The organism is uncultured Brevundimonas sp. (genome assembly GCF_963975535.1).
Lineage (GTDB): Bacteria > Pseudomonadota > Alphaproteobacteria > Caulobacterales > Caulobacteraceae > Brevundimonas.
In genome coordinates this window covers 337105-448798 of the sequence record NZ_CAXBHE010000001.1, presented here as the reverse complement: position 1 = coordinate 448798, position 111694 = coordinate 337105, and the positions used below count along the sequence as shown (strand labels likewise).

Annotated in this window: 116 protein-coding genes and 1 tRNA gene (2 of these 117 running past the window's edge); 61 read left to right on the top strand and 56 right to left on the bottom strand. The window is 68.8% G+C overall.

Features of this window, described 5'->3' with window-relative positions:
• The 4 genes from AACZ75_RS02160 to AACZ75_RS02145 all read right to left on the bottom strand — a co-directional run.
• Positions 1-465 carry the 5' portion of a cobalamin biosynthesis protein CbiG gene (locus AACZ75_RS02160; RefSeq protein ID WP_339870948.1) on the bottom strand. It extends 441 nt beyond the left edge of the window, so 465 of the gene's 906 nt are visible here — the first part of the coding sequence; it begins with the start codon at positions 463-465; the stop codon falls past the left edge of the window.
• 83 nt (positions 466-548) lie between these two features.
• A complete protein-coding gene (locus AACZ75_RS02155; RefSeq protein WP_339870947.1) occupies positions 549-1064 on the bottom strand; it encodes a hypothetical protein in 516 nt (171 codons plus the stop codon).
• A 3-nt stretch (positions 1065-1067) separates the two neighbouring features.
• Positions 1068-1865, bottom strand: a complete 798-nt coding sequence (locus AACZ75_RS02150) for an exodeoxyribonuclease III (protein WP_339870945.1) — start codon at positions 1863-1865, stop codon at positions 1068-1070.
• Between the two features lie 75 nt (positions 1866-1940).
• Positions 1941-2927 (bottom strand): hypothetical protein, encoded by a 987-nt coding sequence (locus AACZ75_RS02145; protein WP_339870943.1) that lies wholly within the window; start codon positions 2925-2927, stop codon positions 1941-1943.
• A 234-nt stretch (positions 2928-3161) separates the two neighbouring features.
• Here AACZ75_RS02145 and AACZ75_RS02140 point away from each other — a divergent pair, with 234 nt between their 5' ends.
• The 6 genes from AACZ75_RS02140 to AACZ75_RS02115 are packed head-to-tail and all read left to right on the top strand — an operon-like array spanning position 3162 to position 8053.
• Positions 3162-4250, top strand: coding sequence for an MBL fold metallo-hydrolase (locus AACZ75_RS02140; protein ID WP_339870941.1), 1089 nt, complete (start codon positions 3162-3164; stop codon positions 4248-4250).
• A 1-nt stretch (position 4251) separates the two neighbouring features.
• Positions 4252-5025 carry an enoyl-CoA hydratase gene (locus AACZ75_RS02135; RefSeq protein WP_339870940.1) on the top strand — a complete coding sequence of 258 codons (774 nt, stop codon included), beginning with the start codon at positions 4252-4254 and terminating at the stop codon, positions 5023-5025.
• A 34-nt stretch (positions 5026-5059) separates the two neighbouring features.
• Positions 5060-5554: an N-acetyltransferase gene (locus AACZ75_RS02130; RefSeq protein WP_339870938.1), complete on the top strand. Its 495-nt coding sequence runs from the start codon at positions 5060-5062 to the stop codon at positions 5552-5554.
• Between the two features lie 41 nt (positions 5555-5595).
• Complete coding sequence (locus AACZ75_RS02125; protein ID WP_339870936.1) at positions 5596-6165, top strand: DUF1285 domain-containing protein; 570 nt, start codon at positions 5596-5598, stop codon at positions 6163-6165.
• Entirely contained in the window at positions 6162-6824 is a 663-nt protein-coding gene (locus AACZ75_RS02120) for a CoA pyrophosphatase (RefSeq protein ID WP_339870935.1), read from the top strand. The genes AACZ75_RS02125 and AACZ75_RS02120 overlap by 4 nt, the downstream gene beginning before the upstream one ends.
• Positions 6821-8053, top strand: a complete 1233-nt coding sequence (locus AACZ75_RS02115; RefSeq protein WP_339870934.1) for a CCA tRNA nucleotidyltransferase — start codon at positions 6821-6823, stop codon at positions 8051-8053. Before AACZ75_RS02120 ends, AACZ75_RS02115 begins: the two co-directional genes overlap by 4 nt.
• On the opposite strand, the gene AACZ75_RS02110 is transcribed toward AACZ75_RS02115, so the two are convergent.
• Positions 8034-9008, bottom strand: coding sequence for an endonuclease/exonuclease/phosphatase family protein (locus tag AACZ75_RS02110; RefSeq protein WP_339870933.1), 975 nt, complete (start codon positions 9006-9008; stop codon positions 8034-8036). The two genes, AACZ75_RS02115 and AACZ75_RS02110, sit on opposite strands and share 20 nt — an antisense overlap.
• A gap of 44 nt (positions 9009-9052) precedes the next feature.
• On the opposite strand from AACZ75_RS02110, the gene AACZ75_RS02105 reads away from it, so the two are divergent.
• From AACZ75_RS02105 to AACZ75_RS02055, 11 genes are all read left to right on the top strand, one after another.
• Entirely contained in the window at positions 9053-9514 is a 462-nt protein-coding gene (locus AACZ75_RS02105; protein WP_339870932.1) for a DUF4112 domain-containing protein, read from the top strand.
• Positions 9515-9582: 68 nt separating this feature from the next.
• Complete coding sequence (locus AACZ75_RS02100) at positions 9583-10140, top strand: sigma-70 family RNA polymerase sigma factor (protein ID WP_339870931.1); 558 nt, start codon at positions 9583-9585, stop codon at positions 10138-10140.
• On the top strand, positions 10137-10856 hold the full coding sequence (locus AACZ75_RS02095; RefSeq protein WP_339870930.1) for an anti-sigma factor: 720 nt from the start codon (positions 10137-10139) through the stop codon (positions 10854-10856). The genes AACZ75_RS02100 and AACZ75_RS02095 overlap by 4 nt, the downstream gene beginning before the upstream one ends.
• Positions 10857-11022: 166 nt before the next feature.
• Positions 11023-12504: a DUF2793 domain-containing protein gene (locus tag AACZ75_RS02090; RefSeq protein WP_339870928.1), complete on the top strand. Its 1482-nt coding sequence runs from the start codon at positions 11023-11025 to the stop codon at positions 12502-12504.
• A complete protein-coding gene (locus tag AACZ75_RS02085; protein ID WP_339870926.1) occupies positions 12501-12671 on the top strand; it encodes a hypothetical protein in 171 nt (56 codons plus the stop codon). The genes AACZ75_RS02090 and AACZ75_RS02085 overlap by 4 nt, the downstream gene beginning before the upstream one ends.
• The gene (locus AACZ75_RS02080; protein WP_339870924.1) at positions 12668-12940 is read left to right on the top strand and encodes a hypothetical protein; all 273 of its coding nucleotides are present in this window, start codon (positions 12668-12670) and stop codon (positions 12938-12940) included. Before AACZ75_RS02085 ends, AACZ75_RS02080 begins: the two co-directional genes overlap by 4 nt.
• A complete protein-coding gene (locus AACZ75_RS02075) occupies positions 12937-13320 on the top strand; it encodes a M15 family metallopeptidase (RefSeq protein WP_339870922.1) in 384 nt (127 codons plus the stop codon). The genes AACZ75_RS02080 and AACZ75_RS02075 overlap by 4 nt, the downstream gene beginning before the upstream one ends.
• Complete coding sequence (locus AACZ75_RS02070) at positions 13317-13781, top strand: hypothetical protein (RefSeq protein ID WP_339870920.1); 465 nt, start codon at positions 13317-13319, stop codon at positions 13779-13781. Before AACZ75_RS02075 ends, AACZ75_RS02070 begins: the two co-directional genes overlap by 4 nt.
• Positions 13782-14194: 413 nt before the next feature.
• Positions 14195-15025 (top strand): flagellin, encoded by an 831-nt coding sequence (locus AACZ75_RS02065; RefSeq protein ID WP_339870918.1) that lies wholly within the window; start codon positions 14195-14197, stop codon positions 15023-15025.
• Between the two features lie 103 nt (positions 15026-15128).
• A complete protein-coding gene (locus AACZ75_RS02060; protein WP_339870916.1) occupies positions 15129-15413 on the top strand; it encodes a hypothetical protein in 285 nt (94 codons plus the stop codon).
• Between the two features lie 131 nt (positions 15414-15544).
• Positions 15545-16375 carry a flagellin gene (locus AACZ75_RS02055; RefSeq protein ID WP_339870914.1) on the top strand — a complete coding sequence of 277 codons (831 nt, stop codon included), beginning with the start codon at positions 15545-15547 and terminating at the stop codon, positions 16373-16375.
• Here the strand turns inward: AACZ75_RS02055 and AACZ75_RS02050 are convergent, their stop codons facing one another.
• Positions 16376-16513, bottom strand: coding sequence for a hypothetical protein (locus AACZ75_RS02050; protein WP_339870913.1), 138 nt, complete (start codon positions 16511-16513; stop codon positions 16376-16378).
• 107 nt (positions 16514-16620) lie between these two features.
• Here AACZ75_RS02050 and AACZ75_RS02045 point away from each other — a divergent pair, with 107 nt between their 5' ends.
• The 5 genes from AACZ75_RS02045 (at position 16621) to AACZ75_RS02025 (ending at position 22106) form a co-directional block, all read left to right on the top strand.
• Positions 16621-19341, top strand: coding sequence for a transcriptional regulator (locus tag AACZ75_RS02045; RefSeq protein ID WP_339870912.1), 2721 nt, complete (start codon positions 16621-16623; stop codon positions 19339-19341).
• Between the two features lie 79 nt (positions 19342-19420).
• The gene (locus AACZ75_RS02040; RefSeq protein ID WP_339870911.1) at positions 19421-20095 is read left to right on the top strand and encodes a hypothetical protein; all 675 of its coding nucleotides are present in this window, start codon (positions 19421-19423) and stop codon (positions 20093-20095) included.
• Positions 20092-20529, top strand: a complete 438-nt coding sequence (locus tag AACZ75_RS02035) for a hypothetical protein (protein ID WP_339870910.1) — start codon at positions 20092-20094, stop codon at positions 20527-20529. The genes AACZ75_RS02040 and AACZ75_RS02035 overlap by 4 nt, the downstream gene beginning before the upstream one ends.
• Before the next feature lie 73 nt (positions 20530-20602).
• Positions 20603-21088, top strand: a complete 486-nt coding sequence (gene ssb, locus AACZ75_RS02030) for a single-stranded DNA-binding protein (protein ID WP_339870908.1) — start codon at positions 20603-20605, stop codon at positions 21086-21088.
• 112 nt (positions 21089-21200) lie between these two features.
• A complete protein-coding gene (locus tag AACZ75_RS02025; protein ID WP_339870907.1) occupies positions 21201-22106 on the top strand; it encodes a DMT family transporter in 906 nt (301 codons plus the stop codon).
• Here AACZ75_RS02025 and AACZ75_RS02020 read toward each other — a convergent pair.
• From AACZ75_RS02020 to AACZ75_RS02005, 4 genes are all read right to left on the bottom strand, one after another.
• Entirely contained in the window at positions 22103-22549 is a 447-nt protein-coding gene (locus AACZ75_RS02020) for a PaaI family thioesterase (RefSeq protein ID WP_339870906.1), read from the bottom strand. The genes AACZ75_RS02025 and AACZ75_RS02020 overlap by 4 nt on opposite strands.
• Before the next feature lie 73 nt (positions 22550-22622).
• Complete coding sequence (locus AACZ75_RS02015; protein ID WP_339870905.1) at positions 22623-23186, bottom strand: DUF3035 domain-containing protein; 564 nt, start codon at positions 23184-23186, stop codon at positions 22623-22625.
• A gap of 68 nt (positions 23187-23254) precedes the next feature.
• Positions 23255-23812: a signal peptidase II gene (gene lspA, locus AACZ75_RS02010; RefSeq protein ID WP_339870904.1), complete on the bottom strand. Its 558-nt coding sequence runs from the start codon at positions 23810-23812 to the stop codon at positions 23255-23257.
• Between the two features lie 110 nt (positions 23813-23922).
• Complete coding sequence (locus AACZ75_RS02005; RefSeq protein WP_339870903.1) at positions 23923-24486, bottom strand: superoxide dismutase family protein; 564 nt, start codon at positions 24484-24486, stop codon at positions 23923-23925.
• A gap of 124 nt (positions 24487-24610) precedes the next feature.
• Here AACZ75_RS02005 and gyrA point away from each other — a divergent pair, with 124 nt between their 5' ends.
• The 5 genes from gyrA to AACZ75_RS01980 are packed head-to-tail and all read left to right on the top strand — an operon-like array spanning position 24611 to position 30554.
• Complete coding sequence (gene gyrA, locus AACZ75_RS02000) at positions 24611-27409, top strand: DNA gyrase subunit A (protein WP_339870902.1); 2799 nt, start codon at positions 24611-24613, stop codon at positions 27407-27409.
• A gap of 3 nt (positions 27410-27412) precedes the next feature.
• On the top strand, positions 27413-28216 hold the full coding sequence (locus AACZ75_RS01995; RefSeq protein ID WP_339870901.1) for an aminotransferase class IV: 804 nt from the start codon (positions 27413-27415) through the stop codon (positions 28214-28216).
• 51 nt (positions 28217-28267) lie between these two features.
• Positions 28268-28756, top strand: coding sequence for a pantetheine-phosphate adenylyltransferase (gene coaD, locus AACZ75_RS01990; protein WP_339870900.1), 489 nt, complete (start codon positions 28268-28270; stop codon positions 28754-28756).
• Complete coding sequence (locus AACZ75_RS01985) at positions 28753-29619, top strand: peptidylprolyl isomerase (protein WP_339870898.1); 867 nt, start codon at positions 28753-28755, stop codon at positions 29617-29619. The genes coaD and AACZ75_RS01985 overlap by 4 nt, the downstream gene beginning before the upstream one ends.
• Before the next feature lie 23 nt (positions 29620-29642).
• Entirely contained in the window at positions 29643-30554 is a 912-nt protein-coding gene (locus AACZ75_RS01980) for a peptidylprolyl isomerase (RefSeq protein ID WP_339870897.1), read from the top strand.
• Here the strand turns inward: AACZ75_RS01980 and AACZ75_RS01975 are convergent.
• Positions 30533-31639 carry a Ppx/GppA phosphatase family protein gene (locus AACZ75_RS01975; RefSeq protein ID WP_339870896.1) on the bottom strand — a complete coding sequence of 369 codons (1107 nt, stop codon included), beginning with the start codon at positions 31637-31639 and terminating at the stop codon, positions 30533-30535. The two genes, AACZ75_RS01980 and AACZ75_RS01975, sit on opposite strands and share 22 nt — an antisense overlap.
• Before the next feature lie 145 nt (positions 31640-31784).
• Here AACZ75_RS01975 and hspQ point away from each other — a divergent pair, with 145 nt between their 5' ends.
• A complete protein-coding gene (gene hspQ / locus AACZ75_RS01970; protein ID WP_339870895.1) occupies positions 31785-32099 on the top strand; it encodes a heat shock protein HspQ in 315 nt (104 codons plus the stop codon).
• A gap of 83 nt (positions 32100-32182) precedes the next feature.
• Entirely contained in the window at positions 32183-33058 is an 876-nt protein-coding gene (gene phhA / locus AACZ75_RS01965) for a phenylalanine 4-monooxygenase (protein ID WP_339870893.1), read from the top strand.
• Here the strand turns inward: phhA and AACZ75_RS01960 are convergent.
• Positions 33025-34260 (bottom strand): acyltransferase family protein, encoded by a 1236-nt coding sequence (locus AACZ75_RS01960; protein ID WP_339870892.1) that lies wholly within the window; start codon positions 34258-34260, stop codon positions 33025-33027. The genes phhA and AACZ75_RS01960 overlap by 34 nt on opposite strands.
• Before the next feature lie 10 nt (positions 34261-34270).
• Between AACZ75_RS01960 and AACZ75_RS01955 the strand changes: the two genes are divergently transcribed.
• Entirely contained in the window at positions 34271-35239 is a 969-nt protein-coding gene (locus AACZ75_RS01955; RefSeq protein WP_339870890.1) for a LytTR family DNA-binding domain-containing protein, read from the top strand.
• On the opposite strand, the gene AACZ75_RS01950 is transcribed toward AACZ75_RS01955, so the two are convergent.
• The 8 genes from AACZ75_RS01950 to AACZ75_RS01915 are packed head-to-tail and all read right to left on the bottom strand — an operon-like array spanning position 35240 to position 43224.
• Entirely contained in the window at positions 35240-36517 is a 1278-nt protein-coding gene (locus tag AACZ75_RS01950) for an MFS transporter (protein WP_339870889.1), read from the bottom strand. It abuts the gene before it with no gap.
• An 8-nt stretch (positions 36518-36525) separates the two neighbouring features.
• On the bottom strand, positions 36526-36969 hold the full coding sequence (locus AACZ75_RS01945) for a hypothetical protein (RefSeq protein WP_339870888.1): 444 nt from the start codon (positions 36967-36969) through the stop codon (positions 36526-36528).
• Complete coding sequence (locus AACZ75_RS01940; protein ID WP_339870887.1) at positions 36966-37586, bottom strand: DUF998 domain-containing protein; 621 nt, start codon at positions 37584-37586, stop codon at positions 36966-36968. The genes AACZ75_RS01945 and AACZ75_RS01940 overlap by 4 nt, the downstream gene beginning before the upstream one ends.
• Positions 37587-37640: 54 nt before the next feature.
• Complete coding sequence (locus tag AACZ75_RS01935; protein WP_339870886.1) at positions 37641-38183, bottom strand: GNAT family N-acetyltransferase; 543 nt, start codon at positions 38181-38183, stop codon at positions 37641-37643.
• Between the two features lie 4 nt (positions 38184-38187).
• On the bottom strand, positions 38188-39522 hold the full coding sequence (gene astB / locus AACZ75_RS01930) for an N-succinylarginine dihydrolase (protein ID WP_339870885.1): 1335 nt from the start codon (positions 39520-39522) through the stop codon (positions 38188-38190).
• Positions 39519-40937 (bottom strand): succinylglutamate-semialdehyde dehydrogenase, encoded by a 1419-nt coding sequence (gene astD, locus AACZ75_RS01925; protein ID WP_339870884.1) that lies wholly within the window; start codon positions 40935-40937, stop codon positions 39519-39521. The genes astB and astD overlap by 4 nt, the downstream gene beginning before the upstream one ends.
• A gap of 24 nt (positions 40938-40961) precedes the next feature.
• Positions 40962-41969, bottom strand: a complete 1008-nt coding sequence (locus AACZ75_RS01920) for an arginine N-succinyltransferase (RefSeq protein WP_339870883.1) — start codon at positions 41967-41969, stop codon at positions 40962-40964.
• 4 nt (positions 41970-41973) lie between these two features.
• A complete protein-coding gene (locus AACZ75_RS01915) occupies positions 41974-43224 on the bottom strand; it encodes a hydrolase (protein ID WP_339870882.1) in 1251 nt (416 codons plus the stop codon).
• Positions 43225-43339: 115 nt separating this feature from the next.
• Here AACZ75_RS01915 and AACZ75_RS01910 point away from each other — a divergent pair, with 115 nt between their 5' ends.
• Positions 43340-43879 (top strand): hypothetical protein, encoded by a 540-nt coding sequence (locus tag AACZ75_RS01910; RefSeq protein WP_339870881.1) that lies wholly within the window; start codon positions 43340-43342, stop codon positions 43877-43879.
• 32 nt (positions 43880-43911) lie between these two features.
• Here AACZ75_RS01910 and AACZ75_RS01905 read toward each other — a convergent pair whose 3' ends face one another.
• From AACZ75_RS01905 to AACZ75_RS01895, 3 genes are all read right to left on the bottom strand, one after another.
• Entirely contained in the window at positions 43912-48156 is a 4245-nt protein-coding gene (locus tag AACZ75_RS01905) for a translocation/assembly module TamB domain-containing protein (protein ID WP_339870880.1), read from the bottom strand.
• Positions 48153-49898 (bottom strand): autotransporter assembly complex family protein, encoded by a 1746-nt coding sequence (locus AACZ75_RS01900; protein ID WP_339870879.1) that lies wholly within the window; start codon positions 49896-49898, stop codon positions 48153-48155. Before AACZ75_RS01900 ends, AACZ75_RS01905 begins: the two co-directional genes overlap by 4 nt.
• Positions 49899-50060: 162 nt before the next feature.
• On the bottom strand, positions 50061-50324 hold the full coding sequence (locus AACZ75_RS01895) for a hypothetical protein (RefSeq protein WP_339870878.1): 264 nt from the start codon (positions 50322-50324) through the stop codon (positions 50061-50063).
• Positions 50325-50463: 139 nt separating this feature from the next.
• On the opposite strand from AACZ75_RS01895, the gene AACZ75_RS01890 reads away from it, so the two are divergent.
• A complete protein-coding gene (locus AACZ75_RS01890; RefSeq protein WP_339870877.1) occupies positions 50464-52218 on the top strand; it encodes an ATP-binding protein in 1755 nt (584 codons plus the stop codon).
• Here AACZ75_RS01890 and AACZ75_RS01885 read toward each other — a convergent pair.
• On the bottom strand, positions 52215-53303 hold the full coding sequence (locus AACZ75_RS01885) for a CaiB/BaiF CoA-transferase family protein (protein WP_339870876.1): 1089 nt from the start codon (positions 53301-53303) through the stop codon (positions 52215-52217). The two genes, AACZ75_RS01890 and AACZ75_RS01885, sit on opposite strands and share 4 nt — an antisense overlap.
• 123 nt (positions 53304-53426) lie before the next feature.
• Between AACZ75_RS01885 and AACZ75_RS01880 the strand changes: the two genes are divergently transcribed.
• Positions 53427-53503 (top strand) — tRNA-Lys (locus tag AACZ75_RS01880).
• Positions 53504-53800: 297 nt separating this feature from the next.
• The gene (locus AACZ75_RS01875) at positions 53801-54358 is read left to right on the top strand and encodes a hypothetical protein (RefSeq protein WP_339870875.1); all 558 of its coding nucleotides are present in this window, start codon (positions 53801-53803) and stop codon (positions 54356-54358) included.
• On the opposite strand, the gene tgt is transcribed toward AACZ75_RS01875, so the two are convergent.
• Positions 54355-55470, bottom strand: coding sequence for a tRNA guanosine(34) transglycosylase Tgt (tgt, locus tag AACZ75_RS01870; RefSeq protein WP_339870991.1), 1116 nt, complete (start codon positions 55468-55470; stop codon positions 54355-54357). The genes AACZ75_RS01875 and tgt overlap by 4 nt on opposite strands.
• Before the next feature lie 151 nt (positions 55471-55621).
• A complete protein-coding gene (gene queA, locus AACZ75_RS01865) occupies positions 55622-56872 on the bottom strand; it encodes a tRNA preQ1(34) S-adenosylmethionine ribosyltransferase-isomerase QueA (protein WP_339870874.1) in 1251 nt (416 codons plus the stop codon).
• A gap of 118 nt (positions 56873-56990) precedes the next feature.
• Between queA and AACZ75_RS01860 the strand changes: the two genes are divergently transcribed.
• The 4 genes from AACZ75_RS01860 (at position 56991) to AACZ75_RS01845 (ending at position 61188) form a co-directional block, all read left to right on the top strand.
• Positions 56991-57383: a VOC family protein gene (locus tag AACZ75_RS01860; RefSeq protein ID WP_339870873.1), complete on the top strand. Its 393-nt coding sequence runs from the start codon at positions 56991-56993 to the stop codon at positions 57381-57383.
• Positions 57384-57443: 60 nt separating this feature from the next.
• Positions 57444-58880 (top strand): response regulator, encoded by a 1437-nt coding sequence (locus AACZ75_RS01855; RefSeq protein ID WP_339870872.1) that lies wholly within the window; start codon positions 57444-57446, stop codon positions 58878-58880.
• Positions 58881-58912: 32 nt separating this feature from the next.
• Positions 58913-60592, top strand: a complete 1680-nt coding sequence (locus AACZ75_RS01850; protein ID WP_339870990.1) for a lysine--tRNA ligase — start codon at positions 58913-58915, stop codon at positions 60590-60592.
• Positions 60593-60696: 104 nt separating this feature from the next.
• A complete protein-coding gene (locus AACZ75_RS01845) occupies positions 60697-61188 on the top strand; it encodes an SH3 domain-containing protein (protein WP_339870870.1) in 492 nt (163 codons plus the stop codon).
• 262 nt (positions 61189-61450) lie between these two features.
• Here AACZ75_RS01845 and AACZ75_RS01840 read toward each other — a convergent pair whose 3' ends face one another.
• From AACZ75_RS01840 to AACZ75_RS01810, 7 genes are all read right to left on the bottom strand, one after another.
• On the bottom strand, positions 61451-62086 hold the full coding sequence (locus tag AACZ75_RS01840) for a helix-turn-helix transcriptional regulator (RefSeq protein WP_339870869.1): 636 nt from the start codon (positions 62084-62086) through the stop codon (positions 61451-61453).
• Between the two features lie 69 nt (positions 62087-62155).
• The gene (locus AACZ75_RS01835; protein ID WP_339870867.1) at positions 62156-62584 is read right to left on the bottom strand and encodes a hypothetical protein; all 429 of its coding nucleotides are present in this window, start codon (positions 62582-62584) and stop codon (positions 62156-62158) included.
• Between the two features lie 89 nt (positions 62585-62673).
• A complete protein-coding gene (locus AACZ75_RS01830) occupies positions 62674-63021 on the bottom strand; it encodes a hypothetical protein (protein WP_339870866.1) in 348 nt (115 codons plus the stop codon).
• A gap of 39 nt (positions 63022-63060) precedes the next feature.
• On the bottom strand, positions 63061-63453 hold the full coding sequence (locus AACZ75_RS01825; RefSeq protein WP_339870865.1) for a hypothetical protein: 393 nt from the start codon (positions 63451-63453) through the stop codon (positions 63061-63063).
• 62 nt (positions 63454-63515) lie between these two features.
• Positions 63516-63917, bottom strand: a complete 402-nt coding sequence (locus AACZ75_RS01820; RefSeq protein WP_339870864.1) for a PaaI family thioesterase — start codon at positions 63915-63917, stop codon at positions 63516-63518.
• Positions 63914-64387 carry a PaaI family thioesterase gene (locus AACZ75_RS01815; RefSeq protein ID WP_339870863.1) on the bottom strand — a complete coding sequence of 158 codons (474 nt, stop codon included), beginning with the start codon at positions 64385-64387 and terminating at the stop codon, positions 63914-63916. The genes AACZ75_RS01820 and AACZ75_RS01815 overlap by 4 nt, the downstream gene beginning before the upstream one ends.
• A 103-nt stretch (positions 64388-64490) precedes the next feature.
• The gene (locus AACZ75_RS01810) at positions 64491-66113 is read right to left on the bottom strand and encodes a response regulator (protein WP_339870862.1); all 1623 of its coding nucleotides are present in this window, start codon (positions 66111-66113) and stop codon (positions 64491-64493) included.
• Positions 66114-66319: 206 nt separating this feature from the next.
• Between AACZ75_RS01810 and queC the strand changes: the two genes are divergently transcribed.
• Genes queC through AACZ75_RS01795 form a run of 3 tightly spaced genes read left to right on the top strand, consistent with a single transcriptional unit; the run spans position 66320 to position 68039 of the window.
• Positions 66320-67036, top strand: coding sequence for a 7-cyano-7-deazaguanine synthase QueC (queC, locus tag AACZ75_RS01805; protein WP_339870861.1), 717 nt, complete (start codon positions 66320-66322; stop codon positions 67034-67036).
• Positions 67033-67668: a 7-carboxy-7-deazaguanine synthase gene (queE, locus tag AACZ75_RS01800; RefSeq protein ID WP_339870989.1), complete on the top strand. Its 636-nt coding sequence runs from the start codon at positions 67033-67035 to the stop codon at positions 67666-67668. The genes queC and queE overlap by 4 nt, the downstream gene beginning before the upstream one ends.
• Before the next feature lie 2 nt (positions 67669-67670).
• Complete coding sequence (locus tag AACZ75_RS01795) at positions 67671-68039, top strand: 6-carboxytetrahydropterin synthase (protein ID WP_339870859.1); 369 nt, start codon at positions 67671-67673, stop codon at positions 68037-68039.
• Positions 68040-68043: 4 nt separating this feature from the next.
• Here the strand turns inward: AACZ75_RS01795 and AACZ75_RS01790 are convergent, their stop codons facing one another.
• From AACZ75_RS01790 to AACZ75_RS01775, 4 genes are all read right to left on the bottom strand, one after another.
• Entirely contained in the window at positions 68044-68316 is a 273-nt protein-coding gene (locus AACZ75_RS01790; protein ID WP_339870858.1) for a hypothetical protein, read from the bottom strand.
• 62 nt (positions 68317-68378) lie between these two features.
• Positions 68379-69074, bottom strand: a complete 696-nt coding sequence (locus AACZ75_RS01785; protein WP_339870857.1) for a pirin family protein — start codon at positions 69072-69074, stop codon at positions 68379-68381.
• Positions 69075-69161: 87 nt separating this feature from the next.
• Positions 69162-70247, bottom strand: coding sequence for a chorismate synthase (gene aroC, locus AACZ75_RS01780; protein WP_339870856.1), 1086 nt, complete (start codon positions 70245-70247; stop codon positions 69162-69164).
• A 12-nt stretch (positions 70248-70259) separates the two neighbouring features.
• On the bottom strand, positions 70260-70991 hold the full coding sequence (locus AACZ75_RS01775) for a DnaJ C-terminal domain-containing protein (RefSeq protein ID WP_339870855.1): 732 nt from the start codon (positions 70989-70991) through the stop codon (positions 70260-70262).
• A 98-nt stretch (positions 70992-71089) separates the two neighbouring features.
• Here AACZ75_RS01775 and pdxH point away from each other — a divergent pair, with 98 nt between their 5' ends.
• A complete protein-coding gene (gene pdxH, locus AACZ75_RS01770; protein WP_339870854.1) occupies positions 71090-71764 on the top strand; it encodes a pyridoxamine 5'-phosphate oxidase in 675 nt (224 codons plus the stop codon).
• Here pdxH and AACZ75_RS01765 read toward each other — a convergent pair.
• Both AACZ75_RS01765 and udk read right to left on the bottom strand, forming a co-directional pair.
• Positions 71711-72400, bottom strand: coding sequence for a TetR/AcrR family transcriptional regulator (locus tag AACZ75_RS01765; protein WP_339870853.1), 690 nt, complete (start codon positions 72398-72400; stop codon positions 71711-71713). The genes pdxH and AACZ75_RS01765 overlap by 54 nt on opposite strands.
• A gap of 79 nt (positions 72401-72479) precedes the next feature.
• Entirely contained in the window at positions 72480-73127 is a 648-nt protein-coding gene (gene udk, locus AACZ75_RS01760; protein WP_339870852.1) for a uridine kinase, read from the bottom strand.
• Positions 73128-73289: 162 nt separating this feature from the next.
• Here udk and AACZ75_RS01755 point away from each other — a divergent pair, with 162 nt between their 5' ends.
• Positions 73290-74921, top strand: coding sequence for a long-chain-fatty-acid--CoA ligase (locus AACZ75_RS01755; protein WP_339870850.1), 1632 nt, complete (start codon positions 73290-73292; stop codon positions 74919-74921).
• Positions 74922-74942: 21 nt separating this feature from the next.
• On the top strand, positions 74943-75644 hold the full coding sequence (locus AACZ75_RS01750; RefSeq protein WP_339870849.1) for a hypothetical protein: 702 nt from the start codon (positions 74943-74945) through the stop codon (positions 75642-75644).
• On the opposite strand, the gene AACZ75_RS01745 is transcribed toward AACZ75_RS01750, so the two are convergent.
• Positions 75629-76531 (bottom strand): MBL fold metallo-hydrolase, encoded by a 903-nt coding sequence (locus AACZ75_RS01745; protein WP_339870848.1) that lies wholly within the window; start codon positions 76529-76531, stop codon positions 75629-75631. The two genes, AACZ75_RS01750 and AACZ75_RS01745, sit on opposite strands and share 16 nt — an antisense overlap.
• Positions 76532-76606: 75 nt before the next feature.
• Between AACZ75_RS01745 and AACZ75_RS01740 the strand changes: the two genes are divergently transcribed.
• Positions 76607-76753, top strand: coding sequence for a hypothetical protein (locus AACZ75_RS01740; protein ID WP_339870847.1), 147 nt, complete (start codon positions 76607-76609; stop codon positions 76751-76753).
• A 34-nt stretch (positions 76754-76787) separates the two neighbouring features.
• On the opposite strand, the gene AACZ75_RS01735 is transcribed toward AACZ75_RS01740, so the two are convergent.
• Positions 76788-77345: a hypothetical protein gene (locus AACZ75_RS01735; RefSeq protein WP_339870846.1), complete on the bottom strand. Its 558-nt coding sequence runs from the start codon at positions 77343-77345 to the stop codon at positions 76788-76790.
• Between the two features lie 283 nt (positions 77346-77628).
• On the opposite strand from AACZ75_RS01735, the gene AACZ75_RS01730 reads away from it, so the two are divergent.
• Both AACZ75_RS01730 and AACZ75_RS01725 read left to right on the top strand, forming a co-directional pair.
• Complete coding sequence (locus AACZ75_RS01730; protein WP_339870845.1) at positions 77629-80613, top strand: TonB-dependent receptor; 2985 nt, start codon at positions 77629-77631, stop codon at positions 80611-80613.
• Positions 80614-80790: 177 nt separating this feature from the next.
• The gene (locus tag AACZ75_RS01725) at positions 80791-81324 is read left to right on the top strand and encodes a hypothetical protein (RefSeq protein WP_339870844.1); all 534 of its coding nucleotides are present in this window, start codon (positions 80791-80793) and stop codon (positions 81322-81324) included.
• A 79-nt stretch (positions 81325-81403) separates the two neighbouring features.
• Here AACZ75_RS01725 and metH read toward each other — a convergent pair whose 3' ends face one another.
• The 6 genes from metH to ettA form a co-directional block, all read right to left on the bottom strand.
• Positions 81404-84049 (bottom strand): methionine synthase, encoded by a 2646-nt coding sequence (gene metH / locus AACZ75_RS01720; RefSeq protein WP_339870843.1) that lies wholly within the window; start codon positions 84047-84049, stop codon positions 81404-81406.
• A gap of 151 nt (positions 84050-84200) precedes the next feature.
• The gene (locus tag AACZ75_RS01715; RefSeq protein ID WP_339870842.1) at positions 84201-85268 is read right to left on the bottom strand and encodes a homocysteine S-methyltransferase family protein; all 1068 of its coding nucleotides are present in this window, start codon (positions 85266-85268) and stop codon (positions 84201-84203) included.
• On the bottom strand, positions 85265-86311 hold the full coding sequence (gene metF, locus AACZ75_RS01710; RefSeq protein ID WP_339870841.1) for a methylenetetrahydrofolate reductase [NAD(P)H]: 1047 nt from the start codon (positions 86309-86311) through the stop codon (positions 85265-85267). Before metF ends, AACZ75_RS01715 begins: the two co-directional genes overlap by 4 nt.
• Positions 86311-87273, bottom strand: coding sequence for a metalloregulator ArsR/SmtB family transcription factor (locus AACZ75_RS01705; RefSeq protein WP_339870840.1), 963 nt, complete (start codon positions 87271-87273; stop codon positions 86311-86313). The genes metF and AACZ75_RS01705 overlap by 1 nt, the downstream gene beginning before the upstream one ends.
• Before the next feature lie 68 nt (positions 87274-87341).
• Positions 87342-88286, bottom strand: a complete 945-nt coding sequence (locus AACZ75_RS01700; protein ID WP_339870839.1) for a 2-hydroxyacid dehydrogenase — start codon at positions 88284-88286, stop codon at positions 87342-87344.
• Between the two features lie 112 nt (positions 88287-88398).
• The gene (ettA, locus tag AACZ75_RS01695; protein WP_339870838.1) at positions 88399-90066 is read right to left on the bottom strand and encodes an energy-dependent translational throttle protein EttA; all 1668 of its coding nucleotides are present in this window, start codon (positions 90064-90066) and stop codon (positions 88399-88401) included.
• 155 nt (positions 90067-90221) lie between these two features.
• Between ettA and AACZ75_RS01690 the strand changes: the two genes are divergently transcribed.
• Together AACZ75_RS01690 and AACZ75_RS01685 are read left to right on the top strand one after the other, a co-directional pair.
• Positions 90222-90452, top strand: a complete 231-nt coding sequence (locus tag AACZ75_RS01690) for a type II toxin-antitoxin system PrlF family antitoxin (RefSeq protein WP_339870837.1) — start codon at positions 90222-90224, stop codon at positions 90450-90452.
• Complete coding sequence (locus AACZ75_RS01685; protein WP_339870836.1) at positions 90439-90777, top strand: type II toxin-antitoxin system PemK/MazF family toxin; 339 nt, start codon at positions 90439-90441, stop codon at positions 90775-90777. Before AACZ75_RS01690 ends, AACZ75_RS01685 begins: the two co-directional genes overlap by 14 nt.
• A 6-nt stretch (positions 90778-90783) precedes the next feature.
• On the opposite strand, the gene AACZ75_RS01680 is transcribed toward AACZ75_RS01685, so the two are convergent.
• The 5 genes from AACZ75_RS01680 to AACZ75_RS01660 form a co-directional block, all read right to left on the bottom strand.
• Positions 90784-91395, bottom strand: coding sequence for a TIGR02466 family protein (locus tag AACZ75_RS01680; RefSeq protein ID WP_339870834.1), 612 nt, complete (start codon positions 91393-91395; stop codon positions 90784-90786).
• Positions 91396-91404: 9 nt separating this feature from the next.
• Complete coding sequence (locus AACZ75_RS01675) at positions 91405-91680, bottom strand: hypothetical protein (RefSeq protein WP_339870833.1); 276 nt, start codon at positions 91678-91680, stop codon at positions 91405-91407.
• Between the two features lie 618 nt (positions 91681-92298).
• Complete coding sequence (locus AACZ75_RS01670) at positions 92299-92532, bottom strand: hypothetical protein (RefSeq protein WP_339870832.1); 234 nt, start codon at positions 92530-92532, stop codon at positions 92299-92301.
• Positions 92533-92794: 262 nt separating this feature from the next.
• The gene (locus tag AACZ75_RS01665; protein ID WP_339870830.1) at positions 92795-94309 is read right to left on the bottom strand and encodes a serine hydrolase; all 1515 of its coding nucleotides are present in this window, start codon (positions 94307-94309) and stop codon (positions 92795-92797) included.
• A gap of 108 nt (positions 94310-94417) precedes the next feature.
• Complete coding sequence (locus tag AACZ75_RS01660) at positions 94418-95182, bottom strand: methyltransferase (RefSeq protein WP_339870828.1); 765 nt, start codon at positions 95180-95182, stop codon at positions 94418-94420.
• A 116-nt stretch (positions 95183-95298) separates the two neighbouring features.
• On the opposite strand from AACZ75_RS01660, the gene AACZ75_RS01655 reads away from it, so the two are divergent.
• Positions 95299-96315, top strand: coding sequence for a polyprenyl synthetase family protein (locus tag AACZ75_RS01655; protein ID WP_339870826.1), 1017 nt, complete (start codon positions 95299-95301; stop codon positions 96313-96315).
• Between the two features lie 144 nt (positions 96316-96459).
• Positions 96460-97371 carry a non-homologous end-joining DNA ligase gene (gene ligD, locus AACZ75_RS01650; RefSeq protein ID WP_339870824.1) on the top strand — a complete coding sequence of 304 codons (912 nt, stop codon included), beginning with the start codon at positions 96460-96462 and terminating at the stop codon, positions 97369-97371.
• A gap of 25 nt (positions 97372-97396) precedes the next feature.
• Here the strand turns inward: ligD and AACZ75_RS01645 are convergent, their stop codons facing one another.
• On the bottom strand, positions 97397-98602 hold the full coding sequence (locus AACZ75_RS01645; protein WP_339870823.1) for a pyridoxal phosphate-dependent aminotransferase: 1206 nt from the start codon (positions 98600-98602) through the stop codon (positions 97397-97399).
• Between the two features lie 92 nt (positions 98603-98694).
• A complete protein-coding gene (locus AACZ75_RS01640) occupies positions 98695-100119 on the bottom strand; it encodes a LytTR family DNA-binding domain-containing protein (RefSeq protein WP_339870821.1) in 1425 nt (474 codons plus the stop codon).
• Between the two features lie 112 nt (positions 100120-100231).
• On the opposite strand from AACZ75_RS01640, the gene AACZ75_RS01635 reads away from it, so the two are divergent.
• From AACZ75_RS01635 to AACZ75_RS01595, 9 genes are all read left to right on the top strand, one after another.
• Positions 100232-101665 (top strand): alpha/beta fold hydrolase, encoded by a 1434-nt coding sequence (locus AACZ75_RS01635; RefSeq protein WP_339870820.1) that lies wholly within the window; start codon positions 100232-100234, stop codon positions 101663-101665.
• 91 nt (positions 101666-101756) lie between these two features.
• On the top strand, positions 101757-102467 hold the full coding sequence (locus AACZ75_RS01630; protein ID WP_339870819.1) for a VTT domain-containing protein: 711 nt from the start codon (positions 101757-101759) through the stop codon (positions 102465-102467).
• Positions 102468-102540: 73 nt separating this feature from the next.
• Positions 102541-103158, top strand: a complete 618-nt coding sequence (locus AACZ75_RS01625; RefSeq protein ID WP_339870818.1) for a glutathione S-transferase C-terminal domain-containing protein — start codon at positions 102541-102543, stop codon at positions 103156-103158.
• Between the two features lie 215 nt (positions 103159-103373).
• Entirely contained in the window at positions 103374-104414 is a 1041-nt protein-coding gene (locus AACZ75_RS01620; protein ID WP_300447036.1) for a rod shape-determining protein, read from the top strand.
• 140 nt (positions 104415-104554) lie between these two features.
• A complete protein-coding gene (gene mreC / locus AACZ75_RS01615; protein ID WP_339870816.1) occupies positions 104555-105748 on the top strand; it encodes a rod shape-determining protein MreC in 1194 nt (397 codons plus the stop codon).
• Between the two features lie 8 nt (positions 105749-105756).
• Positions 105757-106263, top strand: coding sequence for a hypothetical protein (locus AACZ75_RS01610; RefSeq protein ID WP_339870815.1), 507 nt, complete (start codon positions 105757-105759; stop codon positions 106261-106263).
• Positions 106260-108347: a penicillin-binding protein 2 gene (gene mrdA / locus AACZ75_RS01605; protein WP_339870814.1), complete on the top strand. Its 2088-nt coding sequence runs from the start codon at positions 106260-106262 to the stop codon at positions 108345-108347. Before AACZ75_RS01610 ends, mrdA begins: the two co-directional genes overlap by 4 nt.
• Complete coding sequence (rodA, locus tag AACZ75_RS01600; protein ID WP_339870813.1) at positions 108344-109495, top strand: rod shape-determining protein RodA; 1152 nt, start codon at positions 108344-108346, stop codon at positions 109493-109495. Before mrdA ends, rodA begins: the two co-directional genes overlap by 4 nt.
• Before the next feature lie 44 nt (positions 109496-109539).
• Positions 109540-109980: a DUF6173 family protein gene (locus tag AACZ75_RS01595; protein WP_339870812.1), complete on the top strand. Its 441-nt coding sequence runs from the start codon at positions 109540-109542 to the stop codon at positions 109978-109980.
• Between the two features lie 9 nt (positions 109981-109989).
• Here the strand turns inward: AACZ75_RS01595 and pip are convergent, their stop codons facing one another.
• Together pip and AACZ75_RS01585 are read right to left on the bottom strand one after the other, a co-directional pair.
• On the bottom strand, positions 109990-110964 hold the full coding sequence (pip, locus tag AACZ75_RS01590; RefSeq protein ID WP_339870811.1) for a prolyl aminopeptidase: 975 nt from the start codon (positions 110962-110964) through the stop codon (positions 109990-109992).
• Between the two features lie 28 nt (positions 110965-110992).
• Entirely contained in the window at positions 110993-111364 is a 372-nt protein-coding gene (locus tag AACZ75_RS01585; protein ID WP_339870810.1) for a DUF423 domain-containing protein, read from the bottom strand.
• Between the two features lie 49 nt (positions 111365-111413).
• On the opposite strand from AACZ75_RS01585, the gene AACZ75_RS01580 reads away from it, so the two are divergent.
• Positions 111414-111694, top strand: the beginning of a protein-coding gene (locus tag AACZ75_RS01580) for an MFS transporter (RefSeq protein WP_339870809.1). The gene runs 931 nt beyond the window's last position; only the first 281 of its 1212 coding nucleotides appear in the window; it begins with the start codon at positions 111414-111416; its stop codon lies beyond the right edge, outside the window.

Below are 111694 nucleotides of genomic sequence, written 5' to 3'. Positions count from 1 at the left end.
TGAGCCCGCGGGCGGCTTGGTCGTGGTCAGCCAGCGCTGGGCCTGACTGGCGGGGGCACCCCACATGGGCCAGGCGTTGTCGGTCATCAGCCGGTTGATCTTGGCCGCGACCTGATAGCGGTTGTTGGTGTTGTCGGCCTTGTCGACGACGTTGGCGGCGAGGAATTTCCACATCGCCGCCCACGGTGTGCCGGTCAACTTCAGCCGTTCGGCGGTGCCGGTCGGGAAACCGAGATTGAAGTCGAAGCCGAGCAGGACCTTGTCACCGCGCTTGCGGTGCTCGGCCAGCAGCGAGGCGAGCAGCTTCTCGCCCTCGGCCCGGGTCGCGACATTATGGGTCTCGCTGTACAGGCGGAAACGCACGTCGCGCTTGGCCACGCCGATCCAGATCGACTGATCGCCCAGCTTCTTGCCCTCGGCGGCGGTCCAGTCAGCGATGATGTAGGCGTCGAAAAGGCGGGCCACGGCGGGCTCCTCAGGAACTCGGAACAAACGGGATGCGAGGTTCTAGCGCCCCGCTGACCGGACCGGAAGGGCCACGGATCCGATCACGCCTTCAGCAGGGCGTCGAGATGCGACAACCAGCGACGGCCCAGTCGCATGGCCTCGGCCGGCGAGCCGGTCTGAACGGCCAGGGTGGCGTTCCACAGCGACAGTTCAAACTCGGGATGGCGAGGGTCGGAAAACAGCAGGCGCAGCACCACCGTCTCGGCATCGGGGGCCATCACGTCGAGCGTCTTGCGCACCTCGCCGCGCCGGATACGGGCCACGACATGGCCGTCGACGATGACCTCGCCGCCCTCGATCTCCTCGAAGCCATAGACCAGGCCGTCGACGCCCCGGTTCCACAGCACGGCGATCTGGGCCCCGTCGAAATCCAGACCGGCGGCGCGGCCCTCGCCCGGTGACAGGGCCTCGGCCTCGGGCACGACGCCGAGCGACTTGAGCAGGGCCCGGCCGAGGCGGCGGCCCGGCTCCATCCACCAGGCCAGGGCCAGCACGCCGGTGGTCAGGGCCGCGGCGGCCAGGGCGAGCAGCAGGATGACCCGGAGCGCATCGGCCAAGCCTCAGTCCTCCAGTTCGACCACGACCGGGACGTGGTCGGAGGGTTTGTCCATGTCGCGCGCCGCGCGATGGGTCTCGATGCCGCGGAAGCGGTCGGCGGCCTGGGGCGACAGCAGGTGGAAATCGATGCGGATGCCGTGATCCCGCTGCCAGGCCCCGGCCTGGTAGTCCCAGAAGCTGTAGGTGCCGGCCGGCTCATTGCCGAGGTCATGGGCGTCGGACAGGCCGAGGAATTTCAGGGCACGCAGGGCGGCGCGGCTTTCGGGCTGGAACAGGGCGTCACCGGCCCAGGCGGCGGGGTCTTTCGCATCGTCCGGCGTGGGGATGACGTTGTAGTCCCCGCACAGGGTGAAGGCCTCTTCCAGCGCCAGCAGGTCGCGGGCGTGGGCGTTGAGCCGGTCGAACCAGGCCAGTTTGTAGTCGAATTTGGGGGTGCCGATCGGGTTGCCGTTGGGCAGGTAGAGACAACCGACGCGAACGGGGCGGGGGCATTCGACCACGGCCTCGATATAGCGGGCCTGTTCGAACTCGGCCTCGAAGCCCGAGGCGTCGGCACCGGGCAGGCCGCGGCGGATGTCGGTCAGGGGATATTTCGAGAGCAGGGCGACGCCGTTGTAGGACTTCTGCCCGTGGGTCTCGACGTTGTAGCCGAGGCTTTCAAAGGCCTCGCGCGGGAATTTCTCGTCGACGCATTTGATTTCCTGCAGGCAGGCGACATCGGGCGTCGCCGCCTCGAGCCAGTCGAGTACGGTGGGCAGGCGGGCGTTGACGGAATTGACGTTCCAGGTGGCGATGCGCATGGCCGGGACGCTAGGCGGAGCCGGCCGGTCCGGCAAGGCGCGCACGCCTGCCGGACCGGCCCTGGTCGCTCTTTATTACTGGCCGGGAGCCGGGGCGTCCTCGGTCGCCGCGACCGGAGCCGCGCCGATCTGGCAGCCGCCGCCGATGTTGACGGCCTCGGCACAGGTGTGAATGCGCTGGGCACGGCGATCCGCGCCCACACGGGCCAGGAAGCCGTCGCCGGACGCGCATTTGATCTCATAGATGCTCAGGTTGGCGGAATCCTTGCCCATCAGGCGGGTCTGCCGGACGTCGCAGGCAGCGGCGCTGGTGCCGGCCAGAACGTCCTTCCAGGCCCCGTAGGACTCGGCAACGGGGGTGAAGCGGCAGGTGGTGCGTCGGCCGATCAGTTCCCAGCAGGCGGTGGTGGCCCAGCCGGTGGCCGTCTTTTCGAGCCAGAAGCCATCCTTGTTCTGGCAGCCGACCTCATACATCAGGTTGCCGTCGTCGGTCTTGCCGATGGCCGAGGCCTCGTCGACGATGCAGTCGACGCCGGCTTCAGTGGCATAGGCCTGGAGGACGGCGACGACGTTCTGGTTGGCCGGCAGCGCGCACTGCTGGCCGACATCGGCTTCCGGATCGGCGGCGCGCGCGACATTGCCCTGACCGTTCAGCAGCACGCAATCGACGGCCTGGGGCGGTGTCGAGCCGATCAGGATATAGCCGGGGCCGGTGGCGCAGGCGGCTTCATAGGCGATTTCCTGGGCGACGGTCAGACCCAGTTCGGTGGCCTCGGTGACCTGGCAGGCTACGCCGGCCGAGGTGGCGATGACCTGGGCGCTGGCGACCAGTTCCTCGGCCGTCGGTGCGGCCGGGGCGGCCGGTGCGGCGTCGGGCCGCGGCGCGCGCGGGCGCTGGTGACGGCTGCGACGCTGGCGCGAATTGTCTTCCTGGGAGGTTTCCGGCTGGAAGGTGGGGTCGGTCGCCTGTTGACCGGCAACCTGGGCGGCTGCGGGCTGGAACGTCGCCAGAGACAGGGCGAATGCGCCCCCGATGACGGCGATGAAAGGGCTCTTGGGCACCGAAAACTCCTCGAAGAAACGTTTAGGCCCGCAGCCTTGGCGTCCGGGGGCGGCGCGGTCAAGGCAGGGAAATGACCAGTCTGTGGTCGTGCAATGAACGCAGGATGACTGGGTTGGCTCCGGCCTCGCCCGTCGGAGATGGCTCCGGTCCGTCGTGGCGGGGCGGGGGAGGACGCCTATGGACCCGGCCGGTCGGGCGAGGCATGGTAGCAAAGTTTTCAAAGGAGACTTTCATTGGCGGACGGCGTGGTCATCCCGGACGAACGACAGGCCCGGGGCGGCAACCGGGGTCTGACCTATCCGTTTCCCGCCGTGCCCGGAGCCGGCGAGGCCGTCACGGTGGCACCCGGCGTGCTGTGGCTGCGCCTGCCGCTGCCGATGGCGCTGGATCACATCAATGTCTATGCGCTGGAGGACGGCGACGGCTGGACCCTGGTGGATACCGGCCTGAACACCGCCGCCTCGATCGCCGCCTGGGAGGCGGCCCTGGCCGGACCGCTGGGCGGACGACCGGTCACACGGGTGATCTGCACCCATATGCATCCCGACCATATCGGCCTGGCGGGCTGGCTGTGTGAGCGGTTCGCGGCCCCGCTGCTGATGACGCGGCTGGAATATGTGACGGCACGGATGTTGATCGCCGACACCGGCCAGCCCGCCCCCGAGGACGGGGCGGTCTTCTATCGCGCCGCCGGCTGGAGCGAGGATCAGATCGCGGGTTACCGCAAGCATTTCGGTGGGTTCGGCAAGGCCGTCCGGCCGCTGCCGACGGCCCTTACCCGCATGGTCGAGGGCGAGGTTCTGACGATCGGCGACGATCGCTGGCGGGTGGTCATCGGCGAGGGCCACAGTCCTGAGCACGCCTGTCTGTGGCGTGAATCCGACGATGTGCTGCTGGGCGGTGACCAGATCCTGCCGCGCATCTCGTCGATCGTGGCCGTCTGGCCGACCGAGCCGGCCGCCGACCCGCTGGGGGACTGGCTGGTGTCGCTGAAGCGGATGAAGACGGTGTTTCCGGAAACCACCCTGGTCCTGCCGTCGCACGGCGAGCCGTTCACCGGGGTGCAGGCGCGGCTCGACGCCCTGATCCGCGGCCACGAGACCGGCCTGAAGCGCCTGGAGCGCACCCTGACCCGGCCCTGCCGCGCCGTGGACGTGTTCGGGGCCCTGTTCGCCCGCGCCATCGACGACGGGCTGCTGGGCATGGCGACCGGTGAAAGCCTGGCACATCTCAACTATCTGGCCCGCAACGGCCGGGCACAGGTTGCCCGCGACGCCGATGGCGTGGACTGGTGGACCCTGACCTCAAGCAGCGAGACCTGACGTGACTGATCATATCCTGACCACCCTCGACGGCGGCATTCTGACCGTGACCCTGGCGCGGCCCGAGAAGAAGAACGCCATCACCCAGGCGATGTACGCCGCGCTGGCCGAGGCGACCGAGCGGGCGCGCACGGACGATGCGGTGCGGGTGCTGCTGTTCCGGGGCGAGGGCGACAGTTTTTCGGCGGGCAATGACATCGCCGACTTCATCGCCCTGGGCTCGCAGGGCGCGGAGGCCGCCGACATGCCGGTGTTTCGCTTCCTGAAGTCGCTGGCGGACCTGGACAAGCCGGCGGTGGGGGCGGTGCAGGGGCGTGCGGTCGGTATCGGCCTGACGCTGCTGCTGCATTGCGACATGGTGGTGGTGGCCGAGGATGCCCTGCTGTCCGCCCCCTTCATCAACCTGGCCCTGGCCCCTGAGGCGGCGTCGTCGATGTTGCTGCCGGCGGCGATCGGTCATCATCGCGCCTTTGAGCTGTTCGCCCTCGGCGAGGCCATCGACGGACGCACGGCCCTGGCCTGGGGCCTGGCCAACCGGGCCGTGCCGTCGGATCAGGTCGACGCGGCGGCGCAGGCCCTGGCGGTCAAGCTGGCGGCGCGCGCACCCAATTCGATCCGCAAGACAAAGCAGCTGATGCGCGATGCCGCCCATCTGTGGACCCTGATGCAGCGCGAGGGCGAGGCCTTCGGCAGCCAGATGCGGAGCCCCGAGGCGATGGAGGCCTTCATGGCCTTCAGCCAGAAGCGGGCGCCGGATTTCTCCAAAGCCGGTTGATCTGGTCGGGCCGTGGCCCTATCAGCGCCCGCCCATGACCCATTCCGCCGCCCTTGACCCGATCGTGCGCATCGACGCCGAAACCGCCGCCGACGCCGCGGCGGTCGAGGCCGTGGTGCTGGCGGCCTTCGGGCCGGGCCGGTTCGCCAAGACGGCGGAGCGGTTGCGCGAAAAGACGGTGGCCGTGGCCGCATTCGTCGCCCGCGAGGACAACCGCGTGATCGGTTCGGTGCGGCTGTGGCCGATCCGGGTCGGGGACACCGACGCCCTGTTCCTGGGGCCGATCGCGGTCGAGGCGGGCAGCCGTCGGGCCGGTCTGGGGGCCGATCTGGTCGCCGCCTGTGTCGACCATGCCCGCGCGGAGAGCGCCGCCGGCGTGCTGCTGGTCGGGGACACGCCGTATTTCGCGCGCTTCGGCTTCGTGCCGTCGCCGGACGCCGAACTGCCGGGTCCGGTCGACCGGCGTCGACTGCTGTGGCTGCCGCTGGCGACCCCCTCGGTCAGCGGCCCGGTGCGACCGATCGGCTGAGACGCCTTTTCCGCGAGGCCGGGCGCGCCTAAGTCTGGGTCATGAGCGAACGCCCGAAGACAGAGACCGGAGGTCTGGCCGCCGTGGCCGGGGCCGCGAAACAGGCCCCGGGGCGCGGACTGCCGCCGGTGCATCTGTGGCATCCGGAGCATTGCGGCGACATCGACATCATCATCCGCGCCGACGGCGTGTGGATGCACGAGGGCTCGCCGATCGGCCGGGCCGAGCTGGTGCGGTTGTTCTCGACAGTGCTGCGCAAGGACCCGGACGGCTATCATCTGGTCACGCCGGTCGAGAAGCTGAAGATCACGGTCGAGGACCTGCCGTTCCGGGCGGTGACGCTGGAGCGGGACGGTGACCGGCTGCGGTTCACCACCGATGTCGGCGACACGGTCGAGGCCGGGGCGGAGCATCCGATCGTGGTCGAGACCGATCCGGTGACCGACGAGCCCGCGCCGCGCGTGCATGTGCGCGGCGATCTGTGGGCCCGGATCGTGCGCTCGCTGTTCTATGACCTGGTCGAGACGGCGTCGGTCGAGGGCGGGCGGCTGGTGGTCCGCAGCGGCGGCGAGACCTTTGCCCTGGGACCGGTGGGGGCGGGCGTGGAATGAGCCTGTCGTCGCTGAAGCAGCGTCTGACCGAACGGCTGGAGCCGGTCGCGGGCTGGTCGCCGGACCGGACGGCGGGACGATCGGACTTCGATCTGAATCCGGACGCGGACCGGCCGGAACGCACGTTGAAGCCGGCGGCCGTGCTGATCCCCGTAATCGCCCGCCCGGAGGGAGCCAGTGTCCTGCTGACGCGCCGTTCCGACCGTCTGGCCAGCCATCCGGGACAGATCGCCTTTCCCGGCGGCCGGCTGGACGCGGGTGAGACAGCCGCCGTGGCCGCCCTGCGCGAAGCCTGGGAGGAGGTCGCCCTGGCCCCGGACACGGTCGAGGTGCTGGGTCTGGGGGACGCCTATGAGACCGGCACGGGCTTTCTGGTGACGCCGGTGGTCGGCTGGCTGAAGACCCCGCCCGAGGTGACGCCCGCGCCGGACGAGGTGGCGGAACTGTTCGAGGTGCCGTGGGACTTTCTGATGAACCGGCTCAACCACCGACAGGATTCCTATGAGCGTGAGGGCGAGCCCCGCCGCTGGTACTGGGCCATGCCGTGGGAGGAGCGCTATATCTGGGGCGTGACGGCCGGGATTGTCCGGGCCTTGCGGGCCCGGCTGTACGGGGATGAGCCGGAGCCCGCTGTGGCGACGGCGGAGGATGCCGCATGACCACCCGCCTGCAGGACCAGCCCTGGCTGACCAGTGCGGCGACGCGGGCGGTGTTCGCGGCGCTGGAAGCGGCGGGCGGGCCTGACTGTGCCCGCTTCGTCGGGGGCAGTGTGCGCAATGCCCTGCTGGGTCAGGCCGTCGCCGATATCGATATCGCCACGACCCTGGAGCCGGAGGCGGCCTTTGCCGCGATCCGGGCGGCCGGCCTGAAGGCGGTGCCGACGGGGCTGGCCCATGGCACGGTGACGGCGGTGTCCGGGCACAAGCCCTATGAGATCACCACCCTGCGCCGCGACGTGACCACGGACGGACGCAATGCCACTGTCGCCTTCACCGACGACTGGAGCGAGGACGCGGCACGCCGCGATTTTCGGCTGAACGCGCTGTACGCCGACCTGAGCGGGCGGGTCTACGACCCCACGGGCGAGGGGGTCGCCGACGCCCTGGCCGGACGGGTCATCTTCGTCGGCGATCCGGTGACGCGCATTCGCGAGGACTATCTGCGGATCCTGCGCTTCTTCCGCTTCTACGCCTGGTATGGCCGGGACGTGCCGGATGCGGCAGCGATGGCCGCCTGCGCCGCCGAGGTCGACGGTCTGGCCCGCCTGTCGGTCGAGCGGGTGTCGGCCGAGCTGATGAAGCTGCTGGCGGCACCGGACCCGCGCCGCGCCGTCCAGGCCATGGTCGAGACGGGCGTGCTGGCGCAACTGCTGCCCGAGGCCGTGACGGGGCCCCTGTTCCGGCGCCTGTGCGACCTGACCCCCGACCCGGTCCTGCGGCTGGCGGGGCTGGTACCGGCCGATGCGGACGGCCTGCGGGCGCTCGCCGCGCGACTGCGGCTGTCGAACGCGGTGCGGGACCGGCTGGTGGCCGGGGCGCAAGCCGCGACGATGGTGCGGCCGGACATGGGCGATCAGGCGGCACGGGCAGCCGTGTACCGGCTCGGGGCCCGGGCGGTGCAGGACGCGCTGATGCGCCAGCGGGCCGCCGCGTCCGGCGATCCGGCCGATGACGAGAGACTGACGGCCCTGATTGCCGGGTGGACGCCGCCGACCCTGCCGGTCGGCGGTCGTGATCTGGCGCGGCTGGGCGTGGCCCCCGGGCCGGAGACGGGGCGGCTGCTGAAGGCGTTCGAGGCGGGGTGGATCGCCGACGACTTTCCCGCCGTCGGCCATGAGGCCCGGTTGCGGGCCCTGCTGGACCCGGCGCTCAGTCCGCCGCCAGGGTGAATTCGGTGATGACCGGCCGGTGGTCCGAGCCGGTCGGCCGGCCCAATCGACGGCTGACGAAGGCCAGCTCCGGCGAGCGATAGACCTGGTCGATGGTCAGACCCATGATCGAGGGGGCGGCGGCCGGCCAGGTGCCGGGCCAGCCCGGGGCCGGGCTCAGCCCGACCTCGGCCCGGAGCTGCCGTCCGATGCGACCGGTCGAGACGCTGTTGAAATCCCCCGCGACGATGACCGGACCGGTCAGGCCAGCGCGGACCGCGGCCAGGGCCTGGACCTGGCTGATCTGGCCCCACTGGTACTGGAACGGCCAGGGGCGGGTCAGGTGCACGCCGACCACATTCAGGGGACCGATCGGGGTCCGGGCCACGGCGGCGACGTCCTGCAGGCCGTCCGCGACATCGGCGATGGCGGTCAGCGGATAGCGCGAGGCGATCACCGACCGGGCGGCCCCGCCGGACCGGTCGACCCGTGGCGTGACGATCCGGTGCGGATAGCCGGCCAGAACCTGGCCGAGACGGGCCGCCGGCGCATCGCCCAGCTCGATCAGCAGGACGATGTCGGCGTCCGCATCGGCGATCGAGCGCGTGATGGCGTCGACGTCGGTGTTGCGGGCCCACAGATTGGCTGAATACAGGCGCACGACCGGGGCATCGGGGCGGGCGACGCCGCGGACCGGTCCCCATTGCGGCCACACGGCGATCATCAGCACCAGGACGGCGACACCATAGGCGACCGCGCCGTGAACCTGTCGCAGCAGCAGGGCCACGAGGGTGAGGACGACGGCCACGCCGAGGGCCGGGGCCACGAACTGGGCCAGGATATCCACCCAGCGATGGCCGATGCCGCTCATGGCCGCGGCGGCAACCAGCAACAAAATGCCCGCCGGCGCGCTGAGCATCAGCGGGACGAGGCGTTTCAGGTGCGGAGCCACGGACTTGCCAATCTCGGTGAACACTGATCGGGATGTCCTGTGACGGTCTCGAGTGGAAAGAGAGTTGAATGGCCAGACGTACCATCGGGGATATCGAAAAGATCTGGACCAATGTCGAGGGCGTGAAGAAGCTTTCTGACCGGGTCATCGGCATCGGCCCGTTCGGCCTGGGTCTGGACGCCCTGCTGACCTGGGTGCCGGTGGTCGGGACGGTCTATACGGTGGCGACAGGCGGCTGGCTGTTGTTGCAGGGTCTGCGGGTCGGGGCCACGCCGTCGACCCTGGCGCGGATGGCGGCCTATATGGCGGTGGACACGGCCGTCGGGACGGTGCCGGTCGCGGGCGATGTGGTCGACACCTTCTTCCCCGGCCAGCTGATGGCGGCCAATGCCCTGCAGAAACATATCGAGAGCACCCACTGGGTCGAGGCCAATGAGCGCGAGGCCCGTGCCTCCGGCGAGCATGAGCAGCATCTGGCGGCGATGGGCGCGAATGCCAAGGCGCGGCGCATCGTCTATCTGCACGATTGAGCGCGGCTGTGCTTGACGGGCCGGTCGCCGGTCCGCCTAGTTGAATCGCAATCGATTCCGGGGCCCTGATGACACCGATGCTGACCCGCGACCAACTGGCCGACGCCCTCGGGATGACCGGACAGGGCGACCGTGCGGCCTTCCGTCAGGTCTATCTGGCTACCTCGGCGAAACTGTTGGGCGTGTGCCTGCGTATCTTGGCTGACCGCCAAATCGCCGAGGATGTCTTGCAGGAAACCTATCTGACCGTGTGGAAAAAGGCCGGGACCTTCGACGCCTCGCGGGCGAGTCCGATCACCTGGCTGGTGACGATCGCGCGCAACCGCGCGATCGACCGGCTGCGCGCCAGTGCCAATTTCCGCAGATCCACGCCGGTCGATGACGCCAACGAGGTTGTCGACGGGGCCCTGCTGCCGTCCGAGACGGTCGAGCGGGACGACGACGCCCGCCGGCTGCATGGCTGTCTGGACCAGCTCGACGACAAGGTCGGCGGCGTGATCCGCACGGCCTTCATGGAGGGGGCGACCTATGACAGTCTGGCGACGCGCGAGAATGTGCCGCTGGGCACGATGAAGAGCTGGATACGACGGGGGCTTCTGCGACTGAGGGCCTGTCTCGAACAATGACCGAACCCACCGACATCAATGATAAGGACGCCCTGGCCGGGGAACTGGCCCTGCGCGTACTGTCGCCCGAGGCCGAGGCCGAGGCCCGCCGGCGTGAGGCCCGTGACCCGGCCTTTGCCGCAGAGGTCGAGGCCTGGAATGCCCATCTGGCCACCTTTGCCGGGGAGATCGCGCCGGTCGAACCGTCCACGGGCCTGTGGCCGCGCATCGCCGCCGGAATCGCGAGCCCGGCCAATGACAATGCGCGCCTGACCTTCTGGCGGCGCTGGGCGGTCGGATCGACCGGTCTGCTGGCGGCCAGTGTCGCCGCCATGGCGATCCTGCTGATGCAGCCGGCCCCGGCTCCGGTGGTGGTGAACGCCCCGGCCGAGGGCGGGGTGATGCGGGTCGCGACCCTGTCGCTGGACAACGGCATTTCGGCCATGACCATCGCCTATGACAGCGCCACCGGGGCCCTCTATCTGGCCCCGACCCATGAGATGGCCGGGGATACGCGGGTGCCGCACCTCTGGCTGGTCATGCCCGAGGGCGGCGTCCAGCTGGTCGGGGCGATCGACGGCACCGCCACCTCGCGGCACAATCTGACCGGGCCCCTGTCGGGCATGGCCGGACAGGCGATTTCCGTCGCCGTGTCGATGGAGACGCCGGGCCATACGCCGGGCGCGGCCAAGCCGGACGGCCCGGTCGTCGCCTCGGGCCAGATGCAGCAGCTCTGAGCCGCCAGGTCCACGCGATCCCTGCGAGGTTTTGCGCCTGAATCCGCGTTTTGCGGGCGTACAAACCCCTGTCCCGTCAAAGGCATAACCGACAGGTAGGGGTCGATTTCCCGCCCTGGTCCGAGGCTGCGCCAGACTGATCTCCGAACCCCATGCGGAGACCGTCATGAGCGACGACGCCAGCGCCCGGCTGGGCCTGCCCTATCTGGCGGCGGGCCAGATGCAGAAACACGTGACCCTGAACGAGGCCCTGACGCGGCTGGATTCCCTGGTCCAGCTGGCGGTGGTCAGCCGCAGCCGTACGGATCAGCCGGACACGCCGCCGGACGGGGCGTTGTATGTCCTGCCGCAGGGGGCGACCGGCAGCGCCTGGGCCCTTGCGGCCGCGGGCGATCTGATCCGGGCCGAAGCCGGCGGCTGGGCGGTGCTGCCGGTTCCTGACGGCGCGCTGGCCGTCGTTCGGGATGAGCCGGTGGTGCTGGTCCGGCTCGGCGGCGACTGGCTGCCGCTGGGGGTGCGGCTTGGGCAGATCCAGGAGCTGGAGCGGCTGGGAGTCAACGCCACCGCCGATGCCGACAATCCCTTTGTGGCCCGGCTCAACAAGGGGCTGTGGACGGCGCTGGAGGCCGGGCAGGGCGGTGACGGCGACCTGCGCCTGACCCTGAACAAGGAGAGTGCGGCCGATGTGCTGTCGCTGCTGTTCCAGAGCGGCTGGAGCGGCCGGGCCGAGCTGGGCCTGATCGGTGATGACGCCCTGCGGCTGAAGGTCAGTGCGGACGGCGGCACCTGGGTCGAGGCCCTTGTGGTGGATGCCGCCAGCGGGCGGGTGAATTTTTCCCGCGGGGCCGGACGGGCCGAGGTGACGGTGATGGCGGCTGCCGGCAGCTATGCGGTTCCCGTCTGGGCCCGGACCCTCCGGGTGATCGCTGTGGCGGGTGGCGGGGGCGGCGGCGCGGGGGCGGCGGGATCCGGCGGAACGGTGCGCTTCGGCGGTGGCGGCGGCGGCGCGGGCGGTACCCATGCGGCTGAATGGCCGGTCGCGGCACTGGGCGCGACCCTGGACATCGAGGTGGGCACCGGCGGGCCCGGCGGCGATGCGGCGGCGGGCGGCGACGGTGGCGTGAGCCGGGTGCTGGACGCCGGTCAGGTGCTGCTGACCACGACGCCGGGCGGCGGTGGCGCGCGGGGCGATGGCGTGTCGGGCCCGGGTGGATCGGGCGGTGCCGGACGGAGCGGCGGCAATTCCGGGGGCGGGTCGGCGGTATCCGCACCGGGCGAGGCCGGTCAGGCGGCGGCCGGTCCGGACGGTCCGGGCGGCGGTGGTGCCGGGGGCGGACTGGATGCCGCGAACACCGCGCGGGCCGGTGGCGCGGGCGGGACCGGAGCCTGGCTCGAGATCATGGCCAGCGGCGGGGTCGGCGGTTCGGGGGCCGCGGGCACGGCGGGTGCGGACCGGCCCCGGCCGGACCTGCACCGCGCCGGAGGCGGCGGCGCGGGCGGCGGGGCCTCGGCCGGAGGTGGCGGCTACTCCGGTGGCGCGGGCGGACTGTACGGTGCCGGCGGCGGCGGCGGCGGTGCCGGACTCACGACAGGCGGGACCGGCGGGGCCGGGGCTGCGGGCGTCGTCTGGCTGGTGGCGGTCGGATGAGCGCCCGCTCGCATGCGACCGCCGCTGCGCCGCGGGAGGTGGTCCTGCTCGATGAATCGACGTGGGACGCCCCGGACCGGCTGTCGCCGGAGGCGTGGCTGATCGAGGCCGGGCTGGACGGGCAGCGCACGGTCGCCGGCCGGGATGACCCGGAGGATGACCGATGACCGATCGGACGGACGGAACGCCCTCGCTCGCCGAGGGGCGCTGGCTGTGGCGTCGTCTGTATGTGTTCAGCGCCAGCGCCGCGATTTGGGGGCTGCTGGACCGCACGCTGGCGCGGGTTCCTGCAGCCAGCCTGCCGCGACTGGCGGACTCCCTGATGGCGCTGCTGGCCCTGACCCTGGTGCTCTATCTGGTGGCTCCGTCCGCGCAGCAGCTGGTGACCCTGCTGGCCAATCTGCGCCTGAGGCTCGGCCCGGGAGGGCGGTCATGAGCTTCCGCCTGTCGATGCGCTCGCGCGCCCGGCTGGTCGGGGTGCACCCGGCCCTGGTCGCGGTGGTCGAGGCGGCCATCGTCGTCAGTCCGGTCGACTTCATGATCACTGAAGGCCTGCGGTCCCGGGACCGGCAGGTCGCACTGGTCAGGGCCGGCGCAAGCCGGACACTGAGCTCGCGCCATCTGACCGGCCATGCGGTCGATGTGGCGGCTCTCGTCGATGGCCGGGTCCGCTGGGACTGGCCGCTGTACGGGCGGATCGCGTCGGCGTTCAAGGCGGTCGCCGTCCGGCTGGACACCCCGCTCGTCTGGGGCGGGGACTGGCCCAGGCTGCGCGACGGGCCGCATTTCGAACTGAGCCGGAAGGCCTTCCCGTGACCGGCCTGTCGGTATGGCGCGCCCTGACGATCACCGGCCGGATCGGGCTGGTGGCCGGGCTGTTTCTGGCCCTGGTCCTGGCCGGGCGCGGGTTGGGCCTGCGCTGGGATCCGCTGAACCTCGGCGCGCGGCGACTGGAGGCGGTCCGGACCCGGGCGGTCGCCGCCGAGGCTGACGCGGCCGCGCGCCGGCTCGAACGCGAGGGCGAGACCGGGCAGCGCGAGGCCCTGGACCGGATCCACCGCCAGACGGACGCCGTGACCCGGCTCACCGTCCCGGCCATTCTTGACGCGAGACTCGATGATGATGCCGACCTTCCCCTGGCGACCCGCCGTGCCCGCCGTCTGCGCGCTCATGACCGCGAGCTGTGCCGGCTTGCCCCCGCCGTCTGCACCGGTCCCGCCGCAGCTGACCCTGCCGGCGGCGGCGACGACGCCGTGTTCCCTGGCGCGTCTGGCTGAGGCCCCGACCCTGGCCGATCTGGAGATCGCCTACATGGCGCGGGGCGGCAACCTGGTCGCCTGCGACGCCGCCCGGCAGCTGGCCGTCGATACCTTGCTGGCGGAGCGCGCGCTGCAGGCGCGGTGGCGCAACAGGCGGACTGGTCGTCCCTGACGCCGGAGACGCGCCGGATTCCGTCCCCGAACCGGCAATATCTGCCCGGTGCCCGGCAGATATTGCCGGTTTGATCGCAGATGCGGCAAATCCTGCCGGGCGACGGGCGTGGTAAACCAGAAGTACCATTGCGAAAACAGCGTGTTGTGGGCTGGCCTGAAAAGCCGTCCGTGGCCCCGTCCTTGCGTCGAAGGGCCTGAGCAGAAAGCTCCCGGCAGCCAAAATGGCGTCGGACACCATGAAGAAGGAAGACCGTGTCATGGCTATGAACAGCGTGAACACCAACGTGGGCGCAATGATCGCCCTGCAGAACCTCCAGGTCACCAACAGTGAGCTGACCCAGGTTCAAAACCGCATCAATACCGGCAAGAAGGTTTCCTCCGCCAAGGACAACGGCGCCGTCTGGGCTATCGCCCAGGGGCAACGTGCCGAAATCGGTGCCCTGAATGCCGTCAAGGACAGCCTGCAGCGCGGCCAGTCGGCCGTGGATGTCAGCCTGGCCGCGGGTGAGTCCGTTTCCGATCTGCTGACCCAGCTGAAGGAAAAGGCGCTTTCGGCGACCGATACGTCGCTGACGAGCTCGGCCCGCAGCGCCCTGAACGAAGACTTCAAGTCGATCCGCGACCAGATCGCGACCGTCGTGAGCAACGCTGCGTTCAACGGCGTCAACCTGATCGACGGTTCGAGCACCGGCGGTTTCGCGGCCCTGGCCAACGTTTCCGGCTCGACCATCACGGTCGCCTCGGAAGACATGAGCCTGAGCGGCTCGGTCGTCACCCTGGGCGCATCGGCCGTGATCGATACGGCCAGTGCCGCCACGGCCTCCCTGGCCCTGGTCAGTGCCTCGATCGACAACGTCGGCGCCTCGCTGGCCAAGCTGGGCACCGGGTCCAACTCGCTCGGAACCCACCTGACCTTCGTCGGCAAACTCCAGGACACCCTGGAAGCCGGTGTCGGCAACCTGGTGGACGCCGACCTGGCCAAGGAAAGCGCCCGACTGCAAGCGCTGCAGACCAAGCAACAGCTCGGTGTGCAGGCCCTGTCGATCGCCAACTCGTCCACTTCTATCCTGCTCGGCCTGTTCCGCTAGGAACAATGAATGGAAGGGTGGGGCCGCGACACGCGGTCCCACCCGACCGTCCGCCGGGCTCTGACGACCGGAGGCCGCCAGTGAAACGCTGCCGGCAGAAGTCATGAACAACAATGCAAAGATAGGTCCCGTAACCCCCGTCGTCGTCGCCACAAGCGGTTCAACCGCCAGCGGTGACTTCAGCCAGAACAGGTCGCAACAGGACGCCGAACGCGCGTCCCGGTACCGGCTGGTCATCGAGGAAGGATCCCGCGAGGGGTCATTCATCTACAAGACCCTGGATCGCGTGACCGGCGAGGTCGTTCGCCAGTTGCCGCGAGAGCAGGTCGTCGAACTGACCAGCCAGGACGACTATGTGGCGGGGGCCGTGATCGACACGTCCGTCTGAAAGCGGAGACAATCCGGTCGGTTGCCACGCAGGAGCGATCCGCGTGGTTAAATGACGTGGTTATCACGCGTTAACCATACACACACGAATCGGGCTCTAGCCTGTCTCCAAATCCTGAGGGAACGAGACGGATGACGAATAGCGTCCATACCAATGTCGCCGCGGCGATTGCTCTGCAAAATCTGACTCATACCAATACGCGGTTGGGGGAGGTGCAGAACCGAATCAGCACGGGACTGAAGGTCCAGGGAGCCAAGGACAACGCCGCGATCTGGGCCATTGCCCAGGGTCAGCGGGCGGATGTCGGGGCCCTCGGGGCCGTCAAGCAGAGCCTGGACCGCGCCACGGCCATCGCCGACGTCGCCCTGTCCGCCGGGGAATCGATTTCCGACCTGCTGAACCAACTGAAGGAAAAGGTGGTCGCGGCCAAGGACACCTCGCTGGGGAGTCAGTCGCGCCAGTTGCTGGACTCCGACTTCAAGGCCCTGCTTCGCGCCATCTCGTCAGCCTACGAAAACGCGGAGTTCGACGGCGGCAATATCCTGAACGGCAGCCTGACCACCGGCATCCAGTTCCTGGCCAATGCCGACGCGACCTCCTTCGTTACCCTCGGGGCCAAGAATCTGACCCTGGGCGGGTCGATTATCGAGCTCTCGCTGACAGACAGTCTGCTGACCGCCAGCGGGGCGACCGCGGCCCTGACCAAGCTGGACAACTCGATCACCCAGCTGAACGCGTCCCTGGGTGAGCTCGGTTCCCAGGCCAAGCAGATCCAGGCGCACAAGACGTTCGTGTCCAAGCTGGTCGACACGCTGGAGGCCGGAATCGGCAATCTGGTGGATGCTGACCTCGCCAAGGAAAGCGCGCGTCTTCAAGCGCTCCAGGTGCAGCAGCAGCTGGGTGCGCAGTCCCTGTCCATCGCCAACCAGGCCCCGCAGATCATCCTGTCGCTGTTCCAGTAATCAGGAGCGGTTCAGGCCGCGCATCCGCCTGAGGTCCGGCCGGCCGATGCTGGTCGGTGGCGGACGCCGGTGGCGCGGGCTTACGGACAGCCCGTACAGGGCGAGAATCGACTGCAGGATGCTGCGCAGGTCAGGCATGGCACGACTCCGATCCTGACCCATAACGTGACGGCCGGGCCGCCGTTCCCGAACCCCGTTAAGGTGTTGTTGCGGGGATCGGCCCACACTGGGGACGGGAGTCTCTGGTGATCAACAACAGCTATCTTCTCGGCCTGTATGGCATGACGGACTGGGCCGGCTCGACGGGGGCGAGTTCCGGTGCGCTGACTTCTGTCCGCAAGGCCCAGCCGACCGCGCCCTGGAGCACGAAATACGACGTCCCCAAGCCCGACGAGCTGGTTCGCACCGCGATGGCGGGGCGTCGGATCGTGGACGAAAACGCCGCCCAGCTGGACGTCAAGGGCGCGTCGTCGGACTATCGCAAGCTCTTCGCCCTTTACCAGGGCCTGGAGACCCTCAACGCGCTGAACAACCGGGCCGCCGTCAAGGGGGTGGGGGCCACGGAGCTGGCCCTGCTGGGCAAACGCTTCAGCGCCGGCCTCGACGAGATCGGCACCTATGTCGGCACGACCGAGTTGAGCGCGGTCCGGCTGGTCCTGGGGTCCACCAGCTCCCTGAGCAAGTCGACCGGCGGGGTGCCGCGCGACAACGCCAATTCAATCACCGGCCCGATCCATGAGGGCTCGCCCGACAGCGTTGTGGCCGCCTTCTCCGGCGATGTGGCGTTCGACATCACCATCCGCCAACTGGGGGTGACGACCTCGGTGCCGATCGACCTGGCCGACATGGGGACCACGCCCCGGTCCCTGACCAATGTGCTGGAGCATATCAACGCCAAGCTGGAGGCCACCGGCTTCAACACCCGTATCGGCCGCGAACAGATCAAGGCCGAGCCGCGGACGATCAGCGCCAATGGCAAGACCGTGACCCTGCCGACCGGTCCGGATCGCTGGGCCCTGGCGGTGCGGGGCGACTCCACCGAGACGCTGGGCTTTACCGCCACCCAGACCTCGGACGCCGTCTATGTGGTGCAGGCGTCCGGCACGACGGGCGGCCACCAGCTGCTGAAATTCCAGTCCGACGGCGGCACGGCACCGCCGGTCACCGAACCGGGCATCGGCGATACCCACTGGGTCGAGGGGCGGTCGGTCCAGACCAGCCTGCCGCCGGGCATCGAGACCGTGCGCGCCAGTGCGACCGGGCCGGACGGCTCGCTGTGGATCGTCGCCGATGTCGAGGCGGGTCTGGGCAACCAGCCGATCAAGGGTGAGCGCGACGTCGCCCTGATGAAATATGATCCGGCCGGGCGACTCGTCTCCACCCGGGCCCTGGGGGCCGCGTCGACGGCCAGCGGCTATGCCATCGCCATTGACGCCGACGGTCGTGTCGCCGTGGCCGGATCGGTCACCGGGGCCCTGGAGTCCGGCAAGTCCGGTGACGTGGCCACCATAGCGGACAGTTTCGTCACCGTGTTCGACGCGACCGCTTCGGAGCTCTGGACCCAGCGCCGGGGGGCGCGGGCCGCCGACGAGGCGACCTCGGTCAGCTTCGGCCCCGGCGGGACCGTCTATGTCGCCGGCCGGGCCCAGTCGGCCATTCCGGGGGGGGCTGCCGTGGGCGGCTGGGACGGCTATGTCCAGGCCTTCAGCGAGAGCCAGGCCTATCCGTCGGCCCCGACGGTCGCCACCGCGGCCGGGACGGCCCAGTTCGGCACCACGGCCGATGACGGCGTCCAGGCGATCACGATCGACGGATCCAGCCTCTATTCGGCGGGCGTCGAGAATGGCCGGATGATCGTGCGCCAATTCACCCTTGGGGCCGGTGGCGCGCCGACCCTGGCGGCGACGCGGTACCTGGGGCTTGCCAGCGGCGAGATCGCGGGCATTTCCGTCTCGGGTGGCCGGGTCATCCTGACCGGCACGACCCGCAACCCGGCGCTGGACATCGGCACGGTGAACACGGCCCATTCCGGCGGGACGGACGCCTTTGTCGCCGTGATCGAGACCGATCTTGCGGCCGCGGCGTCCGACCGTCTGACCTATTACGGCACGGCGGGTGACGACACCGCCGCCGACGTGAAGGTCCAGGACGGCAAGGTCTGGGTGACCGGCGTCAGCAATCGCGCCGAGGGGGCCAAGGATACCGATCCCACCGAGGGCTATCTGACCCGGCTGGATCCGCTGACCGGGGCGGTGGAATGGACCCGAACCTGGGCCGGCGACAGCCAGCAGGCCGCGCCCATGACCCTGGCGGTCGCCTCGGGCGGGGCCAGTGTGCTGGACCGTCTGGGCCTGCCCAGTGGCGAAATTCAGCAGAGCGATTCCAAGAAATTGCTGGACGCGACCTCGCTCCGGTCCGGGGATCGCTTCTACGTATCGCCGGCGAACGGCGGGCGGGCGATGGCGGTGACCATCGAGGCGCGCGATACGCTCCAGTCCCTGGCGCGCAAGATCGAACAGGCCTCGCGCAACACGCTGAAGGTCACGGTCGCCTCTGAGGCCGCGCCGACCGGAACCGAGGGCGATCTGCAGACGGCGCTGCGCACCGGCGTCCAGCGGCTGTCGATCGTGGCCCGCGACGGCAAGGCGGGGGCCGTCCTGACGGCCGGGGAGCCCGGTCGTGACGCCCTGGCCGGTCTGGGGCTGTCGCAGGGGTTCGTCGGGATCAGCAGTGGCACCGGAACTGTCAGGACCTTCGGTCTCGACCTGCCCCGCACGCTGTCGCTCCAGCCGGATTCACTGACGGCCACCGGCGATCGCCTTCAGGCGGCGATGAAGGCCGTGCGCGACGCCTATCGTGCGCTTGCGCCGGCCTCGACCAAGCCAAAGGTCACCGGAACCGCCCCGGCCTATCTCACGGCCCAGCTGGCCAACTACCAGGCCGCCCTGTCGCGTCTCGGGGGATAGAGTCGATCCGGACGGCTTGCCGGTTGACGCCTTGGCCCCGGAAGGGGTTATTGGGCCCATCCATTCGCGTGAGCCCTGAATGCCCCTCAACAACCGCACCATCCTGGCGATCGGCGTCGGCGTCGCCGCCGTTCTGGCCATCGTCCTGGCCCTGGTCTTCAGCCGGGGCGCGGATCGCAAGGCGGTCATCCCGCCGGCCGAGCGGGGTGGCCTGACGGTCGATGTCGCCGATGCCCCCAGCCTGGAGCCGACCCGGGAGTTGCGCTGCTTTGTCGACGGACGGTTCATCGGCATGGCGACCCTGACCGACTGTGCCCGCCGCAACGGGCTGGCCACCGACGCCCTCGACGTCGGAATCGATGAGACGGGGGCCCTCGCCGCGGCCCCGACCGCCGCGTTCGCGCCGCCGCCGCGCCTGCCGCCGGTCGATTTCGCGGCGGTTGAGGTCGAGCCCCTGCCGACGCCCGTCACGCCCAGTCAGCCCGCTGCGGCTCCGGTGGCTGCGGGCAGTGCCTGCCTGCGGCACACCGGGTCGGACTGGCGGTCGCTGTCGCCGAACATGGGGCTGAACGCCTGCGTGATGGCACTGTATTCCGGCACCTGTGTCCGTCCGGGCGAGGCCCTGTACGGCCGCTGGGGCGACACGACCCTGCGGCTGGTGCCGCGTCGGGTCGAACAGTCCAGCGACAACAGCCGCTTCCGCACCCTGGCCGAGCAGGACCGCAACTGCCAGTTTCCGGCGTTGGGCCGATGAGAGTCCTGACCCTCGCCACCGTCACCGCCGCCGCCCTGGCCGTTGTCGCCTGCGACACCGCGCCCAAGGCCCCCTATACGCCGGGGGTCTGCTATGTCGTCATGCCCGCCGAGGACGGCAAGGGTCCCCCCGAACTGACCGTCGTGGCCAGCGACCAGCCGCAGATCGAATTCTGTGCGGCCCGGCTGGAAGAGATGCGGCTGCGCTTCCTGCGCATGGGCGGCACGCGACGCGAGATCACCGGGGCCTATCAGGGGCAGTACATTTTCATCGATCGGGTCGGGGTGTCCTTTTCCCGAACCCTCGACGGCAACCGCTTCATTGCCCTGGCCCGGACCGGTGACGGCCGACTGGCGATTCCTGCGGCCATCCAGCGCGAGATCGACGGGACGCCGATCGCGGTCGCGGCCCCGCCGCCGGAACCGGCAAACTAGACGAACAAAACTGGAACATCTGCGCGCAATCGACTAGGTTGCGCGCTTCAAACTCAAGCATGGGAGCTCGGCTATGGCGGGCAGCGTCAACAAGGTCATTCTGATCGGCAATCTGGGCAAGGACCCGGAAATCCGCTCGCTCACCTCGGGCGAGCGCGTCTGCAACCTGTCGCTGGCGACGTCGGAGCAGTGGCGCGACAAATCCTCGGGCGAGCGCAAGGAAAAGACCGAGTGGCACCGGGTGGTCATCTTCAATGACAACATCATCAAGGTGGCCGAGAACTATCTGAAGAAGGGCTCGACGGTTTACATCGAGGGCGCGATCCAGACCCGCAAATGGACCGACCAGTCGGGCGTCGAGAAATATTCGACCGAAATCGTGGTCGGCAAGTTCAAGGGCGAACTGACCATGCTGGGCGGCCGTAGCGATTCGGCCGGCGGCGGTGCCAGCCGGGGCGGGGGCGACGACGACTATTCCTCGGGCTTCTCGACCGGCGGGGCCAACAAGCCCAGCGGACCCAAGGAAAGCTACGACCTGAACGACGACATCCCGTTCTAGGGTCACGATGGCGCGGCCGGCGTCCTGCGGACCCGGCCGCCCGCACGCGCCCGTCACAGGTGTTCACCGGATGTGATGAGCCGGGTCCCGAGCGGTGTGCGATAGGCGGGGCGTGACCCCGTCCTCATCCCCGTCCCAAGCCCTGACGCTGCCGGAGATCCTGGCCATCATCGCCGTGGTGGTGATCTGGGGGTCCAATAACGCCGCGGCCAAGGTCGGGACCGAGGTGCTGCCGCCGCTGCTGATGGCGGCGATGCGTTTCGCCCTGGCGGCGGCCTGTCTGGTGCCGTTCGTGCGCCCGCCCTTTCCGAACTGGAAGAGCCTGCTGATCATCGCCTTCGTCGGCGGTCCACTGCATTATGGCCTGATCTTCCTGGCCTTTTCGCTGGCGCAGGACGTCAGCCCCGTCTCGGTGGCGGCGCAGTTGTGGATTCCGTTCACGGCCCTGCTCGCCTTTCTTCTGCTGCGGGAGCGGCTGTCGAAATACGCCCTGGCCGGGATGATCATCGCCTTCATCGGTGTCGCCTGGATGATGGGCGATCCGCATGTGCTGCAGGACTGGAAGGCCATCGCCGTCAGCATCGCGGCCGCCGGCTGCTGGGCCCTGACCACGGTGATCGCCCGCCGCACGACCTCGATCCCGCCGCTGAAGATGCAGGGGCTGCTGTCGCTGGCCGCCCTGCCGACCCTGGCCCTCGGGTCGGCGGTGTTCGAGCATGGCCAGCTGGAGGCGGTACGGGCGGCCACGCCGCTGATCTGGGCGTGTGTGCTGTGGGGCGGTCTGGTTTCGTCGGTCCTGGCCACGACCCTGTTGTTCTGGCTGGTGCAGCGGCGCGAGGCGGGGCGGGTGACGCCCTATCTGCTGGCCACCCCGGTGGTGTCGATCGCCATCGGCTGGCTGTTCGTCGGCGACGTGCTGACGGTGCAGATCCTGTTCGGGGCCGCCCTGACCATGGGCGGGGTCGCGGTCGTGGCCCTGGCCGAACGCGGTCTGCGCGCCGGCGCGGCGCGGGCCTAGATCGCCGGCATCACCAGGCAGGTGGAGGTGGCGGTGGCATAGAGGGTCCCGTCGAGACCGCGCAGGTCAGCCTCCGAAAAGGCCGCGCGGCCGCCGATCTGGACGACCCGCCCTTCGGCCCGCACGGGCACATCCGCGGTCAGCGCCCGGTGAAAGGCGGTCTTGAGTTCCAGGGTGGTATAGGCCTGGCCGGGGCGGAGTCGCGAATGGACCGCGCAGCCGCAGGCGGAATCCAGGATCGCCGCGATCCAGCCGCCATGCACACTGCCGATCGGATTGTAGACGTCCAGACCGGGGGTGCCGGCGAATACGACGCGGCCCGCTTCGAGTTCGGCCAGCTGGAAACCCAGCGTCAGCGCGATCGGCACCGGGGGAACGGCTCCGGACAGCAGCCGCTGCATCTGTTCGAGACCGGACAGGGCCGCGCGATCAGGGTCGGACATGCGGACGCTCCGGCGGGACAGTCCATTCACGCCAAGGGAAGGGCGGCGCGGGGACCGCGCCGGGGACGCGGGTCTACAGGCCGGGCAGCTTGAAGCCGGTGCGACGCGGGGCGATGACGATGCGGGCTTCGCTGCCGGTCAGGGCCCGGAGCCGTTCGGCCTCGGAGGCGGCGTCGATGGTCAGGGCACCGGCGGACGTCTGGCTGATGGTCGCGGCCTGGGTCGACGGGGCGTCACTACGCCAGAACAGCAGGCGATTGGCCCAGCTCTCTTCCTTGTGGGCCAGGTCGCCGAACTCGTCGTCAATCACATAGCGGGCCAGCGGGTCGGCCCGATCGGCACCGGCCTGGGCGACGAGCATCTGCTCACCGGCGGTGCGGGTCACGGCCTGGCGCTGACCCAGCAGGATCTGGCGGGCGGCGCTTTCGGGAGCCAGTTCCTGCGGACGCGGCTGGCCGGGTGCCGGCGGACGCAGGCCGTATTCCGGCGGTACGGTCAGCGGGGCGGTCGAGACGGTCAGGAAGGCGTCCGGCGTGATCTTGGCCAGGCCGATGCTCTGGCGCATGCCGGTGCAGGCCCCCAGGGACAGGGCCGAAACGGCGACGATGGAGATGACGGCGGCACTGCGGATTCGCATGATCAGGGGCTCGGCTCGTTGATCGCGCGTCAGGGACGCGGCTGTGGAACGGCTAGAAGGGCGGTTGATTACGACTTTTCAGCGGCTTCGCCAACTGCGGGCTGTCGCTCGGACAGCAGGCTGTCGATTATCAGGACCACGACGCCAATGGTGATGGCGCTGTCCGCGACGTTGAAAATCCACGGGAACACCCGGTGACTGCCGATCATCACGCCCGAGAAGTCGATGAAATCGACGACACCGCCGAAACGGATGCGGTCGATCACATTGCCGATAGCGCCGCCCATGACCAGGCCGATGGCGCTGACCAGCAGGCGACGGTCGGCCTTCAGGGCCCACCAGGCCAGCGCTGCCGCCACGAGGATCGAGAAAACGCTGAGACCCCAGCGGGCGGCCCCGCCACCGAGCAGGCCGAAGCTGACGCCGTCGTTGAGCACAAAGGTCAGACGCAGCACCGGCGGGAGCAGCGGAATGGAATGGTAGGACCACATCTCGCGGTCGATCAGCTGACCGCTCGCGGTCAGCATCTGCATCGCGTCGAGGATCGAGGCCTTGGTCAGCTGGTCGAGGACGATGACCACCAGGGCAATGCCGTAGGCGGCGTAGGCGATACGAGGAATTTTCATGCAGGTCGCTTTTGGGATGAGCCCCGGGGTTAGCAGGCCAGGGCCCGGTCGCGAAGATCAAATCGTGGCGCGCGGCCCGGCGAACCGCTGAAGTCCCCGGGGCCGCGCCGTCAGCCCGCCGCCATTACGCCGCAGGCGACGCGGGCTCCGGCCCCACCGATCGGCTGGCTGTGATGATCGTCCGGGCCGGCGTGAATGACCAGGGCCGAGCCGTCGCTGTCCCACAGCCATTGGCCGGGGCCGGTGGCGGCGATGCGGGCCCGGGTCGTGAAGAGCTCGGCATTCACCCGCCCGGTCGCATCGGCGAAGATGCCGGGCAGGTCGCCGTCGTCGGGACCGTCGGGGTTCAGCAGGCCATGCGGCACGGTCGTGGGGTGATTGATGTGGCCGCCGGCCGAGGTGAAGGGCGCGTCGCAGCGGCCTGTGGCGTGGATATGAACCCCGTGCCAGCCGGGGGTCAGGCCGGTGGCCTCGATGCGGATCAGCAGGCCGGTCGGTCCCTGGGTCAGGACGGCGCGCCCGATGGTCTGCCCCGCCGCGTTTCGGAGGGTCGCCTCGCCGAAATCCCCCATCGCTGCCCGCCCGACGGGCTGCGGCCGGTCGGGGTTTTCGGGCAGGCTGGCACAGGCCCCGGCGGGCAGCAGCAGGGCAGCGGAGAGGAGAATGGCGCGCATGGCGAAAATTCCTTTCACAGACGGCTTTCGCGGGTCCTGAAACTTTGCCTCGCGACGACCTGGATGCTAGAAAACCCTTATAGCGGATCACGTTCCGATTCCGGCCATTTAAAGCCCGATTTCCTTGACCGACGACACCTCCGAGACCCCCGTGCCCCCGTCCGGCGCGCACGGCGACATTTCCACCATCACGATCGAGGAAGAGCTGAAACGCTCCTACCTCGACTACGCCATGAGCGTGATCGTGTCGCGGGCCCTGCCGGACGCGCGCGACGGGCTGAAGCCCGTGCACCGGCGCATCCTGTATTCGATGCACGACCTGAACATGACGCCCGAGCGCTCGTATTCGAAATGCGCCCGTGTGGTCGGTGACGTGCTGGGCCGGTTCCACCCGCACGGCGACGCCTCGGTCTATATGGCGCTGGTGCGCATGGCGCAGCCGTTCTCGATGGGGCTGATGCTGGTCGACGGCCAGGGCAATTTCGGCTCGGTCGACGGCGATATGCCAGCCTCCATGCGTTACACCGAGGCCAGGATGGCCCCGGCCGCCGTGGCCCTGCTGGCCGACATCGACAAGGACACGGTCGATTTCCAGCTGAACTATGACGAGAAGGAACTGGAGCCGGTCGTCCTGCCGGCGCGGATTCCGAACCTGCTGGTCAATGGCGCGGGCGGCATCGCCGTCGGCATGGCCACCAACATCCCGCCGCATAACCTCGGCGAGATCATCGACGCCTGCGTGGCCCTGCTGGACGATCCCGAGGTCAGCGACGATGCCCTGCTGGACCTGGTTCCGGGCCCCGACTTCCCGACCGGCGGCGAGATCATGGGGCGCACCGCCCCGCGCAACGCCCTGCGTGAAGGTCGCGGCTCGGTCATCGTGCGCGGCAAGGCCACGGTCGAGACGATCCGCAAGGACCGCGAAGCCATCGTCGTTACCGAGCTGCCGTTCCAGGTCAACAAGCAGACCCTGATCGAACGCATCGCCGAGATGGTGCGCGAGAAGCGGATCGAGGGCATTTCCGACGTGCGCGACGAGAGCGACCGTCAGGGCATGCGGATGGTGATCGAGCTGAAGCGCGACGCCTCGGGTGATGTGATCCTGAACCAGCTGTGGCGCTATACGGCGATGCAGAGCTCGTTCGGCGTCAACATGCTGGCGCTGAACCACGGCCGTCCCGAACAGATGGGCCTGCGCAAGATGCTCGAGGTCTTCCTCGACTTCCGGGAAGAGGTCGTGGTCCGGCGGGTCAAGTTCGAGCTGGCCAAGGCCCGCGACCGCGGTCACGTGCTGGTCGGTCTGGCCGTGGCCGTGGCCAATATCGACGAGGTCATCCACATCATCCGCAGCTCGGCCGATCCGGCCGAGGCGCGCGAGCGGCTGCAGGCCAAGCCGTGGCCGGTCGGGGACATGATGGCCCTGATCGAGCTGATCGCCGATCCGCGCTCGATGCTGGTCGAGGGCGACAAGCTGAACCTGACCGACGAACAGGCGCGGGCCATCCTGGCCCTGACCCTGTCGCGCCTGACCGGCCTGGGTCGCGAAGACATCTTCAACGAGGCGCGCGGCCTGGCCGACACCATCGCCAAACACCTGTTGCTGCTGTCGGATCGCGCCAACATCCTGGCCGTGATCCGCGCCGACCTGCTGGCGGTGCGGGAGGAGTTTGCCGTGCCGCGCCGCACCGAGATCGGTGACGGCGATTTCGAGCTGGAAGACGAGGACCTGATCCCGCGTGAGGACATGGTCGTGACCGTGACCCACGGCGGCTATGTCAAACGGGTGGCGCTGAACGCCTACCGGACCCAGCATCGCGGCGGCAAGGGCAAGTCCGGCATGACGATGAAGGACGAGGACGCCATCGTCGGCGTGTTCTCGGCCTCGACCCATACGCCGGTGCTGTTCTTCGCCACCAACGGCAAGGCCTACAAGCTGAAGACCTGGCGTCTGCCGCTGGGCGGGCCGACCTCGCGCGGCAAGGCCTTCGTCAACCTGCTGCCGATCGAGCCGGGCGACAGCATCATGAATGTGCTGCCCCTGCCCGAGGACGAGGCCGACTGGGGCAATTACGACATCATGTTCGCTACCCGCTCGGGGGATGTGCGGCGTAACAAGCTCAGCGACTTCGCCACGGTCAACCGGGCCGGCAAGATCGCCATGAAGCTGGAGGAGGGTGACCACATGGTCGGTGTCGCCCTGTGCACGGCCGATGACGATGTGATGCTGACCACCGCCCTGGGCCGGGCCATCCGCTTCAAGGCCGACGATGTGCGCGTGTTCAAGGGCCGGGATTCGACCGGCGTGCGCGGCGTGCGTCTGAAGGCCGGCGACCAAGTCATCTCCATGGCCGTGCTCGGCCGGGTCGATGCCACGCCGGACGAGCGCTCCGCCTATGTCAAACATGCCACGGCCATGCGCCGCGCGGCCGGGGACGGCGACGACGAGACGACAGTGGTCGAGGCGGACGACGAGGACGAGGGCAACGGCGACGCGGCCCTGTCGATCGAACGGATCGCCGAACTCGGCGCGGCCGAACAGTTCATCCTGACCGTGACCGAGACCGGCTTCGGCAAACGGTCGTCGGCCTATGAGTACCGGCGCACCGGGCGCGGCGGCCAGGGCCTGACGGCCCACGGGCTGGGCGGTCGGGCAGGGGACCGGCTGGCGGCCTCCTTCCCGGTCGAGGACGGCGACGAACTGTTGCTGGTCACCTCGGGCGGTCAGATGATCCGGACCCCGGTCAGCCAGGTCCGCACCGTCGGCCGCACCAGCCAGGGGGTGACCATCTTCCGCACCGCCGAGGGTGAGCGGGTCGTGTCGGTCGAGCGCCTGGCCGAGGTCGCCGGGGACGACGACGATATCGGTGACGAGGACGACGGCACGACCATTGCCCCGGATGACGACGAGGGCGGTGACGCCTGACCCATGGGGCCTGACCGCGAGATCCTGGTGGACGGCGCGCCGGCCACCCAGGCTGACCTGAGCGGTCTCGCCCTGGTTAATTACGGGGCCTACACCTCGCTCCTTGTCGAGGACGGCGGGGTGCGTGGGCTGGACCTGCATTTGGCGCGGCTTGAGGCCGGGGCCATCGAATTGTTTGGCGAGCCGGTCGGGGAGGCCCGCCTGCGCGAACTGATGCGGGCAGCGCTGGGCGATCGCCAGGCCGCATGGTTGCGGGTCTCGCTGTTTTCGCCGGACATCGGCCCCCGGACGCCGGACTGGACCGGCCGCCCCAGGGTCATGATCGCCACAGCGCCGCCGCCGCCGCCGCTGGCCGAGCGCGTGCGCCTTCAGGTCCAGACCCATGTCCGCGACGCCGCCCACCTCAAGCATACCGCCACCTTTCCCCTGATCCGGGCGCGCCGGCTGGCCCGCGCGGCCGGGTTCGACGACGCCCTGTTCACCGATGCCGACGGCCGGATTTCCGAAGGGCCGCTGTGGAATATCGGTTTTGTCCGTGGCGATGCCCTGACCTGGCCCGAGGCTCCGATGCTGGCGGGCGTGACCCAGGCGCTGATCGGACGGGGTCTGGCCAGCGTCGGCCTGACGGCCCGGGTCGCGCCCGTGCGGCTGGATGACCTGGACCGGTTCGACGCCGCCTTCATCTGCAACAGCGCCACGCCGGCCTGCGCGGTCACGGCGATCGACGGCCGCGGGCTCGCCGCCGATCCGGATCTGATCACCCGCCTGGACCGGGCCTGGCGATCGAACCCGGTCCAGGCGATCTAGGCTCGCCTTTTGGCAGGTGCTAAACCCACAGAAAGCGGGGAAGAAAACGGCATGCGTATCGGGCTTTATCCCGGCACCTTCGATCCGGTGACCAACGGGCATATGGATATCATCGGCCGCGCCGTGAAGCTGGTCGACCGGCTGGTGATCGGTGTGGCCCGCAACGATGACAAGGGGCCGCTGTTCAGCACGGCCGAGCGGGTGGAGATGGTGCGTGCCGAGGTCGTCGGTATCGACGCCGATATTGTGGTTCAGCCCTTTTCGACCCTGCTGATGCATTTCGCCGAGCATCTCGGGGCCCAGATGATCGTGCGCGGTCTGCGCGCGGTCGCGGATTTCGAGTATGAATTCCAGATGACGGCGATGAACCAGCGTCTCAATGCCGACATCGAGACCGTGTTTCTGATGGCGGACCCGCGCCACCAGGCCGTGGCCTCGCGTCTGGTCAAGGAGATCGCCCGTCTGGACGGTGCGATCGACAGTTTCGTCAGCCCGTCGGTCGCCGAACAGGTCCGGGCCAAGGTCAAGGAACACGCATGAACAAACCCTTCGGAACCCTGGCGGCGACCGCCGCCGCCGTCGCGCTGTTGACGGCGGCCGGTGCGGCCTCGGCGCAGACCCCTGCGGCGAGCGACTGGCGCACGATCGCGCCGGAGAACCTGCTGGTCATCGACACGACCAAGGGACGGGTCCTGGTCGAGCTTGAGCCGCGCATCGCTCCGAACCACATCACGCGTATCCGGACCCTGGCCGATCAGGGCTTTTATGACGGCATCGTCTTCCACCGGGTGATCGCGGGCTTCATGGCCCAGACCGGGGACCCCACCGGGACCGGGATGAACGGCAGCACGTTGCCGGATCTCGCCGGTGAGTTCGGTTTCCGCCGCGGAGCCGACAGCGGATTTGTCGCCATTCCCAACAGCGGCGACGGTCTGCGAGGCATCCTCGGGTCCATGCCGGTGGTGACCCAGCCGGACGCGCAGATGTTTGTCACCGCGGACTTCAAGACCGCCGCCAGCGGGCTGTTCTGTCCGGCCGTGGCCGGCATGGCGCGGTCGTCGGGTGCGGACAGCGCCAACAGCCAGTTCTTCCTGATGATGGACGAGAACGACAGCCTCAACGGCCTGTACACGACCTTCGGTCGGGTGGTCGTCGGCCTGGATGTGGTCAAGGCCCTGAAAACCGGTCCCGAGGCGACGGATGGCCGCGTCACCGACTCGCCGGATTCGATGACACGGGTGCGCACGGCTGCGGCCCTGCCGGAGGGTGAACGCCCGGCCGTGCGGGTGCAGTCGCCCTCGTCGGCCGCGTTTCAGGCCGAGGTCGAGCGGGTGCGGGCCGCGCGCGGCGTCCGCTTCAGCATCTGTGATCTGCAACCGGCCGCCGAACTGGTCGGCGGCTGACCATGTCCGCGGGAGGGGCGACGATGAGACGAGCGACTGCGATTCTGGCCGGACTGGCCGTCTGTGCCGGGGCGGGCCTGGTCCAGGCCCAGGACGTCGGCGGGCCGCCGCCGCCGGGGGCTCCCCGCGTCGTGGCCGCTGCCGCGTCTGAATGGCGCACCGTGCCGGCGGCAAACCTGCTGATCATCGACACCAACCGCGGCCGGATCCTGCTCGAGATGGCACCGGAGCTGGCCCCGCTGCACGTCGAACGCATCCGGCTGCTGGCCCGCGCCGGCTTTTTTGACGGCCTGACCTGGCATCGGGTGATCGACTGGTTCATGGCCCAGACCGGCGATCCACTGGGCAGTGGCGAGGGCCAGAGTCCCTATCCGGACCTGGCGGCGGAATTCACCTTCCGTCGCGATGCCTCGGTGGCGTTCACCGCGGTCGCCGCGCCCGCCGGAGCCCTGGTCGGATTCGTCCATTCCCTGCCGGTCCAGACCCAGCCGGACGCGGCCATGGCCCTGACCGGGGACGGCAAGGTGCACGGCTGGGGCCTGTACTGCCCCGGCGTGGCCGGCATGGCCCGGGACGAGGGCAATGACACGGCCAACAGCCAGTTCTTCCTGATGCGCCAGGCCTATCCGGCGCTCGACAAGCGCTACACGGTCTGGGGTACGGTGGTGTCGGGGCTGGATGTGGTGCGCGCGTTGAAACCGGGTGAGGGCGACAACGGCATGGTCACGGCGGAACCGGACCGGATGACCCGGGTCCGGGTCGCCGCCGATCTGCCGGAGGTCGGCCGTCCGGTGGTGCGTGTCCTCGACACGCGATCCGCCGGCTTCCGGACCCTGGCCGAACAGGTGCGACAGGCGCGGGGCGCGGACTTTTCGGTCTGTGACATCACCCTGCCGGTCGAGGTTTCCCAGGCTCAGGTCGCCGCCGGCGGCTGAGGCCGGTTGCGGCCCCGGTTGCGGCGACGACGGGCGGGGACGCGATCCTCGCGCATCCGCTTCAGCAGCAGGCCCTCGCGAAGACCCCGGTCGGCGACGCGGACCCGTTCGCACGGCCAGGCCCGCTGGACAGCGGCCATGATGGCGGCACCGGCCAGCACCAGATCGGCCCTGTCGGGGCCGATGCAGGCCTCGGCCGCGCGACCGGCCGGACCGAGCCGCTGCAGGGTCTCGGTCGCCTTTTCGCAATCGTCGCTCGTCATCCAAAGACCGTCGACCCGGTTGCGCTGGTAGCGGTCAAGGCCGAGGTGAATGCCCGCCAGGCTGGTGATGGCACCTGACGTGCCGACCATATGGGCGCGGCCGCCGGTGAACAGCGCATGCATGCCGGGGTCGACATCCGCCACGGCCAGGGCAACGCCCATGTCGGAGACCATGGCCTCGAACCACCGGTCATGACCGGACTCGGGTTCAGGATGGCGTTCCGCCAGGGTGACGACGCCGATCGGTGTCGACATCCACGCCACCGTCCGGAAGCGTCCGCCCTCGCGTCGCAACCAGGACAGTTCGGTGGACCCGCCCCCGACATCGACCACCAGAATGGCCTCGGCCTCGGCGTCGAACAGGTTGAGACAGCCCTCGACCGCCAGCCGCGCCTCCTCGACCGGATCGATGATGCGCAGCTGCAGACCGGTCCCGACGCGGACCCGTTCGATGAAGGCCTGTCCGTTGTCGGCCTGGCGACAGGCCTGGGTGGCGACGGCGGACAGACGGGTGGACTCCAGACCCTTGCGGGCCACGCGCTCCGCGCACAGGTGCAGGGCCTGGTAGGCCCGCTCCATGGCGTCGTCGTCCAGCCGGCCCGTCCGCGACAGGCCGTCGCCGAGGCGGACGATGCGGCTGAAGGAATCGACCACATGGAAGCCGTCCCGCGACGGTTTCGCGATCAGCAGTCGGCAATTGTTGGTCCCCAGGTCGAGCGCGCCATAGAGTGGCGCATCCCGGCCTGTCGCCCCGTGACCGTCAGGCCGTCGGGGCCGGGACCGGTCGTCGCGCCGTGCAGGCGCGCCGTCGATCTCCGGCATGGCCGAACTTTCAAATGGGCGGTCCGGAACGGCGCCCGTCGCGGTCATCGTAGTCCGCGGGCGTCGTCTGTGCCAAGCCAATCTGTCGCGAAAATGAACAGGGACGCGGGCATTCCGCTCAGGCACCGGGGTGCAGGATGGGGGCATGATGAATACCCAGACTGCCAAATTCGGCCTCGGCCAGATCGTCCGTCACCGCGACAACGCCTTTCGCGGCGTGGTGATTGACGTCGACGCGACCTATGCCGGCCCGGCCGATGAACCGAGTGCCGCCCAGGCGGAGGAGCCCTTCTACCAGATCTATGCGATCGGGGATGACAGCGGCTTCGTCGTCTATGCCGCCGAAGCCACCCTGGAGGCCGACGATGAGCTGGCGCGCCTGCCCCGGGCCGACGAGGCCCGCATGTTCCGCGTCGATGCCCGGGGCCACATGGCTCCGCGGACGCATCAGATCCACTGAGGTCCCGGGTCGCGGGTGACGCCATCGGAGCGAACGACTAGACTGGGGTCAACCGCTGTCAGGGTTCAGTGCAGGAGCGCCCCATGTCCGATTTCGAGCACGTCTTTGAAGCTCCGCCCGAAGGGGCGGCGGCGGACTGGACCATTCCGCAGGACTGGGACGCCTATACGGCCGTCGAACACGGCACATGGGACACCCTGTACGCACGCCAGATGAAGATCCTGCCGGGCCGGGCCTGCGATGTCTTCCTGCAGGGGCTCAAGGCCCTGGATCTGAACACCGGCGGCATTCCCGATTTCGCGGCGATGAATCCCAAGCTGCAGGCCCTGACCGGCTGGACCGTGGTGTGCGTGCCGGGCCTGGTGCCGGACGAGGTGTTCTTTGATCATCTGGCCAACCGACGCTTTCCGTCGGGCCAGTTCATCCGCAAGCCGGATCAGCTGGACTATCTGCAGGAACCCGACATCTTCCACGACGTCTTCGGCCATGTGCCGATGCTGACCGACCCGGATTTCGCCGCCTATATGGAGGCCTATGGCAAGGGCGGGCAGCGCGCGGCCGGCCTGGGCATGCTGCAGAACCTCGCGCGCCTGTACTGGTACACGGTCGAGTTCGGCCTGATGCAGGACGCCGATGGCCTGCGCATCTATGGCGCGGGCATCGTCTCCTCGGCGACCGAGAGCGTCTTCGCGCTGGAAGACCCGTCGCCCAACCGGCTGGGCTTCGATCTGGAGCGGGTGATGCGGACCCTGTACCGGATCGACGACTTCCAGCAGGTCTATTTCGTCATCGACTCGATCGAGGCGCTGAAGGCCGAAACCCTGAAGGATTTCGGCCCCATCTATCAGCGGCTGAAGGGCGCGGAGGATATCGCCATCGACGCCATCCTGCCCGATGACCGGGTCTTCACCCGTGGCACCCAGGCCTATGCGGCCCGGGGCGGACGTTTCGCCGCCTGAGGCTTGACCCCCAGAAGAAGGCCGAACCAGCCGATCCGGCGGGCGACCTCATAGGTCAGCAGACAGCCGGCGAGCGTCGCCCCGAGCACCAGGCCGGCCTCGGCCGACAACGGCAGATTCAGCGGCATCAGATAGTGGGCCGTGGTGATGATCACCGTCTGGTGCACGATGTAGAAGGGGAAGACGCCGACCGTCAGATAGCGCAGCACCGGTCCGCCCCGGGTCAGGTAGCGGGCCCCGTAGCCGAGCACGGCCGCCATGAAGGTCCACTGGTCGATGCCGTAGACGACCCGCATGGTCATGCGCAGGGCCTCGGACGGCATGGCGTCATCGGCGCGGTAGATCCAGGCATAGCCCGCCCAGGCGGCCCAGCTGAGCAGGGCCAGGCCCAGGGCCGGACGGCGCATCCGGATATAGGCCGCCTTCAGCACCTCCGACCGGGCGGTCAGGAAGCCGAACAGATAGGCCCCGAACGAGACGGCGTGATTGTACCAGTCGCTGGTCAGGTCGTGGGTGATCTCGAAATGCGGAGCCAGGGTCAGGCGCAGGAGCACAAACCACAGCATCGGCCAGAGCAGCAGGCCCCAGCCGGCCAGCGGCCGTTCCAGCGCCCGCCCCAGGGCCCGCAGCGGTCGCCCGGCGACGGCGATGGCGACGGCGAGGATCAGGCCGTAGGGCAGCAGATAGGCGATGAACCACAGATGGTTCCAGGTCGGGGTGCGCAGGCAGCCGTCCGCATTGCACCACTGGCCCCATGAGGTCGCATAGTGGACCCAGAAATTCTCCAGCAACGGGGAGTTGGCCGGATCGGCGACGCCGAGGCCCTGCAGGGCGGCATAGATCTGGAAATAGCTCTGTGGCGGGACGATCACGAACATGCCGAACACCAGCGGCGGGAACAGCCGCAGCAGGCGCGACCCGGCCAGGCGCGGCCCGGCATGCCCGCCGCGCGCGGCGAAGCCGTCGACGAGAAACCGGGTCGCCGCCCCGGAGACGAGAAACAGCAGGGTCAGCCGCCACGGATTGACCAGCATCATCACCGGTTCCAGCGCCTCGACCGGGCGGGGACTGTTCACGTGGAAGTCCCAGGGCACATAGACCATGCCCACGTGGTACAGAATCAACAGCAGGAAGGCGCCGACGCGGATCCAGTCCAGATCATGACGACGACCCGGGGCGTCCGGGACAGAGGCGGCGGACATGGGAGACTCCATGAAGGATGATCGATCCTCCGAGGTCGCACCGGAGCGTCAGCTGCGACAAGCGCCGGGGGGCGGACGGCCGGACGGCCGGGACGGCGGGGCGATGACGGGGACCGGCGGCCCGTTTTCAGGGGCGGACGGCGAACCGGCCACGCTGCGGGCACGCCTGCGTCGGGCCGACCGGCGCGACCTGGCCGCCGGCTGGCTGGCCATTGCCCTGGTTTCCGGCCTGGTGATGGCGGTCAATGCCCTGACCGTCCTGAGCGACATGCCCCATCTCGCCTGGTGGGAGCCCTGGGTCTGGGAGGGGTCCAGCGTCCTGTTGCTGCTGGCCCTGATCTGGCTGCCCTGGCTGACCACGGCCGTCGCCCCGCCGGAGGATGTACGCGGACCGGGCTGGCACCGGCGGCTGCGCTTTGCCGGGGTCCACCTGACCGGGGCGCTGGTCTATTCGATGCTTCACGTCGGCGGGTTCCTGGCCCTGAGGCGTCTCGCCTACCGCCTGCTCGAGGCGGGGCCGTATCTGATCGGCGATCTGGTCGGCCGGTTCCTCTATGAATTCCGCAAGGACCTGCTGACCTACGGCACCTTCGTCGCCGTGTTCTGGCTGATCGGCCGGTTGCGTCGGGCCCGCACGGTCCCGCTGCGACCGGTCAGTTTCGACATCCGCGACGGCGGGCGGATCATCCGCGCGCCGCTGGACCAGATCGTCGCCGTGTCCTCGGCCGGCAACTATGTCGAATTCTGTCTGGCCGACGGGCGGCGGCCGCTGATGCGGGCGACGCTGGCGGCGATCGAGGTCGAGCTGGAAGGGTTCGGCTTCGTCCGGGTCCACCGGTCCTGGCTGGTCAATGCGCGCCGGGTCACCGGGTTGCGGCCCGAGGGCTCGGGCGACTGGACCGTCGAGCTGGGCCCGGTCGAGGCCCCGCTGTCGCGTCGCTTTCCCCAGGCGCTGGAGCGGCTGAAGGCTCCCGACTGATCAGTCGGCGTGGACGATCAGGCTGGCCTTGCGGGTGTCGCGCATGAAGATGAAGACCAGCAGGGACACGCCGATCATGCCGGTGACATACCAGTAGAAGGCGCTCTCCAGGCCGATGTCCTTGAACCACAGCGCGGCATATTCGGCGGTGCCGCCGAACACGGCATTGGCGATCGCATAGGGCAGGGCCACGCCGAGGGCGCGTATATGGGCCGGGAACAGTTCGGCCTTCACCACGGCATTGATGGCGGTATAGCCGCTGACGATGACCAGGGCGCTCAGCGACAGGGCGAAGGCGACCAGCGGGCTCTGGGCCGTCGACAGGGCGGTCATGATCGGCACGGTGAACAGCACCCCGCCGACTCCGAAGGCGATCATCACCGGGCGGCGGCCGATCCGGTCGGACAGGGCCCCGACCGCCGGCTGCAGCAGCATGAAGATGAACAGGGCGGCGGCGCTGATCTCGGTCGCCGTGGCCTTGCTGAAGCCGGTGGTGTTGACGAGGAATTTCTGCAGATAGGTGGTGTAGGTATAGAAGGCCAGCGTGCCGCCGGCGGTCAGGCCCAGCACCAGCAGGGCCTCCTTCGGATGCTTCAGCACCAGCAGCAGGGCGCTGGATTTCGGGGCTTCGGCCGTGTCGGTGGCGATGAAGGCGCGGGTCTCGTCCAGACGCCGCCGCAGCCAGAAAACGATCACCGCCAGCGCCGCCCCGACGAAGAAGGGCACGCGCCAGCCCCAGGCGGCCAGCTGGTCCGGCGTCAGGGTCTTCTGCAGGCCGATCAGCAGCATCAGGGCCAGCAACTGGCCCGAGATCAGCGTCACATACTGGAGGCTGGACCAGAAGCCGCGATGCTTCGCCGTGGCCATCTCCGACAGATAGGTGGCCGAGGAGCCGTATTCGCCGCCGACGCTGAGGCCCTGGATCATCCGCGCCAGCAGCAGCAGCGCCGGGGCGGCCAGACCGATGGTGGCATAGCCGGGCGTGCAGGCGATGATCAGACTGCCGGTGCACATCAGCGTGACGGACAGGGTCAGGCCCGCCTTGCGCCCGCGCCGGTCGGCATAGACCCCCATGATCCAGGCCCCGATCGGTCGCATCAGGAAGCCGACGGCAAAGACCGCGGCGGCCTTCAGCAGGGTCGCGGTGTCGTCGCCTTCAGGGAAGAAGACGGGGGCGAAATAGAGGGCGAAGGCGGAATAGGCGAACCAGTCGAACCATTCGACCAGATTGCCGGCCGAGCCGCCGATGATGTTGCGCAGGCGGCGGGCCGGGGTCATGGCACCGCTCACCGTCGGGGGGCCAGGCTGGACCATCCGGTCCAGGTCCCGAATGCATAGGCGAGACCATAGACGAGGACGATCAGCGAGCTCCACAGAACGAAGGGCTGGACCGCGCCATCGTTGATCACCAGCGCCGGGATCAGCACCAGTCCGCGCAACAGGTAGATGGCGGAGATCACGACCAGTCCGGTGCGCAGCAAGGGCAGCCGGGGCAGAAGACCCGCGCCGGAAAAGGCGTAGCCGGCCCAGATGGCGAGGACCGTCGCGATCCCCAGGGTGATCAGGGTCGGTGTCAGTGAGCCCTGCTCGGCCAGGGTGGCCATGCCTTCACCCGCGCCGAAGAACCGGTACCAGGCGGGGCCCCCGATGATGCAGGCGACATGCAAGAGCGAGGCCGCGCCGCTCAGGATGCCCCCGGCGACGAGGGCGGGATTGCGGAGTCCGGTCATGCGGTCCCTTCACCTTGAGCGCGGGCCGGCAGGCGCATCGCCACGGCGATGGTGAAGATGGCCAGCGCCAGTTCGACGACCCGCTGGGCCGCGCCATACCATTCAAAGCCGGGGTGCAGCAGCCAGACGGCGGCGGCGGCGGGGATGCCGCAGGCCAGACCCAGCGGATACAGGACCCGGTCCCGCGGCCAGCGTCGCGCGGCCAGGGCGATCAGGCAGACTCCGGCGATTCCGGCCAGATAGCCGATCCCGCTGAACACATCGTGGAGAATGGCATACAGCGGCGGATCGGCCAGGCTGCATTCAAAGGCGCAGGGAAAGACGCCGCCGAGCAGCAGGCCCAGGCCGTTCAGGCTGCTGAGTCCGAAGCCGGCCGTGGCCAGGAGAGACCGCGGGAACAGGCCGATGCACAGCAGCCAGAACAGGGTCAGCAGGATGCCGGATGCGACGAAGGCCGGCCTGACCGCCGGGCCGGTGACGGCACCGGTGGCCCCCAGTTCGCTGATATACTGGGTCAGGTGGTTGTAGTCGGGATAGACCAGCCCCCCGGCCACGGTCAGCCCCGCGAGGATCAGCAGGCTGAGGATCGCGGAGCCGAAAGCCAGGGTTCTGATCATCGTGTCCTCGTGCCGGTTCGCGCCGAGGCTAGCGGGGTTCGTCCGCCGGGCCAATCACGGGTTTGCGGCCAGTCGTTTGCCCATGCGAACCAGCGGCACCGGGGCACCGCCGCGATCATCCTCGAACCGTTCGATCTCGAGGTAGCCGGCGGACCGATACAGGGGTTCGCCGCCGAGGGTGGCGACCAGTTCGGCCCGGTCAAAGCCCGCCTGGCTCGCGGCGGACTCGCACAGGTCCAGGATCACCCGCCCGACGCCCTGACGCACGAATTCCGGGGCCGTGTACATGGCGCGGATGCGGGCGGCGTCCATCCCCGGGACCAGCGCCGTCGGCACCCGACCGGGGGTATGGTCGCCGCCGTATTCGGTGATGCGCCCGCTCCAGCCGCCGCATCCGGCCAGCGCCCCGTCGACCGCTACGATCCAGAAGGTGCCGTCGGCGATCAGCTGGCTGTCGATGCCCATCAGTCTGCGGCTGGCGGCGATCTGGTCCGGGGTCAGGAAGGCGGCCAGTGGCCCGGTGATGGCCCGGTCCATATGCGTCACCAGGGCCGGGATGTCGGCGGCGGTGGCGACGCGATGGGTAAACCGGGACACGGACCTAGCGCTGGAACGGATAGAAGCTGGCACCCAGGTTGAGGATGCCGGTCAATTCGTCCAGTGCCCCGCGGCTTTCGATCAGCAGTTGCGGGTCGGCCAGGTCGGCGGGGCGCAGGGCCTCGCGGTACCAGCGGCCGGCCCAGGTCGACAGGCGGGCGTGCAGGACGTCGGTCAGCCGCATGGCCGGATTGGTGGCGGCCTGCTCAGCCTCGGTCAGCACCACACGCAGGCGCAGACAGGCGGGGCCGCCGCCGTTGCGCATCGACTGGCGCACGTCGACATAGCGCACCGCCCCGATCGGACCGTTGGAGGCGGCCAGAGCCTCGGCCACCGAGTGACTGCGCGGGTTGTCGCGGGTCTCGGTCGGGCAGATCAGGGTCAGCCGGTCCTCGCCGGGAATCTGCACCAGCATGGAGTTGAACAGATAGGAGCTGATGGCGTCGGCCAGCGGCAGGTCGGCGGTCGAGACCTCGACGAATTGCGGCTCGAACAGGCCGTCGGCGGCGGCGCGGATCGCGGCCTTGGTGCCGGCCGTGTCCTCGAAGGCCAGCGCGTGGAAGAACAGGGTCTCCAGCGCCCCGACGCAGACCACGTCATTGTGGAAGGTGCCGCCGGCGATGGCGGCGCGCGACTGGCGCGGAAACACCGGCCGTGCGGCCTGATGGCGACGGGCGATGGCCTGTGAGGCCTCATGCGTCTGGCGGGCGGGGAAGGCATCGGCCCAGGGCTCGAAGGCCTCGCGACCCCAGACCAGCAGATTGACCCCGGGTGCCCCGTGTTCGGCGCACAGGCGCACATGGTTGGCGGCCCCCTCATCGGCCAGATGGGCCACCGCGGGCAGGGCGTCATGCACCGCGAACCGGGTCGGGTCGGGGAACAGGGCGTCCAGCGCCCGTTTGGTCTGGGCGTGTTCCAGCGAACGGTGCAGGTTGGTGTGCAGATTGGCCGGGGTGAAATGGACCCGGCCGTCGGCGGCGTCGGCGCTGGGCGTCACGGTCGCGGCGTTGGCGGCCCACATCGGCGAGGCCGAACAGGCGGCGGCGGCGAAGCCGGGGGCGTCCTGCCAGGCCCGTTCCAGCACGGCGGCGTCGCTGCCGGTGAAGCCCAGGGTGCGCAGGAAGGGGATGTCGGGCCGCTCATGCGGCGGCAGCACATATTGCGGCAGGCCCAGATCGGCCAGGGTCTTCATCTTGTCGAGCCCCTGCAACACGGCGGCGCGCGGGTTCGAGGCCTCGCCCTTGTTCAGGCTGGAGGCCAGATTGCCAGGACTCAGGCCCGCATAGGAATGGGTCGGGCCGATCAGGCCGTCGGCATTGGCTTCGACGGCGGGGGTCACCCGCGCAATCCCTTGATTTCACCCTCGATATTCTTCACGGCCCCGGCCTCGAAACTGGCGACGGGATAGGCGCAGTAGTCGGCGGCATAGTAGGCCGACGGGCGATGATTGCCGCTGGCCCCCAGGCCGCCGAACGGCATGTTGCCGGCGGCCCCGGTGGTCGGGCGGTTGAAATTGACGACGCCGGCACGGATGCGACGGATTAAATGATCCCAGTGGGCCGGGTTGTCGCTGACCAGACCGGCGCTGAGGCCATAACGGGTGGCATTGGCCTCGGCGATGGCGGCGTCGAAACTGGCGGCGCGGGTCACGGACAGGAAGGGGGCGAACATCTCCTCGTCCGGCACGGTCACGCCCGTGACCTCGATGATGGCGGGTTTGACGAAGGCCCCCGGCAGGTTGTCGACCGGGCCCGAGGCGCGGATGACCCTGGCCCCGGCGGCGATGCGTTGCTGGAGGGCGGACAGGGCGGCCTCGGCGGCCTTGGGCGAGATCAGCGGGCCGCCGTAGGGTTCCGGGGTGCTGTTCCACGGGGCGAAGATCAGCCGGTCGACCAGGGCGGCGACGGCCTCGATGATGGCGTCACCCTGCGGACCCTCGGGCACGATCAGCCGGCGGGCGCAGGAGCAGCGCTGGCCGGTGGTGATGAAGGCCGACTGGACCACGATCCCGGCCACGGCCTCGGCGTCGGCCGCGTCCCAGACCACCAGCGGATTGTTGCCGCCCAGCTCGAGGGCGAGGATGACGTGCGGGTCCTCGGCGAATTTCTTGCGGAAATGCGCCCCGGCAGCACCCGAGCCGGTGAACATCAGGGCGTCGATCGGCTGGTCCAGCAGGGCGGCACCGGTGTCGCGCGCGCCCTGGATCAGGTTGAATACGCCGGTCGGCAGGTCGGCCTCGGCCAGGCATTCGGCCATCAGCTGGCCGGTGTGCGGGGTCTCCTCCGACGGCTTGAACACCACGGTGTCACCGGCCAGCAGGGCCGGGACGATATGGCCGTTGGGCAGGTGGCCGGGGAAGTTGAACGGGCCCAGCACCGCGGCGACGCCATGCGGCCGGTGGCGCAGGGTGGCGGTGCCGAACGGGGTCTCGCTGGTGCGTTCGCCGGTGCGCTCGTCATAGGCCTTGATCGACAGGTCGACCTTGCCGGCCATGGAGCCCAGCTCCGCCGTGGTCTCCCACAGGGCCTTGCCGGTCTCGCGGCTGATCGCCTCGGCCATGGCCGGGGCGCGGGCCTTCAGCGCCGCCTGGTAGCGCAGCATGGCGTCGACCCGGTCCTGACGCGGGCGGTCGGCCCAGTCGGGGAAGGCGGCGCGGGCGGCGGTCACGGCTGCGGCGACCTGCTCGCCGGTGGCGGCCGGGCCTTCCCAGACGGTGTCGCCGGTGGCGGGATCGATCGAGGTGAAACGGGTCATGGGACTGCTCATCTTTCCTTGGGCCTAGGCCTTCACACGCACGACGTCGCCCGCCTTGACCCGCAGGGCGTCGGCGGTTTCGGCGGACAGGGTGGCGACATCCCCCTCGACGCCGACCTTCTGGCGCACGGCGCGGAACGCGGTGACCGAGTCGGTCGAGATCAGCGAGGGCAGTTCGGCCTCGACATGGTCGCCGATGGCCACGGTCATCGGCCGGGCGTCGCGCACGGTGCGGATGTTGTCGCGACCGCAGGCCACGGTCGGACCGGCGTCGAAGATGTCGACCAGGCCGTTGGGTCGGAAGCCCTCGCTCTCGAGCAGGGCCATGGCCGGCACGCCCTGGGGGTGAACCTTGCCGATCACGGCGCGGGCCGGTTCGGGCAGCAGCTCGATATAGATGGGATGGCGCGGGGCCAGGTCGAGGATGAACTGCTTGTCGGTCGAGCCGGTCATCATGTCCGCCTCGTCGAACGGCATCGGGAAGAATTTGTGGGCCACGTGGTCCCAGAACGGGCAGCCGCCGTCGGGGGTGAAGACGCCGCGCAGCTCGGCCAGGACATTCTCGTTGAACAGCTCGGGCTGGGCCCCGATCAGCATGTAGCGGGCCTGGCTGAGCAGGCGTCCGGCCCCGCCCTTGCGGCGATCGGCCTTGAGGAAGAGTGAGCCGACCTCGGTCCAGCCGGTGCATTCATTGACGAGCACCAGGGTCTGGTGATCCAGCTTGACGTCGACCGAGGGCGAGGACTGGGTATTGGTCACCACCCGGAACGAGAAGAAGGGCCGGTTCAGACCGACGGCCGCCTTGACCGAGCCGATACCGTCGACGTCGCCGGTGTCGCTCTCTTCCAGCATGACCGTGTACCAGCAGGCCTTGGGATCCAGCTTGCCCGAGAAACTGTCCCGGCTGAGGTCGAGGCGTTCGGACAGCTGGTCCGGATCCTCGGGCAGGCTGGTGAAGCCCGGCCCGCTGAGGATGGCCAGTTCAAGCAGGTGGTCGAGATCGGCCGGGCCGGCGGGGCGCACAACAAGCATGGATTTACATCGTCTCCAGACGCAGGGCCTTCAGCCGCTCGGCGTCGATCTCGCCCGAGGCGATCTTGCACAGGATCAGGGCGCTCAGTTGGGCCCGTTCCACGAAACTGTCGGGCCAGGCGAATTCCTGGTCCGAGTGAATGTCGCCGCCGCGGACGCCCAGGGTGTCGATATTGGGCAGGCCCGCCGCGTGCAGGTTGTTGCCCTCGCACACGCCGCCCGAGGGCGACCAGGCGATCGGCTGGCCCAGCAGGGCCCCGGCTTCGCGCACAGCCTCGAACAGGGCGGCCTGGGAGGCGTCCATCGGCTTGGGCGGGCGGGTGAAGCCGCCGTGCAGGTCCAGGGTCAGGCCGGCGAACGGCGGGGTGGCGGCGATGGCCTTCACCGCGGCCAGGGTCCAGTCGGCGGCGACCTTGTCGGGCACCCGGACATTGAAGCGGACCACGGCATTGTCGGCGACGACATTCAGCGGCGCGCCGCCCGAGATCCTGGCCACATTGACGGTGACGCCCTCGTGCCGGCCGTTCAGGGCGTGCAGGGCGGCGGCGAGGATGGCGGCCCCGGCCACGGCATTGGCCCCCTCGTGGAAGGCGCGTCCGGCGTGGGCGGCCTTGCCCGAGACGATCAGGTGGAAGTTTCCGCTGCCCTTGCGCGCCCCGGCCATGGAGCCGTCGGACATGGCCGGCTCATAGGTCAGGCCGACATGGCCGCGCGCGCCCAGTTCGGCCAGCAGCGGGGCCGAGGCGGGCGAGCCGATCTCCTCGTCCGGCGACAGCAGCACGGTCCAGCCGACGCGCGCGCGGTCGGGATGGGTCTCGAAGGCTTCCAGTGCGGCCAGCATGACCGAGATGCCGCCCTTCATGTCGGCGACGCCGGGCCCGTTCAGCGCCCCGTCCGCGCGGGTCACCACGGTCTGGAAGGCGCTGTCGACCGGGAAGACGGTGTCGTAGTGGCCGGTCAGGACGATCTGGATCGGGGCGTCGGGACGGCAGATGATCTTGAGGGCGTCGGCATGGGCCTCGGTGCGCACCGAGCCATCGTCGCCGACGGTGGTCGAGCCTTTGGTCGGGATGCGGACGACTTCGGCCGGCAGGGTCCGGGCCTCGGCCTCCAGCACGGCCAGCATGGCGTTCAGACCGTCGGCGTTGCGACTGCCGGAATTGATCGCGGCCCAGGCGATCGTGCGCCCGATGATCGTGGTTTCGCGCGCTGCGACATGGTCGAGCGCGGTCTGGTCGTGAGGGAGAATTTGCATGCGCGCGGACCCTAGCGGGACAGAAGCCAAAGGTGAAGGTGAAGTCTCCGTGTCAGACCGCTTCGAATTCCCCACAATGCGCGCTAGCGTTGCGATCAACGAGGGAGGATTTTGAATGACAAACTGGATCAAGGCCGCGAATCCGCTGGCGACCATCGCGGGTCCGGACGAGGCGCGGTCGGCGGCGCGGATGAGCGCCATGGCGTTGTGGCTGTCGGCGGCCTGGGGCGGGGTCGGCTTTGTCTGGATGATGATGAACCTGGAGCGTATCCAGGCGGCGATGACGGCGGCGGTGGCCGTCCAGACCGAGGGGCAGTCGGCCGAGGCCGCAGCCCTGGCCAATTCGATCATCGCCAACGGTGCCCAGACCGGACTGATCTTCGCCGGAATCATCGTCGTGGTTCAGCTGGCGCTCGGCTGGTTTCAGTGGACCCGGCCCAACCGCTACATCCCCATCATCTTTCTGATGCTGTCCGCCTATGCACTGCTGACCGACGTGTTCGGCATCGTTTCGGCGGGTGGAATCGGCGTTGACGCCACGGCGATGAACCCGGCCTGGCGCATGATTGTGGGTCTGGTCGTCGCCGCGGTCTGCACCCTGTTGCACCTCGGCGGCCTGCGCGGCGCGATCAAGCTGGACAAGACGGCGGGTTGATCCACGCCCGCCCCCCGAGGGGGTGGGTCCGGTCACCGGTTGGGACGGCGGTCCGTTCCGGTCGTGCCCGGGACCCCGGACTGGCGGCGCCAGCGAATCGACAGGCTGGCGTCGCCCTCTCCACCGAATTTGGAACTGACGGCCAGATTGCGCCGTACCTGCCACTCGACATTGACGGCCGCGCCGCCTTCGCCGCCACCGATGATCTCCAGATAGACATCGTCGGAGATGTAGCGGCCGCCGGCGACGGTCAGGGCCGAGGCCTCGCCGCCGAACGACAGCCGGTCCAGTCCGGCCAGTTCGCGCAGGTTGCCGATCACATCGAAACCGCCGCCCCCGGCCAGGGACGCCACACCCGAGGCCAGCTGGGCCGCCTCGAACGGCGACAGCTGCGAGGCCGAGCGGCCGAACAGGACCTGGGACAGGATCTCGTCCTGGGGCAGGGACGGGGTGGAGGTCAGGGCGATCTTCGGCGACTCCGCGGTTCCGGTGACCCGGATCGTCGCCGTCAGGGCCGGGTCGTCGCGCACGGCCGACAGGTTCAGCCGGATGCGGGCGGGATTGGTCGACAGGCTGACCGTGCCCTGATCGTCGAAGACGAAACGCTTGCCGGCGAACTCATAGTCACCGCGGATCACATTGGCATTGCCGGTCAGTATCGGTCGGGCGATGGAGCCGGTGACCCGGGCGTCGACACTCATCGCCACATTCAGACCGCGTCCGACGACGACGATGTCACCGCCGCGTGAACGCAGGGCGATGTCGAGTCCGATCTGTACGCCTCGCGAACGGACCTGGTCGTCGGCGATCGGGTCACCACCGGGGCGATTCACCTCGACCACATCCATGCGAACGATCCCGTTCGAGCCCGGTACATTGGCTTCGATCCGGGCCTCGTCGATGTCCATCTGACCCGTCAGCTGGATCTTGCCGTCGGCGGCGCGCGTGACCGTCACCGGCCCTGTGGCCTGGGCCCGGGCGATGTCGTTGTCGATGATACGGAAGCGGGTCAGAGCCAGCTGGAAGCTGGAGTCCGATCCCTGGCGCAGACCGATGCGGCCGTCGCCGCTGACGGTACCACCCGCCCCGTCGCCGGCCGTGAATGTCTGGATCAGGGCCGTGGTGTCGTCGAAACGGCTGGCCAGGGTCATATTGGCCAGCCGCACCCCGGTGGTGGTGTCGCGGAAGGTGCCCTCGGTCAGGTCGAGTCGCCCGTTCAGCCGGGGTTCGTTCAGGCTGCCGGCCAGGGTGGCATTGGCATTGATCTGTCCGGTCAGTGACCGCTCCCCACCCAGGAACAGGTCCCAGATCGGCTGGATCTGGCCCCGGATCGACACCGTGCCCGCCATCGGTCGCGTGCGGGCCACCGCCAGCCGCAGCGGCGCGGCCGAGGCCACCACCGGCAGGGTCATGTCGACGAGGGCGGTCACCGCGCCCTCGTCCCGGACATCGGCCTTGATGCTCAGGCTGTTGTCGACCAGCAGGGCATTCAGCGTGCCGTCGATGGACAGTCCGCGCGGGGCGTCGATGCTGCGCACGTCCTGCAGGGTGACATTGGCCGAGCCGGACAGGTCGTCGCCCGTCCCGCGCAGGGCCACGCGCCCGGTCACACGGCCACGCATGTCCGCCGCGAGGGATCCGAGCTCGACGCTGGTCAGATCGGCCTGGAAGATGGCGGCCCGGGAGTCCTGGCGCAGCTCGCCCAGCAACACGCCGCCCCCGACGCCGACATCCAGCCGGATCAGGCGACCGTCACCGGACAGGGCGACAACGGCCGGATTTCGGGTGCTGAAGGCGATATCGCGCACTCGGCCGCCCCCGCGCAGGACGACGGTCTGGGCATCGGCCTGGCGCGAATAGGTGCCCCCGCCGTTGAACTGGACAGGAACCGTCCCGCCGACGTCAGCCGACAGGGTGAAGGGCAGGCTGGCCAGGGTCCCCGTGCCGTTCAGGTCGAAGGTGCGCAGCACATAGCTGGAGCCGACCAGCCGCACATTGCGCCCCCGAACATTGACGATGGCCGCACTGCGCGCGGCCTGGCCACTGTCTTCGGTCAGACGGATTCGCCCGTCGGCGGTGCCGGTGGCCAGGAAGGCCCCGGGGCGGGCGGTGAACGTCAGGTCGGCGCTGGACGGCACGCGGCTGGACAGGCCGATCGCGCCCCGGGCGGCCAGGCCGCCGGCGTTCAGGTCCACATCCGTCAGGCGAATACGGTCGCCCCCGAGGAAGAAATTGCCCGAGGCCGTGGCCGGACCGTATTTCGATCCGGCGGTCAGGGCGAGCCGGCCATCGGATTCGTCGTTGCCGCGGCGGAAGCTGAGGACCAGATCGGCACCGGTTAGATTCAGCGGTCCCGCGGCGACGCTGTCGAAATGGGCGCGCAGGTCGGCACGCGGATTGGCCAGCGTTCCGGTCAGGGCCCCGTCGCCGGTCATGGTGCCATCGACCTCGACCGGGCCGACCCCGAACGGGCCCTCGGCGGTCCAGTCCAGCGCCAGCCGCAGGCGACCGTCGCCCTCGATCAGGCCGCGCGCGCTCGCCCGGCCGGCGGCACCGGTCAGACGGGCGGGTTCGATTTCCAGTCTCCCGGCCGTGAAGGCCCCGTCCAACTGCAGTCGCGGCGTCGTGCCCAGCAGGCGGTCCAGTTCCGCCATGCCGGTCTTGAGCCGCTGTCCGCGGGCATCCAGGGTCAGTCGCCAGGGGGCGCCCGGCCGGTTGGCGACCGCTGTGACCGCCCCGCCGAGTGAGCCGCCGGCACCGCTGCGCAGGCGTGCCAGGTCGGTGATGGCCGCGCGGCCACGGAAGCTCAGGGCCCCGCCCAGATTCCGTCCGCCGGTTCCGGTGATCTCAAGGGCCTGGCCCCGGGCCTGGATCCGTTCCAGCAGCACCGCGCCGTCGATCGAGCGGGTGGCCTTCAGCTGAACCCGGGGGGTGGCCCCCAACAGGGTCCCGACCGCGCCCGCGACCGAACCGCCGGTGGCGCTCAGATCAGTGTCGACGGTGTAGCGGCCGTTGCGGGCCTGGATGTCCAGCGGTCCGGCGACCCGGGCGGCGCGATAACTGATCAACTCGGCGGCGCTCAGGGCCACGGCCCCGTCCAGGGTCCAGACCTTGGCGTCGCCCCTGAACACCCCGGTCCAGGCCGATGCCCCGGCGAACGGACGGTCCAGCATCCGGCTCAGCGACGGTGTCGAGACCTCGACCCGGATGCCGTCCGGCGCGCTGCGGTCGTCCAGCCGGATCATGCCGCGGGCGCGGGAGTTGATGTTGTCGGCCCGCAGTCGCCAGGCGATACCCTGATACCCGTCACGACCGGCGTCGGGCACGGCGGCGAAGCCGAACCGGGCCTTGCGGCCGATACGACCGATGAAGGGCCGCAGCAGGTCCGACCCGGAGAAATCGATGAAGCCGCCGACCCGCGCTCCGTCCTCGCCGTACCGACCCTTGACGATCAGGGGAGTGAAATCGCCGGTGCGCACCACGGCGTCGACGATTTCGCCGTTCACCACGGCGGTGGCCGAAAAGGGCTGATCCGGGGAATAGCCCAGCGCACCGGCGATCGGACCGCCGCGGGCCTCGCTGGCGCGTAGATTGACGCGCATATCCTCGATCTTGCCGCCGAAGCTCGCGGTCAGATGCAGGAAGTCACCCTCGCGGCTGTTGCTCAGGGCGTTGACCCTGGCGGTCTTGGTCCCGTTGCGCGGGATGTCAGCCTCGCCGGTCAGCTTCCAGCGGCCGTACTCCTTGCTGAAGTCCTCCAGCAGTTCGACGTCGGCGCGAAAGGAATCGATGTCGATGGCCAGGGGGGCGGGTCCCGGCGGCTCCAGCGACGGTTCCAGCTCGGGCCTGCGGATCAGCCGGATGACGTCGGCGGTGAGCGTCGTCGCGTGAAAGCGCCGGCCAACCAGCGCCCAGTAGGACCAGTCGACATGGACGTTGCGGGCCTCGAGCCAGATACCCTTGGCGTCCGTGACGGTGACCCGGTCGATGGTGAAGTCGTCGAACAGGTCGCCCCGGACTCCCTCGACATTCAGGCGACCGAACCGGCCGAGCTTCTGGCCCGAGGCAAAGGTGGTGACCAGGTTGCGACCGGAGTCCGACAACAGGTACATGCGGCCCCCCACCAGGCCGAGGACCAGAAGCGCCACCAGGACGGCCGTGGCGATGCCGCCGAAGAAGGCCAGCGCCTGCAGCCGCGTGCGCTTCTTCCGCGCCGTTTCAGCCGGGGTGTCGGGGACCGCGGGCGGGTCGGCGTCCGGGGAGCGGGGCCCGGTCAAAACGCCTGACCGATGCTGACGTAGACCTGGAAGTCGGCGTCGCCGTCGCGCTTGTCTATCGGGAAGGCGATGTCGGCGCGGATCGGCCCGAACGGCAATTTGTAGCGGACGCCGAAGCCGGCCCCGTACCGCAGGTTGGACACATCCGGGGTCGGCTGGAAGCCGATCGAGCCGGCGTCCAGGAAGACCACGGCCCCGAAACCCCGGCCGACGTCGTGGCGCAGTTCCACCGAGGTCTCGAACAGGGACAGGCCGCCGCGCGGCGTATTGTCCGGCAGGCGGGGCCCGACGCCCTGATAGGTGAATCCGCGCACCGACCCGCCGCCGCCCGAATAGAACAGACGATCAGACGGCACGGTCAATTCACTGCCGCCGAGGATCGCACCGAGCCGGAGGCGTCCGGCCAGGACGGTCGTGCCGCTGTCCCGGAGCGGCAGATAGCCGGTGACCTGGCTCTCGCTGCGCAGGAAGGCCACGCTTTCCTCGCCGCCCACGACCGTGGGCTGGGCGGACAGGGACATGCGCCAGCCCCGGGTCGGGTCCAGCGGGTCATTGGACCGGTCGACATAGGCGCTGCCGCGCCCCGTCAGGATCACCAGGTCGCGATCGAAATTGACCGGCGAGTTGGTCAGCGGATCAAAGCGGTTTTCATTGTAGTTGCCGGCGTCGATCCCGACGCCGTAGCTGAGCCATGAGGTCCGTCCCAGGCGCTGGCGCAGGTCGGCCGATACGGTGAGCGCGGTGCGGCGGTAGGCGTCGGTGTCCTCGTTGACCAGGGCACCCGACAGGGTCAGGGTCCGACCCGGACGCCGCCAGTGAGGCAGGCCGAGATCAGCCCCGATGCGGCTGTTGATGTCGGCCAGACGCGCCTGGTAGCGCAGGGTGTCGGCCCGCCCGAACCGGTTGTAGTGGGTCCAGATGACGTCGACCCCCGACCCCTCGGCGGTCGAGAAGGTGGCCCCGGCCTCAAGGATGCGGCGGGGCCGGTCGGTCAGGGTGACGATGATCGGTCGCAGGCCGTCGGCATTGATCTGGTCCTGCGGGGACAGGGCGACGCCTACGCCATCGTAAACGCCGGTTTCGAGCAGGCGTCGCTCCAGTTCGGCGACCTTGTCGGGGTCATAGCGGTCGCCTTCGGTCCACGGGGTCAGGCCGACGACCCAGGCGGGATTGGTCGGGCCGCGGGTTTCCAGCCGGATGCCGTCCAGTCGCACGAGCCGTCCGGCCTGGATGTGGAATTCCGGATCGACGGTAAAGCTCTCATGGTCGACGACGACCCGGCGCGGCTGGGTTCTGGCGTCGGCATAGCCGCGGCGGGTCAGGCCGGCGACGATCCGGCCCTCGGCGGCAATGACATCGACCGCGCGTCCCGGCTCGCCCGGCGTCAGGCCGATTTCGCCGTTTACCGCCGCGCCGGTTTCCGGGTCCGGAGCCGGGTCGGCCCACAGGATGGTGGGTTCGGTCAGGTGGAACCGCCGGCCGGGCTGGATATCGATGATGGCGACGGGGTTCTCGTCGCCCTCGACCACATCCTCGATGGTTGACTGGTAGTAGCCTTCCGAACGCAGCAGCGCGTCGGCGGCCTCGACCGCGCCGCGAGCCCGGCGGCGGGCTTCGAACCGGCTGCCGGGTGCCCCCTCGACCTCGCCGATGGCGCGTTCCAGCTGGCTGCGCAGGGCGCTGTCCAGGTCGCCCCGGATCTGGGCCCTGGGTTCGGCCGCCGCGGCGGCGGCCCAGCTCAACCAGAGTACAAGCCCGGTGAGGAATAGATTGGGCCTGGGCGTCAAGCTTGAACCTTCGACAACGTCAGTCGGGACAGACCGGGAGCAAGTCGGCGCGCGGGGTCAGGTCTCACCATGGCACCCGCCTGTGGCGCTCCCGTGGCGAAACCGCAGACCGCGATGTCAGTAAAACAGGGTTTCGCTTTCCGGACGAACCGTTTCCGCGGAACTCCGCTTCTCCGGCGGAATGGTCGAGTAGTCCGCAGGCGGCGTGTCGACGGCGGGGGGGGCGGCGTCGGGAACCGGGATTTCCTCGGTCATCGGCGCGACCGGCTCATCGTCCGGCAGCGGGACGGTCTCTTCGTACTGATCGTCGGACCTCGGGTTGTCGCAACCGCTCAGAACCGCTGCGGCCCCGAACGCGGCTGCCAGAATCAAACGCTTCATCAGATGTCTCCCCAGGCTCGGAATCTCAACGCAAAGCCAGCCAACGGCGTTCCATAGCCGGGATCGTGGCAGCGGTCATCCCGGCCAGCAACCAATCCTTCTCCAATTGGTGGTTTGAATGAACGGTCGGGAGAAATGAATGACAACGTCTGCATGTGCCACCGTTGCCCAGGTTCGCTTCAGAGAGCTGAAGTCCCGCATCGGGCTGGCGGCCTTCGTCGGCGTGGCAGCGTGGGTCATGGCCCCGTCGGCCTGGCCGCTGTGGTGGTTCCTGGCGGTGGTCGCCACCCAGTATCTGGACGAGGCGGTCTTCCGTCCGCTGCGGCTGAACCCCGAAATGACCGTCAGCAAGTCCTACAGCGCGCTGTTCTGCACCGTGACTGTTCTGACCGTCGTCGTTTACGCTGCGATAACCGCCTACCTCTGGTTCTACGGGGGGCAGGTCGGCAAGATTTTTGCGATGGTCCAGTGTTCGGGCGGACTGCTGCATGTCAGCCTGCATATGCACCATGATCGCCGGATCCTGATCTGCTCGGTCACGCCTCATGCCACCTTTTTCCTGGGGTTGCCCCTCATCACGGCGTTCCAGAGTCAGAACTGGATCGAACTGCTCATCCCGGTCGGCGGGCTGCTGTATATGGCGCACCTGATCGTGGCCGTGCGTCAGAGTTCGCTGACCACCCGGGTGTTGCGTGAGGCCAAGCGCGAGGCGGATGAGCATCGGCGCACCGCCGAGATCGCCAGCGCCGCCAAGTCCGACTTCCTCGCCGTCGTCAGCCACGAGATCCGCACGCCGATGAATGCCGTGATCTCGGCCGGCAACCTGCTGCGGCGCACGCGACTGAGCGGGCCCCAGAAAACCCATGTCTCGATGCTGACCGATGCCGGCGACGTGCTGATGGGACTGCTCAATGACGTGCTGGACTTCTCGAAGATCGAGGCCGGCAAGATGCAGATGGAAGCCGCCGAAATGGACGTGCGCGAGCGACTGGTGTCGCTGAAGCGTCTGTGGGAGCCCCGGGCCAGGGCCAATGGTGTCACGCTGGCGATCGTGGTGGCCCCGGAGGTCCCGGACTGTGTGCGAACCGATCCGCTGCGGTTCCAGCAGATCCTGTTCAATCTGATGTCCAACGCCGTCAAATTCACCGCCGAGGGCGAAATCCGGGTGTCGGCGGACTGGGACGAGGCAACGGGACGCCTCAACGTCGCCGTTCACGACAGTGGCTGCGGCATTCCGCACGACCGGCTGGTCGAGGTGTTCAACAGCTTCGAACAGGCCGATGTGGGCACCACGCGCCGGTTCGGCGGCACGGGGCTTGGTCTCGCCATCAGCCGGCGGCTGGCGGAACTTATGGGCGGCACGCTGGTCGTCGACAGTGTCGAGGGCGAGGGGGCGACCTTCACCCTGACCCTGCCGGTCGAGGTCATGGCCCGCTCGGCTCCGGCGGAGACCTCGCTTCTGCCGGAAGTCGAGGGCGGATCGCTGGCCGGCCGGTCGATCCTTGTGGCCGAGGACCACGCGGTGAACCGCCAGATCCTGACCCTGCTGCTGGAGCCGCACGGGTGCCGGCTGACGCTGGTCGAGAACGGGGCCCTGGCCGTCGAGATGGCCGCGGTAGAGCGCTTTGACGCTGTCCTGATGGACATGCAGATGCCGGTGATGGACGGAATTGAGGCCAGTCTCAATATTCGCCAGGCGGGCATCAACCGGGCCACGCCGATCATCGCCCTGACCGCCAATGCCATGGACTCGCACCGCGAAACCTGGCTGGCCGCCGGCGTCGACGTGTTCCTGACCAAGCCGATCGATCCGACGGCCCTGGTGGCGGCCCTGCTGGACGCCTGCACCGGGGAGCGGAACGCCTCGCCTGAGGCGGGAACCGCCGTGGCCTAGACGGCGGCTGTCCAGGCCGTCAGGGCCGCGTCCAGCGACAGATCGGCGGGCCGGATGGCGGGTGCGGGCGAATTTCCGTCGAAACGCGGCGCGGGCGCGGGCTGGACCGGCGATCCGGCAAAGGTCGCGCGGGCCCGGTTGTGCGGATGGCCCGGGGCCTCGGCCAGGCTGAGGACCGGGGTGACGCAGGCGTCGGTGCCGGCAAAGTGGGTGGCCCAGGCGTCGCGGTCGCGGGTGGCGAACAGGGCCTCGAACCGGGCATGCAGGGCCGGCCATCCGGCCATGTCGAACTGCGGGGCGTCGTCCGCCGCCAGGTCGAGTCCGGCGATCAGGGCCGCGTAGAACTGCGGCTCCAGCGCGCCGACGGCCACGAACCGTCCATCGGCGCAGGTGTAGCAGCGATAGAAGGGGGCCCCGCCGTCCAGCAGGTTGGCTCCGCGGCTGTCACTCCAGAGGCCGCGGGCCTGCAGGGCGTAAAACAGACTCATCAGCAGGGCCGAGCCGTCGGTCATGGCGGCGTCAACGACCCGGCCGCGACCGGTGGCCTTGGCCTCGAGCAGGGCGGCCAGCACCCCGACCACGACCAGCATGGCCCCGCCGCCGTAGTCGCCGACCAGGTTCAGCGGCGGGCGCGGCGGGCGGTCGGGCTCTCCGGTCGCGTGCAGGGCCCCGCTGAGGGCGATGTAGTTGAGGTCATGGCCGACCTGCTGCGCCATCGGCCCGGTCTGGCCCCAGCCGGTGACCCGGCCATAGACGAGGCGCGGATTGACGGCGGCGCAGGCCTCGGGGCCGAGGCCGAGCCGTTCCATCACGCCCGGCCGAAAGCCCTCGATCACGGCATCGGCCGCCCCGGCCAGATCCATGACCCGGGCGTGATCGGCCGGATCCTTGAGGTTGACCGCGACGGCCGGGCGGCCCCGGTGCAGGACCTCGCCCCCGACCTCGCTGAAGGCGGCGGTTCCGGCGACGGCGCTGCGGGTCAGGCGCACCACCTCGGCCCCGAGATCGGCCAGAACCATTCCGGCGAAGGTGACGGGGCCGAGTCCGTCGAATTCGATGATGCGCAGGCCGGAGAGCGGTTTCATAGCTCCTGACTAGGCGGCAAAAACAGGCTGGTCGAGCATTTGGATGTTCGCACGGTCTTGACCCGACCGCGTGGATGCAACAGAAGGCGCCGTCTGGTGGTTCGCAAAGCGCGAATCCGATGTGCGCCCCTAGCTCAGTTGGTTAGAGCATCTGACTTTTAATCAGAGGGTCCCCGGTTCGAGCCCGGGGGGGCGTACCACCAGCCCTTTTTCCGCATTGTTGTCGAATGCGCCGCCTGGCCTCAGGGCCGGCCCTTGCGCGCACGGCATTTCTTGCAGACCAGCGTGCCCGGTTTGGTCCGGCTGTACTTGTACTCGTGACGGCACCGCAGCCGCTGGAGCAGGGTTTTCAGCATGGTGTCGCACCGCAAACGCTTCACCCGGCATGCGGGTGGGAAAGGCCGTATTCCCGCCGGATAAAGCATGGCGGCATGGGTCGGCGCAACGCCCGTGTGAACGGACTTCCGATCGGCCCCGGGCCGTGCTGTAAAGCGGGTATGCGCAGCTCCACCGTGATCGTCCTTCTGTCCTGTCTCGTCGCCGGGGGCTGCAATGCCGGGCATTCGGCCATGGGCGGGGCGGAGCAGTTCGGCGCGGGATTCAGCGATGCCGCCACGGCCCCGCTGGACGTCTTCAACCTGCGGCCCGAGGTCATTCCGACGGTGCTGCTGCAGGCCCAGGCCAACCCGTACGACATGCGCAACATGAGTCGGTGCTCGACCATCGGGGCGGAGGTCGTGCGCCTGGACGAGGCACTGGGCCCCGATATGGACGAACCGCCGCCCGTTGACGGTCGCTATATGAGCGAGCGCGCCGCCGATGCGACGGCCCAGGCCGCCCTGGGGGCCGTGCGCGACACCACCACGGACTTCATTCCCGGCAGCAGCTGGATCCGGCGTCTCAGCGGCGCGGCCCAGCACGAACGCGCGGTCCAGGCGGCGATCCAGGCCGGGCGGATTCGGCGCGCCTTCCTCAAGGGAATCGGGATGCAGCGCAATTGCGCCCCGCCGGCCGCACCCAGCTGGTTCGTTCCGGCCCGGAGCCCGCGCCGCTAGTTGGACGTATGCCGGGCGTGGAAGTCGCGCCGGAAGGCCTCGAACCGCCCGTGGGCAATCGCCTCGCGCATGGCCGCGGTCAGCGTCTGGTAGAAGGCGATATTGTGCCAGCTGATCAGGATCTTGCCGAGAATCTCGTCGGTCCGCACCAGATGGTGCAGATAGGCCTTTGAATAGGCGCTGGAGGCCGGGCAGGCGCTGTCCGGGTCCAGCGGGTCCTGATCCTCGGCAAAGCGCGCGCCCTTCAGGTTGATCGGGCCGTCCCAGGTCCAGGCCTGGCCGTGGCGTCCGGCCCGGGTCGGCAGGACGCAGTCGAACATGTCGACCCCGCGCCACACAGCCTCGACCAGATCGACCGGCTTGCCGACCCCCATCAGATAGCGGGGCCGGTCGGCGGGCAGCATCTCGGGCGCATAGTCGAGCACCTCGCACATGGCCTGATGGCCCTCGCCCACGGCCAGACCGCCCAGCGCATAGCCGTCGAAGCCGATCTCCTGCAGCCGCTCGGACGATTCCCGACGCAGGTTTTCGAAGGTCGAGCCCTGCTGGATGCCGAACAGGGCCTGGGTCTCACGGCTGCCGAAGGCGGCCTTCGAGCGCGCGCCCCAGCGCACCGACAGCTCCATCGCGGCGCGGGCGGCGGGTTCCTCGGCCGGCCATGCGACGCACTGGTCCAGCTGCATCGAGATGTCGGCCCCGATGCAGTCGGCCTGGATCTGGATCGACCGTTCCGGCGTCAGCACGTGTTTGGAGCCGTCGATATGGCTGGAGAAGGTCACGGCCTCCTCCTTCACCTTCGAGATGCCGGCCAGCGACATGACCTGAAAGCCGCCGGAGTCGGTCAGGATGGGTTTGGTCCAGCCCATGAATTTGTGCAGCCCGCCCAGCCGCGCCATCCGCTCTGCGCCCGGGCGCAGCATCAGGTGATAGGTGTTGCCCAGCAGGATGTCGGCCCCGGTCTGGGCCACCTGGTCGACGGTCATGGCCTTGACCGTGGCGGCGGTGCCGACCGGCATGAAGGCCGGGGTGCGGATGTCCCCGCGCGCGGTCTTCAGCACACCGGTGCGGGCGCGGCCTTCGGTGGCGGTGATGTCGAAGGGAAAGGGCATCAGGTCCTGGGTTTGGCAGGGTTTTGCGAAATCGGGGTGCCAACCGTGCCATTTCCGGGAGCGGACGGGGCGGGGGTCGGCAGGCGTGGCTATTATAGGGGGCGGGCGAGGGATGCTGACAAATCGACGGCGTAAAAGTTCAAGGCCTTGAAACTCATCGCTCTTGTTTCGCGTCCGGTGCGAGGTTTTTCGGCGACCGGAACAGCAGGCTGCCGTCACCGTAGGAATAGAACCGATAGCCGTCGGCCACGGCATGGGCGTAGGCGGCCCGCATCGTCTCCAGCCCGGCGAAGGCGCTGACCAGCATGAACAGGGTCGATTTCGGCAGGTGGAAATTGGTCATCAGCACGTCGGCGGCGCGGAACTCGTAGCCCGGCGTGATGAAGATGGCCGTGTCGCCGTGGAAGGGGTGGATGACCCGGTCGGGGGTGGCGGCACTCTCCAGCAGGCGCAGGGAGGTTGTGCCGACGCAGACGATCCGGCCGCCGGCGGCGCGGGCGGCGTTCAGGGCGGCGGCGGTTTGGGCGGACACCTCACCCCATTCGCTGTGCATCTTGTGGTCGGCGGTATCGTCGGCCTTGACCGGCAGGAAGGTGCCGGCCCCGACGTGCAGGGTTACGGCATGGGTCGAGACGCCTTTCGCCTCGAGCGCCGCCATCAGCGCCGGGGTGAAATGCAGGCCCGCGGTCGGGGCGGCGACCGAGCCGTCCCATTTGGCGAACAGGGTCTGGTAGTCGGTCAGGTCGCGGTCGTCCTCGGGTCGTATGGCCGCGATATAGGGGGGCAGGGGCATGACCCCGACATCGCGGATCGCGTCATCCAGCGCCGGACCCGTCAGGTCGAAACGCAGGGTCACCAACCCGTCCTCGTCCTTGTCGACCACGGTGGCGTCGAGGCGGCCGAGCAGGCAGGCGGAGTCTGCACTCAAGCCCTTCCCCCTTGATGGGGGAAGGGTTGGGATGGGGGTGACAACGGCGGCCGAGGGCACATCGACTGCCAGCGACACATCGGATGCACTGTCACCCCCAACCCTTCCCCCATCAAGGGGGAAGGGAGACGTAAATTGCACCCGGTCGCCGGCCTTGAGCCGCTTGCCCGGCTTCATGAAGGCCGACCAGACGTCGGGGGCGTCGCGGTGGTGCAGGGTGGCCTCGACGGTCACGGTCAGGGTTTCGCCCCCGGGCCCGATCCGCTGGCGCACGCCGGACAGCCGGGCCGGGATCACCCGGGTGTCGTTGAACACCAGGGCATCGCCGGGGCGCAGGAAGTCGGGCAGGTCGCGGATGACGTGGTCACCCAGCGCCCCGTCGCGCACCACCAGCAGGCGCGCGGAATCGCGCGGCTCGGCCGGACGCAGGGCGATGCGGTCATCGGGCAGGTCAAAGTCGAAATCGGCGGTCTTCATGTGGCCGGGCAAAGGCCACGGGGACAGGGTGTGGTCAAGGTCGCGTGCAGATTTGCAGCCTGGACGCCCCGCGCAGTAGCGTGATGCCGTTCAGCTACGGTGGTTTGGGAGTGGGTCGATGAATATTCCTGCCGGCTTTGGCGCGGTGACGCCGTACATTTTTGCCGATGACGCCGCAGCCTATCTCGAATTTCTCGCTCTCGCCTTCGGCGGTGAGGAACTGGGGCGCAGCGAGGCACCGAATGGCCGCATCGCCAATGCGCAGGTCCGGATTTCCGGCACCACGCTTATGGTCAGCGAAGCGTCGCCCCGGTTTCCCGCGAGCCGGGCGGCCTTCTACCTGTATGTCGATGACGCCGACGTCGCGATGGCCAGGGCGCTTGGCTGCGGCGCGACACGCATCATGGATGTCGGGGACATGCCCTACGGGGATCGACAGGGCGGGGTCGCCGACCCGGGCGGAAACATCTGGTGGATTTCCCAGAGGCTGACGAAAGACCCGTATTTCTGACGCGCAGCCCTGTCGCCGGGGTTAAATCCCGGTTCAGGGATGGCCCGCTAGGGTGGAGGAATGTCCGCTTCTCCGGCCCCGCCGTTCGCACAGACCTGGGACCGCCTGCGGCGGCCGGTCTGGCTGTATGATCCTCACAGCTCGCGCGGCGTCTACGCCAATCCCCCGGCGCTGGCGCTTTGGGGGGCGGAGTCCCTGGAAGAGCTGCTGGCCCGGGACTTTTCCGTGCTGTCGCCGGCCGTGAAGGTGCGGACAGACCGGCTGGTGGCCCTGACCGCCGACGGCGGCGAGGTCAGCGAGCGCTGGACCTTCTATCCGAACGGGCAGCCGGTCACGGTCCAGGCCTCGATCTCTGCCTTCGCCATGGACGACGGCCGCGAGGTCCTGCTGTTCGAGGCCTCCCCGACCGAGGTCGACGCGGGCGAGCGCCGCGCGGTCGAGGCCCTGCGACACACCTCGGCGATCATCACCCTGTTTGACCGGGCCGGGGGCCGATTGTTCGCCAATCCGGCCGCCTACGCGGCCTATGGATCGGAGGACGTTGCATTCGCGGCCCGCTTCGCCGACCCGACCGAGGGTGAGGCGATGTTCGCCGCCGCCGTCGCCGGCCAGGGCATGGCCGGGATCTATCCGGTCGTGGCGGGCGACGGACGGCGCTGGCACCATATGGACGCGCGACCGGTCATCGATCCGGTCACCGGGGCCGCGGGCGTGTTGCTGAACGAGCAGAATGTCACCGCCCGCGTCGAGGCCGAGATGGCCCGCAGTGCGGCCGAACAGAAGGCGGCGATGGCCGAGGCCCGTCAGCGCTTCCTGACCGACATGTCGCACGAGCTGCGCACACCGCTGAACGCGGTGATCGGCTTCTCGGGCCTGCTGGTCGAGGCCGGACTGGAGGTCAGCCGAACCGACCAGGCGCGGCGCATTCACGAGGCCGGCCAGGACCTGCTGACGGTGGTCAATCGCATGATCGCCGAGCCGGACGCCGGGATGGTTCATCCGGTGGAGGCGGGCGCGGGCGAGGCGACCGCACCGGCCGTCGAGTCGGCGATGGCGGGGCCGGGGCTGCGCGTCCTCTATGTCGACGACAACCAGAGCAACCGCACCCTGGTCAAGGCCATGCTGGCGACCCAGGGCATCGTCTGCGAGACGGCCGATGACGGGGCCCTGGGCGTGGTCGCGGCGGCGGCGGGCGACTGGGACATCATCCTGATGGATATCCAGATGCCGGTGATGGACGGGGTTGCGGCGGCGCGCGGCATTCGCGCGCTCGACGGACAGGTCGGGGCGACACCGATCATCGCCCTGACCGCCAATACGCTGGACGAACAGGTGCGCGGCTATTTCGAGGCCGGGATGGACGACTGTATCGCCAAGCCGGTCGACATGATCGAGCTGCTGACCAAGGTGGCCCAATGGGGCGGCAGCGGCTGGCGGGAAGCGGTGGGTGCCAATCCCCTGGTCGCCGTGGACGGAGTCCCGGGCGCGAGGCGTTGACCCGCCGCCCCTGACGCGCCAAACCCATGCCCATGCTGAACAACCTCGAAACCCTCGCCCGTGAGGCCAGGTCCTGGCCCTTCGAACAGGCCCGCAACCTTCTGGCCCATGTGCTGAAGAAGCGGCTGTCGGACGCCGAGCGGGACCTGGCCGCGACCCTGATCGGCCGCGGCAAGGCCGACGAGGCGCTGGCGACGTTCGAGGCCCTGCGCCGTCCGGTGATCCTGGAGACCGGCTATGGCCCGTCGGGCCTGCCGCATATGGGCACCTTCGGCGAGGTGGCGCGCACGACCATGGTGCGCAACGCCTTCCGCGCCCTGACCGGCGACCACTGGCCGACGCGGCTGATCGCCTTCAGCGACGACATGGACGGGCTGCGCAAGGTGCCCGAGGGTATCCCCCATCCGGAGATGCTGGCCGAGGACCTGCACAAGCCGCTGACGGCGGTGCGCGATCCATTCGGGACGCACGACAGTTTCGGGGCCCACAACAACGCCCGGCTGCGCGCCTTCCTCGACGGCTTCGGCTTCGATTACGAATTCCTGTCGTCGACCGAGGAATACCGCTCGGGCCGGTTCGACCAGACGCTGCTGACCCTGCTGGCGCGCTTCGACGCGGCCCAGGCCATCATGCTGCCGACCCTGGGCCCGGAACGGCGCGAGACCTATTCGCCCTTCCTGCCGATCAGTCCCATCACCGGCCATGTGCTGCAGGTGCCGACGCTGGCGCGGGATGTCGCGCGCGGCACCATCACCTTCGAGGATCCGGCGGGTGAGCCGGGCAACCGCACCGAGGTGCGGGTCACCGGGGGCCATGTGAAGCTGCAGTGGAAGCCCGACTGGGCCATGCGCTGGACCGCGCTGGACGTCGACTACGAAATGTCGGGCAAGGACCTGATCGAGAGCGTGCGCGAGTCGTCCAAGCTGTGCCGGGTCATGGGCGGGGTGCCGCCCGAGGGCTTCAACTTCGAACTGTTCCTCGACGTCGAGGGCAGGAAGATCTCCAAGTCCAAGGGCAATGGTCTGACCATGGACGAATGGCTGCGCTACGGCACGCCGGAAAGCCTGAGCTGGTACATGTTCCAGTCGCCGAAGTCGGCCAAGAGCCTGCATTTCAACGTCATTCCGCGGGCCATCGACGACTATCTGGCGGCGATCGAGGCCTGGAAGACCCAGGAGCCGGCCAAGCAGATCGACAATGCCGTCTGGTCGATCCATGCGGGCGCGCCGCCCAGCCATACCTCGCCGGTGTCGTTCGCCCTGCTGCTGAATCTGGTCGGGGTCGCCAACGCCTCGACCAAGGACCAGCTCTGGGCCTATTTCGTCAACTATCTGCCCGAGGCCACGCCCGAGTCCGAGCCGCTGCTGGACCGGCTGATGGGTCATGCCCTCAACTACTACGAGGACTTCGTGAAGCCGGCCAAGTCGTACCGGCTGCCGGACGACAGGGAGAAGGCGGCGCTGCTGGATCTGGCGGCGCGGCTGAAGGCCCTGCCGGCCGGGACCACCGACGGCGAGCTGATCCAGGGCGAGGTCTATGCCGTGGGCAAGGAACACGCCTTCGAGCCGCTGCGCGGCTGGTTCGGGGCGCTGTACGAGGTGCTGCTGGGCGCGTCCCAGGGGCCGCGCTTCGGCTCGTTCGCCGCCATCTATGGCCTGCCCCAGACCATCGCCCTGATCGAGGCCGGGGCGGCGGGAGAGCTGGCCGGCTGACCCGTTCACGAAGATGAACTGAAAACAACGACCTGGCGCGGGGAGCCTTCAGGTCGGCTGGCGCATTACCAGCCCATCGATCTCTTTCGATGACTGGAGTGACCATGTCGAACCTGACCAAATTCACGATGACCGCCGCCGCCGTGGCCGCCCTCATCTCCGCCGCCCCCATGGCCGCCCAGGCCCAGGCCAACGGCATCACCAACTGCGACGCCCCCGGCGGCCGTCAGCAGGCCGGGGCCGCGATCGGGGCCGTGATCGGCGGCCTCGCCGGCAGCCAGGTCTCGAGCAACGAGCGGACCCTCGGGGCCGTGGTCGGGGCCGGGGCCGGTGCCGCCGCGGGTTCCTATATCGGCTGCAACCAGCAGCGCGCCCGGGCCAACGCCCAGGCCAACGGGCAGGCCGGCGGCCAGTACGCCGGCAGCGGCTACCGGGCCACCTCGAACCTGCGGGTTCGCTCGGGTCCCGGTACCAGCTATCGCCAGGTCGGCAGCCTGAGAGCCGGCCAGAGCTTCCAGGCCAGTTCGTCGCAAGGCGAATGGGTCCAGTTGTCGAACGGCGGATGGGTCAGTGCCCACTACGTCGCCGCCAACTAGGGCCAAACCTCCCGGACTGAAGAAGGCCGCTCCGCAAGGGGCGGTCTTTCTCTTTGGGCGCTATCGCTCGCGACGCGGTCGCTCACTGCTCGAGCGGGGTTTCTGTTGTGGCGCCATCGCTCGCCGCGCGGCGGCTCACTGCTTGAGCGCCTCTGCTTGTCGGGCGCTAACGCGCGCGACGCGGTCGCTCACTGCTTGAGCGGGGGCGCAGCGCGAGGCCGCGTCGGGTCGACAGGGCGGAGCCCTGTGACCGTGGCCGGGGTTACTGGCTGACCCAGAGGATGCGACCCATCCAGAGGATGTCGCGGCGCGGCAGGGTGCGCGGCGGATAGGCGGGGTTGATCGAGGTCAGGGTGACGGTGTCGGTGCTGATCGCGCCCAGGGCCTTGGCCAGGGTCTCGCCGCCCGTGGTGCGCACCACGACCCGGTCGCCCTTGCGCACATCGCCGGCCTCGCGGTCGACGATGATGCGGTCGCCCTCGCGATACAGGGGCACCATGGAATCGCCGCTGATGCGCAGGCCCAGCAGGCTGTCGCGGGCCTGGGGCAGGTCGGTCTGGTCCCAGCCGTCACCGGTCGGCAGGCCCGCGTCGTCGAAAAAGCCCTCCTCGCCCGCCTGGGCCAGTCCGAGCAGCGGTATGGCGGCGCGGGGCGGCGGCGCATCCCCCGCCAGGGCGGCGAATCCCGACAGCGACAGGCCGGTGGCCTCCAGAATCCGGGTCAGGCTCTCGGTCGAGGGCCAGCGCGGCCGCGGTGGATCGCCGGGGCCGAAGCGTTTGGAGGGGTTGAAGCTGGTGGCATCCAGCCCGGCGCGGCGGGCCAGGGCCGAGACACTGAGCCCCTCGCGCCGCGCGAGGCTGTCGATCGCCGACCAGATCCGGGCGTGGGACAGGGACATGACAGGCCTTCCGACGGCCCGAACGGCCGGGCCGGGTCAAGCCTAGCGTGGCGCGTTAGGAATATCCACCTATTCCAGCCCGGCGGCGCGGCGGTCCTGCCAGGCCCAGAAGGTGCCGACGGCCAGACAGGCCATGATGCCGTATGCCGCCAGATTGATGACCGCATAGAAGGCGGCAATGGGCGGACGCATATCGGTCATGTTCATGATGTGACCCATCACGGTCAGCAGCTGGAAGGCGCTGGCCCAGACCGGCCAGGCGCGGCGAGACTTCCATACCAGTGCGGCAAAGACGGCCAGCAGGACCATGTCCAGATAGAAGATGCCCCATTGGACACTGTAGAGGTCACCGTCGACCTGTATCAGAAGTGTGGCGAACCAGGTTAGGGCAAACACACCGCCAGCAATGCGCTCGGGCTCATCGCCCTTCAGCAGGGCGAAGGCACAGGTGGCGACCATGAACACGGCGCCGATCTGACCATAAATCGTCTCAGGCACGACATCGCCCCCACGCCGAACGGCATGAGGGCGACATTGCATTGAATCGGCACAGACAGGAATGCCCGGCCATGATTATTACGTCGAATTCAGACGGCGCGCAGACGCTCGACCGGCATTTCGGGCGCGGCGGCCAGAGGCATGCCGGGCTTGTCGACCGTACCGGCCGCATAGGTGCCCCAGCCCATCCGACGATGGTCCTTCTGGAGCTCGTCGTGGCAGGCGACGATCGCCTCGCGCGCGGCGCTGAGCGCGGCGAGCGTTTCCATGGCCTTGGCCTGGGCCGTCGCACCTGCGATCGGCGACACGGACAGGGCGGTGCGGGCACCGATCATCGACTGAACGAGGGTGGTGGTCTGGACAATCGCCGAGTCCAGCGCAGCCTCGGTTGCATGAAGTTCGCCGGCGACGCTGGCGATGATTTGATCTTTGTTCACGAAAAAGCCCCTCACAAGAGATTACTGGTAAAGGGATTCTTAACACACGCCGGTGTTGCGCGGTAGTGTTTTGTTAACCTCCGGGCGACGAGGCGATTTCGGCAGGGCGAGAATGTTTCCTCCGACCGGCGGGCGGTCGTCGGGCTTGTCGAGCGGGCCGGCTGCGACGGTGTCGAGGCCGAGCTGTCGGGCAAGCGAGGCAAGCGTCACGTGGGTGCGGACCAGATGGGCCCGCGCCTCTGCCAGGGCCGCAATCGCTGCGGCCGTCCCGTCAAACGCCCGCTGGCCGGACACGGCCGACAGCCCGGCGTGGGCCCGCGCCCGCGGCAGAAGGGCCGCCAGTCGCGTCGTTTCATGCAGGGCGGCATCGAGGGCGGATTCGCTGGCGTGAAGGCGGCGGCTGATCGTCTCGCTGATGGACTGTCGGGACATGGGGCTGCTCTCCTGACGGGTGTCAGGGCAGAAAAGCCATCCTAACGGGTGCTGTCTACCATCTAGAGGTTGTCTTCCTCGTCCAGCAGGAAGTGCGCGGTCAGGCTGGCGATCGGCTGGGATTCATCGCCCTGCCACGCCTCGGCCAGCACATGGGCGACGCGACGTCCGGCCTTGTTGATCCGGGCCCGGGCCTGCACGTCGACCGGCCGGCCGGACCGCAGGTAGGCGACGGTGACATTGATCGGCCGCGGCAGCTGGAGGCGCGGATAGCGCAGCGCGACCTGGGCCACAGCCGTCATTTCCAGCAGGGCGGCCGTGGAGCCACCGTGCAGCGCCGGCAGCATCGGGTTGCCGACGAGGTGGTCCGCGAACGGCATGACCACGATCAGGTCGTCGCCGGTCAGCCGGCTCTGCAGCCCGAGGAACCGGGCATAGGGGAGGGTATCCAGCAGGTCGGTCATGTGGGGGTGCCTCCGGATCGCAGATTGGCCCCGACCGGGCGTCCGCCGGCCGACTCGACGACATAGGCGGCCTGGGAGGCGGCCACGGGACTGTCCGGACTGTCCTCGAAGGCCCAGGCCCGGACGAAGGCGATGGAGCGGGTCATCTGGAAGCAGCGGGCCTCGGCGATCAGGTCGCGACCGGCCTCGGCGGCCCGCATATAGTCGACCCGCAGGTCAAGGGTCGCGATCGGCTTGAATTCGCCTATGGCGACCCAGACGGCCAGACCGCCAACGTGATCCAGCAGGGTGGTGACCAGGCCGCCGGCGAGGACGCCGGTCCCGGGATTGCCCACCAGGTCGGCGCGATAGGGCACACGAATCCGGACGCGGTCGCCTTCCAGGGCCTCGAAGACAAAGCCGAGGGCATGGGTATGGGCGGCTCCTCCAGCGAGCTGGGGCAGGAGGTCGGTGAGGAATCGGTCCGTCATGGGTGTCTTGTGCAATCGGGCGGCGGTCGCCCGCAACCTGAATAGGTGTCACCTCCGCTGTCGTCGAGCCGGATCGTGACGCAGGCGGGACCCGGTTCGGGTGTCAGGCCACCGAGCGGTCGGCGGCGTCGGCCTCGTCGGCGGCGGCCGCATCCGCGTTCAGCGCCCCGTTGATCGCCCGGCGCAGCCGCTCGGGCTTGATCGGCTTCTCGACCACGCCGCACATGCCGGCCGCCAGATAGGACCGGGCATCGTCCGGATCGGCATTGGCGGTCAGGGCGACGATCGGAATGTCCCGGGCGGGCCCGGTCAGGGCCCGGATGGCCGAGGTCGCCTGGACCCCGTCCATCCGGGGCATCTTGATGTCCATCAGGATCAGGTCGTACGCCCGTTCCTGAACGGCCTCCAGCGCCTCCAGCCCGTCCTCGACAGTCTCGGACGTGCAGCCGAACATCTCGCACAGGGCCTGGGCGACCACGCGGTTGGTGGCATTGTCATCGACGATCAGGATGTGCGGCGTCCGTTCGAACTCGAAATTCGACAGGCCGGTGACATTGGAATCCGTGTTCGCCTCTATTTCGGTGCGCTGGACCTCCAGGTCGAAGGTGAAGGTCGCGCCGCGGCCGGCGTTGTTTTCCGCCCGCAGGCTGCCGCCCATGGCCCCGATAATGCGGTTGCTGACAGACAGGCCCAGACCGGCCCCGTTCAGACCCGCCCCCTGGACAAAGGGGTCGAACAGGGACTCGATCACGGCGGCGTCGATCCCGGGGCCGTCGTCGCGCACCCGTGCCGCCAGATGGATCCGGTCGCCCCGGGCCGTGGCTTTCAAGCTGGCCTCGACCACGCCGTTGCGGGCGAATTTGAGGGAGTTGCTGATCAGATTGTCCAGCACCTGCCTCAGGCGGGGGCCGTCGATCAGGGCTCCCAGTTCGGTGTCGCCCTCATAGCTGGTCATCAGGGTGACGCTGTCTTCGGCGGCGCGCGGGGCCCAGTCGGTCTGGACGCCGTCCATCAGGGCCTGGAGCGGCGTCGGCTGAAGGTTCAGTTCCAGTTCGCCGGCCTCGGCCCGGGCCACGTCGACGGCGTCCTGGAGCACCTGCAGCAGGGTCTGGGACGACTCGACGATGGTGCCCACGTGCGAGCGGGCCTCGCCCGGCAGGGGCAGGCGTCGCAGCAGTTCGGCGACGGCGAGGACGCCGTTCATCGGGGTGCGCAGCTCCCGGTTCAGTACCGACATGAACTGGCTCAGCGAATGGGCCGTGGCCAGACCCTGGGCGTTGCTGTCGGCCAGCGCCCGCGCCTCCTCGGTCAGGGCCTCGATCCGTCGACCCTGACGGGCGTTGGCTGCCTGGATCAGGGCCACGGCGGTGCCGGTCCCCTGATAGACGCCGTTCCGGGTGACGATGAAACTGCGCATCAAGGCCCCCGGACCGCTGCTCAGCAGGGCCTGGGAAAAGGCGTCGATACGTACCCCGGCCTCGACCACGGCCGGTTCGGAGTCCATCAGCAAGGTGACGGGACGGTCGGCGAAATGCGCGTGTGCCAGAGGGGCGGCGAATTTGAGCAGGAAGGCGTCACGCTCGACCAGACCGAGCGGGCGACCGTCCTCGACCACGGGAATGCCCAGGGTGTCGGGCTCCTGCTGGAATCGCGCGAAAATCGCGCTTCCCGGCGTTTCCGGACCCACCGGTTCGGTGCGCCGAGTCAGGGTTTCGATGGTCGGCATACGCGCCGTACTCCAATGCAACCCTCAGACCCTAGCCGCGAACCATTTGCGGAACGGTTAATCACTCGCGCCCGCCGACTACCCTGGATTGCCTGGCCGGCTGCGGCTTTTGCACCCGGCGACGGGCTGGTGTAGAAGGCCGCCCGATCTTCACAGTCCCATCCCTTTTTGCATGCGCGCGGCCGACGGCCGACCGCAGGGTCGTCATGAGCGATTTCCACGCCGATACTGCCGCCTCCGCCCTCGTCCTGTTCTCGGGCGGGCAGGACAGCGCCACCTGCCTGGCCTGGGCGCTGGCGCGGTATGACCGGGTCGAGACCGTGGGTTTTGACTATGGCCAGCGCCATGCGGTCGAGATGCAGGCCCGTCTGGTGGTGCGCGAGTCGATGACCCGGGCCCTGCCGCAGTGGGCCGACCGGCTGGGGCCGGACCATGTCGTCGACCTGACCGGCTACGGTCGTATCGCCGAGAGCGCCCTGACCACCGACCGGGCCATCGCGATGGATGCGCGCGGCCTGCCGACCACCTTCGTGCCCGGCCGCAACCTGGTGTTCCTGACCTGCGCCGCGGCCCTGGCCGACCGGCGCGGGTTGGAATTGCTGGTCGGCGGCATGTGCGAGACGGACTTCTCGGGCTATCCCGACTGCCGCCGCGACACCATCGACGCCATGGCCACGGCGCTGAGCCTGGGGCTGGACCGGCCGGTGGTGATCGAGACGCCACTGATGGCCCTGACCAAGGCCGAGACCTGGGCCCTGGCCGACCGGATCGGTGGCCAGCTGCTGGTCGACCTGATCCTGGAGGACAGCCACAGCTGCTATCTGGGCGACCGCATCCAACGTCATCCGTGGGGCTATGGCTGCGGCAGCTGCCCGGCCTGCGCGCTGCGCGCGGCCGGCTATGACCAGTGGCTCGCCACATGACCTATGCGGTGAAGGAGACCTTCCTGACGGTGCAGGGCGAGGGCGGACAGGCCGGGCGTCCGGCTGTCTTCCTGCGCTTCGCCGGCTGCAATCTGTGGAGCGGGCTGGAACGCGACCGGGCCGGTGCCGTCTGCAGCTTCTGCGACACGGATTTCGTCGGCACCGACGGCGACGGCGGCGGCAAATTCCGCACGGCCGAGGCGATGGCCGACCATGTCGCGGCGCTGTGGCGCGGGCGGGCGGGTGATCCGAAACTGGTGGTCTGCACCGGCGGCGAACCGTTGCTGCAGCTGGATCCGGCCCTGATTGACGCCCTGCACGCGCGCGGCTTTGACATCGCGGTCGAGACCAACGGCACGATCGCCGCGCCAGCCGGGATCGACTGGGTCTGCGTCAGTCCCAAGGCCGAGGCCCCGGTGGTCCAGACCACGGGCCAGGAGCTGAAACTGGTCTTCCCCCAGGCCACGGCCATGCCGGACCGGTTCGAACACCTGGATTTCGAACGGTTCTGGTTGCAGCCGATGGACGGCCCTGATCAGGCGGCCAATACCGCTGCCGCCCTCGACTACTGCCTGACCCACCCCCAATGGCGCCTCAGCGTCCAGACCCACAAATACATTGGCGTCCGCTAGACATGACGATGTTCGAGATCACCAAACAGGCGACGTTCGACGCCGCCCACCACTTCCCCAATGAACCCGAGGGCAGCATCTATCGCCGCGTCCACGGACACTCGTTCACCGTTGAGGCGACGGTGCGTTCGGCGACGCTGGACGCCGAGCATGGCTGGGTCGCCGATCTGGGCGCGCTGGACCGGGCCCTGAAGGCCGCCGCCGGGGAGCTGGATCACGGCATGCTGAACGAGAAGGCGGGACTGGAGCTGCCCAGCCTCGAGAACCTGTGTCTGTGGTTCGTGGCCCAGTTGAAGCCGGACTGGCCGGGGCTGAGCCGGATTACGGTGGCCCGCCCGACGATCCACGAGCGGTGTACACTGACGCTTTAGGACTTCAGCAGCTTCGCCCGCTGGCGCGGCGCTGTTCGCAGCGACGCTGTTCGCGCTCATAGTCGCGCTGGTCGCGTTCCCGCTTGGCCTTGGTTTCCTCGTCCGAGGTGGTGACGGCGTCGAAGCCGGCCCCGACCACCGATCCGGCGACCTTGGCCGTGCCGCCGATCACCGCCGCGGTGCCGCCCACGACCGCCCCGACCAGGCAGCCCTGCAGCAGCAGGGATCCGGCCAGGACGGCGGACAGGGTGGCGAGACGGGGGATCGATCGGGTCATGGTGGGCTCTCCGGGGTACCCCGTACTGATCATGAAAGCATGAACAGAGCCTGACCTTGATCCTAGCGGCTGTCGACCATCACCAGTTCGGCGTCGCTGTCGGCGGTGATGACGATCTCGGCCTCGTCCTTGATGGCCGCGCCGTCGCGGGCGTTCAGGGTCACGCCGTTGACCGCGACCGTGCCGACGGCGGGCACCAGATAGGCCCGGCGGCCCTCGGCCAGGCTGTAGCGCAGGGTCTCGCCCGCGGTCAGGGTCGCGCCCAGCACCCGGGCGTCGGCGTTGATGGTCAGGGCCTCGTCGGCCGGGTCGCCCGAGGCCAGGACCTGGAACTGGCCGGAACGGTGTGATTTCGGGAAGGGCCTCATGCCCCAGGACGGCTTGGCCCCCGGTTTGTCGGTCTCGATCCAGATCTGGAACAGGGTGGTGGTTTCGTCCTCCAGATTGGCCTCGGAGTGACGCACGCCGGTGCCCGCGCTCATCACCTGGACGTCGCCGGCCCCGGTGCGGCCCTTGTTGCCCAAGGAGTCCTCATGGGTGATGGCCCCGGTGCGGACATAGGTGATGATCTCCATGTCCGAATGGGGATGGGGCGGAAAGCCGGACCGGGCGGCGATCTCGTCGTCGTTCCACACGCGCAGCCGGCCCCAGCTCATGCGTTTGGGGTCATGATAGTTGGCGAAAGAGAAATGGTGTTTGGCATTGAGCCAGCCGTGGTCGGCACCGCCGAGGCTGGCGAAGGGGCGGACGTCAATCATGATGTGGTCTCCCTGCGACGTCGGCGTAACAGCACCCGGCGTCGGTTCGCCAACCATATAGGTAACAGTATCGGTGACTAAAAGGGGTCAGCCTACCTGCGCCCGGTGGCGCAGCATCGCGTCCGCCAGCACGCAGGCGGCCATGGCCTCGACCACGGGCACGCCGCGCAGGGCGACGCAGGGGTCGTGACGGCCTTTCGTGCGCAGGTCGGTCTCGGTGCCGTCGCGGGTGAGGGTCCGGCGCGGGGTCAGGATCGAGGAGGTCGGCTTGAACGCCACCCGCGCCGTCAGCGGCTGGCCGGTCGAGATGCCGCCCAGCACACCGCCGGCATGGTTGGACAGGAAGACCGGCCAGCCGTCGTCGCCCATTCGCATTTCGTCGGCGTTCTGTTCGCCGGTCAGTTCGGCCGAGTCGAAGCCCGCGCCGATATCGACGCCCTTGGCCGCATTGATCGACATCAGGGCCGCCGCCAGTTCGGCGTCCAGCTTGCCATAGACCGGTGCGCCCCAGCCGGCGGGCAGGCCGGTGACCTCGAGCGCCACCACCGCCCCGATCGACGACCCGGCCTTGCGGATACTGTCAAGGTAGGCTTCCCAGGCCGGCACGACGTCGGCCGAGGCGGCGAACAGGGCGTTGTCGTAAACGGCGTCAAAATCCACGGCCTCGGGCGCGATGTGGTGCGGACCCAGCTGTACGACCCCGGCGCGGATCCGCACGCCGTCGCCCAGCACCTTGCGGGCCACCGCCCCGGCCGCCACCCGCATCGCCGTCTCGCGCGCCGACGACCGGCCCCCGCCGCGATGGTCGCGCACGCCGTATTTGGCCTGGTAGGTGAAGTCGGCGTGGCCGGGACGGAAGGCGCGGGCAATCTCGCCATAGTCCTTCGAGCGGGCGTCTTCATTGTCGATCTGGACGGCTATGGGTGTGCCGGTTGTGACCGGGCCGTTCCCGTCGTCAAACACCCCCGACAGGATACGGGCGGTGTCGCTCTCGTTGCGCTGGGTGACGAAGCGGCTGCCGCCGGGCTTGCGACGGTCCAGCCAGGGCTGGAGATCGGCCTCGCTCAGGGGGATCAGCGGCGGGCAGCCGTCGATGACGCAACCGATGGCCGGCCCGTGGCTTTCGCCCCAGGTGGTCACGCGAAACAGATGGCCGAAGCTGTTGTGGGACATGTCACCTCCGGCTTAGGCCGCCAGACGGTCCGCCGTCCAGACGCGGGTGAAGCGGGCCAGCAGATCCTCGGCCGAGGACGGACAGTCCGCGACGGGCATCAGGGTCACGAACAGATGGCCGGGCTTGCGGGCACCACGACCGGGCAGGCCGAGATTGCGCAGGCGCAGGCGGACCGGGGCCTGCATATCGGAGACCACCCAGGCCTGGCGGGTGCCGGCATGGGTGTCGATCTCGACCCGGCCCCCGTCCTCCAGCACCCGCGGTGATACGGACCAGGTCATGAACAGGTCGTCGCCGAGGACCGACAGGCCGTCGGTGGGGCGGATCAGCACGGACAGGTACAGGTCGCCGCCGTCCTTGCCCGCCTGGCGCAGGCGCAGATGTTCGCCGCTGCGGAGACCGGGTGGTACGGCAACGCGCAGCGTGCGTTCGGCCACGCTGACCCGGACACGGCCGCCGTTCAGGGCCTGCAACGGGGTCAGGCCGATCACCGGCCGGGCCGCCGGGCGGGTCGCGGGTGCCGCGAGTGCCGGACGCCAGGTGCCATCCTGCTGGATCAGCCGCCACGCAGCGATAATGCGGCGAAAGCGGTCGGCGTCGCCGCCGGGCTGGTCGGGTCGTGCCGCCTTGACCGCCTGCCGGAAGGCGCGGGTCAGGGCATCGGCCTCCACCGCGCCGTGCAGCCCCAGCAGGGCGTAAGCCTCGCGGGTCGAGGTGACCTCGGTCTGGGAACGGGCGCGCATGGTTTCCAAAGGCCCTGAACAGCGTCAACGGGCGGTTAACCGCGACCCGCTGTCACGTGCCCTTTCGCTGTGCCGACCAACGGCGCTATGTCAGCGGCATGACCGCACCTGTGATCCCGCCCAGCCCGACCCGTGAGGAGTTTGAGGCCCGTTACGCCGCGGCCCTCGCCGCGAACGGTGACGAGTCGATCTTCGACCGCGATGACCCGGTCGGCCTGTTCGTCGACTGGCTGACCGACGCGCGGGGCAGCGAACCGAACGACGCCAATGCCATGGCCCTGGCGACCGTGGACGCCAACGGACTGCCGGACTGCCGGATCGTCCTGCTGAAGGATGTCGATGCGCGCGGCTTCACCTTCTATTCCAACACCGAGAGCGCCAAGGGCGAGCAGCTGGCGGGGCAACCGGTGGCGGCCCTGCTGTTCCACTGGAAGTCGCTGCGCCGACAGGTGCGCGTACGGGGGCGCATCGGACCGGTCAGCGCCGCCGAGGCCGATGCCTATTTCGCCAGCCGGCTCCGCGAGAGCCGCGTCGGGGCGTGGGTGTCGGATCAGTCACGCCCGTTGCAGGATCGCGCGACACTGGAGGCCGCGGTGGCGCGGGAGACGGCGCGATTCGAGGGGGAGGATGTGCCCCGTCCCGCGCACTGGACCGGCTGGCGACTTGTACCGGAAAGCCTGGAGTTCTGGCGGGACCGACCGTTCCGCCTGCATGACCGGCTAAGCTTCGAGCGCGACCGTCAGGGCTGGACCCGGACCCGTCTCTGGCCCTGACACCCCGGGGATGCCGTAGCGGGTCAGAAACGTTTCGACGGCATCGTTGGCAATGTCGGTGACCGAGCGGCGAATCCTGACCGCATCCCCGGTAACCAGCGGCACGAAGAAGACCGGGTGCTCCATCATCCCCATCAGCTGGCCGGCGGCCCAGGACGGGTTGTCGATCTTCAGCTGCCCGGTGCGGGTCATCGTTTTCAGCGCCTCGATCAGGTCAGCCCCGAAACTCTTCCGGCCGACTTCGAAGAAGTGGGCCGCGATCTCCTGAAAGCGGGGCCGTTCGGCCATGACCAGGCGAAAGATCGAGCGAACAAAGGGATCGGCCATGAAATCCCCGTAGGCCTGGGCAAACAGGGTCAGTTGCTCCCGCGCCGATCCGGAGGCCGATTGCACGAATTTCATCTGCTGAATGAAGTCGACGGCCGCGTCGTCGATGACCGCCTCGAACAACTCGGCCTTGCCGGCGAAATAGTTGTAGAGGGTCGCGGTCGAGACATTGGCCTCGCGGGCGATCGGTTCGATCCGGGTGGCGGCGTAGCCGACGCTGGTGAACTGGCGCCGGGCATGACGGACAATCGCGTCGCGTCGTGGGTCCGCCGGGGATGGGGTCGAAACGGCCGGGTTCGTCATGAGCATGCAGGATCTTCTGATTGCCGGTACACTGACGCCTAGTCTTCCACCCGGCAACCCGGTCCTGATCGGTAGTAATACTGCCTCAGCGTGCGCGCCACGGGGCCAGCAGGGGGTGGGCGAGCACCGGGGCGGCCAGCCGCACGACGGCCTGGGGATCCTCGAGACGCACCGCCGCGGTCGAGTCCGCGACCACGAAATCGGCGTTGACCCGGGACGGTTCGGTCAGTCGTTCATGCCCGGGCCGGACCGTGGCCAGATACTGGGCGATCACCGAATCCGCTGTGCGGCCACGCTCGACCTGGTCGCGCAGCAGGCGGCGGATGAAGCGGATGTCGGCGGGCGTGTCGACGAAGACCCGGATGTCGAACAGGGCTGACAGGGCCGGGGTGCACAGCACATGGGTGCCCTCGACGACCACCACCTCGGCGGCGCGCACCGCCTCGCCGCCCGGGTCGCGGCCGTGATGAATGAAGGAATAGAGAGGGGCGACGATATCCTGCCCGGCCTTGAGCGCCGCAAGGTCGGCGATCATCAGGTCGTGATCCCGGGCGGCGACATCGTCGAAGTCGAACGTCGCCGCGTCGAAATCGGGCAGAACCGCCGCGTCGCGATAGTAGGAGTCCTCGCGCAGCAGCACGGCGACCCCGTCCGGCAGCGCCGACACCAGCGCTTCCGCCAGGGTGCTCTTGCCCGAACCGGACCCTCCGGTGATGGCGATCAGAATACTCATGTCGTGCCTCCGCCGTACAAGCCCGGCCGTTCTAGGAGCGGGGGCGGGGGAAGGCCATCCCGAACCGGCCCCCGCTGACGTCGGGTCACGTTGCTTATCGCCGATCACCTCGGTAGCGTGTGCCCAAGTGCCCCGTTGAGCAGGCACAGACGAGGGATCGCGATGCTTGGATTGATGCAGGACTGGCCGCTGACGGTCGACAAGATCATCGATCATGCGAAGAACTGGCATGGCCATCGCGAGGTGGTCTCCCGCTCGGTCGAGGGGCCGATCGTCCGCACCACCTATGCCGAAATGCACGGCCGGGCCCGGCGGGTCTCGAGCGCCCTGCTGGCCTGGGGGGTCAAGCCCGGCGACCGCATCGCCACCCTGGCCTGGAACACCGGCCGGCACATGGAGGCCTGGTACGGCATCATGGGCATCGGGGCCGTTTGCCACACCCTGAACCCGCGTCTTTTCCCGGAACAGCTGATCTACATCATCAATCACGCCGAAGACCGGATGATCTTCGTCGACCTGACCTTCGTGCCCCTGCTCGAGGCGATCCTGCCGCACTGTCCCAGCGTCGAGAAGGTCATCGTCATGACCGACGAATGGACGATGCCGGCGACCAAATTGCCCGCCGCCGAATGCTATGAGCAGGTGTTGTCCGAGGCCTCGGAAGATGTGACCTGGGGCGGGTTCGACGAACAGACCGCCTGCGGCCTGTGCTACACCTCCGGCACGACCGGCAATCCCAAGGGGGTGCTGTATTCGCACCGCTCGAACTTCATCCATACGCTGCTCGGTCTTCAGACCACGGTGCTGGGGGCCACGCCGAGCGAGGTGATCCTGCCGGTGGTGCCGATGTTCCACGCCAATGCCTGGGGCATCGCCTTCGGCGGCCCGGCGGCCGGATCCAAGCTGGTGCTGCCCGGGGCCAAGATGGACGGCGAGTCCATCTATGAGCTGATCGTCAGCGAAGGGGTGACCTTCTCGGCCGCCGTGCCCACCGTCTGGCAGGGACTGCTGGCCCACCTGCGTGACAACAAGCTGCAGATTCCGACGGTCAAGCGGGTGCTGATCGGTGGCTCGGCCGTGCCCGAGAGCCTGATCCGCGCCTTCCATGACGAGTTCGGCATCGAGGTGCTGCAGGGCTGGGGCATGACCGAGACCTCGCCGATCGGCACCCTGTCGAACCTGCCGCCCGAACTGGCCGCTCTGCCGTATGAGGAGCAGCTGAAATGGCGCGTCAAACAGGGCACGCCGCCGCTGGGCGTCGAGCTCAAGCTCAAGGACTATGACGGCAAGGAGATCCCGCACGACGGCCACAGCTACGGCCGGCTGATGATCAAGGGCCCGACCATCGCCGGGGCCTATTTCAGGGACGAGGGTGGCAGCATTCTCGACGACGAGGGCTTCTTCGACACCGGCGACGTCTCGACCATCGACGAGCAGGGCTTCATGCAGATCACCGACCGCGCCAAGGATGTGATCAAGTCCGGCGGCGAGTGGATCAGCTCGATCGAGATCGAGAACATCGCCGTCGGTCATCCCAAGGTCGAGCTGGCTGCCGTGATCGGTGCGGCCCATCCCAAATGGGACGAGCGTCCGGTCCTGCTGATCAAGCTCAAGCCCGGCGAGAGCCAGGACAAGCAGGAACACCTCGACTTCCTGTCCGGCAAGATCGCCAAATGGTGGACGCCCGATGACGTGGTCTTCGTTGACGACATTCCGCTGGGAGCCACCGGCAAGATCGACAAGAAGGGCCTGCGCGAGCAGATGAAGGACTATCGTCTGCCCGTCGTGGACTGAATTCCGCAAGGAGCGACCCTCATGACCCCGTCAGGGAAATCCACCCGGTCACGCGGCGGCATCGGCATGCGCTGGCTGGTCCTGACCGTGCTGGCCGCGCCGATGCTGGTCTTCGTCGCGGTGATGGGAACGCGGTTCGGCCTGTGGTCGGTCGAGATCGGCCGTGACCTGCTGACCCTGCAGATTGGCCGCTGGCTGGCCCTGGCCGGTCTGGCCGCCGCGGTCCTGGCCGTTGTCCTGGCCTTGCGCGATCTGCGCCGCCGCGGCCTCATGGCGATTGTGAGCCTGTTAATCGCGCTGGCGACCGTGGGCCTGTTCGTTCGTCAGCAGGCGCAGCTGACGGTGCCGGCCCCGCTGGACGCGACCACGGCACCCGCTGATGCCCCCGGATTCAGTGCCGAAACCGCCGGGCTGCGCGCCGCCCTGAACGCGCCGGACTCACCGGCGGCCTGCCCGGACCTGACGGCCGTGCCGACCCAGGTCGCGTCGGAGACGGCCACCGCGGCGCTGGAAGCCGCCGGCTTCACCGTCCAGAAGGCGGGTCTGTTCCAGTCCGAAGGCCTGCATGAGGGGTTCTGGTTCGGCCTGCGTCATGACGCCGTGGTCCGAATCCGTCCGGGTCGCACGGACGTGCGGGTTACGGCTCGCGACGGCCGGGCCCAGGGTGACGCCGCCTGCCGGCTGGCGCACCGGATCGTCGACGGGCTTCAGCCCGGACGGTAGGTCGCGCCCAGGGTCGCCGCCGGTTCGGCCACGACCCGGCCTTCGGCCACCAGCTTGATCAGATGGGCCAGCACCGACAGGCTGGCCGCCGGCCACAGCCGGTCGTCCACCGCCGCATAGAGTCGGGGGACCATCGTCGCGATGGTCCGGTCTCCGGCGTCGAGTCGGGCCAGGATCTGGGCCTCGCGGGCCAGCCGGTGGTCGCGGTAGGCGCGAAGGAAGGGACCCGGATCGGTGACCGGCGCGCCATGGGTCGGCCACAGGGTGGTGAAGTCGCGGGCAATGACCGCGTCCAGGCTCTGCATATAGGCGACCATGTCGCCGTCCGGCGGGGCCACGACCGTGGTCGACCAGCCCATCACATGATCCCCACTGAACAGGGCGTTTTCCTCGCGCAGGACGAAGGCCAGATGGTTTGAGGCGTGGCCGGGGGTGGCCAGGGTCTCCAGCGTCCAGCCGTCGCCGGCCACGATCTCGCCGTCGGCCAGGATCCGGTCGGGGCGGAAGTCGTCGTCATCGTCCTCGTCGATCGCCACCGCCGTGTCGTGCGGGCGGGTGAGGGGGGGCGCGGCCAGGATCACGGCCCCGGTCGCTGTCGCGAGGGGGCGGGCGAGGGGCGCATGATCGCGGTGGGTGTGGGTCACCAGGATGTGGCTGACGGTCCGGCCGTTCAGGGCCCCCAGCAGGGCGGCGAGGTGAAGGTCATCGGCCGGGCCGGGATCGATCACCGCCACGGTGGCGCCCGGGTGGTCCCGACCGACGATATAGGTGCCGGTGCCGGTGAAGGTGAACGGCCCCGGATTGCGGGCCGTAACGCGCCGGATCAGCGGTGACACCGCTTCGGCCTCGCCGTAGCGGACCGGGAAATCGCGGATAAAGGGGATCACTTCGCCCGGGCCCCGCCCCGGGTCCGGCCCGGAGCTTGCGTTAGGACTTCGTAAACCTTCTGCGGAGTGCGCGTAATGGCTGTTTCCATCGCTTTGGCTGTCTCGAATCGGCTCCAGCCGGTCGCTGTCGCCCTTTTCTGTCTCATGGCGGCGCAACTGGTCGTGGCCTCGTGCACGCCCGAGCCTGTGCCCTATGCGACGCGGGTGATGATCCAGCGCTGATGCCTGATGACGGGGGCGGCGGGCGGCGAGGGGCCTATTGTCGGCGCACGCGGACCGCGCGGCTGTCCCCGACGACCAGAAGGAAACTGCCCAGGGCGGCGCTGCGTACCGTCACCGGTGGCGTGCCGCGATTGCGGAAGCTGACATAGGCCGTGTCGATCTGCTGCCAGACGCTGCCGTCGGCCAGGGTGAAGGTCCAGCGGCCTTCCCAGTTCTCGGTGGCGCTGACCAGAGTCGAATCGATGGACGTCACCGATTCGGGCTGGCCGTTGCGCTCGAACAGGTTCGGAAGCGACGGCAGGCTGAAGCCAAAATTTTCCCGACGCGCCGTGCTGATCTGGTTGCGATCGACCACAACGACGTCGCCCTGACGCTCGGCGGCGTCCAGCGCGGCGGTGGCCACATCATAGCAGGCGAGGCGGGCTGAGGTGTCGGCCATGGCGCGGCAGGCGACCAGCCGGGCCAGTACATCCGCCCGGCCCAACGTGGGCTGGCCGCCGGTGGCCTGGGCAGGCGGGGCGGCGGTTACAGCGGTCGCGGACAGGGACAGGATCGCGAGGGCGGACAGGACGGCGGGGGTCGATCGGGTCATGGCTCGGGGCGCTCGGTGACGCGCGGACGGATGCGCCCCTTCCTTATGCATGAACACGATCATGCTCACCAGAGATCGCCCCGTGAGCGAACGTGGCCGGAATACGACAGTGCGGGGGCAAGTTTCTGAACAATGTGTAATTGCGGTGGCCTAAATGGGGGCGAAGCGGATAGTTTGAGCCAACTGGGGTGTAATCTGTCGCCACAGCCATTGACTATCATGTCCGTCACTTCGGCTCTCTGGGTCCCAATGGTCCCGATGTCGAACCCAGGAGGAACAAGCTTTGAAAGCCCACACCATCCGCCAGCAATTGCTGGCTACCACTATCATCGGCGGTCTTGTCGCCTTCGCCGCGCCTGTTATGGCGCAGACGCAGCCGGCCGCTACCCAGGTTGACGAAGTCGTTGTAACCGGTTCGCGCATCGTCCGTCAGGACTTCACCGCGATCAGCCCGGTCACCACCGTTGGTCAGGAGCAGCTCGAGCTGACCCAGACCCTTACGGTCGAGTCGCTTCTCAACGAACTGCCCCAGGTCGTTCCGGGCAACATGCGCACGTCCAACAACTCGGGCGGCGAAGACTTTGCTACCATCGACCTGCGTGGCCTCGGCGCCAACCGCAACCTGGTGCTGGTCAACGGCGAGCGCATCCCCGGGTCCTCGACCACGGGTACGGTCGACCTGAACACCATCCCCGCCTCGCTGGTCCAGCGCGTTGAAGTGGTCACCGGTGGTGCCTCGGCCGTTTACGGCTCGGACGCCATCTCGGGCGTGGTCAACTTCATCCTCAAGGAAAACTACGAGGGTGCCGAAATGTCGGTGACCTACGGTTCCTCGTGGGAAGGTCACGCGCCGGAAGTTGAAGTCAACGGCCTGTTCGGTGGCAATTTCGCCAACGGTCGCGGCAACATGACGGCCTACGGCGCCTACTACAGCCGTGGTTCGGTCAGCCAGAGCGAGTTCGACTTCTCGCGCACCTCGGCTGCCCTCTGCTCGAACCGTCCTGACTTCGAAGAAGCCTATGTCTGCGACACGGCTGCTGAAGCCCAGGCTGCCCGCGCCGCCGGTGGTGGTGTGCTGTTCTCCGGTGGTTCGGCTACGCCGTCGTGGGGCTGGATCGCCAACTCGACCGCGAACGCGTTCAACCCGGCTGTCCTGAACGCCAACGCACTGACCGCCGGTCAGTTCGCCAGCTACGATCACGACTGTAACCCGGCCACGCCGAACATCGCCTACGGTGCCGGTGAGCGGAACCTGTCGTTCAACGACGCCGGTTCGCTCGAGCCCCGCAACGGCACGGGTAACTCCTGCGGCGTGCCGGATCGTGCTGCTGGATCCTCGCGTTACAACTATGCGCCGGACAACTTCCTGATCATCCCGGCCGAGCGCGTTAACTTCACCACCATCGGCACCTACGACTTCTCCGACACGCTGCGCGCCAAGGTTCACCTGAACTTTGTCAACAGCACCTCGGAAGTTCAGCTGGCCCCGACGCCCGCGACCGGTCTGACCGTGTCGATGACGCCGGCCATGCAGGCCCTGATCAACGCCAGCCACCCCGATCTGGCTGTCGCCCTGGCCTCGCGTCCGAACCCGCTGGGTGCGTTCACGATGAACCGTCGTATGAACGAAGTCGGCACGCGTAACGCGTACAACGAGAACAACTCGTTCTACCTGCTGACCACCCTGGAAGGCGAGTTCTCGCCGGCCTGGGACTGGAGCTTGACCGCTTCGTACGGCTCGAACAAGTTCGACAGCCGTGGTGCCAACTCGGTCAACGCGACCGCTCTGGCTCAAGGCCTGGCCGGTTGCCAGACCGTGGCTACCGGTGCTCCGCTCGGCGTCAACGCCCTGCCGGGTTGCGTGCCGCTCGACATCTTCGGACCGGGCACTCTGACCGCTCCGATGCAGTCGTTCATCCGCGTCAACACCTTCTCCGCCACGGACGTGGAAGAGACGCGCATCGCCGGTTTCACCCGCGGTAACCTGTTCTCGCTTCCCGCGGGCCCGGTCGCTTCGGTGTTCGGCTTCGAATATCGTGAAACCGACGCTGAGTTCCGCGTCGACAACGAGCAGCGTACCGGCAACATCTTCGGCTTCAACGCCACCCAGGACCAGGCCGGTTCGGTCAACGTTCAAGAGCTCTACACCGAAATCTCGGTGCCGCTGCTCGCCGACATGACCTACGCCAGCTACCTGGGCCTCGAGCTCGGCCTGCGTTACTCGGACTACTCGTCGATCGGTAAAGTCTGGACCAGCAAAGTCGGTCTGGAATTCGCCCCGATCCCGTCGCTCCGTTTCCGCGCCGTGTTCAACGAAGCCACTCGTGCTCCGTCGGTGTTCGAACTGTTCCAGAACGGTGACCAGGGCTTCCCGTCCTACATCGACCCCTGCGCTGGTGCCACCGGCCCCGCCGCAGCCTTCTGCTCGGCTCAAACCGGGGGTGCTATCGCACCGGCAACCTGGGCAACCTTCGCGGCCAACAACTCGCAGGTTGAGGCCTTCTCGTTCGGTAACCCGAACCTGGAGCCGGAAAACGCCCAGACCTTCACGGCTGGTTTCGTGTTCCAGCCTGACTTCCTGCCGATCGGTCGTCTGAGCGCCACGGTGGATTACTACGACATCGAAATCACCGACGTTATCGCGTCGTTCGGTGCCCAGTTCTTCATCAACGACTGCTACACGAACAACGTGGCTGCTTCCTGCGCCCGCGTCGTCCGCGATCCGGCCAATGGTCAGATCGACTTCGTGAACACCTCGCGCGGTAACCAGGGTACGTTCGCCACCAACGGTGTCGACATCGCCATGGAATACTCGATCGATCTGGCTGACGTCGGCCTGGCCGGTCGTCTGCGGATCAACGAACTGGCCAGCTTCGTGGACTCGTTCACGTTCAACGGCAACGAGTTCGTTGGAACGACCAGTGCCGGTATCGGTGGCGCGACGTTCGACTTCAAGAACGTCCTGACCGCCTTCTACGATATCAACGACTGGACGTTCATGACGCGCTGGAGCTACCTGCCCGAGCTGGCTGATGATCCGGGCTTCGGCTTCACGATCACGCCTTACCAGCCGGCCGCTTCGTACGTCGACATGTCCGCTCGTTGGAACGTGACCGACAGCGTCGCCCTGTCGGCCTTCGTCGGTAACGTGTTTGACGAAAAGGCACCGCAGACTCTGAACGGTATCTTCTCGCAGGGTAACACCGACCCGCAGGTCTATCGTGTCCTGGGTCGTACGTTCTCCCTGAACGCACGGGTCCGTTTCTAGGTCTCGATCTAGAGCTCAAGACTGGGGGCGGCGGGGGAAACCCCGCCGCCCTTTTTCTTGTCCGGTCGGCCCTGCTGTGACCGGCGCTGTCCCGAAAAAAGCCATCGGCAGCCATCAGACCGTTGAGGCGTTTAGACGGGCCGCCATCGCGTAGCCGCCGTTATTGAAGGTTGATTTATGAGTACTCTTGCCGTCATCGCCGCCATCGCCGCGCTTCACGGACTGCCGCAGGACGGGCCGATCGTGACCGCGCCGGCGTCCGAGTCGTCAGACTCCCAGCGCCACCGCGAGGCCGTGGCCTATGCCAATCCGATGCCGCGCGGGGCCCCGAGTGCCGACTATCCCCTGGTGGCCTGGTGTGACGCCCTGGTGACCGGTCATGTCGTCCTCGGCGAGAGCCTGACCGACGCCGATCCGCTGGATCTGGACATCATCCGGCTGGGCAAGCTTGAGGCCGCGGACTTCCGGGCCGCGCTGAGAACCGCCGAACCGCGCCAGACCGCCGCCACCCGGGCGGCAGCCCGCGAGGCCGCCGCCGAGGCCACATCGCGCTGGGCCCCGTTGATGGCGCAGGACGAGGCGGTGCGCAGCCAGGCCTTCGGGCTGTTCTTCGGCCTGCCGGGCCGGTGTGAACATGCCGCGCGCCGTATTCGCGACGGTGTCACCACCGCGCCCGCCACTCCGGAAGACGTGGGTCTGGACCCGAACTGATCGCTTGCCTCCTCCTCCCTCCGAAGGCGGGTGGAGGGGGGAGCACGCTCCTGTTCCGGGCGGGGGAAGGAAAAACCCCTCAGTCTCCGGGGTCGTAGTTGAGGATCGGTGACAGCCAGCGTTCGGCCGTCGCCAGGTCCCAGCCCTTGCGCCGGGCATAATCCTCGACCTGGTCGCGATCGATCTTGCCGACGCCGAAATAGTGGCTCTCGGCATGGCCGAAATAGAGGCCCGAGACCGAGGCCGGGGGCGTCATGGCGAAGCTCTCGGTCAGGGCCATGCCCGCGTTGTCCCCGGCCTGCAGCAGCCGGAACAGGGTGGCCTTTTCGGTGTGGTCAGGCTGGGCCGGATAGCCGGGTGCGGGGCGAATGCCCTGATAGTTCTCGGCAATCAGGTCGTCGACGCTGAGCGCCTCGTCGGGGGCGTGGCCCCACAGTTCGGTGCGGACCTTTTTGTGCAGGGCCTCGGCGAAGGCCTCGGCCAGCCGGTCGGCCAGTGACGTCGCCAGAATCGACGAATAGTCGTCGCCGGCGTCCTTGAAGCGTCTGGCGACCTCCAACTCGCCATGGCCGGCGGTGACGGCGAAGGCCCCGATATAGTCCTGGCCGGCCTCGGCGACGAAGTCCGACATGGCCAGATTGGGCTTGCCGTTCGACTTCCTGATCTGCTGGCGCAGGGTGTGGAAGCGGGCGATCTCGTCGGTCCGGGACTCGTCGGCATAGACGGCGATGTCGTCGCCGACCGCATTGGCGGGCCAGAAGCCGACCACGCCGCGGGCCGTGAACCATTCTTCGGCGATGATCCGTTTCAGCATGGCCTGGGCGTCGCGGAACAGGTCGGTGGCGGCGGTGCCGACGATCTCGTCCTCGAGGATCATCGGATAGCGGCCGATCAGCTCCCAGCTGGCGAAGAAGGGGGTCCAGTCGATGTGGTCGGCCAGGTCCTGCAGGTCCCAGCGGTCGAAGGCGCGCACGCCGAGGAAGGACGGTGCGCCGGGCAGGGGCGTGGCCGGGTCCGGCCGAAAGCGGTTGGCGCGGGCGGCGGGCAGGGTGGCGCGGGCCTTGACCTCCTGTCCCCGGGCATATTGCTCGCGGATACGGACGTATTCGTCGCGGGTCAGGGCCTCGTTCCTCGCCCGCTCGTCCTTTGACAGCAGGCCGGAGACCACGCCGACGGCCCGGCTGGCGTCGATGACATAGGTCGTGGACCCGGCCTTGTAGCCGGGTTCGATCTTGACTGCCGTATGGGTGCGGCTGGTGGTGGCCCCGCCGATCAGCAGGGGGATGGTGAAGCCTCGCCGCTCCATCTCGCGGGCCACGAACATCATCTCGTCCAGCGACGGGGTGATCAGGCCGGACAGGCCGACGATGTCGACCCTGTGCTCGATGGCGGCGTCCAGAATCCGGTCCGCCGGGACCATGACGCCCAGGTCGATGACCTCGTAATTGTTACATTGCAGCACGACGCCGACGATATTCTTGCCGATATCGTGGACGTCGCCCTTGACCGTGGCCATCAGGATCCGGCCCGCCTGTTCGCGCGGCTTGCCGGCCTTTTCAGCCTCCATGAAGGGCTCGAGGTGGGCCACCGCCTGTTTCATCACCCGGGCCGATTTGACCACCTGCGGCAGGAACATCTTGCCCGCGCCGAACAGGTCGCCGACGACATTCATCCCGTCCATCAGCGGGCCCTCGATCACGTGCAGGGGCCGCTCGGAGCCCAGCCGCGCCTCTTCGGTGTCCTCGACGATCCAGTCGGTGATGCCGTGAACCAGGGCGTGCTCGATACGCTTGCCGACCGGGGCCTCGCGCCACTTCAGGTCGACGACCCGGGCCGCGCCCTTGTCGCCCTTGTAGGTGGGAGCGAGGTCGACCAGCCGTTCGGTGTTGGAGACATTGGTGCGCTGGGGCCGGTTCAGGATCACATCCTCGACCGCCTCGCGCAGCAGCGGGTCGATATCATCATAGACCGGCAGGTCGCCGGCATTGACGATGCCCATGTCCAGGCCCGCCTGGATGGCATGGTACAGGAAGACACTGTGGATCGCCCGGCGCACCGGCTCATTGCCACGGAAGCTGAAGCTGACGTTCGACACCCCGCCCGAGACCCGGGCAAAGGGCAGGGTGGCCTTGATCGCCTTGGTCGCCTCGATGAAGTCGACGGCATAGTTGTCGTGTTCCTCGATCCCCGTCGCCACCGCGAAGATATTGGGGTCGAAGATGATGTCCTCGGGCGGGAAGCCGACCTCGTTCACCAGGATGTTGTAGGCGCGGGTGCAGATCTCGATCTTGCGCGCGGCGGTGTCGGCCTGGCCCTGTTCGTCGAAGGCCATGACCACCACGGCGGCCCCGTAGCGCAGGCATTTGACCGCCTGCTGCCGGAACTCGGCCTCGCCCGCCTTCATGCTGATCGAATTGACGATCGGCTTGCCCTGGACGCATTTCAGGCCCGCCTCGATCACCTCCCATTTGGAGCTGTCGATCATCACCGGCACCCGGGCGATGTCCGGCTCGGCCGCGATCAGGTTGAGGAAGGTGACCATGGCGGCCTGCGAGTCGAGCAGGCCCTCGTCCATGTTGATGTCGATGATCTGGGCCCCGGCCTCGACCTGCTGGCGCGCCACCGACAGGGCGGCCGGATAGTCGCCGTCGATAATCAGCTTCTTGAATTTGGCCGAGCCGGTGACGTTGGTCCGCTCGCCGACGTTGATGAAGGTGGGACGCACTATTTTACTCCGCTCATCCCGGCGAAAGCCGGGACCCAGTGCTTTCGTGGGGCACTGCGCGTGGGATTGATTGCGGCGTGATCCGGATGCGGGTCATCGCCCAAAGAACCGGGTCCCGGCATTCGCCGGGATGAGCGGGAGAGGGGCGCCATCACGTCACCAGCTCGAACGGTTCCAGCCCTGACAGGCGCATGGCCACCGGACGGTCCGGGATCACCCGCGTCGGCAGTTTCGCCACCGCCTCGGCCGTGTGGCGGATGTGGTCCGGCGTGGTGCCGCAGCAACCGCCGACGATGTTGACCAGACCGGACGCCGCCCATTCCTCGAGGAAATGGGCGGTCTGGTGCGGTTCCTCGTCGTACTGGCCCATGGCGTTGGGCAGGCCGGCGTTGGGATAGGCCGCGACCAGGGTGTCGGCGACGCGGCTCAGTTCGGCGATGAACGGTCGCATCAGATCGGCCCCCAGCGCGCAGTTGAAGCCGACGGCGAAGGGTTTGGCGTGGCGCACGCTGTTCCAGAAGGCCTCGGCCGTCTGGCCCGACAGGGTACGGCCCGAGCGGTCGGTGATGGTGCCCGAGATCCAGATCGGCAGGGCCTCCATCCCCTCGTCCTCGAGGTCCCTGATGGCCTTGATCGCGGCCTTGCAGTTCAGCGTGTCGGTGATGGTCTCGATCAGATACAGGTCGACGCCACCCGCGTTCAGGGCCTGCACCTGCTGGCGATAGGCGGCGTAGACCTGGTCGAAGGTGACGCTGCGGGCACCGGGATCGTTCACGTCCGACGACATCGACAGCATCTTGGTCAGCGGCCCGATCGAGCCGGCGGCAAAGCGCGGCTTGTGTGGCTCCTTCGCCGTCCAGCGGTCGGCGGCGGCGCGGGCCAGTTTCGCGCCTTCGAAATTGATGTCCGTCACGGACTGAACGTCCAGCCCGTAGTCGTCCTGGGCGATGGTCGTGCCCGAGAAGGTGTTGGTCTCGGAGATATCGGCCCCGGCGGCGAAATACCGGTCGTGCAGGTCGGCGATGACGTCGGGCCGGGTCAGGCACAGGATGTCGTTGTTGCCCTTCATCTGGCCGTTGTGGGCCGCGAAGCGCGTGCCGCGGAAATCCTCCTCGGACAGCTCCTGGCGCTGGATCATGACGCCCCAGGCCCCGTCGAGGACGAGGATGCGGTCCTTTGCGGCCGCGTGGAGGGCGGCGATTCTGTCCTGGCGGGTCATGGGTGTTCCTCCCCCATCGCAGGAGGGGGGCCGCCCGAAGGGTGGTGGAGGGGGCGGCCCCCTCCGTCGGCTTCGCCGACACCTCCCCCGGCGGGGGAGGATTGTGCTTCACGCACACCCAGCACCCGGCAGATGGCGTAAACCAGATCGGCCCGGTTCAGGGTGTAGAAATGGAAGTCGGCGAAGTCTTCTTCCTGCAGGCGGGCGCAGGTTTCGGCGGCGACCGAGGCGGCCAGCAGCTTGCGGGTCTCGGGGTCATTGTCGAGGCCGTCGAAATGGGTGGCCAGCCAGGCCGGGACGGCGGTGCCGCAACTGGCGCTCATCCGCTGCAGGGCCGCGAAATTGGACACGGGCATGATGCCGGGGATCAGGGGGATGGTGATCCCGGCCGATCGGATCCGGTCGCGGAAGCGCAGGAAGGCGTCGATGTCGAAGAAGAACTGGCTGACGGCCCGGGTCGCCCCGGCGTCGATCTTGGCCTTGAGCACATCGATGTCGTGATCGATCGACGGGCTTTCGGGGTGTTTCTCGGGATAGGCCCCGACGGTGATCTCGAATCCGCCGACGGCGCTGATGGCGCGGCTCAGTTCGGTGGCATTGGCATAGCCGTCGGCGCGCGGTTGATAGGCCCCGCCGATACCGCCGGCGCTCTCGTGGCCGCCCGGCGGGTCGCCGCGCAGGGCGACGATATGGTCGACGCCGATGGCCTTGTAGCTCTCGATCACCTCATCGACCTCGGCCCGGCTGGCCTCGACACAGGTCAGGTGGGCGGCCGGACGCAGGCGGGTCTCGGTGATCATGCGCTGGACCGTGCGGTGGGTGCGTTCCCGGGTCGAGCCACCGGCTCCGTAGGTGACCGACACGAAGGCCGGATTGAGCGGCTCCAGCCGGCGCACGGCCTTCCACAGCGTCGCTTCGGCCTCATCCGACTTGGGCGGGAAGAATTCGAACGACACCCGGACCGGATTGCCGTTCTGACCGGCGCGGGCCACCGGTCCCAGCGGGGACAGCAACAGGGCGCGGGCTTCAGCCAGGGTCGCCATCAGGCAGATATCCTCTTGGTCACGACGGGGCGCACGGCGGTCCAGATGGTTACGGTCAGGCCCGCGGTCTCTGGCGGCAGGGCAATGACGGATGCCGGTTTCAGTCCGGCCGCGGTGATCCAGGCCCGGATCTCCTCGTCGGTGAAGCCGAGACGGCGATGCTGGTGCTGCTCGCGCAGCGCTTCCATCTCGTGCGGGGCGAAGTCGATGATCAGCAGCTTGCCGCCGGGGGCGACCAGACGGGCGGCCTCGGTCACGGCCGCGACCGGATCGACCAGATAGTGGAGCACCTGGTGCACGACGACCAGGTCGGCGCTCTGTGGTGGCAGGCGGGTGGCGAAGATGTCGCCGTGCCGGAGTTCGACCTTGTCCAGGTCCGCCTGGGCGACATTGCTGCGGGCGATGTTGAGCATGCTCTGGCTCAGGTCGAGACCGACGGACATGGCGGCCTTCCTGCCCAGCAGGGTCAGCATCCGTCCCGAGCCGGTGCCGAGGTCAACCATCCGCTCGAACGGACCGGGACCGGCGGCTTTCTCGATCGCGGCCTCGACCGCACCTTCGGACACATAGAGCGACCGGAGGTGGTCCCACTGGGGGGCGACGCGCTCGAAATAGGCGGCCGCGTCGGCCTCGCGTTCGCGATGAACGTCACCCAGGCGGGCGCGGTCGCATTCGCCGGCCTCGTCTTCCAACAGATTCAGAACGGTTGTGACCAGGCGGCGGGCGTCACTGTCGGAGGACACCCGGTAGAAGACACGGGCTCCGTCGGGGAAGCGTTCGATCAGGCCGGCGTCGGTCATCAGTTTCAGGTGGCGGGACACCCGCGGCTGGCTCTGGTCGAGGATGCCCGAAAGCTCCATCACCGACAGCTCCTCGCCGGCCAGCAGCGACAGGATGCGCAGGCGGCTCGGCTCGCCGGCGGCGCGCAGCATATCGACGGTCTGGTCGGCGGTGAGGGACATTGGGCCTACTTACGATAATCACATAAAGATATCCTTATATGATTGTCCAAGGCAATGCCCGCGTCGCCTCAGGACCCGGGCGAAGGATCCACGACGGGGGATACCAGGGGCTGGCCGGCAAAGGCGGCCTGCAGGTTCTGCATCAGCAGCATCAGCATGCCCTGGACCGCCTCGGTCGTGGCCCCGGCCGTGTGGGGGGTCAGGACGGTATTGGGCACATCGGCCCAGCGGGCGGCGTCGGTCGGTTCGTCCTCGAACACATCCAGCGCCGCCTGGCCGAGCCGACCCTCGCGCAGGGCGGCGATCAGGGCGGTTTCGTCGACCAGCTGGCCGCGGGCGACATTGACCAGCAGCCCGTCGGGGCCGAGGGTGTCGATGACCTCACGTGAGATCAGGCCGATATTGGCGTCATCGGCCCGGCAGGCCACGACCAGGATGTCACTGTCACGGGCCAGCTCGAGCAGGGAGTCGGCGCGGGGCCAGTCGGTGGTCCGGTCGCGCGGGCTCCACCACCGGACACTCATCCGCAGGGCCTCGGCCCGGCGGGCCAGGGCCGCGCCGATCCGGCCGAGACCGACGATGCCGACGCGCTGGCCGTGCAGGGAGGGGGTGATGGTGCGGACGTCGACAGTCCAGCCGCCGGCGCGCATCTGCCGGTCACCGGCGGCAATCTGGCGGCGGGCGGCGAGGATCAGGCCCAGGGCATGGTCGGCGACGTCCTCGTGGTTGACGCCGGGGGCGTGGGTGACCGGCAGGCCGCGGGCGCGGCACCAGTCGATATCGATGCCGTCATAGCCCGAGGTGAAACAGGCCAGAAGTTCGAGGTTGGGCAGGCTTTCGATCAGATGTTTGTCGATCGGATATTCGCCGGCCACGATCATGGCGCGGATGTCGTCGCGGGCCTCGACCGGCGGGCCTTCCCAGAAGCGGTAAACCGTATAGGTCGCCTCGAGGAAGGCGGTCAGCGGTGCCAGGTGCCGCTGCATGATCAGGATGGCGGGGCGGTGGGTCATGAGACGATCCTACACCCGCCCCGGGGCCTGCTAGCAAATCAGATTTCGGACACCGGAACGGCCGGGGTCCGGCTGACCGTCCCGGGCGGGACAATCAGCCGGGCCAGCCGGTCTAGCGCGCGAACTTCTGGAATTTGATCCGGTGGGGGATCAGGGCGTCGGTGCCGAGGCGGCGCTTCTTGTCCTCTTCATAGGCTTCGAAATTGCCCTCGAACCATTCGACGTGGCTGTCACCCTCGAAGGCGAGGATGTGGGTGGCCAGACGGTCGAGGAACCAGCGGTCGTGGGAGATGACCACGGCGCAGCCGGCGAACTCCTCCAGCGCCTCCTCGAGGTTCTGCAGGGTTTCGATGTCGAGGTCGTTGGTCGGTTCGTCGAGCAGGATCAGATTGCCGCCGGTGGCCAGGGTCTTGGCCAGGTGGACGCGGTTGCGCTCACCGCCGGACAGCTGGCCGACCTTCTTCTGCTGGTCGCCGCCCTTGAAGTTGAAGCTGCCGACATAGGCGCGGGTGTTGATCTCGCGCTTGCCGACCATCATCACGTCAGTGCCGCCCGAGATCTCTTCCCAGATGGTCTTGTTGGGGTCGAGCGAGTCCCGCGACTGGTCGACATAGGCCAGTTTGACCGTCTCGCCGACCTTGATGGTGCCGCCGTCCGGCGTCTCCTGGCCGGTGATCAGGCGGAACATGGTCGACTTGCCGGCGCCGTTGGGGCCGATGACGCCGACGATGCCGTTGGGCGGCAGTTTGAAGGTCAGGTTGTCGAACAGCAGCTTGTCGCCATAGGATTTCTTCAGCCCCTCGACCTCCAGCACCACATTGCCCAGACGCGGGCCGGGCGGGATCTGGATGACGGCGTGGGTCTGGGCCCCGCGCTGGCCTTCCTGTTCGGAGACCATGCGCTCATAGGCGGCCAGACGGGCCTTGGACTTGGCCTGACGGGCCTTGGCGCCCGAGCGGACCCATTCCAGTTCGCGGGTCAGGGCGCGCTGGCGGGCTTCGGATTCCGACTGCTCCTGGACGACGCGCTTGGTCTTCTGCTCCAGCCAGCTGGAGTAGTTGCCCTCGTAGGGGATGCCCTTGCCGCGATCGAGTTCCAGTGTCCATTTGGTCACCAGATCGAGGAAGTAACGGTCGTGGGTCACCAGGATGACGCAGCCGGGGAAGGCCTCGAGGTGGTGCTGCAGCCAGGCCACGGACTCGGCGTCGAGGTGGTTGGTCGGTTCGTCGAGCAGCAGCATGTCGGGCTTGGACAGCAGCAGGCGGGCCAGGGCGATACGGCGCTTCTCACCGCCGGACAGGTTCTCGACCGACCAGTCGTTGGGCGGGCAGCGCAGGGCGTCCATGGCCATTTCGACGCGGCTGTCGATGTCCCACAGGTCGCCGGCGTCGATCTTCTCCTGGAGGGCGGTCATCTCCTCCATCAGCTCGTCAGTGTAGTTTTCACCCAGCTCCATGGCGACGGCGTTGAAGCGGTCGACCAGCTGCTTTTCCTCGCACCAGGCGATGGCATTTTCCCAGACGGTCTTGGTGTCGTCGAGGTGGGGCTCCTGCTCGAGGTAGCCGCGCTTGATGCCATCGGCGGCCTTGGCCTCGCCGGTGAATTCCTTGTCGAGGCCGGCCATGATCTTCAGCAGGGTGGATTTGCCCGAGCCGTTGACGCCGACGACGCCGATCTTGGCGTCGGCATAGAAGCTCAGCCAGATGTTTTCGAAGATCTTTTTGCCGCCGGGGAAGGTCTTGGTGAGACCCTGCATCTGGAAAATATATTGCTGCGCCATGAGGTGCGGTGCGCCCTGTCGTCTGATCGGTGGGGGGAGTTAGGCGCGGGATGTAGCCGCCACGCCGGGTTTGGGCAAATCATAGGGAGCGGGAAGGGCGGTTTGATGGCGGTGCTGACTGGTTCTCCTTACGGTAAGGCGGTAAGATAAGGGCCATGACCGTGCATTTCGCCAGGATCACCTCGAAGTCGCAGACCACGGTTCCGGCCGAGGTGCGCAAGGCGCTGAAGGTCGGGCCGGGCGACACCCTGGCCTACCGGATCGGGCCGGACGGCGTGGTCGTTACCCGAGTCGAGCCGATGGACATGGCCTATCTGCGCAGTCTGGAGCGGGGTCTGTCCGAATGGGAAACGGCCGAAGACGCCGCGGCCTATGACGATCTGTGAGGCGGGCGACGTTGTCGTCGTGCCGTTTCCGTTCAGCGACCTGCCGGTCGCCAAGCCACGCCCGGCCGTGGTCCTGTCCGCCCGCGCAGCCAATGCGGCCGGGGGAACCACGCTGCTGGCGATGATCACGACGGCCTCGGGCGGAATCCGCGCCGATGACACGCCTCTGGCTGACCTGGCCGCTGCCGGTCTGAAGACGCCATCTCTGCTTCGGCTCAAGCTGTTCACCATCGATAATCGCCTGATCGCGCGACAGATCGGGCAACTTTCGCCCGCTGACCGCAAGGCGGCGCGATGGGCCGTGTCTGCCTTCATCGCGATCTGACCCGCCTCAGGCGTAGTTGAAGCTGATCGAGATCCGCTCCGATTTCGCGGCATTGGGCGGGACCTCGTGGCGCAGCCAGCTTTCCCACATCAGCACGGTGCCGGCGGCGGGGGCCAGATAGACGAAGGGTTTCTCGGCCAGCGGGGCGTCGGCGGTGACGGCGGGGCGGGCCATCATCATGGCCAGGCGCGGGTCTTCCAGCTTCAGGGCCGAGGCACGGTCGGGCACCTCGACATAGACGGTACCGGACAGATAGGCGTGCGGATGGATGTGGCCGGAATGGCTGCCGCCGGGCTTGAGGATATTGACCCAGAGATTGTCGAGTTTCGGCTTGCGCGCCAGGTCGAAATTCAGCGCCTTTGCATAGTGCAGGGCGTGGCGGTCCAGCAGCCGCTTCAGGTCGGCGAACTCGGGCATCCGCTGCGGCAGGTCGTTAAGTGAGCCGTAGGAGGTGTAGCCGCGATAGCCGTGCTCGCGGCACCAGGCGCGGCCGGCCCCGTCATCCTCGGCCAGGCTGCGGCAGGCGTCGGCCAGTTCGACATTGAAGGTGTCGAACCCCGGCTCGCCGGCGAGGCTGGCTTCATAGACCTGGGTGACGAACAGGGGGCGCAGGGACATGGGGGGTGTCTAGCCGGTCTGGTCGTCGTCGAGAAGGTCGGCGTCATAACCGTCTCCGTCGCGCGCATCCCGCAGGGCCATGGCCTCGGCCAGCAGCAGGGTGGCGGACAGGATGAACTCCTCCGGGTCGGGCCGGTCGCCGGCCCTGAGGGCGGCGACGAACAGGGTTTCGCGCGGGCCGTAGGGTTCGGCCTCACCGCGCATCAGCATCTCGAGCCGGGCGCGTTGCAGGGCGCGGGCGAACAGGCGGTCGCGGCGACGGGGGCCGGGGGAACGCGGGCGCATGGAGACCTCCTGAACATTGGCATTGGACGCCGGACGTGCGGCGGCGACCGGCGGCGCGTGGCGACGCCGGGGCGGGGAGGGTGCGGGGCTGCCGGGCCTCGCCCGGAGCAAAGGATAAAAACCGTTTCGACGAGGATGACGCCCCGCGCAGCCGTTTTCCACGCGCCCTCCGGCTGGCGGCCCTGTTCGGACCTTGCCGGACCGTCCCGTTCCCGTTGCCGGGCCCGGGGGTCGGGACGGAGGTGCCGGTCGTGCCGGGATCGCTCCGCCCTCGGGCCCGCGGCGAGCAGCGAACGGCATCCCGCGCCGTCCGAGGGACCCCCGGAGGGTTCCGCCCCCGGGCTTCATCGCTCGACCACAGCCCCGCCGCCGTGCGGGCACTGGATCCGACGCCCTCCCCACCGGCGGGGATGGCGGGAGTCTGGCACGCGGCTGGACCAGGGCGGGTTTTTAGAGGGGCGGAGAGGGTAGGGCTATGAATTGGCAGGGGAAGGAGGAGCGGCGATGCGCGGATTTTTGGAAAGGATGTGGCGGTCCCGGCGCACGCCGACGCCCCGGACAACGCAAAACGCGCCCGAAGCGGACTTCGGGCGCGTCTCACGATCCATGGGTCGCGGTTTACTGTTCGGCGGGCGTGACGACGGCGGCGTCGACGTTTTCGGCCGCTTCATTGGTGGCCTCGGCGGCACCGTCAGCGGCGGCGTCGACGTTGGCGGCCGTGTCGTCGGCGGCCGAGGCCACGGTGTCGCCGGCGGCGTCAGCGGTGGCGGCGGCATTGTCTTCGGTCTGCGGCGAGCAGGCCGCCAGGGTCAGGGCGGCGACGGCGGTGACGGCGAGAATGGCGATACGCATGGTGTTCCTCCTTGAATGGAAGGTCCGTTGTTCTGGCTCAGGCGGCAATTGTCCAGCCCAGTGCGTCGTCCTGACCCACGAACTGGGGATGATCACGTCGCCACCCGCAGGGGCGTGCGCCGAAAACAACCCTGTAGCGAGCCCAGCGGCGACGCCAGAGACGAACCAGGGACCGTCCCGGGCCGGTTGTTGTCAATTCTGCATCCGGGGCGTGCGGCGGTGAACCGGGTCCGCGGGACAGGCCCGAGGCTGACGGGGGCGATCAGTCCCCGCCGCCGCCCGTGCTTGCCCGCCGTTCAAGCCCGGCGACGAGGGTGGCGACGCGGGTGTCGTCGGGGTTCAGGGCCAGGGCGTGGCGGTAGTGTTCGAGCGCGCCGGCATGGTCACCGAGCGTCAGCAGGGTCTCGGCCAGGCTGTCGTGCGGATTGGCGGATTGCGGGTGGCGCGCGACATTGAGACGGAAGGCGTCCAGCGCCGCCTCGGGGCCGAAGGTCGCGGACAGGGTGTAGCCGACGGTGTTCAGGAGTCCCTCCGCCTCGGCCGGAGACAGGCTCCGGTCCGCGATATGGGCGTCCAGCCGGGCCAGCGCCGCCGGCCAGCCCTGTGCGGCATGGTCAGTGACCAGGTCCTCGAACAGCAGCTGGGTCGGGCTGGCGAAGCCGGGAATCAGGGCGTCGGCCAGCACCGTGGTGATCCGGCGGGTCGGGATCTCGCGCGGGCCGCCGTTGTCGAGGTAGATGACCGTGACGGTGTCGGACGGGTCCGACTTGCGGAACCCGTGCATGAAGTTGACGCGATTGCCGCCGCCGTGGCCGACGGTGATGAAGTCGCCGAGATCCGAATATTCCCAGCCGTCCGCATAGGCCCCCGGCCGGCCGTTCGACAGCGGCAGGGGCTGCCAGTGATCGAGCAGGGTGCGGCGCGGGACCAGATCGCCGCGCACCAGGGCCCCGGCCCAGACCGCCAGATCCGACAGGCTGGCGTTCAGGCCGACCGACGACCAGACATAGGGCGGATAGGTGGGATAGAGCTCCGGGGCCAGATCGCCGGTGGCGGCGTCGGGCCGATAGCTGACGATGGTGCCCGCCTCGGCCAGGGCGTGACCGCCATAGCGCATCCGGTCGAGGCCCAGCGGCGCAAACTGGTCGTCGGCGACCAGATCGGCATAGGCGCGGCCCGACGCCTGTTCCAGCGCCAGTTTGACGAGCAGGAAATTGGTCTGGTTGTAGCGCGAGCGGCTGCCGGGCTCCGCGATGAAGTCGGCGTCGCGCACCCGGCCGAACGCGGCCGCGACGGTCGGCGGCACATCGGGGTGGGAGTAGTATTCCGGCAGGCCGGACACGTGAGAGAGCAGCTGCCGGACGGTCAGGCCGCGCCAGGCCCCGGGCAGGTCGGCGACATAGGTGGCGATGGGGGCGTTGAAATCCAGCTCGCCGCGGGCCTCGGCGCGGACCGTCTCGATCAGGAAGAACAGCTTGGACATGGAGAAGACGGAATAGAGGGTGTCGCCGTTCGCCGGCGTCGTGCCGCCGAGCCGCTCGACCCCCGCATGGCGGGTGTAGACCAGCTGATCGCCGCGCAGGATGGCCACGGACAGGCCGACCGGGGCATAGACCTGCATCACCGCGTCGACCCGCCGGTCGAGGGTCTGCGTCACCGCCGCCGCGAGCGGCGGCATGGTCGCGGTCGCGGGCACGGTGGCCGCCGGCAGATGGCCGCAGCCGGCAACACCCAGGGCCAGCGCCACGAGCCCCGTCTTCAGTCCGATGGTCGTCATTGTTCCCCCGTCGATGATCGACGCCCGCCGCGCCGGCACACAGGCCGGACCCGGCGGTTGCGGGGCCGGCTCAGCCGCGACCCCGACCCTGCACGACGGGACGCGCTCTCACCACCCCAGCGCCGCCTCGCCCCTGAGGATGGCCTCGGCCTCGGGTGTGTGTTTGGCCCCGGTGCGGTCGTGCAGGACCAGGGCGGGCAGCAGGCGCAGGGGGGCCTTGCCGGTCTTGATGGCCAGCACCAGCACGCGTTTGGCGGGTTCGTCGGCGAAGGGCTGGACCGGGCGGATGGCGAAGGCGCCGGCCCCCGCGCCCAGCAAGGCCAGGATGTCGGCCAGGCGGTCGGCGCGATGGATCATCACGATGCGGCCGTTCTCGCGCACGGCCTTGAGCAGGAAACGGGTCCAGGCGGCGAGGCCGTCGTCGGCCATCCAGGCGCCCGCCTTGCCGGGGGCGGGGGCGCGCAGGGCGGCGGGGTCGTCGAAGAAGGGCGGGTTGGCGATGGCCCAGTCGGCCGGGGCGGCCTCGAGGGCGCGGAAGCCGGCGGCGACGTCGCCGGTCAGGATGGTGGTGCGGTCATTGATGTTGTTCAGGGCGGCGTTGTCGCGGGCCAGGGCGGCGGCGGCGGGGTCACGCTCCAGCCCGGTCAGGCGGGTGCCGGGACAGCGGGCGGCGATCTGGGTCAGCACGGCCCCGGCCCCGCAACCGGCCTCGAATACGGTCTGGCCGGGCGTGGCGGGCACGGCGGCGGCCAGCAGGGCGGCGTCCATGCCGGCGCGATAGCCGCGGGCGGGTTGGCGCAGCCGCACCCGTCCGCCCAGCAGGGCGTTCTCGACCGTCTCGGTGATGGCGGTGTCTGTTGGTGCGACGGTCACGCGGCTTGACCCTTTAATGTGCGATCATCATTGTGCGCCGCATCGCCGCGGGGCAAGGCTGCGGCTGGATTTCAGGCGCGATTCCCCCGTGTTCGCCCGCTTTGAAGAGTTCTCCGTTGGACGCAGTCACCGCCGCCGCTCCCCGCTCGAAGGGTGACGTTGAGCTTCTGGTTCGACTGGCGGCTGCCGACATGGCGACGGTCGACGCCCTGATCATCGAACGGATGCAGAGCCAGGTGCCGGTCATTCCGCTGCTGGCCGATCATCTGGTGGCGGCCGGGGGCAAGCGGCTGCGGCCGATGCTGACCGTGGCCGCGGCGCGCGCGGCCGGGGCCAGGGGCGACATCGACGCCCCGCGCAAGCTGGCGGCGGCGGTCGAGTTCATTCACACAGCCACCCTGTTGCACGACGATGTCGTCGACGCCTCGGACATGCGGCGCGGCAAGGTGGCGGCGCATCTGATCTGGGGCGCGCCGTCCAGCGTGCTGGTCGGCGACTTCCTGTTCGCCCGGGCTTTCGAACTGATGGTCGAGACCGGCCAGATGCGGGCGCTGGGCATCCTGGCCAAGGCATCCAGCGTGATCTCCGAGGGCGAGGTGCTGCAGCTGACGCGGGCCCACGACCTGAACCTGGACCATGACACCTATCTGCAGATCATCTCGGCCAAGACCGCCGAGCTGTTCGCCGCCGCCGCCGAGGCCGGGGCCGTGGGCTGCGGGGCCGGGGAGGCCGAGATCGCGGCGCTGCGGGCCTATGGGCTGAACCTGGGGCTGGCCTTCCAGCTGGCCGACGACGCGCTGGACTATGGCGGCACGTCGGAAGCCCTGGGCAAGAACGCCGGCGACGACTTCCGCGAGGGCAAGGTGACCCTGCCGCTGCTGCTGGCGGCGGCGCGGACCAAGGGCACCGAGGACGCCTTCTGGGACCGGACCATCAACGGCGGCGACCGGTCCGAGGCCGATTTCACCCGGGCGCGGGAACTGGTGATCGGCGCGGGCGCGATCGGGGCAACGCTGGACCTGGCCGGGGACTATGCCGACCTGGCGCAGGCGGCACTGGCGGTGCTGCCGGCGGGAGAGTGGCGCGCGGCGCTGGAACAGCTGGCCGATTTCGCGGTGTCGCGGGCGGCGTGACGATCGGCCGGATGGCCTGCGGGAGCCGGCCCGGGCATGACCCTGTAATCCTGAACGCGCGCGGTGCAGTATGCGGACGGTACCAGGACCCGGTGACAGCATGCACGGTGAAGCCGCTATGTTCAGGTCCGGCGCGGGGCCGGCGTGAAGCCGGGCCGGGTCGTGGTCGCGGGTGTGACGATCACCCATCCCGACAAGGTTCTGTGGCCGGCCCGCGACGGCCGTCCGGCACTGACCAAGGCTGATCTGGCACGGTACTATGAGGCGGTGTCACCGCGCCTTCTGGCCCATGTTGCCGGTCGACCGGTCTCGATCGTCCGGGCTCCGAACGGCATCGCCGGCAAGATCTTCTTCCAGCGTTACGCCTTGACGGGGTCGCATCCGCGACTGCAGCGGATCGACGTGAAGGCGCGCGCGCCCTATGTCGCCGTCGCCGACACCGGCGGGCTGGTGGCCCTTGCCCAGGCGGGCGGGCTGGAGCTGCATCCGTGGGGCTGCCGGCCCGGCGATCCCGAGACGCCCGAGCAGATCACCTTCGACCTCGATCCCGACGTGGGGCTGGATTTCGGCGATGTGATCGCCGCCGCGAAGACGGTGAAGACGAAGCTGGAGGCGCTGGGCCTGACACCGTTCGTCAAGACGACGGGGGGCAAGGGCCTGCACGTCGTGGTGCCGATCCGCAGCGATGCCCGCTGCCGGGTCAGCTGGGACCAGGCGAAGGCCTTCGCCCGGGCCGTATCAGGGGCGATCCGGGACGAGGATCCCGACCGGTTCACCATCACCCTGGCCAAGAAGGCGCGGGGCGGGAAAATCTTCCTCGACTATCTGCGCAACGGCCGGACGGCGACGGCGGTGGCCCCGTGGTCGCCCAGGGCACGACCCGGTGCCGGGATCGCCACGCCCCTGTCGTGGAGGCAGGTGCGGGCGGGCCTGGATCCGTCAGCCTTCAATATGTGGACCTGCAGGGCGTTGCTGGAGACAGCCGACCCATGGACGGACTTCCGCAAGGCCGAGACCAGCCTCAGGCCCGTGCTGCGAAGGGCCGGCGTCGGATAGTGCTCCGGTCTCCGACCCGGGCCGATCAGCGCAGGCTGGCGCAAAACCGCTGGATGCGGCGGCAGCCTTCCTCCAGCACGCTGTCGCTGGTGGCGTAGCTGATGCGGAAATAGGGCGACAGGCCGAAGGCCGCGCCCTGGACCACGGCGACGCCTTCGGCGTTGAGCAGTTCGGTGGTGAAGGTGGCGTCGCTGTCGATGACCACGCCGCCGTCGGTGGTCTTGCCGATCAGCCCCTCGATCGACGGATAGACATAGAAGGCCCCCTCGGGCGTGGGGCAGCGGAGGCCGGTGGCCTGGTTGAGCATCGAGACCACCAGATCGCGGCGCTTTTCGAAGGCCCGGCCGCGCTCGGCGATGAAGTCCTGCGGCCCGTTCAGGGCCTCGACGGCGGCCCACTGGCTGATCGAGGCGGGGTTGGAGGTGGTCTGGCCGGCGACCTTGCGCATCAGGTCGATCAGGGCCTTGGGCCCACCGGCATAGCCGATGCGCCAGCCGGTCATGGCATAGGCCTTGGACACGCCGTTGACGGTCAGGGTGCGGTCGTAGAGGTCCGGCGCGACCTGGGCGAAGGTGGTGTAGTCGAAATCGCCGTAGACCAGATGTTCGTACATGTCGTCGGTCATCACCCAGACCTGGGGATGGCGGCGCAGGACCTCGGCCAGGGCTTCGAGCTCGGCCCGGGTATAGGCGGCCCCGGTCGGGTTGGAGGGGGAGTTGAGGATCAGCCATTTGGTCTTCGGCGTGATGGCGGCTTCCAGCACGGCGGGGCGCAGCTTGAAGCCGTCGGCCTCGACCCCGACGATCTCGACCGGTTCGCCGCCGGCCAGCAGGACCATGTCGGGATAGCTGACCCAGTAGGGGGCGGGGACGATGACCTCGTCGCCGGGCGACAGGGTGGCCATCAGGGCGTTGAACAGCACGGCCTTGCCGCCCGGGGCCACGTGGATCTGGGCCGGGGTGTAGGTCAGGCCGTTTTCACGGGCGAATTTGGCGACGATGGCCGCCTTCAGCTCGGGCAGGCCGTCGACGTCGGTATATTTGGTCTCGCCGCGCTGGATGGCGGCGATGGCGGCGGCCTTGACGTTGTCGGGGGTATCGAAGTCCGGCTCGCCCGCGCCGAGGCCGATGATGTCGCGGCCCTCGCGCTTGAGCTCACGGGCCCGGGCGGTGACGGCGAGCGTGGCCGAGGGCTGGACGCGGGACAGGGCGGTGGACTGCAGGCTGGACATGGAGGCTCCCGGGGGACGGCGGCGCAATCCTTACGCAGATGCGAAAGGCGGATCAAATGCCGATGCGGCAATCGCGGCCCGGCGTCAGGCCGTCAGCTACCGGACGCGTCGTCGTCGAGGGCCTCGCGCAGGGCGGACAGGCGGGACCGGCTGACGGGCAGGGGCGGCCCCTCCCGCATCTGCACGCGCCAGCGATCCCCGTCGCGGCCGAGCCGCTGGACATGGGCGAGGTTGACGATCACCGAGCGATGAATGCGCTGGAATCCCCGCGGCAACTGGTCCGCGAGCCGCTCGAGCCGGGCCGTGTGCAGCAGCCGGCGGCCGCCGATCAGCCGCAGTTCGACATAGTCGTCGGCCCCGACCACGGCGAGAATGTCGGGGATCGGCACCAGCTCCACCCCGCGCGCGGAGGCCACGGTCAGCCGGTTCGGCCGGTCGGCGGCGCGGGTCAGGGCGGCCTCGCGCCCCCGATCCTCGCGGCTGAGGCGGACCACCTCGACCATCAGCAGGGGCAGGACGAGGCTGGCGGCGAGCAGGAAATAGGACAGGTCCACCAGCCATTCGGGGAAGGCGATCGCCAGCCCCATGAACAGGGCCAGCCAGGCCAGGGTCAGGCGCGCCCCGGGCTGACGCCGCCGCACGCCCACGGCCGCCGCGACGATCGCGAGGGCGACGCCGGCCAGCAGGGCCCAGCCGGTCTTCTGGTCAAACCCGGGCAGCAGGGCGGTCGCGGCCCCCGCGATCACGGCGACCCCGATCATCCCCCGGCGCGCCCGCGGCATGAACCGGCCGGTGACATAGCTGACCAGCAACACGGCAAAGGCGGCGGCCAGCAGCCAGATGGTCCCGACGCGCCAGATGTGCAGTGGGTAGGGGTAGGCGAACAGCGGGCGCAGGCTCTCGACCACGGCCTGCAGTGCGGCCACGGCGGCGATGGCGGCGAGGATCAGGCTGGAGCCGGTCCGGCGCATGACATGGATGACCCCGAAACCGAAGGCCGCGGCGAACAGGGCACCGGCGGCGACAAGGGTGACCGCCAGCAGGGGGATGCGGGAGGGCAGGGGCCAGGGAGCGACGACCACGGCTCCGACCGGGTGGTCCAGTCGCAGACCACCGTGGAATGACGACAGACGCACGACGAGCTCGTTGGCACCCGGCCGCCACGCCGTCTCCCCGATCGGCAGGGCGGCCTGGTAATGGCCGGGGACCTCGCTCTGCGCCGTCGCACCCGGCCGGCCGTTGGCCCCGAGGCTTCGGCCGTTGAGCCATGCCTGCGATGAGGCGATGCCGAACAGATGCAGGGCCCGCGGCCGATCATCCGGCGGCGGGGTGACCGTTGCCCGAATCCACAGCTCACGCCCCTGCGGATCGATCCCGCCGGTCAGCGGCCGGCAGTCACTGAGCACGGGTCCGTCCGGCCCCAGGGCACCCCGGCAAGTCTGCCACGCCGGCTCGGCGGCCCGGGCGAGGGACGCGAGACCCATGAACAGGCCGACGAGGATCAGGGTGCGCCACATGGGACCACCCTAGGGCACCGTTGACCGGGACGCGCGTCCGTTCACCGAATGCGGGACGCCGTTGACCGAAACCGGGCGGACAGGCGGCGTCGGCCCGGGTGGGATGGCCGACATGACCCATGCATCCCTCAGCCGCCGCGCCCTTCTCGCCGCCGCGGGCCTCGCCGTTCCGTCCGCCGCCTTCGCCCAGGCGCAGGCCGGTCCCATCCGTTTCAAGGGCTGGCGCGATCAGGAGACCGACGCCGAGCAGGGCTTTTTCGAGGTGCCCGAGGATCGTCGTGACCCCGGTTCGCGGCGGATCCGATTGAGTTATGTGCGCTTCCCGTCGACGGCGGCGCGGCCCGGTCCGCCGATCGTCTATCTGGCCGGGGGGCCGGGCGGCACGGCGACGGGGACGGCGACCGGACCGCGCTTTCCGATCTTTGAGGCGCTGCGCGCGGTCGCCGACGTGATCGCCTTCGACCAGCGCGGCACCGGCCTGTCCAACCATATTCCGCCGCGACCGGCCCCGACCGGGCCCCTGCCGGTGCTGACGCGGGCGGGAGTCACGGCCCGGGTCCGCGACGAATTCCAGAAGGCCTGGGTGGACTGGACGGCGGCCGGTGTGGCCATGCGCGGCTACAACACGGCCGAGAGCGCCGACGATATCGACGCCCTGCGCCGCCATCTGGGCGTCGAGACGATCGACCTGTGGGGCATCAGCTACGGGTCGCATCTGGCCCTGTCGGTGCTGAAGCGGCACGGCGACCGGGTCGGCCGGGTGGCGCTGGCCAGCCTTGAGGGTCAGGACCAGACGGTGAAGCGACCCGCGCGGCTCGACGCCTATCTGGACCGGGTCGACATCCTGCTGGGCACCGATCCGGTGGCGCGCGCGGCCGTGCCCGACCTGCCGGCCCTGATGCGACGTGTTCATGCCCGGTTCGAGGCGGACCCCGCGTCGCTTGGCGTTCCCGTGCAGGGGGGGGCACTGGACCTGCAGATCGGCGGTTTCGCCATCCAGATGCTGGCGGGCGGGCTGATCGCCAATCCGTCGACCCTGGCGATGTTGCCGGGACTCTATCTCGCGCTCGACGCCGGCCAGACGGCGGTGCTCGGGCCGTTCCTGATGCGGATGGGCGGGCTGGTCGAGATCTCGGGCATGCCCGAGGCGATGGACCTGGCGTCGGGCATCTCGCCCGCGCGGCTGAGACTGGTCGAGCAGGAAGCGCGGACGGCGGTGCTGGGTGACGCGCTCAACTTCCCGATGCCGCATCTGCTGGGGGCGGTGCCGGACATGGACCTGGGCGAGGAATTCCGCGCGCCGCTGCGCATCGATACGCCCGCCCTGCTGGTCCAGGGTACGCTGGACGGGCGTACCCCACTGGAGGAGCAGGCCGAGGTGGCGGCGCAGTTCCGGCACAAGGCCACGGTGGTGGTCGACAACGCCGGCCACAATGTCCTTGAGTCCCATCCGGAGGTACAGGCGCTGCTGGTCCGGTTCTTCCGGGGTGAGGCGATGACGGATACCCGGCTCGGCCTGCCGCCGCCGGTGTTCCGCGTCGCCTGACCGGGGCCGGTCGGCCCGGGCCGCCCGGGCGGGATTCGTCGGGAGGCGGTCCCCGCTCGCCCAAACCCGTGCCGGGTGTTAATCCGCATCCATGTCCCGGCTGCTCGATTTCATCCTCAACATGGAAGGCCGTCGCTGGCGCGCCCTGCTGGTGACCCTGGCCCTGTTCGCGGCGGTGGCGGCACTGTTCGCGGTGGGCAAGTCGCAGCTGGGACTGGCGGCGGAGGACCGGCTGGAGCTGTGGCTCAACGGGTTCAGCGACAGTCCCTGGGGGCTGGTGGCGACGGTGGCGGTGTTCGTGGTCGCGGCCTTTATCGGGGTGCCGCAATTCATCCTGATCGCCGCCTGCGTGGTGGCCTTCGGGCCGTGGTTCGGTTTCGCCTACAGCTGGATCGCCACGGTGGTGTCGGCGGCGGTGACCTACTGGCTGGGGCGCGGGCCGACGGCGCGGGCGGTCGAACGGTTCGGCGGCCGCACGGCCGGACGGATGACGCGGTTCGTGGGCCAGAACGCCTTCTATGCCAGCTTCATGATCCGCAATGTGCCGTCGGCGCCGTTCATCGTCGTCAATATGGCGTTCGGGGCGGCGCGGGCGTCGTTCACCGGATTCCTGGCGGGATGCGCCCTGGGGGTGCTGCCCAAGACGGCGCTGGTGGCCTTCTTCGGCGGCTCGTTCATGAGCGCGGTCAGCGGCGACGGGATCTGGACCTCGGCCATACTGGCGGTTGTGGCCGTGGTCTGGCTGGCGATCATGCTGGGGGTGCGCGAACTGGTGAAACGGCGCGAGGACCGGAACGCCTAACGGGCACCAATCTTGTTACGGATCACGCGGGTGCCTATGTGGGATGCCATACCGAACCCGGCCGGAGCCCGTCATGCTGAAACTGTATTACTCGCCCGGGGCCTGCGCCATGGCCTCGCATATCGCCCTGGAGGAATCCGGCGCGACCTATGAGGCGACCCCGATCGACCTGAAGACGGGCGAGCAGCGGACCCCGGACTATCTGGCGATCAACCCGGCCGGGGTGACGCCGGCGCTGCAGACCGAGCGCGGGGTGATCACCCAGAACGCCGCCATCCTGACCTTCATCGCCCAGACCCGCCCGCAGCAGAACCTGGCCCCGGTGGGGGATCCGTTCCGGATGGCGCGTTTCAACGCCTTCAACGGCTGGCTGGGATCGTCGCTGCATCCGGCCATGGGCAGGCTGCTGTTCAGCCGTCCCGCGCTGGAGGGCGAGGCCCGGGGCGAGGCGGTCGACCTCGTGCTGACCCGGATGCAGCTGATCGAGGACCGGTTGCTGGACGGCCCCTGGGTGATGGGGGACGCCTATACCCTGGCGGACGGCTATCTGATGGTGTTCGAGCGCTGGGCGCGGGCCGCCGATCTGCTGGATTCGGCCCGGTTTCCGGGGCTGAACGCCCATCTCGACCGGACCCAGGAACGGGCGGCGGTCCAGCGGGTGCTCGCGGCCGAGGGTCTGGAGGCCGTCTGAGCCGAGGCGATGCCGGTTTCGTCATCGTCCGGCCGGTCAGGGATTGTTATCGGGGCTTGTAATCCCCCCGTCATGCGGGCAAACGAGCGCCTAGTCGGCTCGGCGAAGACGGTCAGAAACGTTGTGCGTATGGGGATGCGTGCGGTGGGGCGTCGCTGAAGCGGACTGACACGACGATCGCCCTTCCGGCCTGAACCAAACGGTATCCCGCGCCCATGTTCTCACCATTTTTCGGCATGATGTCGAACGACATCGCCATCGACCTCGGCACCGCCAACACCCTTATCTATATGAAAGGCAAGGGTATTGTGCTGAACGAGCCGTCCGTTGTGGCGCTCAGAAACGTCGGTGGCCGCAAGATCGTTCATGCCGTCGGCATCGAGGCCAAGCAGATGCTGGGCCGCACCCCCGGTCACATGGAAGCCATCCGTCCGATGCGCGACGGGGTCATCGCCGACTTCGAGGTCGCCGAGGAGATGATCAAGCATTTCATCCGCAAGGTGCATAACCGCAAGGGGTTCGTGAACCCCAAGGTCATCGTCTGCGTGCCGTCGGGGGCCACGGCCGTCGAGCGCCGCGCCATCAACGATTCCTGCCTCAACGCCTCGGCCCGCCGCGTCGGCCTGATCGACGAGCCGATGGCCGCGGCCATCGGCGCCGGCCTGCCGATCCATGAGCCGACCGGCTCGATGGTCGTCGACATCGGCGGCGGCACCACCGAGGTGGCCGTGCTGTCGCTGTCGGGCATCGTCTACTCGCGCTCGGTCCGCGTCGGCGGTGACAAGATGGACGAGGCGATCATCTCGTACATGCGCCGCAACCATAATCTGCTGATCGGCGAGACCACCGCCGAGCGCATCAAGAAGGACATCGGCACCGCCCGGATCCCGGCCGACGGCGAAGGCCTGTCGATCGAGGTCAAGGGCCGCGACCTGATGCAGGGCGTGCCGCGCGAGGTTCGCATCAGCGAGCGCCAGGCCGCCGAGGCCCTGGCCGAGCCGGTGACCCAGATCATCGAGGCCGTGAAGGTCGCGCTGGAAGCCACGCCGCCGGAACTGGCCGCCGACATCGCCGACAAGGGCATCATGCTGACCGGCGGCGGCGCGCTGCTGCGCGGTCTGGACGCCGAGATCCGCGACCACACCGGCCTGCCGGTGTCCGTGGCCGACGACCCGCTGTCGTGCGTGGCCATCGGCTGTGGCCGGGTCCTGGAACATCCGCGCTGGATGAAGGGCGTCCTCGACTCCGCGCTCTGACCCGGGCGGTTCGAGGACCGCCTCAAATCCCTGTCATCGTTGATGTCGTGCCGGTTCCCAACCGGTCCGTATTTTGCGATAGCCTGTGTGGATCAGCGGGACTGTCCCGCTGATTCTTGCTCTTTGCTGGAAGGCGCGCCGTGGCGTTTCGCGACGGACCGTTCGAAAATCTCAAGGTGCCGCTGGTCTGGACCGCGGCAGTTGTTGTCGTGGCCGCAATCGTGGCCTCGATTCTGCTGCTGCTGAATGATCACCGGGCGACCGAGGGCCAGGCCGGATACGGGGCCGTGCGCTCGTCGGCCGACGCCGTGGCCGGACCGGTCGGCGGGGTGTTCGCCGCCCCGGTGCGCTGGGCCGGGGCCGCGAGTGACTATGTCGGCGGCTATTTCTTCGCTGTCTCCGAGAACCGCAGGCTCAAGGCGCAGCTGGCCGATTTCCAGCAGCAACGCGACCAGGTCATCGCGCTGAGGAACGTCAATGCGCGCTATGAGGCGATGCTGGGCGTGCGCACCGAGCCACCGGTGCCGATGGCCACGGCCCGGTCGATTTCGGAATCGCGGGGACCGTTCAACCGCGCCCGGCTGCTCGATGTCGGCAGCGGCAAGGGCGTCCGGGTCGGAAATCCGGTCATCAATGAACACGGGCTGGTCGGCCGGATCATCGGGACCTCGCCGCGCGTCAGCCGGATGCTGCACCTGACCGACGTGGCCAGCCAGACCCCGGTGCTGATCGCCCGCAGCGATGCCCGCGCCATCCTCAAGGGCGACGGCAGCGGTAATCCGCGACTGGAGTTCGTCCGCGGTGTCGGCTCGATCGAGGTCGGGGATCGGGTGCTGACCTCGGGCGACGGCGGCGGCTTTCCGCGCGGCCTGCCGATCGGCGTGGCCGCCAAGGGCATCGACGGCTCGTGGCGGGTCAAGCTGTTCAGCGACCGGGGCGCGATCGACTATGTCCGGGTGATGCTGTTCCAGGACTTCGGCCAGCTGCTGGAATCGGACGACCTGAACGCCCCGCCGCTGGCCGGCCTGTCCGCAGCGCCGCCGCCCTCGGCGACCCAGGCCGCCGCCATCAGCGATGCGGCTGCCCGCCGTGCCGCGATCTCGGCGGAAGCGACGGCGCGCAACCGGGGCGGCACCCCGGCCCGTGCAACGCCGACACCGACACCGGCCGCACCGACGCCGGCACCGACACCGACACGGCCGGCGGCCTCAACCCCGGCACCCGCCCAGGCCCGGCCGCGGCCCCCCGGACCACGCCCCTATCAGCCGGTGACCCCGCCTCCGGCCACGCCGCCGGCCACCGTCTCTGCCCCAGAACCGGGAGCGGACGAGTGAGACGGTCGATGGCGGTCCGGGTCGTCGGCCCCCTGCAATGGATCGTGTATCCGACCCTGATCGCGATCGCCGCGACGATCGTCCTGGCCACACCGGCCAAATTGTTCGGCCTGACCCTGCCCGAACCGGTTCTGCCGATGGTGCTGGCCTTTTCCTGGCCGCTGATCCGGCCGTCCATCATGGCCCCGCTGGTGCTGCTGGGCCTCGGCCTGTGGCTCGATGCCTTCTGGCACGGACCGTTCGGCATGTGGGGGCTGGCCCTGTCGGCCGTCTACGGCGTGGTGCTGCTGTCGCGCAGCTTCCTGCTGGGTCAGGAGACCCGGGTCCTGTTCGTCTGGTACACGGCCTGCACCCTGCTGGCCTTCGTGCTGGCCTATGTGATCGTCACCCTGGGCTCGCCGACCGCGCCCAGCGTGCTGGCGACGATCGCCCAGATCGTGCCCACCCTGCTGGTGTTCCCGCTGGCGCACATCATGATCGAGCGGTTCGATGACGGGGATGTGCGGTTCCGATGAGCCACGAACCCTCCATCTTCTTTTCCGACGTCAACGAGCGCCAGGGCTCCTTCCTGCGCCGCACCTTCGTGCTGGGCGGTCTGACCACCCTGGGGGTCGTCGCCCTGACCGGACGTCTGGCCCAGTTGCAGGTGGTGCAGGCGCAGCAATATGCGACCCTGGCCTCCAACAACCAGTTCAACTTCCGGCTGGTGCCGCCGCCGCGCGGGCGCATCCTCGACCGCAACGGTGTGGTCATCGCCGGCAACCGGCCCAGCTTCCGGGTGCTGGTGGTGCGCGACGAGACCAAGGACCTGGACCAGACCCTGGACCTGCTGGGCCAGCTGCTGCCCGATACGCTGGAGCGGCGTCGGGCGATCATCCGCGACGTCAACGCCGCGCCGCGGTTTTCGCCGGTGCCGGTCAAGAGCGACCTGAGCTGGGAAGAGTTCGCCCGCGTCAACCTGTACGCCAACGAGCTGCCCGGTGTGATGGCCGACATGAACGAGGCCCGCTACTATCCGTTCGGCGGATCGTTCGCCCATGTGGTCGGCTATGTGGCCAAGGTCTCGGACCGGGACATCAAGGCCATTCGCGACCGCGGCGAAGACCCGCCGCAACTGCTGTACAATCCGGGATTCCGCATCGGTCGCCAGGGCGTCGAAAAGGCGCTGGACCTCGATCTGCGCGGTCAGGCCGGCGGGACCCGGGTCGAGGTCGACGCCCGTGGCCGGGTGGTCGGTGAGGACGTCGGCGGGTCTGTGCCGGCGACCCCGGGCAAGGATGTCGTGCTGACCCTCGACGCCGATGTCCAGAACCGGGCGCTGGAAGTGTACGGCGAGGAGTCCGGCGGCTGTGTGGTGATGGATGTCCGCAACGGCGACATCCTGTGCATGGTCTCGGCCCCGTCGTTCGACGCCAACCTGTTCGTCAGCGGGGTGCCGGGCAACATCTACAGCGCCCTGCGGGACTATGAGCGCAAGCCGCTGCTGGACAAGGCCATCTACGGCACCTTCCCGCCGGGTTCGACGTTCAAGATGACGACGGCCCTGGCCCTGCTGGACGCCGGGGTCAATCCGACCGAGCGGGTCGTCTGCACCGGCGGCTATCGCTACGGCAACCGCACCTTCCGCTGCTGGAAGCGGGGCGGGCACGGCGCGATGGACATGCACAACGCCATCAAGAACTCGTGCGACACCTATTTCTACCACATGTGCAACCGGGCCGGCATCGACCGGATCGCCCGGGTGGCCGAGGATCTGGGCTTCGGCAACACCTATGAGATCGGCATCGCCGGCCAGTCGAGCGGCACGGTCCCGTCGCAGAAGTGGAAGGCGGACTACGCCCGTCGTACCGGGGCCACCCATCCGGACGCCGGCAAATGGTATCCGGGCGAGACCCTGTCGGTGGCGATCGGCCAGGGGGCCCTGTCGGTCAGCGCCCTGCAGCTGGCCGTGATGACGGCGCGTATCGCCAACGGCCGCAAGGCGATCCAGCCGCGGCTGGTCCGGTCCGTCGGCGACGCGGATCGACCGTCCGGGGCCGCGGCCCCCAACCTGCCGTTCAGCCAGGAGCATCTGAACATCGTCCGCGGCGGCATGGCGGCGGTGGCCAATGATGTGACCGGCACCGCCTATCGCGCGTCCCAGCTGGGGCTCGGCGACATCCAGATGGCCGGCAAGACCGGCACGGCCCAGTCCCGCGACTATGGCACCGGCTCGCGCGGACCGCGCGATGCGGTCTGGACCCGGCGGGACCATGCCCTGTTCGTGGCCTTCGCGCCGCATGACGCGCCGCGCTATGCCATCGCCCTGATCATCCAGCACGCGCCGGCAGGCGGCTCCGCCGACGCCGCCCCGCGGGCCCGGGAGATCATGAAGACCGTGCTGCTGAAGGACCCGGACATGCGCGCCCGGATCGAGCGCCCGGCACCGCCCGAAGCCGTCACCGGCGAGGCGGACGAAGGCGAGGCCGGCGCCCTGCCGGGCGGCGAGGTCACCGGACAGGCGGCCGCCGAGGTGCTGACCCCCAGTCCGTCGGCCCCGGCCCGCGCCCCGCGAACGGCCACGTCCGGCCCCCGTCCCTATCTGTCGGAGCCGCGATGACCTCCTCGGCCCTGACCCGTCCGGGTGAACGCGACCGTCTGTCGGTCAAGCTGACCCAGATTGACTGGCGCTTCGTCGGCCTGCTGGTCGTGGTCTCCGGCATCGGTGCCGCGATGCTGTTTTCGGTGGCCAAGGGGTCCTGGGATCCGTGGGCGGCCAAGCATCTGATCCGCTTCGGTGTGATGCTGGCGGTGATGCTGATCCTGTCCATGGTCCATCTGAAATGGTGGTTCCGGGCCGCCTATCCGATCTATTTCCTGGCGCTGATCATGCTCGTGGGGGTCGAACTGTTCGGCTACACGGCCATGGGGGCGACGCGTTGGCTCGATATCGGCATCACCCGGATCCAGCCGTCCGAGATCATGAAGATCGGCCTCGTCCTGGCCCTGGCGCGCTGGTACCACGGGGCCTCGGCCCAGGACGCCAAATTCTCCTGGAAACTGATCTTCCCGACCGGGATGATCGCCGCGCCCTTCCTGCTGGTGGCCCACCAGCCCGACCTGGGCAGCGCCATGCTGATCGGCCTGACCGGTGCGGCCATCATGTTCATGGCCGGGCTGAGCTGGCGGGTCATTGTCGCGGCCGGGGCCGCGGCCGTGGCGGCGGCGGTGCCGTTCGTGATGTTCGTCATGCACGACTATCAGCGCAACCGGGTCCTGACCTTCCTGAACCCCGAGGGGGACCCGTCCGGCAACGGCTATCACATCATCCAGTCCAAGATCGCCCTGGGCTCGGGCGGGCTGCTGGGCAAGGGCTATGGCCTGGGCAGCCAGAGCCAGCTGGAATTCCTGCCCGAGAAACATACCGACTTCATCTTCTCGGCGGTGTCGGAGGAGTTCGGCTTCGTCGGCTCGTTCACGGTTCTGGCCTGCTATGTCGCCATCATTGTCATCGCCCTGCGGATTGCGTCGCTGTCGCACAGCCATTTCGGCCGGCTGGGCGCGGCGGGCCTGACGGCGACCTTTGCCCTGTATGTGCTGATCAACGGTGCCATGGTGATGGGGCTGGCCCCGGTGGTGGGCGTGCCGATGCCCTTGCTCAGCTACGGCGGTACGGTGATGGCCACGGTGATGATCGGCTTCGGCCTGGTGATGGCCACGCGGGTGCACCGCTATGCCGAACTGCCCAAGGGCCATGGGCTGATCTGATCCGGCGGCTTCCGGTGGGCCGGGCCGGGCGTTAGGCTGTGGCCATGAGCAGTCCCATCCCCAAGGCCGATCCGGCCATGTTCGCCCCCTGTCCCAAACCCGTCAGCGTCATGGCCCCCGAGGGGGCCGCGGCGATGGCCCGCGGCGTCAAGATGCGCAAGAGCCCGGCCGAATGGGCCTTCGTCCGCCTGTCGAAACTGATCGAGGATTTCGAGAAGGGCATCGACAAGGACGAGGAGGTCGGGGCGCGACTGGTCGGCCTGCCGGGCGACGGGACGATGCAGATCGAGGACCTGGGCTTCTGGGAGCCGGACCTGATCCTGTTCCTGGGCCGCAATGCCGACGGCAAGGTGGTGCGGCTGGTGCAACACTACACCCAGATCAATGTGCTGCTGAACGCGGTCAAGAAGCCGGAGGAGCGCGAGGCGCGGCGCATCGGATTCCAGCTGGGCGAACTGGTCGAGAAGACCAACCCCACGGACTGACGGCGGACGCTAGAGGGTCGCGGCCCAGTCGGTGCCGCGGATCAGGCTGTCGATGATGCCGGGCTCGGTCGAGGCGTGGCCGGCGTCGGGCACGATGTCGAGCCGGGCCTCGGGCCAGGCCCGGTGCAGGGCCCAGGCTCCGGAGATCGGCGTGACCACGTCGAACCGGCCCTGGGCGATCCAGGTCGGGATGTGGCGGATGCGGCCGATGTTCCGGATCAGCCAGTCCTCCTCGGGGAAGAAGCCGCCGTTGACGAAATACCAGCATTCGATGCGGGCGAAGGCCACGGCGAAGGTCGGGTCGGCGAATTTGTCGGGGCGGCTGGACGGCCCCTGCACGCTGACCGTCTCGCCCTCCCAGCTGGACCAGGCGATGGCGCAGCGTTCGCGCTCGGCCTGGTCGTCACCGGTCAGCCGCTTGTAGTAGGCGGTCATCAGGTCGTGGCGTTCGTCTTCGGGGATCGGGGCCAGGAACCGTTCCCAGGCGTCGGGGAAGATCATCGAGGCCCCGTCCTGGTAGAACCAGTGCAGTTCCTTGCGGGTCAGCAGGAAGATGCCGCGCAGGATCAGGCTGAGGACCCGTTCCGGATGGGTGATGGCGTAGGCCAGCGACAGGGTCGAGCCCCAGGAACCACCGAACACCACCCATTTGTCGATGCCGCAGCGCTCGCGCAGCCGCTCGATGTCGGCGATCAGGGTCCAGGTGGTATTGTCCTCGAGCGAGGCATTGGGGCGGCTCTGGCCGCAGCCGCGCTGGTCGAACATGACGATGCGATATTTGGCGGGATCGAAATAGCGCCGCATCCCCGGATTGACCGAACCGCCCGGACCGCCGTGCAGGACCAGCACCGGCAGACCCTGCGGATTGCCGCTTTCCTCGTAATAGATCTCGTGTGGGCCGTCGGTCGACATCCAGCCCGAGGCGAAGGGCTCGATCTCCGGGTAGAGTTGGCGACGGGGTGTTTCGGACGTGGAGAAAGCCATACGGGACAGAAACTTTCAGCTTGGCAGGTCAGATACCGGGAGTTTGTGAGCGGGAACCGGCGATAGCCAGCAAAATCCAACCCAGAATCATTAACAAACCGCCGACGGGCGCGATCACCCCCATGACCGACAGGCCGCCGAGGGCGATCAGCGACAGGGCGGTGGCGAAGACGAGGCCCCCGGTCGCGGCCAGCCAGCCGGCCGCGCCGACGAGCCGGTCACGGGCCGGCCAGACCGCGCAGACCAGGGCCAGGACGGCGTGAACCAGCTGGTAATGGGCCCCGGTGGTCAGCAGGGTCTTCACGGCCGGTCCGGCACCGTGGGCCGCGAAGGCCCCGGTCATCACCGCCATCGCGCCGTTCAGGGCCGCGAACACCACCAGATATCGCGATCGGATCATCCGAAAAAGCCTAGCCCATGGGACCGGCCGAGTCTGCTATCGGTCCGTCATGACCGTCGCCCACCGCATGGCCCTGCAGTATGTGTTGCTCTTCGGTGCCACCGGGGTGAGCCTGCCCTATGCCGGGCTGTGGTTTCGTGCCCAGGGGCTGACGGGGGCCCAGATCGGCGGCCTGCTGGCGGTGCCGATGCTGGCCCGGGTGTTGACCGGGCCGCTGATCGCCGTGTGGGCCGACGGCTTCGCCACCCGACGCGCGCCGATCGCCGTTCTCGGCCTGACCGCGGCCCTGGGCTATGGTGCCGCCGGGCTGGTCGACGGCTACTGGGCCTG

Coding starts and splice junctions, on each gene's coding strand:
- hspQ (WP_339870895.1), top strand. CDS start 31,785: ATGATGAATACCCAGACTGCCAAATTCGGCCTCGGCCAGATCGTCCGT.
- AACZ75_RS01945 (WP_339870888.1), bottom strand. CDS start 36,969: ATGACCGGACTCCGCAATCCCGCCCTCGTCGCCGGGGGCATCCTGAGC.
- AACZ75_RS02060 (WP_339870916.1), top strand. CDS start 15,129: ATGAACAACAATGCAAAGATAGGTCCCGTAACCCCCGTCGTCGTCGCC.
- AACZ75_RS01940 (WP_339870887.1), bottom strand. CDS start 37,586: ATGATCAGAACCCTGGCTTTCGGCTCCGCGATCCTCAGCCTGCTGATC.
- pip (WP_339870811.1), bottom strand. CDS start 110,964: ATGGCTTTCTCCACGTCCGAAACACCCCGTCGCCAACTCTACCCGGAG.
- aroC (WP_339870856.1), bottom strand. CDS start 70,247: ATGTCCCACAACAGCTTCGGCCATCTGTTTCGCGTGACCACCTGGGGC.
- lspA (WP_339870904.1), bottom strand. CDS start 23,812: ATGAAAATTCCTCGTATCGCCTACGCCGCCTACGGCATTGCCCTGGTG.
- AACZ75_RS01725 (WP_339870844.1), top strand. CDS start 80,791: ATGAGTACTCTTGCCGTCATCGCCGCCATCGCCGCGCTTCACGGACTG.
- AACZ75_RS01920 (WP_339870883.1), bottom strand. CDS start 41,969: ATGCTTGTTGTGCGCCCCGCCGGCCCGGCCGATCTCGACCACCTGCTT.
- AACZ75_RS01750 (WP_339870849.1), top strand. CDS start 74,943: ATGACCCCGTCAGGGAAATCCACCCGGTCACGCGGCGGCATCGGCATG.
- udk (WP_339870852.1), bottom strand. CDS start 73,127: ATGAGTATTCTGATCGCCATCACCGGAGGGTCCGGTTCGGGCAAGAGC.
- AACZ75_RS02050 (WP_339870913.1), bottom strand. CDS start 16,513: ATGCCTGACCTGCGCAGCATCCTGCAGTCGATTCTCGCCCTGTACGGG.
- AACZ75_RS01785 (WP_339870857.1), bottom strand. CDS start 69,074: ATGATTGACGTCCGCCCCTTCGCCAGCCTCGGCGGTGCCGACCACGGC.
- AACZ75_RS01790 (WP_339870858.1), bottom strand. CDS start 68,316: ATGACCCGATCGATCCCCCGTCTCGCCACCCTGTCCGCCGTCCTGGCC.
- AACZ75_RS01775 (WP_339870855.1), bottom strand. CDS start 70,991: ATGCGCGCCCGTTCCCAGACCGAGGTCACCTCGACCCGCGAGGCTTAC.
- AACZ75_RS01700 (WP_339870839.1), bottom strand. CDS start 88,286: ATGACCCACCGCCCCGCCATCCTGATCATGCAGCGGCACCTGGCACCG.
- AACZ75_RS01690 (WP_339870837.1), top strand. CDS start 90,222: ATGACCGTGCATTTCGCCAGGATCACCTCGAAGTCGCAGACCACGGTT.
- AACZ75_RS02040 (WP_339870911.1), top strand. CDS start 19,421: ATGCCCCTCAACAACCGCACCATCCTGGCGATCGGCGTCGGCGTCGCC.
- coaD (WP_339870900.1), top strand. CDS start 28,268: ATGCGTATCGGGCTTTATCCCGGCACCTTCGATCCGGTGACCAACGGG.
- AACZ75_RS01825 (WP_339870865.1), bottom strand. CDS start 63,453: ATGTCCCGACAGTCCATCAGCGAGACGATCAGCCGCCGCCTTCACGCC.
- AACZ75_RS01610 (WP_339870815.1), top strand. CDS start 105,757: ATGGCGGTCCGGGTCGTCGGCCCCCTGCAATGGATCGTGTATCCGACC.
- AACZ75_RS02120 (WP_339870935.1), top strand. CDS start 6,162: ATGAGCCTGTCGTCGCTGAAGCAGCGTCTGACCGAACGGCTGGAGCCG.
- AACZ75_RS01795 (WP_339870859.1), top strand. CDS start 67,671: ATGACGATGTTCGAGATCACCAAACAGGCGACGTTCGACGCCGCCCAC.
- AACZ75_RS01850 (WP_339870990.1), top strand. CDS start 58,913: ATGCTGAACAACCTCGAAACCCTCGCCCGTGAGGCCAGGTCCTGGCCC.
- AACZ75_RS01645 (WP_339870823.1), bottom strand. CDS start 98,602: ATGTCCAGCCTGCAGTCCACCGCCCTGTCCCGCGTCCAGCCCTCGGCC.
- AACZ75_RS01980 (WP_339870897.1), top strand. CDS start 29,643: ATGAGACGAGCGACTGCGATTCTGGCCGGACTGGCCGTCTGTGCCGGG.
- pdxH (WP_339870854.1), top strand. CDS start 71,090: ATGACCGCACCTGTGATCCCGCCCAGCCCGACCCGTGAGGAGTTTGAG.
- AACZ75_RS01640 (WP_339870821.1), bottom strand. CDS start 100,119: ATGTGGCGCACCCTGATCCTCGTCGGCCTGTTCATGGGTCTCGCGTCC.
- AACZ75_RS02090 (WP_339870928.1), top strand. CDS start 11,023: ATGAGCGACGACGCCAGCGCCCGGCTGGGCCTGCCCTATCTGGCGGCG.
- queE (WP_339870989.1), top strand. CDS start 67,033: ATGACCTATGCGGTGAAGGAGACCTTCCTGACGGTGCAGGGCGAGGGC.
- AACZ75_RS01815 (WP_339870863.1), bottom strand. CDS start 64,387: ATGACGGACCGATTCCTCACCGACCTCCTGCCCCAGCTCGCTGGAGGA.
- queC (WP_339870861.1), top strand. CDS start 66,320: ATGAGCGATTTCCACGCCGATACTGCCGCCTCCGCCCTCGTCCTGTTC.
- AACZ75_RS02130 (WP_339870938.1), top strand. CDS start 5,060: ATGACCCATTCCGCCGCCCTTGACCCGATCGTGCGCATCGACGCCGAA.
- AACZ75_RS01595 (WP_339870812.1), top strand. CDS start 109,540: ATGAGCAGTCCCATCCCCAAGGCCGATCCGGCCATGTTCGCCCCCTGT.
- AACZ75_RS02125 (WP_339870936.1), top strand. CDS start 5,596: ATGAGCGAACGCCCGAAGACAGAGACCGGAGGTCTGGCCGCCGTGGCC.
- AACZ75_RS01895 (WP_339870878.1), bottom strand. CDS start 50,324: ATGAAGCGTTTGATTCTGGCAGCCGCGTTCGGGGCCGCAGCGGTTCTG.
- AACZ75_RS02080 (WP_339870924.1), top strand. CDS start 12,668: ATGACCGATCGGACGGACGGAACGCCCTCGCTCGCCGAGGGGCGCTGG.
- AACZ75_RS01715 (WP_339870842.1), bottom strand. CDS start 85,268: ATGACCCGCCAGGACAGAATCGCCGCCCTCCACGCGGCCGCAAAGGAC.
- AACZ75_RS01855 (WP_339870872.1), top strand. CDS start 57,444: ATGTCCGCTTCTCCGGCCCCGCCGTTCGCACAGACCTGGGACCGCCTG.
- AACZ75_RS01875 (WP_339870875.1), top strand. CDS start 53,801: ATGCGCAGCTCCACCGTGATCGTCCTTCTGTCCTGTCTCGTCGCCGGG.
- ssb (WP_339870908.1), top strand. CDS start 20,603: ATGGCGGGCAGCGTCAACAAGGTCATTCTGATCGGCAATCTGGGCAAG.
- AACZ75_RS01975 (WP_339870896.1), bottom strand. CDS start 31,639: ATGCCGGAGATCGACGGCGCGCCTGCACGGCGCGACGACCGGTCCCGG.
- AACZ75_RS02095 (WP_339870930.1), top strand. CDS start 10,137: ATGACCGAACCCACCGACATCAATGATAAGGACGCCCTGGCCGGGGAA.
- AACZ75_RS01765 (WP_339870853.1), bottom strand. CDS start 72,400: ATGCTCATGACGAACCCGGCCGTTTCGACCCCATCCCCGGCGGACCCA.
- AACZ75_RS01635 (WP_339870820.1), top strand. CDS start 100,232: ATGACCCATGCATCCCTCAGCCGCCGCGCCCTTCTCGCCGCCGCGGGC.
- AACZ75_RS02100 (WP_339870931.1), top strand. CDS start 9,583: ATGACACCGATGCTGACCCGCGACCAACTGGCCGACGCCCTCGGGATG.
- AACZ75_RS01685 (WP_339870836.1), top strand. CDS start 90,439: ATGACGATCTGTGAGGCGGGCGACGTTGTCGTCGTGCCGTTTCCGTTC.
- AACZ75_RS01705 (WP_339870840.1), bottom strand. CDS start 87,273: ATGTCCCTCACCGCCGACCAGACCGTCGATATGCTGCGCGCCGCCGGC.
- queA (WP_339870874.1), bottom strand. CDS start 56,872: ATGAAGACCGCCGATTTCGACTTTGACCTGCCCGATGACCGCATCGCC.
- AACZ75_RS01665 (WP_339870830.1), bottom strand. CDS start 94,309: ATGACGACCATCGGACTGAAGACGGGGCTCGTGGCGCTGGCCCTGGGT.
- AACZ75_RS01960 (WP_339870892.1), bottom strand. CDS start 34,260: ATGTCCGCCGCCTCTGTCCCGGACGCCCCGGGTCGTCGTCATGATCTG.
- AACZ75_RS01910 (WP_339870881.1), top strand. CDS start 43,340: ATGACAAACTGGATCAAGGCCGCGAATCCGCTGGCGACCATCGCGGGT.
- AACZ75_RS02150 (WP_339870945.1), bottom strand. CDS start 1,865: ATGCGCATCGCCACCTGGAACGTCAATTCCGTCAACGCCCGCCTGCCC.
- AACZ75_RS02065 (WP_339870918.1), top strand. CDS start 14,195: ATGGCTATGAACAGCGTGAACACCAACGTGGGCGCAATGATCGCCCTG.
- AACZ75_RS01845 (WP_339870870.1), top strand. CDS start 60,697: ATGTCGAACCTGACCAAATTCACGATGACCGCCGCCGCCGTGGCCGCC.
- AACZ75_RS01585 (WP_339870810.1), bottom strand. CDS start 111,364: ATGATCCGATCGCGATATCTGGTGGTGTTCGCGGCCCTGAACGGCGCG.
- AACZ75_RS02020 (WP_339870906.1), bottom strand. CDS start 22,549: ATGTCCGACCCTGATCGCGCGGCCCTGTCCGGTCTCGAACAGATGCAG.
- AACZ75_RS01860 (WP_339870873.1), top strand. CDS start 56,991: ATGAATATTCCTGCCGGCTTTGGCGCGGTGACGCCGTACATTTTTGCC.
- AACZ75_RS01675 (WP_339870833.1), bottom strand. CDS start 91,680: ATGCGCCCGCGTTCCCCCGGCCCCCGTCGCCGCGACCGCCTGTTCGCC.
- rodA (WP_339870813.1), top strand. CDS start 108,344: ATGACCTCCTCGGCCCTGACCCGTCCGGGTGAACGCGACCGTCTGTCG.
- AACZ75_RS01625 (WP_339870818.1), top strand. CDS start 102,541: ATGCTGAAACTGTATTACTCGCCCGGGGCCTGCGCCATGGCCTCGCAT.
- AACZ75_RS02015 (WP_339870905.1), bottom strand. CDS start 23,186: ATGCGAATCCGCAGTGCCGCCGTCATCTCCATCGTCGCCGTTTCGGCC.
- mrdA (WP_339870814.1), top strand. CDS start 106,260: ATGAGCCACGAACCCTCCATCTTCTTTTCCGACGTCAACGAGCGCCAG.
- AACZ75_RS02085 (WP_339870926.1), top strand. CDS start 12,501: ATGAGCGCCCGCTCGCATGCGACCGCCGCTGCGCCGCGGGAGGTGGTC.
- AACZ75_RS02105 (WP_339870932.1), top strand. CDS start 9,053: ATGGCCAGACGTACCATCGGGGATATCGAAAAGATCTGGACCAATGTC.
- AACZ75_RS01755 (WP_339870850.1), top strand. CDS start 73,290: ATGCTTGGATTGATGCAGGACTGGCCGCTGACGGTCGACAAGATCATC.
- AACZ75_RS01950 (WP_339870889.1), bottom strand. CDS start 36,517: ATGACCCCGGCCCGCCGCCTGCGCAACATCATCGGCGGCTCGGCCGGC.
- AACZ75_RS01955 (WP_339870890.1), top strand. CDS start 34,271: ATGAAGGATGATCGATCCTCCGAGGTCGCACCGGAGCGTCAGCTGCGA.
- AACZ75_RS01985 (WP_339870898.1), top strand. CDS start 28,753: ATGAACAAACCCTTCGGAACCCTGGCGGCGACCGCCGCCGCCGTCGCG.
- astD (WP_339870884.1), bottom strand. CDS start 40,937: ATGACCCGTTTCACCTCGATCGATCCCGCCACCGGCGACACCGTCTGG.
- metF (WP_339870841.1), bottom strand. CDS start 86,311: ATGGCGACCCTGGCTGAAGCCCGCGCCCTGTTGCTGTCCCCGCTGGGA.
- AACZ75_RS01840 (WP_339870869.1), bottom strand. CDS start 62,086: ATGTCCCTGTCCCACGCCCGGATCTGGTCGGCGATCGACAGCCTCGCG.
- AACZ75_RS02035 (WP_339870910.1), top strand. CDS start 20,092: ATGAGAGTCCTGACCCTCGCCACCGTCACCGCCGCCGCCCTGGCCGTT.
- AACZ75_RS02005 (WP_339870903.1), bottom strand. CDS start 24,486: ATGCGCGCCATTCTCCTCTCCGCTGCCCTGCTGCTGCCCGCCGGGGCC.
- ettA (WP_339870838.1), bottom strand. CDS start 90,066: ATGGCGCAGCAATATATTTTCCAGATGCAGGGTCTCACCAAGACCTTC.
- AACZ75_RS01680 (WP_339870834.1), bottom strand. CDS start 91,395: ATGTCCCTGCGCCCCCTGTTCGTCACCCAGGTCTATGAAGCCAGCCTC.
- AACZ75_RS01810 (WP_339870862.1), bottom strand. CDS start 66,113: ATGCCGACCATCGAAACCCTGACTCGGCGCACCGAACCGGTGGGTCCG.
- AACZ75_RS01620 (WP_300447036.1), top strand. CDS start 103,374: ATGTTCTCACCATTTTTCGGCATGATGTCGAACGACATCGCCATCGAC.
- AACZ75_RS01740 (WP_339870847.1), top strand. CDS start 76,607: ATGGCTGTTTCCATCGCTTTGGCTGTCTCGAATCGGCTCCAGCCGGTC.
- phhA (WP_339870893.1), top strand. CDS start 32,183: ATGTCCGATTTCGAGCACGTCTTTGAAGCTCCGCCCGAAGGGGCGGCG.
- AACZ75_RS02115 (WP_339870934.1), top strand. CDS start 6,821: ATGACCACCCGCCTGCAGGACCAGCCCTGGCTGACCAGTGCGGCGACG.
- AACZ75_RS01890 (WP_339870877.1), top strand. CDS start 50,464: ATGACAACGTCTGCATGTGCCACCGTTGCCCAGGTTCGCTTCAGAGAG.
- AACZ75_RS01995 (WP_339870901.1), top strand. CDS start 27,413: ATGGGGCCTGACCGCGAGATCCTGGTGGACGGCGCGCCGGCCACCCAG.
- AACZ75_RS01630 (WP_339870819.1), top strand. CDS start 101,757: ATGTCCCGGCTGCTCGATTTCATCCTCAACATGGAAGGCCGTCGCTGG.
- AACZ75_RS02055 (WP_339870914.1), top strand. CDS start 15,545: ATGACGAATAGCGTCCATACCAATGTCGCCGCGGCGATTGCTCTGCAA.
- AACZ75_RS01670 (WP_339870832.1), bottom strand. CDS start 92,532: ATGCGTATCGCCATTCTCGCCGTCACCGCCGTCGCCGCCCTGACCCTG.
- AACZ75_RS01735 (WP_339870846.1), bottom strand. CDS start 77,345: ATGACCCGATCGACCCCCGCCGTCCTGTCCGCCCTCGCGATCCTGTCC.
- AACZ75_RS01820 (WP_339870864.1), bottom strand. CDS start 63,917: ATGACCGACCTGCTGGATACCCTCCCCTATGCCCGGTTCCTCGGGCTG.
- AACZ75_RS01885 (WP_339870876.1), bottom strand. CDS start 53,303: ATGAAACCGCTCTCCGGCCTGCGCATCATCGAATTCGACGGACTCGGC.
- AACZ75_RS01915 (WP_339870882.1), bottom strand. CDS start 43,224: ATGCAAATTCTCCCTCACGACCAGACCGCGCTCGACCATGTCGCAGCG.
- AACZ75_RS02075 (WP_339870922.1), top strand. CDS start 12,937: ATGAGCTTCCGCCTGTCGATGCGCTCGCGCGCCCGGCTGGTCGGGGTG.